Below are 115,343 nucleotides of genomic sequence, written 5' to 3' on the forward strand. Positions count from 1 at the left end.
GACAGGGTCGAGATGTAGTACACCGGCGCATCACCGGCAGAGCCGGCCAGACTGGCAATCGGTGCCGGCGCATCGCCAGCCAGAAGCCAGTAAGGGTCATCCTCGATCACGGCAATGGAATAGCGGCAGGCAATCGCATAGATCGCCGCACGACGCTGCGCCGACATGGTGGTCGCGGTCGGGTTCTGTATGGTGGGCACGACATAGATCAGCCGGGGCTTGTCTGTTTTGCACACCTGCTCCAGCGCTTCCGGAATCATGCCTTCGTCGTCCATGGCCACCGCAATCACCTTGCGCTGCATGACACGGCAGGCTGCCAGCAGCCCCGGATAGGTCAGGCTTTCGGCAGCAACGGCATCGCCGGGCTGTGAATAGGCCAGCAGCAGCGCACTGATCGCCGCCTGGGCACCGGCACAGACCAGAAAACGCTCATGGGCCATCTGTCCGAACGCCGGTTCCAGCCACTGGGCAGCAGCTTCTCGGTCCAGGCGCGAGCCGGCTCCGACGTGGTAGCTCATCAGGCTGCCATCGCCCAGCTGGCCTTTCAGGTGCGACAGGCCGCTTTGCATCAGCCGGACAAAATCCGTATCACCGAGCAATGGCGGGATATTCATGCTCAGGTCAACCGTTTCCGCCCGGTCAGACAGGGGGCTGGAAATGAAGGTGCCGCTGGCACCCTGGGCATTCAGCAGGCCGGCGGCACGGACCTCGTTGTAAGCGCGGGTGATGGTGGTCAGGTCCACACCCAGCTGCCGCGCCAGTTCCCGTTGTGGTGGCAAACGATCGCCGGTGCGCAGCTGACCGTCTTCCACCGCGTGAATGATCATGCGGGCGATCTGGGCATAACGCGGGCCGCTGCCCTCTTTCAGGGGGCGTATCCAGCGATCATGTTCACTCGGGGCTTCTCTGTTATCTGGGGACATTGGCGTGCCTTGTTTCAATGGATCCATACAATGGCATCATATAGGAAAACGCACAGCTTTTCGGCCTTATCCGTGTATGGGGCCAAAAGACCGGGATCAATGGAGGCAGGAATTACATAACAATTTTTTGTCTGCAAACAGATTGCAATATGTATGGATCAAAACTTGCCTTGGGCAATGTTCAGGTAGCGTTTTCGAAAACAATGGCCAGCCACGGAAAAAGGCCGAACAGAAGGAAAGATAATGCAATGCCGGCGAGGAGACTGTCGCCGGCCCTGGCTCAGGGATTCAGCAGGAGAATCTGACTGACCTCATCCGGCATCACGTGAAAAACGGCAAAGCCGGACTTTCCGACCCGCTGCCTGATCAGCAGCTCGCCTTCCTCGTTGATGCCCTGGAACTCGCCATCAAGCTGCCGGCCGGCGACGGTTTCCAGCGACATGGTGTGCCGCAGGTAGTTGTCCGGGCGGGTTAGCAGCTGCTCCAGAGCAAGCGGCTGGGCGCTTCCGGCCGACGTTGCCGGCAGTTCCGTGGCATCGGTTGCCCCGGTTTCCTGCGGTTGTGCCCGGTACCAGTCCGGATCGGTCTGCTCGTCGGCAGCACTCACATGAAAGTTGCCGCTGACCACGGTTGCCAGCCGTGAAGGCAATGACAGATACAACTGCCCGTCAACACCGGCGGGCTGGCGCTTCAAGTCCAGGCGCAGGGTGTAACCGCGCTGAATGCGGCGTGCCTGCGGCTGGGCGGTCTGGCCATCCTGCCAGAGCACTTCCACCATGGGCAGCAGGCCGCTGTCGGTGGGCAGGATGTCCAGCCGGAACTCCTCGTCCAGCAACGCCGCGCCATGCGCCCTCAGGTCGATACGAAGTTCCTTGCTGGCAATGAAATCCTGGCCCTGGCGCAGGGTCAGTACGCCACGCTCCAGCAACACCTGTCCGGGCAGAAAACTCTGGCCCTGCAGCTGTCCCTGCAGCTGGCCGGCATCAACGGCCAATATCTGCTGTTCCGACCACTGCCCGTGCAACAGGCGCTCCAGTTGTTGCGGGTCGGCTTGCCACAATTGCCACAACCCGCTGCCCAGCAACCCGAGGCCGGCCAGCTGTACCAGCAACGGCAACAACGCATGGCGCAGGTTGAGCAGGCCGGACAGCAGCGCCAGCGGCGGCAGCACGCCGGTCAGCGCCCAGAACCAATGGATACGCGCACTGCGCAACCAGAGCCAGAGCCAGCCTAGAACAGCCAGCAATGCGCCACCCAGAATCAATAATGCAGTCATGTCTCAGCCCGCTTCCAGAATCAATTGCCGTGAAGTCTGTGTTGCCAGCGATCACGTACCGTCATACCCAGCAGCACCACGGCAACCGGCAATACCCAGCCCATCTGCTGTTCTGCCAATGGCAAGAACCCGAGCAGGCCGGACAGGGCGGAAAAGCCGGTCGCCGTCAGTCCATCCAGAGCACCAAATACCAGCGCGACAGCCATGCAGGCACGGAACACCGGTTGCGGGTCATGCCACAGTTTTTGTGCCAGACTGAGCAGCACCAGCACGATGGCCAACGGATATAGCCCCACCAGCACAGGCACCGAGACCTTGATCAGCTGGGTCAGGCCCTGGTTGGACACCAGCCAGCTGAACAGGGTAAAGAACAACACCGTACGGCGGTAGCGGATGCCCCACAGTTGCTCGAAGTATTCCCCGCACGCCACCAGCAATCCGGTTGCCGTGGTCAGGCAGGCCAGCGTTATCACCACGCCGAGCAACAGGCTGCCGGGCACGCCAAAGGCATTCTGCACATAGGCAGCCAGCACCTGGCCACCGTTGGTTGCATCAGCGGCAACGGCATGACTGGTGGCTCCCAGATAGAACAGTGAAACATACACCAACGACAGTCCGGTTGCCGCAATGATGCCGGCCTGGATCGAGTGGCGGGTGATTTTTGACAGCTCCGTCACACCCTGGGTGCGAATTGCAGCAGCAATCACCACGCCGAACACCAGTGCGCCCAGCGCATCCATGGTCAGATAACCATCGAGAAAACCGCTACTGAGCGGAGCGGCGCTGTAGGGCAGCTGCCCCGGGCCGGGCGCTCCGGCCGGTTTGAACACGGCCGCCAGACCGAGCAATACCAGAGCCAGCAGCAGTACGGGAGTGATCAGCTGACCGATGCGCTCAAGGATCTTGCCGGGGTTGAATGCCAGGTAAAGCACCACTGCAAAGTACAGGCTGCTGTACACCAGTAATACCCGCCAGTTGTGCTCGACAAAGGAGCCCAGCGCAATTTCATACGACACTACGGCAGTACGTGGCGTGGCAAACAGCGGCCCGATGGCCAGATACACGGCAATCGCAAAAATCGTCCCCGCCACCTTGCCCAGAGGCAGGGTCAGGGTTTGCAGGCCGCCACCGACACGGGCCAGCGCCACGACCGTCAGTAACGGCAGACCGACTCCGGTGAGCAGAAAACCCAGGGTGACCCGCCACAGGTGTTCACCCGACTGCAAGCCGGCCGCTGCCGGAAAGATGATATTGCCCGCGCCCAAGAACAATGCAAAGGTCATAAACCCAAGCGCCATGATTTGGGTTTTGCCCAGCCCTTTCATTCAGAAACTTCCGTAAAAATCAAAGACGGGCATTGTACAGTTTTGTATCGCGCCCTGCTGCGGTTCTGTGTATTGGTGCTGATGTAAATCACACCGAATTGATTTGAATCGCCGGCTCACGGATTGTGCTGCCACCTGGCTGCAAAAAGGCCTTCTTCGCCCAAAACAATGAGACACACTTCACACTTTGTCACAAAGGTGTAACCGTTGCTCCCTACACTTTTCGGCATGCCAATCATCACTTGATGGAGTACCAATGCTGAACCGTTTAAAAATTCCGGCCCGTCTGGTACTGCTGGGCGGCGTACCCATGACTGGACTGGTGCTGGTGTTGCTGCTGTCATTTCAGGTATCAGTCAGCAAAGACCGGTTGTTTGACCAGCTGTACCAGGACCACCTGCTGGTCTTGAACGATATCTTGCTGGTGCAACGCCTGCTGCAACAAAGCGCACTGGATGAGATACGCCTATACCGTACCGGCTGGGCCAGCGCCGACAGCACCGTGGCCAGCGTCAAAGCCACGCTTGAACAGGCCAGCCAGCACTGGCTCGCCTATCAGCAGGCACGTACAGATGCCGATTCCGAACTGGACCGGCAGGCAGACCTCGAGTTTGCCGATGCGCTTGCCCTGTATCACGACTGGTTGCAGCCCGTGGGCAGTGATGCGCTGAATATTCGCATTCTCAACGACTCCACCTTCAACCATGAAATCAGCGAGCGTCTGGACAGTTACGACCAGACGCTGAACCGGCTGATTCAACACCAGCTGGATGCAGCCACCCTGGTACAAAATGAAGCTGCCACCCTGACCGGGGTTCTGGCACAGGGCTATGTATATGGCGGCAGCCTGCTGGTGCTTGGTTCCTTGCTGTTGGCCTGGCGCATCCAGCGATCGATCCAGCATCCGCTCCATCGATTGCGCAACCTGATTCTGACCGTTGAAAGCAACTCCGACCTTCGCCTGCGGGCCGAACCGGTTGGCAATGACGAGGTTGCCGAGACTGCTGCCGCACTCAATGCTTTACTTGGCCACTTCCAGCAACTGATTCACAGCCTGGAGCAAAACGCCGGCACCCTCAGCGGCCACGCCGTCCGGGCACAAACCATCAGCGAACAGGTGAGTCTCAGCAGCCGGCAACAAAATGCCGAAGCAGGACGGATGAAGGTGTCAATCAACGAGATGTCGCTGGCCATTGATCAGGTTGCAACCCGCTCCGGCGATGCGGCCAGCCTGGCCAATGAAGCTGACAGTCTCTGCCAGAAAGGCGTACAACGGGTCGGCGATAGCATGCACACCATCGAAAGCCTTGCCCGGCACATCGACAGCACCAGCGATATCATCACTGCCCTGCACAGCCACTCGATCGATATTAGCGGGGTACTGGAAGTGGTGCAGTCGGTAGCCGAACAAATCAACCTGCTGGCCCTGAATGCCGCGATCGAGGCGGCACGGGCCGGAGCTGCCGGCCGGGGGTTTGCCGTGGTGGCTGGCGAAGTACGCAACCTGTCCAGAAGCACAGCAGCTTCGATCGCCTCCATTCAGACACTGGTCGAGCAGCTGCAAACACAAGCCGGGCTGGCCACCGGAGCCATGCTCGAAGCCCGAGAACAGGCACAGAACAGTGTCGGCTTTGCCATTAGCTCCAACCAGACTCTGCAAGATATCCGCAACGCAGTGCAGGAAATTGCCCGTTTAAACGGCAGCATTTCCATCGCCACAGAGCAGCAGCAGTCTGCAGTTACCGGAAACCTTGATGGTATCGAAGCGCTTAACCGCTCGGTTGGCCAGCTTGACCTTGACGCCAGCGAGTCCCTGCGCATCAGTCAGGAACTGGCCGGACTGGCCGGCTCGTTACGTGCCAATGTACGCCAATACCACACGCATGCCGAACCGGCAGTCCGGGATGCGTCTTGAACACGAAAAGGCATTGACCGGGGGGCTTCAAGCGGGGTGTTGCCCGCACACTGGCCGGGCTCGCCCGTCCGGTTAATAGCCAGGTGACTGCCGGCGGCATCGAGGCATCCGGTGAACAGTGGACGCTATGCGCTACTGGTGTTGCCCGGCCTGTACCCAGGCCGGAACATTACCAGCATCAGCTGCCCTGCCCCTGTAACCCATACCGGCACTTGCTATCCGGTCAACGCCAGCCGGTCATTTCTGCCAGCGCCTGGCCGATGTCGGTCAGGGAGCGCACGGTGCGCACCCCGGCGGCTTCCAGTGCGGCAAACTTCTCGCTTGCGGTACCCTTGCCACCGGCAATGATCGCCCCGGCATGGCCCATGCGTTTGCCCGGCGGTGCGGTCACACCGGCGATGTAGGCCACCACCGGTTTGGTCACATGCTGCCTGATGTAGTCGGCGGCCTCTTCTTCAGCAGTACCGCCGATCTCGCCGATCATGACAATGGCTTCGGTTTGCGGATCTGCCTGAAACAGGCTGATGATGTCGATGAAGCTGCTGCCGGGGATCGGATCACCGCCGATACCGACACAGGTCGACTGGCCAAAACCGGCATCGGTGGTCTGCTTGACCGCTTCATAGGTCAGTGTGCCGGAACGCGACACGATGCCGACCTTGCCGGGCAGATGTATCGGCCCCGGCTGGATGCCGATCTTGCATTCACCGGGGGTGATGATGCCGGGACAGTTCGGACCGATCAGGCGCACGCCCAGCTCGTCACAGGCCGCCTTGGCCAGCAACATGTCCTGTACCGGTATGCCTTCGGTGATGCAGACAATCAGGGGAATGCCGGCAAAGGCTGCTTCAAGAATCGAGTCCTTGCAGAAGGCCGCCGGCACGTAGATCACCGTGGCATTGGCACCGGTGGCGGCAACCGCCTCCTCCACCGTGTTGAATACCGGCAGGCCCAGGTGCGTGGTGCCGCCCTTGCCGGGAGTCACACCGCCAACCATGTGGGTGCCGTACTCGATCGCCTGCTGTGAATGGAAAGTGCCCTGGGTGCCGGTGAAACCCTGGCAGATGACCTTGGTGTCCTTGTTGACCAGAATGCTCATGCCTTGCCCTCCGCTGCTGCGACCACCAGTTTTGCCGCCTCGTCCAGGCTCGGCGCCGGGATGGTGTTGAGTCCGCTGGCCGCCAGCAGTGCGGCACCTTCCGCGGCGCGGTTGCCCTCCAGCCGGACCACCACCGGTACCTGTACGCCGACTTCTTTCACTGCGGCGATGATGCCTTCGGCGATCATGTCGCAACGCACGATGCCGCCGAAGATGTTGACCAGCACCGCCCTCACCTTGTCATCCTCAAGGATGATCTTGAAAGCCTCCGATACCCGGCCGGTGGTGGTGCCACCACCAACATCGAGGAAGTTGGCCGGCTGGCCGCCGTACAGACTGACCATGTCCATGGTGCCCATGGCCAGCCCGGCACCATTGACCATGCAGCCGATGTTGCCGTCGAGTGCCACATAGTTGAGCTCGAACTTGGCCGCCTGGGCCTCGCGCGGGTCTTCCTGGGTAACATCACGCAGTGCTCGCAAGTCGGGGTGGCGATACAGGGCGTTGCCATCCACCGCCACCTTGGCATCCAGGCAATGCAGTTTGCCATTGGTGAGCACCACCAGCGGGTTGACTTCCAGCAGGCTAAGATCGTTTTCTACAAACAGCTGGCACATCTTGACGAAAATATCGCTGAACTCACGCACCTGGCTGTCTTCCAGGCCCAGCTTGTAGGCCAGCGCACGGCCCTGGAACGGCTGCGCACCCACTAGCGGGTCAATGGCGGTGCGGAAGATCCTTTCCGGCGTTTGCCGCGCCACTTCTTCGATGTCCATGCCGCCCTCGGCGCTGGCCAGGAACATCAGCCGGCGGCTGCTGCGATCGACCAGCACGCTGAGGTAGAGTTCGCGCTCGAATTCGATGCAGGGTTCGACCAGCAGGCGGTTGACCGGCTGGCCCAGACTGTCGGTCTGGAATGACACCAGCCGCTCGCCCAGCCATTTCCGGGCGAATTCTGTGGCTTCATCCAGGCTGTGCACCATGCGCACACCGCCGGCCTTGCCGCGCCCACCGGCATGGACCTGGGTCTTGATGACCCAGCAGCCCTTGCCTAGTGTCTTGCAGGCATCCACCACCTCGTCGACGGTGGTACCGGTCAGGCCAAGGGTAACCGGCAGACCGTAGTCGGCAAACAGCTGCTTGGACTGGTATTCATGAAGATTCATGGGAGGGCTCCTGTTGTTCTTTTATGCCTGAGTTGTACTGGATACCGAGCGTACAGGCAAATGCTTTTGCGATTGCACTGCATGTCACAGTCGCCAGCCGGAGCCTGGTATGCAAACAGTGCCCAGTGTGCGAATGAATTCGCACCTACAGGGGCGCAGCAAAACGTCGAACACGCGCAGCAAAACGCGAAATGACGATGGCGAGGCATAAAAAAACCGCCCCGGAGGGCGGTTTTCTTCAAGCATTAACGCTTTTTGCGGTTGGCCACGTGGATGGCCGCACCGTTGACTGCCAGGGCAGCCTCTTTCACCGTTTCAGACAGGGTCGGGTGCGAGAACACCATCATGCCGATGTCTTCGGCGCTGGAGCCGAATTCCATGGCAATCGCGCCCTGCTGAACCAGCTCGGCAGCACTTGGACCAATCGCGTGTACACCCAGCACACGGTCGCTACCGGCATCGGCAATGATCTTGACGAAACCGGTGGTGTCGTTGGCAGCCATGGCCCGGCCGCTGGCGGCAAACGGAAACACGCCGACATTGACGGCAACGCCTTCGGCTTTGAGCTGCTGTTCGGTCTTGCCGACACCGGCAATCTCCGGGTGAGTGTAGATCACGCCCGGAATCAGGTCATAGTTGACCTGTGGCAGCTGGCCGGCAATACGCTCGGCAACCATGATGCCCTCTTCGGAGGCCTTGTGCGCCAGCATCGGGCCGCGCACCACGTCACCAATGGCATAGACGCCGGGCACGCTGGTGGCACAGTGGTCATCAACGTAGATGAAGCCGCGTTCGTCAAGGTTGACGCCACTGTCGGCGGCCAGCAGGTTTTTGGTTTCGGGACGGCGACCAACGGCAACGATCAGTTTGTCAAAGGTCAGCTGCTGTTCGCCTTCGGCGTCGGAGAAGGTGACGGTAACCTCTTCACCCTTGACTTCACTGCCGGTCAGGCGTGCGCCCAGACGGATGTTCAGGCCCTGCTTGGTCAGGGTTTTCAGCGCTTCCTTGGCCACCTGCTCGTCGATGCTTGGCAGGAACTTGTCCTGGGCCTCGATCACGGTGACTTCGGCACCCAGACGCGCCCAGACGGAACCCAGCTCCAGGCCGATTACGCCGGCACCAATGACGCCGAGACGTGCCGGTACTGCCTGGAATTCCAGGGCACCGGTGGAGTCTACGATCACCTTCTGGTCAACTGGCGCAGGCGGGATGTCAATTGGCTGGGAACCGGCAGCGATGATGATGTTGCCGGCTTCGTAGACAGTGGCGGTACCGTCGGCAGCAGTCACTTCGACCTGACGGTTGGCCAGTACCTTGCCATGACCTTCAATGGTGGTGACCTTGTTGGCCATGAACAGGCCGGCGATACCGCCGGTCAGGTTGCGCACGATGGTGTTCTTGCGCTCGATCATGGTTGGTACGTCCATGTTCACGTCACCAGTGCTGATGCCGTGTACGGCAAAGCTTTCTTTGGCTTCGTGGTATTTCCAGGTGCTGTCCAGCAGCGCCTTGGACGGAATGCAGCCGACGTTGAGGCAGGTACCGCCCAGTGCCAGCTTGTCATCCTTGCCCTTGTACTTTTCGACACAGGCGGTTTTCAGGCCCAGCTGGGCTGCGCGGATGGCGGCGACATAGCCACCAGGGCCGGCACCGATTACGATTACGTCAAATTTGTCACTCATGAGATTTCCTCGATTGTATCCTTTCGGATACCCGGCCGCCGGCACATGCGGGCGGCCGAATAAAAAACGATGGGTTAGATGTCGAGCAGCAGACGGGCCGGATCTTCCAGCAGGTCTTTCATGGTCACCAGGAAGGTTACCGCTTCCTTGCCGTCGATCAGGCGGTGGTCGTAGGACAGGGCCAGGTACATCATCGGCAGGATCACCACTTCACCGTTGACCGCCATCGGACGCTCCTGGATCTTGTGCATGCCCAGGATTGCGGTCTGTGGCGGGTTGACGATCGGCGAGGACAGCAGTGAACCGAATACGCCACCATTGGAGATGGTGAAAGTACCGCCGGTCATTTCGTCGATGGTCAGCTTGCCGTCACGGGCCTTCAGGCCGTACTCGCGGATCTTGGCTTCGATTTCGGCCAGGCCCATGTGCTCGGCGTTGCGCAGCACCGGAACCACCAGACCACGGTCGCTGGAAACGGCCACACCGATGTCCTGATAGCCGTGATACACGATGTCCTTGCCATCAATGGAGGCGTTGACGCCTGGCTGGCGCTTCAGCGCTTCGGTAGCGGCCTTGACGAAGAAGGACATGAAGCCCAGACGGGTACCGTTGTGGGTCTTCTCGAACAGGTCCTTGTACTTGGCACGCAGGTCCATGATTGGCTTCATGTTGACTTCGTTGTAGGTGGTCAGCATGGCCATGGTGGACTGAGCTTCAACCAGGCGCTCGGCGACTTTGGCACGCAGACGGGTCATCGGTACGCGCTTCTCGGTGCGGTCACCGGCAGCAAACAGCGGTGCCTCGGCAGCAGCCACTGCGGCAGGTGCGGCAGCGGCAGGTTTGCCGGAAGCAGCGGCAACGGCGTCTTCCTTGGTGACGCGGCCATCTTTGCCGGTACCCGGAATGCTGGCAGGCTGCAGGTCGTTCTCAGCGGCAATCTTGCGGGCGGCAGGTGACAGGATTGGCTCACCGGCAGCGGCAGGAGCAGCAGCCTGGGCAGCAGGTGCGGCAACAGCGGCAGGCGCGGCAGGCGCAACAGCGTCAGTGTCCAGCTTGCCCAGCAGCTGGTTGCTCAGGACGGTGTCGCCTTCGGCGGCAACGATTTCGGTCAGTACGCCGTCGGCTTCGGCCAGTACTTCCATCACAACCTTGTCGGTTTCAATGTCAACAATCAGCTCGTCACGCTTGACGGCTTCGCCGATCTGCTTGTGCCAGGTGGCTACGGTACCGTCGGCAACGGACTCGGGGAACGCGGGGGCTTTGATTTCAATCGCCATGACTGTGTTTTCCTACTTGATTCGATACAAAAGACAAGAGCCGCACCCCGAAAGGGTGCAGCCATCAGCGTTAAATGTTGAGCGCGTCCTGCAGCAGCTGTTCCTGCTCCTCGGCATGTTGTGACGCATAGCCACAAGCCGGCGAAGCAGAGGCGACACGACCGGCATACTGCAGGTTCAGGCCGGGCTTGCAGGCAGTCAGCACGTTGCGCATGTGATGCTGGCTGCAGTACCAGGCGCCCTGGTTCATCGGTTCTTCCTGACACCAGACCACAGACTTGAGGTTCGGGTACTTGGCCATTTCCGCTTCCAGATCCGGCTCCGGGAACGGATACAGCTGCTCGATACGGACAATCGCCGTATCTTCGCGGCCTTCGGCGCGACGCTTTTCAAGCAGCTCGTAGTACACCTTGCCGCTGCACATGACCATGCGCTCGACCTTGGCTGCATCCAGCTTGTCGACCTCGCCGATCACGGTCTGGAAAGAGCCGTTGGCCAGATCTTCCAGCGTCGAGATGGCCAGCTTGTGGCGCAGCAGCGACTTGGGCGTCAGGGCAATCAGCGGTTTGCGCAGCGGGCGGATCACCTGGCGGCGCAGCATGTGGTAAACCTGTGCCGGCGTGGTTGGCACACAGACCTGCATGTTGTGCTCGGCACAGAGTTGCAGGTAGCGCTCCAGGCGCGCCGAGGAATGCTCGGGACCCTGGCCTTCGTAGCCGTGCGGCAACAGCATGGTCAGGCCGGACAGACGGCCCCACTTGGTTTCACCACTGCTGATGAATTGGTCGATTACCACCTGGGCACCGTTGGCAAAGTCGCCGAACTGGGCTTCCCAGATCACCAGCGCATTGGGCGTGGTACCGGCATAGCCGTATTCGAATGCCAGTACCGCTTCCTCGGAAAGGAAAGAGTCGTGGATGGTGAAGCTCGGCTGGTCGGCAGACAGGTTCTGCAGACCGACGTAGGTTTCGCCGTCTTTCTGGTTGTGCAGTACCGCATGGCGGTGCGAGAAGGTACCGCGACCAACGTCCTGACCGGTGATGCGGATCGGGTGGCCATCATGCAACAAGGTCGCATACGCGGCTATTTCGGCAAAGCCCCAGTTGATCGGCAGTGCGCCGGCGGCCATCTTGCGGCGGTCTTCCAGAATGCGGGCAACCTGGCGCTGGACCACAAAGCCTTCAGGCGTATCCTGCAGCTTGGCACTCAGCTCTTTCAGGGTCGACAGATCGAAGCTGGTGTCATGATCGGCCGTCCAGGCATGGCCCAGGTACGGAGACCAGTCGACAAACAGCTCTTCGTTCGGTTCCTTGACCAGGCTGTAGGCAACGTGCTCGCCATTGTCCAGCGCATCACGGTAATCCTCGACCAGCTTCTGCACCTGCTCTGCAGTCTGCACGCCTTCTGCCACCAGCTGGTCGGCATACAGCTCGCGTGTGGTGCGCTGCTTGGCGACTTTCTGGTACATCAGCGGCTGGGTGCCGCTTGGCTCGTCAGCCTCGTTGTGACCACGGCGACGGTAGCAGATCAGGTCGATGACGATATCGCGCTTGAACTGCATGCGGTAATCAACAGCAAGCTGTGCGGCAAAAATGACGGCTTCGGGATCGTCACCGTTCACGTGCAGGATCGGGGCCTGGATCATCTTGGCCACATCGGTCGAATACTCGGTGGAACGGGTATCTTCCTGCTTGTTGGTGGTGAAGCCGACCTGGTTGTTGATGACGATACGGATGGTACCGCCGGTTTTGTAGGCGCGGGTCTGGGACATCTGGAAGGTTTCCATGACCACGCCCTGACCGGCAAATGCCGAGTCGCCATGGATGGTGATCGGCAACACCTGGTCACCGCGCGGATCATCACGGCGGTCCTGACGGGCGCGGACGGACCCTTCCACCACCGGAGAAACGATTTCCAGGTGAGAGGGGTTGAACGCCATGGCCAGGTGGATCTCGCCGCCGGGGGTCATCACGTTGGAGGAGAAACCCTGGTGGTATTTGACGTCACCGGAACTCAGGCCTTCAACGCGTTTGCCGTCAAATTCGTCAAACAGGTCCTGCGGGTTCTTGCCGTAGGTGTTGACCAGCACGTTGAGGCGACCACGGTGGGCCATGCCGACGACGATTTCCTTGGTGCCGTAAGAGCCGGAACGCTGGATCACTTCGTCCATCAGCGGAATCAGGCTTTCACCACCCTCCAGACCAAAGCGCTTGGTGCCCGGATACTTGGTGCCGAGGTATTTTTCCAGACCTTCACCGGCAGTCAGGCGCTCAAGGATGTGTACCTTGGCTTCGGCAGAGAACTGTGGACGGCTGCGCACACTTTCCAGACGCTGCTGGAACCAGCGACGCTGCTCGGAATCGACAATATGGGTGAACTCTGCACCAATGGTGCGGCAATAAGTCTGCTGCAGGGCCTCACGGATTTCCCGCAGGCTCGCCTCGGGCTTGCCAATGGCCAGGTCAGAGGTATTGAAGGTGGTATCAAGATCAGCGTCGGTCAAGCCGTAGTGTTGCACGGTCAGGTCAGGCTGCACCGGACGCACCCAGATACCCAGAGGGTCCAGAGTGGATGCCTGGTGACCACGCATGCGAAATGCCTGGATCAGGCGCAGTACTTCCACCTGTTTCTTGTCGTGGTCTGAGCTGACTGCACCGGCGGATACCGGCTGGGCGCGACGCTGGTTTTTGGCCAGCAGGACAAATTGTTCGCGGACAGTCGCATGGGATACATCCGAACTTGCACCGCCCGGCTGGGCCGGCAATTTGTCAAAATAGGCACGCCACTCCTCGGGAACGGCATTTGGATCATGAAGATAGAGCTCATACAGCTCTTCTACGTAAGCAGCATTGCCACCGGATAGGTAGCCACTGTCCCACATGCGTTGCATAACGCTTTGTTGCATGCTAGTCACCCTTGGTAAGGGAAACACTACCGGCATGGAAACTCAGTGACTCTTGAAGCCATCAAGCAGCGACTTCAGCAAGTCACTACGGATCCCGCAGATAGTCTGGGCATAACCCAGGAGTCCCTGCTGGTCGTCAATAACTTTCAAAACAGTCTGGTAGACCGTCTTTCATAGAGCCCATTTGCCCGGGCAAGCCCGGGCAAATGAAGTGCAACCCTGATCAGGTCGCGTTTTGTAGCAACATGCTGCGAATCTTGCCAATGGCACGGTTGGGGTTCAGACCCTTGGGGCACACATTGGTACAGTTCATGATGTCGCGGCAACGGAAGACACTGAACGGATCTTCCAGTCGTGACAGACGCTCACGCGTCTGGGTATCACGGCTATCCGCCAGGAAGCGGTAAGCCTGCAGCAGCGCGGACGGACCCAGGAACTTGTCCGGGTTCCACCAGAAAGACGGGCAGCCGGTCGAGCAGCATGCGCAGAGGATACATTCGTACAGACCATCAATCTTGGCGCGATCTTCAGGAGACTGCAGACGCTCGATGGCCGGTGCCGGAGTATCGTTTTGCAGGTACGGCTGCACCTTTTCGTACTGCTGGTAGAACAGGCTCATGTCTACCACCAGGTCGCGAATGATCGGCAGACCCGGCAGCGGACGAATGACCAGAACACCATCCTTGCCGATCTTGTGCGAAATCGGGGTGATGCAGGCCAGGCCGTTCACACCACCGATGCACATGCCGTCAGAACCACATACGCCTTCACGGCAGGCACGGCGGAACGCCAGTGTCTCGTCCTGCTCCTTGATCAGCTGCAGAACGTCCAGCACCATCATGTCCTTGCCGTCGATCTGGACGTCAAAGTTCTGCATGAAGGGTGCCGCATCTTTTTCAGGATTGTAGCGATATACGCTGACTTTCAAAATATTAGGCAGTGACATTATGCTGACCCTTAGTAAGTACGCTCTTTAGGCTCGAAAGCAGGAACTGTTTTCGGCGAGAAGTTGACGGCGCGCTTGCCGACTGTCTTCGTCTCCGGGAAGTACATGCTGTGGCACAGCCAGTTTTCGTCGTCACGGCTCTCGTAGTCTTCGCGGGCGTGGGCACCACGGGACTCCTTGCGTGCCTCGGCGGCAATGGCGGTTGCTTCGGCAACTTCAAACAGGTTCTGCAGTTCAAGCGCCTCGATGCGGGCAGTGTTGAATGCGCTGCTCTTGTCGTTGATCTTGACGTTCTGGATGCGCTCACGCAGATCAGCCAGCTCGGCGATACCCTTCTGCATGTATTCGCCGGTACGGAATACACCGAAGTAGTTCTGCATGCAGGTTTGCAGTTCCTTGCGCAGCGGAGCAACGTCCTCGCCGGCAGTACGCTCGTTGAGGCCGGCCAGACGGGCCATGGAACGCTCGATGTCGGACTCGCCGGCACCACGGGTATCGACACCTTCGCGCAGGGCTTTTTCCAAGTACAGACCAGCGGCACGACCAAACACGACCAGGTCAAGCAGCGAGTTGCCGCCCAGACGGTTGGCACCGTGTACGGATACGGAAGTGACCTCGCCGACACCAAACAGGCCGTCGATTATCTTGTCTTCACCGCTGGCGGTCTGGGCAATGGCCTGGCCATGAATGTTGGTGGCGATACCACCCATCATGTAGTGACAGGTCGGGATTACAGGAATTGGCGCAACTACAGGGTCAATATGGGCAAACGTCTTGGACAGCTCACAAATACCCGGCAGACGGCTGTGCAGCACTTCTTCACCCAGGTGGTCCAGCTTGAGCTGAACGTGGTCACCATTGGGGCCGCAGCCATTACCGGCAAGAATTTCCTTGACCATGGAGCGGGCAACAACGTCACGACCGGCAAGGTCTTTGGCGTTGGGAGCATAACGCTCCATGAAACGCTCGCCATGCTTGTTGATCAGGTAACCACCTTCACCGCGACAGCCCTCGGTGACCAGCACACCGGCACCGGCGATACCGGTCGGGTGGAACTGCCACATTTCCATGTCCTGCATCGGGATGCCCGCACGCAGGGACATGCCGACACCGTCACCGGTGTTGATCAGGGCGTTGGTGGTGGAAGCGAAGATGCGACCTGCGCCGCCAGTGGCCAGTACGGTGGCCTTGGAGCGGATGTAAACGGTTTCACCGGTTTCGATACAGATGGCGATGACACCGACACAGGCGCCGTCCTGGTTCATCACCAGGTCAACCGCATACCACTCGTTGAGGAATTCGGTACCGTGCTTCAGGTTGGCCTGGTACAGGGTGTGCAGCAGCGCGTGACCGGTACGGTCGGCCGCGGCACAGGTACGGGCAGCCTGGCCGCCACGGCCGTAGTCCTTGGACTGGCCACCGAACGGACGCTGGTAGATGCGGCCGGTTTCGGTACGGGAAAAAGGCAGCCCCATGTGCTCCAGCTCGAATACGGCCTCGGGACCCACGGAACACATGTATTCGATCGCGTCCTGGTCACCGATATAATCGGAGCCCTTGACGGTGTCGTACATGTGCCAGCGCCAGTCGTCATTCGGATCGTCAGATGCGATGGCACAGGTGATGCCGCCCTGGGCAGATACGGTGTGCGAACGGGTTGGAAAAACTTTGGTTACCACTGCAGTCTTGTGGCCGCCCTGGGCCAGCTGCAGAGAGGCGCGCATGCCGGCGCCGCCGCCACCAATGATGATGGCGTCATAAGAAAGAGTACGAATACCGGTCATGGATCAAATTCCCCAAAGGATCTGGATGCCCCAGACGAAAAGCACAAACATCAACACACCACACAGGGCCTGCACCAGGAAACGGACAGCGCCTGCCCACTTGCCAAAAGTCATTTTGGTCAGATAGTCGGTCGTGACGGTCCACATGCCGACCCAGGCGTGCGCACCCAGCGCAACCAGAGCCAGCAAGCTGAACACACGCATCCAGCCCTGGGAGAACAGGCCGTGCCACTGGGCAAAATCCATATTCGGGTTTGCGACCACGTAACCCAGCAAAAACAGGGTATATACAGCCAAAACCACGGCTGAAACACGCTGGGCCATCCAGTCGTACAGACCGGAACGCGAAAAGTTAGTTACGTAAGTTACCATATCCACACTCCAGCAAGCAGAATCAACACAGCGGCAATTACCAGAACTGCCTTGGAGCCCAGCTTGCCAGCCTCCATGGTTTCACCGACCAGACCCATGTCCATCAGGACATGTTTGATGCCGGCAACCAGGTGATACAGCAGAGCAGACATCAGGCCCCACAATACCAGCTTGGCAAAACCACCACTCAGGCACTCCTTGACTTCAGCGAACCCCTGCTCGGACGCCAGGGACTTGTCCAGCCCCCACAGCAGCACGATGATTCCGAAAAACAGGATGACTCCGGATATGCGGTGCAGAATGGACGTATAAGCTGTAATCGGCAGCTTTATTGTCATTAAATCAAGATTTACAGGTCTTTGGCTTTTCACGGCGTAATCACACTTTGTGAGCCCCAAAACTGCAGGGCGGTTATCGAAAGGGCACCTCTCAGGCACCTGTCTCCAAAGGACGAACTTCGTCAGTACGGGCATGCACCAGGACTGTCGAGCCGCCCCTGAGTATAGTGCAAAACCGGCCAGTCGTACAACGCCATTGTATTCGCCTAAAAGCGCATTGCGCCTGTTTGACATGCTGGCCGAACATGTGTACCCGCTGAACGCACCTGGCAACCCGCAAACGCGGCAAGCGTTTAAATTGACATTCGGGTTTATCACTTTATGATGTTCCGGGCTCTCACTGGGAGCCGTGACGATTTCAAGCACAACTAGGAGGCCACATGGCTGACAAAAAAGCGCAGTTGACAATTGGCGAAGGTACGTCCCTTGAGCTGCCCATGTATTCCGGCACGCTGGGCCATGAAGTTATCGATGTCCGCAACCTGATCTCCAGCGGGTATATCACCTACGACCCGGGCTTCATGTCCACTGCTTCCTGTGAGTCGAAAATCACCTTCATTGACGGCGACAAGGGCGTCCTGCTGCACCGCGGCTACCCGATTGAAGAGCTCGCTTACAAGTCCGACTATCTGGAAACCTGCTACCTGCTGATGCACGGCGAACTGCCCAGCAAAGAACAGAAAGACGAGTTCGTAAAAAGCATCATGAGCCACACCATGGTGAACGAACAGCTGAAATCTTTCCTCAACGGCTTCCGCCGCGACGCCCACCCGATGGCTGTCATGTGCGGCGTGGTCGGTGCCCTGTCCGCCTTCTACTATGACTCGCTGGACAACGACAACCCCCGTCACCGCGAAATCTCTGCCCACCGCCTGATTTCCAAGATGCCGACCATCGCCGCCATGGCATACAAATACTCCGTCGGCCAGCCCATCATGTACCCGCGCAACGACCTGGGCTACGCAGAAAACTTCCTGCACATGATGTTCAACACCCCTGCCGAGATCAAGCCGATCAGCCCCGTGCTGACCCGCGCCATGGAGCGCATCCTGATCCTGCACGCCGACCACGAGCAGAACGCCTCCACGTCCACCGTACGCCTGGTCGGCTCCACTGGCGCCAACCCGTTCGCCTGTATCGCCTCCGGTATTGCAGCCCTGTGGGGACCTGCCCACGGCGGTGCCAACGAAGCCGTACTGCTGATGCTGGATGAGATCGGTGACGTTTCCAACATCGAGAAGTTCATCGCCAAGGCCAAGGACAAGAACGATCCGTTCAAGCTGATGGGCTTCGGCCACCGCGTGTACAAGAACTTCGACCCGCGCGCCAAGGTGATGAAAGAGTCCTGCGACGAGGTGCTGTCCGAGCTGGGCATCCAGGACCCACAGCTGGAACTGGCCATGAAGCTGGAAGAAATCGCACTCAACGACCCCTACTTCAAAGAGCGCAACCTGTACCCGAACGTGGACTTCTACTCCGGCATCATCCTGAAGGCCATGGGTATCCCGACCAGCATGTTCACAGTGATCTTCGCCATGTCCCGTACTGTCGGCTGGATCTCCCACTGGATGGAAATGCTGTCCGAGCCGCACAAGATCAACCGCCCGCGCCAGCTGTACACCGGCCATACTTCCCGCGAGTATGTCCCGATGGACAAGCGTTAATCGCCCAGCTGTTGAAAAGGCTGCCAATCGGCAGCCTTTTTTTGTGCCTGCCGGCTTACCCGGGCAGGCCCTCCCATATCCGTCTCCCAGCCCGCCGGACCAGCCTCAGCACGCGGTGCTTTCCTCAAGCCAGCCGATGATGCGAATGGCATCCTCGCGACTGTCGCCACAAATATCGGAACTGGCCGAAAACCCTGCACAAAAGGCCGGACGCTCCTGCGTCCCGAACAGCAGACACAGGTTGGCCTCATCCAGATGCAGACAGCGTACCCCTGCCGGTTTGCCGGCCGGCATGCCCGGCATCGGGGTATTGATCGAAGGCGCAATGCAACATGCGCCACATCCCGGCCGACAGTTCACTCAGCGCTCCCGGTCCAGACGCCTGATCAGGCTTGAGGTATCCCAGTTTTCACCACCCATCGCAATCACGTCGGCATAGAACTGGTCGACCAGCGCAGTGACCGGCAGCTGGGCACCATTGCGCCGCGCCTCATCCAGCACCAGGGCAAAATCCTTGCGCATCCACTTGACCGCAAAACCGAAATCGAATTCGCGGGCCAGCATGCTCTGGTAGCGGTTCTGCTGCTGCCAGGACTGCGCCGCACCACCACTGATCACCTCCATGGCGGCATGGGCATCAATGCCCGACTGCTCGGCAAAGTGCAGCGCCTCGGACAGCCCCTGCAGCAACCCGCCGATGCAAATCTGGTTGACCATCTTGGTCAGCTGGCCGCTACCAACCGGCCCCATCAGGCGCTGCATGCGTGCGTAGCAGGCCAGTACCGGCTCGATCGCGGCGTAATCATCCGCCTCACCACCCACCATGATGGTCAGACAGCCGTTTTCGGCACCCGCCTGCCCACCCGACACCGGCGCATCCAGCACAGCCACGCCATGCCCGGCGGCAATACCGGCCAGTTCGCGGGCCAGTTCGGCCGATGCAGTGGTGTGGTCAACCAGGTAACTGCCTGAACGCATGCCGGCCAGGACACCTTCATCGCCCAGTACCACCGACCTGATGTCATCATCATTGCCTACGCATACACACACCGCATCGGCATCACGGGCCGCTGCAGCCGGTGTCTGCGCATGGCTGCCACCATATTCGGCAACCCAGCGCAATGCTTTCTCCTCACTGCGGTTGTAAACGCAGACCTGATAACCGGCACGGAGCAGATGCCCCGCCATGGGATACCCCATGTTGCCCAGCCCTATAAATGCGATTTTCTTGATTGCCATGCCAAACGCCTTCCTGATTTGTCATACGTGGGGCCGGTCAATATACCAGCTCCGGCACAGCCTGCGACATCCGCCTGAAACATCGGACAGCATCATCACCGATAGAACAAATAATTAAGCCGACATGAAAAAGCTGACCAAAAACGATACTCCATGCCGGCAACAGTTGCCTCATTGACACTCATCAATACACCGTCCGGCCGGATTAAGCAGAATTTGCGCCGCTACAGCTACAGTTGCGCCGTGGCGCGAGTTAGCACATCTGCCCAACAAATGGATGGAAAATAACCATGAACACAACCACAAGTTCCGCCTATAACTACAAGGTGGTTCGCCAGTTTGCCATCATGACGGTGGTCTGGGGGATTGTCGGGATGCTGGTCGGCGTCCTGATTGCCGCCCAGCTGGTCTGGCCCCAACTCAACCTCGACATCCCCTGGCTGACTTATGGCCGCCTGCGTCCGCTGCATACCAATGCGGTGATTTTCGCCTTTGGCGGCTGTGCGCTGTTTGCCACCTGTTACTATTCGGTCCAGCGCACCTGCCAGACCACCCTGTTCGCGCCCAAACTGGCCGCCTTCACCTTCTGGGGCTGGCAACTGGTCATTCTGCTGGCAGCGATCAGCCTGCCGCTGGGCTATACCACCTCCAAGGAATACGCGGAGCTGGAATGGCCGATCGACCTGCTGATCACCATCGTCTGGGTCAGCTATGCCATCGTCTTTTTTGGCACCCTGGCCCAGCGCAAGGTCAAGCACATCTACGTCGGTAACTGGTTCTACGGCGGCTTCATCCTGGTCGTGGCCATGCTGCACGTCGTCAACAGCATGGCAATCCCGGTACTGTCCGGTGGCCTGGTCAAGTCCTACTCGGCCTATGCCGGCGCCACTGACGCCATGGTCCAGTGGTGGTACGGCCACAACGCGGTCGGTTTCTTCCTGACTGCCGGCTTCCTCGGCATGATGTACTACTTCGTGCCCAAGCAGGCCGAACGCCCGATCTATTCCTACCGCCTGTCCATCGTGCACTTCTGGGCGCTGATCACCCTGTACATCTGGGCCGGCCCGCACCACCTGCACTACACCGCACTGCCTGACTGGGCCCAGTCCCTCGGCATGGTGATGTCCCTGATTCTGCTGGCTCCCAGCTGGGGCGGCATGATCAACGGCATGATGACCCTGTCCGGTGCCTGGCACAAACTGCGCAGCGATCCGATCCTGCGCTTCCTGGTGGTCTCGCTGGCGTTCTACGGCATGTCCACCTTCGAAGGCCCGATGATGTCGATCAAGACCGTCAACGCCCTGTCGCACTACACCGACTGGACCGTTGGTCACGTTCACGCCGGCGCGCTGGGCTGGGTTGCCATGGTCTCGATCGGTGCCCTGTATCACCTGATTCCGCGCCTGTTCGGCCGTGAACAGATGTACAGCGTCAACCTGATCAACACCCACTTCTGGATGTCCACCATCGGCACCGTGCTGTATATCGCCTCCCTGTGGGTCAACGGCATCGCCCAGGGCCTGATGTGGCGTGCGGTCAACGATGACGGCACCCTGACCTACACCTTCCAAGAAGCCATCAATCTCAGCCACCCCGGCTTCGTGGTGCGCCTGATCGGCGGTGCCATCTTCTTCAGCGGCATGCTGCTGATGGCCTGGAACGTATGGAAAACCGTCCGTAGCGCCGACCCTGCCAAGGCTGCTGCTGCCAACCGCTTTACGGTCGAAGGAGCTCACTGATGAAGTCGCATGAGATACTAGAAAAAAACGTTGCCCTGCTGGCGTTCTTCATGATCCTGGCAGTAAGCGTGGGCGGCCTGACCCAGATCGTTCCGCTCTTCTTCCAGGACGTGGTCAACGAGCCGGTGGACGGTCTCAAGCCCTACACCGCGCTGCAGCTGGAAGGCCGCGACATCTACATCCGTGAAGGCTGTGTCGGCTGTCACTCGCAGATGGTACGCCCGTTCCGCGCTGAAACCGAGCGCTATGGCCACTACTCGGTCGCCGGTGAAAGCGTCTACGACCACCCCTTCCTGTGGGGCTCCAAGCGCACCGGTCCGGACCTGGCCCGTGTCGGCGGCCGTTACTCCGACGACTGGCACCGCGCCCACCTGTACAACCCGCGTAACGTGGTGCCCGAGTCGAAGATGCCTTCCTACCCCTGGCTGGTGGAGAACCATCTGGACGGCAAACATACCGTTGCCAAGATGAAAGCACTGAAAACCCTGGGTGTACCCTATACCGATGAGGACATGCAGGGCGCAGTTGCCGCCGTCAAGGGCAAGTCCGAAATGGATGCGGTAGTGGCTTACCTGCAGGTGCTCGGTACTGCCATCAAGAACAAACGATAAAAACGGATAACGCCTGCCACCCAACGGCAGGCGTCCAGCACACTCATCAAGGAGTACACACCAATGACATCTTTCTGGAGTTGGTACGTCGTCATCCTGACCACGTTCACCCTGGTGGCCCTGGTCTGGCTGATACTGGCCACCCGCAAGGGCCAGCACAGTGATACCACGGACCAAACCGTGGGCCACGTCTATGACGGCATCGAAGAGTACGACAACCCCCTGCCACGCTGGTGGTTCATGCTCTACATCGGCACCGTCGTCTTTTCCGTCGGCTACCTCGTCCTCTACCCCGGCATGGGCAACTGGAAGGGCATCCTCCCCGGCTATGACGGCGGCTGGACCTCGGCCAAGCAATGGGAGCGCGAAGTCGCACGCGCCGACGAAAAATACGGCCCCATCTTCGCCAAATACGCCAGCATGTCCATCGAGGACGTCGCCGCTGACGAAGACGCACAAAAAATGGGCTCGCGCCTGTTCGCCAACCACTGCGCCATCTGTCACGGCTCCGACGCCAAGGGCTCGCCCGGCTTCCCCAACCTGACCGACAAGGACTGGCGCTGGGGCGGCGATGCAGACACCATCATGACCACCATCCTCCATGGCCGCACCGGCGTCATGCCGGCATGGGGTGAAGTCATCGGTGAAGACGGCGTCAAGAACGTCTCCGCCTATGTCCGCGGCGAGCTCGCCGGACTGCCGCTGACCGATGCCGACTCCTTTGATCTGGAGCATGGAAAGCAGGTTTTCGCACAGACCTGCGTCGCCTGCCATGGTCCTGACGGCACCGGCATGGCAGTATTGGGCTCGCCCGACCTGACATCACCCGGCGGCTGGATCTATGGCCAGAGCCTGACACAGATCCAGCAGACCGTACGCTACGGCCGCACCGGCGTCATGCCACCACAGCAGGAGTTCCTCGGCAACGACAAGGTCCACCTGCTCGCAGCCTACGTCTACGGACTGTCCAGAGACTGACCGTTACCGCCCCGCACAATGGCAGCCCCCGGCTGCCATTGTCACGTCAGGCATTTCATTTCCCTCTCCCGCTTCCCGCCCTGTTCATAAGGGCTGCTGATGCGCTAAGATACGCAGTTCCGCCTGCACTGCCGGGCCATATCGCCACAGAGAAATACAGCGAATGGTCGCACGCTCTTGATTTGCATCAATTTCTGTAGCATAAACAAGCTGCTTGCCGATTGCCGGCCAATTCCCCTGCAAGGAGGATCCCTGGCGCAAGGCGCTCGCGGAACACAATTCAAAACTTAGACTTTAGTGGAAGCCTTAGCATGAGCACTGCAACCCAAGAGAATGCTTATAACTACAAGGTCGTCCGCCAGTTTGCCATCGCAACGGTAATCTGGGGCATTGTAGGCATGAGCGTGGGCGTACTGATCGCCGCCCAGCTGGTCTGGCCAGACCTGAACTTCGATCTTCCCTGGACCAGCTTCGGACGCCTGCGTCCGCTGCATACCAACGCGGTGATTTTCGCCTTTGGTGGTTCGGCCCTGTTTGCCACCTCTTATTACGTGGTGCAACGTACCTCGCAAACCCGGCTGCTTTCCGACAGCCTGGCCGCCTTCACCTTCTGGGGCTGGCAGGCAGTGATCGTGCTGGCCGCCATCACCCTGCCGCTGGGCTATACCACCACCAAGGAATACGCCGAGCTGGAATGGCCGATTGCCATCCTGCTGGCCGTGGTCTGGATCGTGTACGGCATCGTGTTCTTCGGCACCATCATGAAGCGCAAGACCTCCCATATTTATGTGGGCAACTGGTTCTTCGGTGCCTTCATCGTGGTCACCGCGATGCTGCACATCGTCAACCACATCTCGATTCCGGTCACTTTCTGGAAGTCCTATTCCGCTTACGCCGGCGCCACCGACGCGCTGATCCAGTGGTGGTACGGCCATAACGCGGTCGGCTTCTTCCTGACCACCGGCTTCCTCGGCATGATGTACTACTTCGTGCCTAAGCAGGCCGAACGCCCGATCTATTCCTACCGCCTGTCCATCGTGCACTTCTGGGCGCTGATCACCCTGTACATCTGGGCGGGCCCGCACCATCTGCACTACACCGCCCTGCCTGACTGGGCCCAGTCCCTCGGCATGGTCATGTCGATCATCCTGCTGGCACCCAGCTGGGGCGGCATGATCAACGGCATAATGACCCTGTCCGGCGCCTGGCACAAACTGCGTAACGACCCGATCCTGCGCTTCCTGGTGGTTTCCCTCGCGTTCTACGGCATGTCCTCCTTCGAAGGCCCGGTGATGGCGATCAAGACCGTCAACGCCCTGTCGCACTACACCGACTGGACCGTTGGTCACGTCCACGCCGGCGCACTGGGCTGGGTTGCCATGGTCACCATCGGCTCCATGTACCACCTGATCCCGCGCCTGTTCGGCCGCGAGCAGATGGTCAGCGTCGGCCTGATCAATGCCCACTTCTGGCTGGCCACCATCGGCACCGTGCTGTATATCGCCTCCCTGTGGGTCAACGGCATCATGCAGGGCCTGATGTGGCGCGCAGTCAACAGCGACGGCACCCTGACCTACTCCTTTGCCGAGGCCCTGTCCGCCGCACACTACGGTTACATCGTACGCCTGATTGGCGGCGCCTTCTTCCTCACCGGCATGTTCCTGATGGCCTGGAACGTATGGCGCACCGTCCGCGTTGCCGACTATAGCCGCGCCACCGTCGCCGCCCGCATCGCAGAAGGAGCACACTAATGCAAGGTCATGAGAAACTCGAAAAGAACGTCGGCCTGCTGGCCTTCTTCATGGTCATCGCCGTCAGCCTTGGCGGCCTGACCCAGATCGTCCCGCTGTTCTTCCAGGACGTGGTCAACGAACCGGTGGACGGTCTCAAGCCCTACACCGCGCTGCAGCTGGAAGGCCGTGACATCTACATCCGTGAGGGCTGCGTTGGCTGCCACACCCAGATGATCCGTCCGTTCCGTGCCGAAACCGAGCGCTACGGCCACTACTCGGTTGCCGGTGAAAGCGTCTACGATCACCCCTTCCTGTGGGGCTCCAAGCGCACCGGTCCGGACCTGGCCCGTGTCGGCGGCCGTTACTCCGACGACTGGCACCGCGCCCACCTGTACAACCCGCGTAACGTGGTGCCTGAGTCGAAGATGCCTTCCTACCCCTGGCTGGTGGAGAACCATCTGGACGGCAAGGATACTGCGGCAAAAATGAAAGCCCTGCGCTTTCTGGGCGTTCCCTACACTGACGAAGATATCGCCAGCGCCAGGAGCGCCGTCAATGGCAAGACCGAAATGGAAGCTGTAGTGGCTTACCTGCAGGTTCTGGGTACATCAATCAAAAACAAACGGTAACAGTTATGGAAATTGGAATGCTGCGCGGCCTGGGCACACTGGTGGTGTTTGTTGCTTTCATCGGGCTGGTTTTCTGGGCCTACAACGGCAAGCGCAAGAGCAGCTTTGACGAAGCTGCCAACCTGCCCTTTGCCGATGATGCATCCGATACCACTAACTCCGCAAAAGAACCCAAGGAGTAAAGTCATGACTTCATTTTGGAGCTGGTACGTCGTCATCCTGACCACGTTCACCCTGGTGGCCCTGGTCTGGCTGGTACTGGCCACCCGCAAGGGCCAGCACAGTGATACCACGGACCAAACCGTGGGCCACGTCTATGACGGCATCGAAGAGTACGACAACCCCCTGCCACGCTGGTGGTTCATGCTCTACATCGGCACCGTCGTCTTTTCCGTCGGCTACCTCGTCCTCTACCCCGGCATGGGCAACTGGAAGGGCATCCTCCCCGGCTATGACGGCGGCTGGACCTCGGCCAAGCAATGGGAGCGCGAAGTCGCACGCGCCGACGAAAAATACGGCCCCATCTTCGCCAAATACGCCAGCATGTCCATCCAGGACGTCGCCGCTGACGAAGACGCACAAAAAATGGGCTCGCGCCTGTTCGCCAACCACTGCGCCATCTGTCACGGCTCCGACGCCAAGGGCTCGCCCGGCTTCCCCAACCTGACCGACAAGGACTGGCGCTGGGGCGGCGATGCAGACACCATCATGACCACCATCCTCCATGGCCGCACCGGCGTCATGCCGGCATGGGGTGAAGTCATCGGTGAAGACGGCGTCAAGAACGTCTCCGCCTATGTCCGCGGCGAGCTCGCCGGACTGCCGCTGACCGATGCCGACTCCTTTGATCTGGAGCATGGAAAGCAGGTTTTCGCACAGACCTGCGTCGCCTGCCATGGTCCTGACGGCACCGGCATGGCAGTATTGGGCTCGCCCGACCTGACATCACCCGGCGGCTGGATCTATGGCCAGAGCCTGACACAGATCCAGCAGACCGTACGCTACGGCCGCACCGGCGTCATGCCGCCACAGCAGGAGTTCCTCGGCAACGACAAGGTCCACCTGCTCGCAGCCTACGTCTATGGACTGTCCAGAGACTGATGTCACCTGAAAATGGCTGCGGCGGCACTTTGCCGCAGCCTTGTTTTTCTTGTATGGGCGTATCATTTCAAGGGTGAACAAACCTGTTCCGGCCGGTATACTACCGACAGAGCATGCTAGTAATCCATACAAGGCACAAACATGAGCAATCAAATACCCGTCAAGAACGTTACACCGCCCACACAAGGCGGTGACTTGTACGCAAAACGCGAAAAGATTCACACCCGCGCCTTCACCGGGCTGTTCCGGACGGTACGCATGTATGTGGGTGCTTTCCTCTTTTTACTCTTTCTGGGTACCGCCTGGCTCAACTGGGATGGCCACCAGGCCGTCTGGTGGAACCTGCCAGAGCGCAAATTCTATGTATTTGGCGCCACCTTCTGGCCCCAGGATTTCATGCTGCTGTCCTGGCTGCTGATCATTTCCGCCTTTGCCCTGTTTTTCGTCACCGTATATGCCGGCCGCGTCTGGTGCGGCTATGCCTGCCCACAAACCACCTGGACCTGGATCTTCATGTGGGTGGAAAAAGTCACCGAAGGTGACCGCAACAAGCGCATCAAACTGGACAAGGCCCCGATGTCGCTGGAAAAATTCCTGCGCCGCTTTGCCAAACACAGCCTGTGGCTGCTAATCGGTCTGGTCACCGGGCTGACTTTTGTCGGCTACTTCACCCCGATCCGCGAACTGCCGATGGACCTGCTGACCGGCCAGGCCAATGGCTGGGCCTATTTCTGGGTCGGCTTCTTCACCGTCATGACCTATCTGGCTGCCGGCTTCCTGCGCGAACAGGTCTGCATCCACATGTGCCCCTACTCCCGCTTCCAGAGCGTGATGTTCGACAAGGACACCCTGATCGTTTCCTACGATGCCAAGCGCGGTGAAAACCGTGGTGCCCGCAAAAAAACCGCCGATTACAAGGCCGAAGGCCTGGGCGACTGCATCGACTGCACCCTGTGCGTGCAAGTGTGCCCGACCGGCATCGACATCCGTGACGGCCTGCAGATTGCCTGTGTCAGCTGCGCCGCCTGTATCGACGTCTGTGACGAGGTCATGGACAAGATGGGCTACGAAAAGGGCCTGATCCGTTACACCACCGAGCACAACCTGTCCGGTGAAAAAACCAAACTGCTGCGTCCACGCCTGGTTGGTTATGCGGCGGCCCTGCTGATCATGATCAGCCTGTTCTCCTATACCGTTTTCAATCGCACACTGGTCGAGCTGAACGTGATCAAGGACCGCATCCCTTACCGCGAGAACATGTCCGGCCGCATCGAGAACGTCTACCTGCTGCGCATCATCAACAAGGACCAGCACGCCCACACCTATGTGCTGGAAGCCAGCGGCCTGTCCGGCATCACACTGGAAGGCAAGCAGAACTTCGAGGTACAGGCCGGGGAGATCTTCTCCGCACCGGTTTCAGTTTCGGTTGATCCGGAAAACATCGGTTCCAGCACCAACAAGATCGAATTCACCATCCAGTCGGTGGACGACCAGAGCATTTCCCGCTCGTCCAAATCCACCTTCACCGGCCCCGTCATCCGTTAAACAAGAGGAATACCCGTCATGCAACAGACCGCGCAAACAAGCAGCCGCTGGTACAAGGAACCCTGGGCCTGGTTCGTGCTGGGCATCCTGGGCTCCTCGGTAGTGCTCGGTCTGTCGCTGTTGACCATCGCCATCAATAACCAGCCGAGCATGGTGGTAGACAACTACTACGATGCCGGCAAAGGCATCAACACCTCGCTGGAGCGCGAGCGCCTGGCAGTCAAGCTCAACATGCAGGCACTGCTGGTGCTGGACAGCGAGCGCGGCGAGGTGTTGCTGGAGCTGCAGGGCATGAGCCAGCCGCAACAGCTGGTACTCAACCTGATCTCCCCCACCCAGCCCGAGCGTGACCGCCGCATCGTACTGCAACCCGGCCAGCTTGCCGGCCAGTATCGCGGACTGCTGACCGAAGAGATCAGCGGCCGCCGCTTTGTCGAACTGCTGGGCGCTGAAGAGGGTCATGACTGGCGCCTGTTTGAAGAGGAAGAACTGAGCCCCGGCCAGCCTGTCGAGCTGGGCGAAGCCCTCTGAGGCATGCCCTGACGGCCGCATCCCGATGTCTTCTCCGCAACCCTGTTATCACTGCAGCCTGCCGGTTCCACCCGGCAGCCGCTTTCACACCGCCGTGCTCGGCAGCCAGCGCAACTTCTGTTGCCCGGGTTGCCAGGCAGTTGCCGAAGCCATTGTTGATAACGGTCTGGAGAGCTACTACCAGCATCGCAGCGAGTCCTCAACCAACCCCGATGCCCTGCCCGGGCTGATTCCCGACGAGCTGAAACTCTATGACCGCCCCGACGTGCAGGACCCTTTCGTCCAGTCCGATGGCGAGCTCAGCGATACCCGGCTACTGATCGAGGGTATCACCTGCGCCGCCTGTGGCTGGCTGATTGAAAGGCACCTGGCCAGACTGCCCGGTGTCAGCAGTGCCGATCTCAACCTGTCGAACCATCGCCTGCACGTACGCTGGGACGCCAGCCGCCTGCCACTGTCGGAACTGATGCAGAGCCTGCGCAAGATCGGCTATGCCGCTCACCCCTGGCAAGCGGACAAGGTGACAGAACAACTGGCCCACGCCAATCGCCGGGCCCTGCGCAAACTGGGTGTCGCCGGCTTGCTGTGGATGCAGGTGATGATGGCCTCCATGGCTACCTGGCCGGAATTCAATATCGACCTGTCGCCCGGCATGGACGGCCTGCTGCGCTGGGTCAGCCTGATCCTGACCACGCCGATCATTTTTTACTGCAGTACCGAGTTTTTCCAGGGTGCCATTCGCGACATCCGCACCCGGCACCTGACCATGGATGTATCCGTCTCGCTGGCCATCGCCGGTGCCTATGTCGCCGGCATCTGGTCAACCTTTACCGGCCAGGGCGAGCTGTATTTCGACGCCTCCGGCATGTTCGCTTTTTTCCTCTTGTCCGGCCGTTATCTGGAGCGCCGCGCCCGCGAGCGCACCGCAGCAGCCACTGCCCAGCTGGTCAACCTGTTGCCGGCTTCCTGTTTGCGACTGGATGCCAAAGGCAACAGCGAGCGCATCCTGCTGCGCGAACTGCAGCTGGCTGACCACGTGCTGGTCCCCCCGGGGCACCTGATTCCTGCCGACGGCAGGATCCTGGAAGGGCGCTCCAGCGTCGATGAGTCCCTGTTGACCGGTGAGTATCTGCCCCTGCCACGCAGCCCCGGCGATCATGTCACAGCCGGCACGCTCAATGTCGAAGGCCCTCTGACTCTTCAGGTCGATGCCCTGGGTGACGACACCCGCCTATCGGCGATCGTCCGCCTGCTGGACCGGGCCCAGTCACTGAAACCACGCCTGGCAGTGATTGCAGACCGCGTCGCCCAGTGGTTCCTGATCAGCGTTTTGCTGATTGCCACCGCGGTAGGCCTGGCCTGGCTGAGCATCGACAGCAGCCGCGCCTTCTGGGTGGTGCTGTCACTGCTGGTTGCCACCTGCCCCTGCGCCCTGTCACTGGCCACCCCGACCGCCCTCACCGCCGCCACCGGCAGCCTGCACAAACTGGGCCTGTTGCTGACCAGCGGGCACGTGCTGGAAAGCTTCAAGCATATTGATACCGTCATTTTCGACAAGACCGGCACCCTCACCGAGGGCCGCCTGACCCTGAAAGATATCCGGCCTTTCCCCGGGCAGGATGCAGACCGCGCGCTGGCCATCGCCAGCGCACTGGAAAACCGTTCCGAACATCCCATCGCCCGTGCCTTCGGCCATAGCCCGCTGGTCGCCAGCCAGGTAACCAATACCGCCGGCATGGGACTGGAGGGCATGGTTGACGGCCAGCAACTGCGGATCGGCCGCCCCGATTTTGTCGCCGCGCTGAGCCACGGTTCTGTTCCACAACCGCCGACGGCACAGGGGCAGTGGCTGCTACTGGGGAATGAGCAAGGACCGCTGGCATGGTTTGCACTCGATGATCAGCTGCGCAGTGACGCGCCGGATCTGTTGGCAGCCTGCCGGAAAAGGGGCTGGAGCACTCTGCTGCTGTCCGGTGACAGCTCGCCGATGGTGCAGGAAGTGGCTGCCACACTCGGCATCAACGATGCCCGCGGCGGACTGACCCCTGCCGACAAGCTGGCCGTCCTGCAAGAACTGCACGACAAGGGGCATCGCGTACTGATGCTGGGTGACGGTGTCAATGATGTGCCGGTACTGGCCGCTGCCGACATCAGCATTGCCATGGGCAGCGCCACCGACCTGGCCAAAACCAGTGCCGATGCCATCCTGCTTTCCAACCGGCTGGGCAGCCTGGTCGATGCCCTGGACGTGGCCCGCAAAACCCGCCGCATCATTATCGAGAACCTGGCCTGGGCAACGCTGTATAATGGTTTGGTCATTCCTTTTGCCGCCATTGGCTGGGTCACTCCGGGCTGGGCCGCCATCGGCATGTCCATCAGCTCTCTGCTGGTGGTCCTGAACGCCATGCGCCTGACCCGTCTGCCCCGTCCACAGGCCTGACTCTGTTGCGCAGCAACAAGAAACGTTTGCATACGGTTCGTTGTTTGCAGTCAACCGGCAAGCCGCTCACACCTACACAGGAGACATCTCGCATGGCTGCACTCTATATCATGATCCCGGTGGCCATGGTCATAGTCGGCCTCGCCATCTGGCTGTTCTTCTGGGCCGTCAACAGCGGCCAGTTCGACGATCTGGACAGTCCGGCCCACAGCATCCTGTTTGACGACACCGAGCCCTTTGCCGACAAGGGCAACCGCGACAACGAAAGCAGGCCGGCCGATGACTGAACTCCTGCCTCTGCTGCTGTCCGCCTTCACCCTGGGCCTGCTCGGCGGCGGTCACTGCTTCGGCATGTGTGGCGGCCTGATGGGGGCGCTGGGCATGGCCATTCCCGCCGATCAGCAACAGCGCAAGCTCCAGTATCTGGTACTGTACAATCTGGGCCGCATTCTCAGCTATGCCCTGGCCGGCTTTCTCTTCGGTCTGGCCGGCTGGGCCATCGATCAGAGCCCGGCAGCCAATATTCTGCGCATCCTGGCCGGCCTGCTGTTGATCAGCATGGGCCTCTACCTGGCTGGCTGGTGGTTCGGCCTGACCCGCCTGGAACAGCTGGGGCAGCACTTCTGGCGACCCATCCAGGCATTTGCCCGGCGTTTCATGCCCCTGCGTCGCCGCCGCCACGCCCTGCTGCTGGGCACCCTGTGGGGCTGGCTGCCGTGCGGACTGGTGTACAGCACCCTGATCTGGTCGGCCAGCCAGGGCAGCGCCGCACTCGGCGCCCTGTTGATGCTCTGCTTTGGTCTGGGTACCTGGCCGGTGCTCATCGCCTCGGGACTTGCCGCAGAAAAGCTGGGACACTTCCTGCGCAAACGCAGCGTGCGCGCTACCGCCGGCATCCTGATCATCCTGTATGGCATCTGGACCCTGCCCGGCCCCCACCAGCACCTGCTCATGGGCGGCCACTGAGCGGCTCGCCCCCGGTAACCAGCTTGATACAGGTCAAGCACCCGTGATCTGCCACTGTTTATACTCCGTACCGGACCAGAGGTGATGACAGTCAAGGATCAAGCATGAACCAAGCTGCGCAGCGGACAGGCAGATACAGCGAGCAGAATTTTTGCGCCATTCCCCGGCCATGCGCCCCCTGTGCACAGGCCAGCATGGTCGAAATCAGCGCATTCGAACGCTACCGGGCACTGCAGAACCTGCAGCTGGCCGATGCCGGCCTGATCATCCTGCTGCATATCCCGCCGACGGAACTGCTGCAGCCTCCGCTGTCTGCCGGGCATTATCTCGATGCCCTGCTCGCCGAGACCAGCCTGGCCTGCAAACACCTGCCGGACAACCCGCAGTTGCACCAGCTGCACGTTTATGGCGATGTTGCCCTGTTCAGTCAGCAGCAACTGCAGCAACTGTTTGCAGCACTGCGCCAGCACCTGCAACTGCCATCAAACAATTTCGCCTGGTTCTCGATCGGCATCACCCCTGGCCACTCAAGCTGGGCCGCACTGGGCAAGCTGCGTGACGCCGGCTTCAACCGCATCACCCTGAACTGCAACGAACCCTGCTTCCAGGCGGCCGAAAGCCTTTACGATGCAGCCCGCGCCCTGCAGTTCAACACCATTACCATGCGCGCCAGATATAGCCCCGACGGCTCCGGCCGGCTCTGCCCGCGCCTGCAGGCAATGGCCCGCCTGCAACCTGACCGCATCGTGCTTGAACACGCCGACGAATCCCTGTACGACAGTCCGCCGGATGCGGCACTGGTCGCCTACCTCAAGCAGGCCGGCTACGTCCAGGCAACCCACAGCTGCTTTGTCCTGCCCGACGACGAGCTTACCGAGTACTGTGACAGCCTGGCCGACAATTGCATCAGCAGCTCCGCCCACCCGGTTCTGGGCCTGGGTGCCGGCGCCAGCAGCCAGCTTGAGCGCCTGTATTTTTGCAACGACAGCCCACTGGAACCCTACATCCGGACGCTGGCCGGCAATCAACTGCCCCCGGCTCGCGGCTACCGGAGCGAAAGCCCTTCCAGGCCGAAATAAGATCCGCCTTTTCAACCAGTCATGGCTGGCAGCTTTGTATAGGCTGGGGTAATCTATATGCATCCGTTTATATATTACCGGCCGAGAGACCCAGAAATATGGCTGAAGTTATCAGCGTTCGCAGCACACACCAGGCCCACTGCAAAGATTGCAGCCTGGCAGCACTATGCCTGCCATTGTCACTCGAAATGAACGACCTGAATGCACTTGATGCCATCGTCAAGCGTAGCCGCCCACTGAAAAAGGGCGAATACCTGTTCCGCCAGGGCGATACGTTCAGCTCGGTTTATGCAGTACGTTCCGGCAGCCTGAAAACATTCAACATCACCGATTGCGGCGAGGAACAGATCACCGGCTTCCACCTGCCCAGCGAGTTTGTCGGCCTCTCGGCCATGGACACTGAAATGTACCCCGTTTCCGCCATCGCCCTGGAAACCACCTCGATTTGCGAAATTCCCTTTGACTGTCTTGACCAGCTCAGTGTCAGCATGCCCCAGCTGCGCCGTCAGCTGATGCGCATCATGAGCCGGGAAATCCGCGACGAGCAGCAAATGCTGCTGTTGCTGTCGAAGAAAAACGCCGAAGAGCGCATTGCCACCTTCCTGGTCAACCTGTCTGCCCGCTTCCGTGCCCGTGGCTATTCGCCCTATCAGTTCCGTCTGGCCATGTCACGCAATGAAATCGGCAACTACCTGGGGCTGGCGGTCGAAACCGTCTCCCGCGTCTTTACCCGGTTCCAGCAAAACGAGCTGCTCAAGGCCGAAGGCAAGGAAATCCATCTGCTCAACCTGATGGATCTGTGCGCCCTGGCCGGTGGCAGCATGGAGCCCTGATCCATATCCGTCACAGTACACCTGAAGGAGCGCACCATGATTTTTGACGATTTTGCGATCAAGTCCCTGATCCGGGCAATTCCCGATTTTCCCCGCCAGGGCAACATCTTTCGTGACATCACTCCGGTCTTCCAGTCACCGAAAGCAACCCGCATGGTGGTTGACGGCCTGGTGCAACGCTATGTGGAAAGCGACTTCACCCATATCGGTGCCATCGAGGCTCGCGGTTTCTTGCTCGGCTCCATGGTGGCCTATGCCCTGAACAAACCGCTGGTGCTGTTTCGCAAGCAGGGCAAACTGCCCGATGACGTGCTGAGCGAGCCCTATGACACCGGTTACGAGCAGTCCCTGCTGGAAGTGCACAAAGATGTCCTGTGTGAAGGTGACAAGGTTCTGCTGATTGACGACATCATTGCCAGCGGTGCCACTTTCATTGCCGCCGCCAGCCTGATCCGCCGCATGGGTGCGTCCGTCTACGAGGTTGCCGCCATCGTCGACCTGCCCGAGCTGGAAGGCTCACAGCGCCTGCAGGACGCCGGCATTCCCAGCTACAGCCTGACCGCCTTTGCCTGCGACGAGCGCTGAAACTCCCCCGCCAGAACAATTCCCCCGGTGACTACAAGGTGCAAGCCCGTGGTCACCCGGCCAACCCGCCGATGCTATGGGCGATGACCCGGCTCATGCTGCAGGCAGGGCTCGAAAAATCGCTGCAGCCGCTCCTTCTGAGCGATCGCATCCTGATAGCCCAGCTCGACCAGCTCCCGGCAGTAATCCTTTTCAAACAGCAAATAGCTCAGAACGCCGCCGCCCGTGCTGCGGGTTGCACCCGGCCCCCGCAGAAAAGTACGGATCGATGACGGCAGCTGGTGCCGGTGTCGCACGGCAATGTCATCGATGATCTGGCTGGGCTGGATCACCAGCACCTCGACCGGTGCCAGCCCTTCCTGCAAGTGGTGGTACTCGCCCGGAATCAGGTTCCCGAGCTGGTTGAGCCGCTCCAGCAGCTCCAGGTCGGACTCAAGGTTGTCAGTAAAGGTGCTGTTGAGCAGGTGACCGCTGATCTGGGCCAGCGTAGGTGCTCGCAGTTGCAACCGGCTGTTGGCCTGTTCCTGCAAGCGGCTGTTGACGCCCACCACCAGAATCCGGTTAGCGCCCAGATGCAGCGCAGGGCTTATCGGCGCGGCCTGGCGCACCGCGCCGTCACCATAGAAACTGCTGCCAAGGCGCACCGGCGGAAACAACAGCGGAATGGAGGCGCTGGCCAGCAAATGATCCAGCCCGAGCCGGGTCGGAACGCCCTGACGCCGGTAGCGCTGCCAGGGCAGCACGGTGCCCCGGCTCTGGTAAAACGTGGTGGACTGGGCATCCTGATAGGAAAACGCGGTGATGCCGATTGCCCTCAGCTTGCGCCGGGCAATTGCCAGGCTGATGCCGCTGAAATCCAGCTCGCTGGCCAGCAGCTCGCGCAACGGCTCATTATTGAGCAGGGCCAGCGGTACCTGCCCGCGCCCCAGTCCCAGAAGATGCACACGACTGAAACGCATGGCCTGCTGCAACACCCCCGGCCAATCGGTGCGGTATACCTTGTTGGTGGTGAAGTTCTGCCAGACCTGTTCCAGTTGCTGTATCGAGCGCTTGAAATGCACGGCACCACACGCCAGGCTGACCGCGTTGATGGCCCCGGCCGAAGTGCCGACAATCACCTGAAAGGGGTTTTCCTCCGGCTGCGGCCACAGGTCACCAATGGCCTTCAACACACCGACCTGATAGGCCGCGCGTGCACCACCTCCGGACAGGATCAGGCCGGTAACCGGGGGGGCCGGCCGCACGATCTTCTTGCGGAACAGATGCTCACCGATACTCAATAGACTCGAGCCTCGCCTTCCGGCCGGGTTTTGAAACGCCTGTGGCTCCACAGATACTGCTCGGGATGCGCGGTGATCGCCTGTTCGACCCACTGGTTGATACGCAGGCAATCCTGTTCTTCACTTGCACCCGGGAAATCCTGCCAGGCCGGCTCCACCTGAATCAGATAACCCTTGCCGCGTGGCAGGCGGGTCTGGCGCATGGGTATCACCACGGCCCGGCCCAGCCGGGTAAAGCTGCTGGTCGCCGTCACCGTGGCCGCCGGTACGCCAAACAGCGGAACAAACAGGCTCTGCCTGGCACCATAATCCTGATCCGGTGCGTACCAGATCGCCCGCCCCTGGCGCAAATGCCGGATCATGGTGCGCACATCCTCGCGCTCGATGGCAATCGCGTCGGCATTGTGGCGCTCGCGCCCCTTGCGTTGCACATAATCGAACAACGGATTCTTGTGCGCCCGGTACATTCCGTCGATGGTGTGTTGCTGCCCCAGCAGGGCCGCCCCGATCTCCAGCGTGGTAAAGTGGATCGCCATCAGGATCACCCCCTGCCCGGCCTGCTGAGCCTGCTGCAGATGTTCCAGCCCCTCGATGCGCACCAGCCGCTGCAGGCGCTGCTGCGGCCACCACCAACTCATCGCCATTTCAAAAAAGGCAATGCCGGTGGAAGCGAAGTTCTGCCGCAACAGGTAGTCCCGCTCGGTCACCGTCAGCGCCGGAAAACACAGCTCAAGGTTACGCCTGGCAATATGCCGGCGGGAGCCGGCAAAACGGTACATCAGCGCCCCCAGCAATCGTCCGAGCCGGAGCAAGAACGGATAGGGCAGGCGTACCAGCAACCACAGCACGCCCAGTCCCAGCCACAACAACCAGAAGCGGGGGTGCAAAAATTGTCCGCTGAAGCGGTTTTCCTTCATGTCGTGCCTTCCACACCTGAAAACCGCTCCAGTTTACGGAAAAATTTGCAGACTCGCACGCTTGCGGCTATAAGACTATTTTTTGCGCACTGGACCCAAGCATGGAACAAACCGATTTACTGGAACAGGAACCGGAACAGCAGGCACCGGCTTTCCAGCTCAAGGGCAGCATGCTGACCCTGACCACCCTCGAGCTGCTGAGTAACGACCTGGCGGCCCTGGATAGCCAGCTGGCCGAAAAAGCGGCCCAGGCTCCGGACTTCTTCCGCGATGCCCCGCTGATCCTGGCACTGGACAAACGCCAGCCCGGCGACCTGCCCGACCTCGCCGAGTTGCTGACCCTGTGCCGTAACCACGGTCTGCGCCCGCTGGCCATCCGTAGCGAGCAGGAAGAGGAGCTGGCCGCAGCAGCGGCCATCGACCTGCCGGTACTGCCGCTGTCACTGGCCCGCGACCGCAACCTGCCGGCCCAGCCGCAGCCCGCAGCCCCCAAAGAGCCCGAATTGCTGCCGGCCCGCATCATCAACAGCCCGGTACGCAGCGGCCAGCAGATCTATGCGAAAAATGCCGACCTGATCGTCACCGCCTCAGTCAGTGCCGGAGCCGAACTGCTGGCCGACGGTCACATCCATGTCTATGGCGCGATGCGCGGGCGTGCGCTGGCCGGCATCAACGGCAACACGCAGGCACGCATTTTCTGCCAGCAACTGGGCGCCGAACTGGTATCCATTGCCGGCCAGTACAAGATCGCCGAAGACCTGCGTCGTATTCCGGCCTGGGGTAATGCCGCCCAGATTTACCTCGATGGTGAACAGATGCACATTATTGCACTCTAAGCACGGCAGGCAGGCTTTTGTACGTGCGCACGCTGTTTCAAGCCGTTATAATTGCACGCATTTGTTCGGCCTCTTTCCATTCATTTTAAGGTGACTCCCTTGGCAAAAATTCTTGTTGTAACTTCAGGCAAAGGCGGCGTCGGCAAGACAACAACCAGTGCCGCCCTGGGTACCGGTCTGGCCCTGCGCGGACACAAGACAGTCCTCGTCGACTTTGACGTGGGCCTGCGCAACCTTGACCTGATCATGGGCTGCGAGCGCCGGGTGGTATATGACTTCGTCAACGTCATCAATGGCGACGCCACCCTCAACCAGGCCCTGATCAAGGACAAGCGTCTGGAGAACCTCTACATACTGGCCGCCAGCCAGACGCGCGACAAGGACGCCCTGACCCAGGAAGGCGTGGAAAAAGTCATCGCCGAACTGGCCGAAGACTTCGATTACGTCATTTGCGACTCCCCCGCAGGCATCGAAAAAGGCGCCCACCTGGCCATGTATCTGGCCGATGAAGCCATTGTCGTGACCAACCCGGAAGTATCCTCGGTACGCGACTCCGACCGCATGCTGGGCCTGCTGTCAAGCAAATCCAAACGTGCCGAAGAAGGCCGTGAGCCGATTGTCGAACACCTGCTGCTGACCCGCTACAGCCCCGAGCGGGTAGAAACCGGCGAAATGCTCAGTGTCGAGGACGTCGAGGAAATCCTCTCCATCAAGATGATCGGCGTGATTCCCGAGTCCCAGGCAGTGCTCAAGGCCTCCAACCAGGGTATCCCGGTAATTCTGGATGAGGAAAGCGATGCCGGCCAGGCATATAGCGATGCCGTCGAACGCCTGCTGGGCAAAGACATTCCCCACCGTTTTCTTGAAGTCCAGAAAAAAGGCTTCCTCAAGCGCATGTTCGGAGGCTGACAAATCACAATGAGCATCATCAATTTTTTCCGTTCCCGCAACAAACCCAGCAGTGCTTCCATTGCCAAGGAGCGCCTGCAAATCATTGTTGCCCACGAGCGTGGCCAGGCCGACGAGCCCGACTACCTGCCCGAGCTGCAGAAAGAACTGGTCGAGGTCATCCGCAAATACGTCAACATTGACAGCGACCAGGTGCAGGTGGCACTGGACAACCAGGGCAACTGCTCCATCCTGGAGCTGAACGTCACCCTGCCCGACCGCTAAGCCGTCGTTTCCATCCCTTGCGGCCTGTGCATACAGGCCTCATTCTCTGCCGGTACCCTGCCGCATGCCCCTGTCCGACATCCCCGTGCTCTACGCCGACCGGCACCTGCTGGTGGTCAACAAGCCGACCCTGCTGCTGTCGGTGCCGGGCCGCGCCGAAGACAACAAGGACAGCCTGATCCTGCGCCTGCAGCAAAATGGTTATCCCGAAGCACTGATCGTGCACCGGCTCGACTGGGAAACCACCGGTTTGATGGTCATCGCCCGCTCGCCCCGGGTACATGCAGAACTCTCACGCATGTTCCGCGAACGCCAGGTGCAGCGCAGCTATCACGCGCTGTGCTGGGGCAAGCTGACCGGACAGGCCGGACAGATTGAATTGCCGATGCGCTACGACCCGCCCAACAAACCCAGGCAAACGCTCGACTGGGTGGAGGGCAAGCGGGCACTGACCTTCTGGCAACGGCTGGAGCAACACGACACCTACAGCCGGGTAAAACTTACCCCGCATACCGGACGCTCGCACCAGCTGCGGGTCCATCTCAACAGCCTGGGGCATCCCATTCTCGGCGACCCGCTGTATGCCCATCCGGAAGCCCTGCAGGCGGCACCACGCCTGTGCCTGCATGCCACGGAGCTGGCCTTTGCCCATCCCGGCGACGGCCGACCACTGCATTTTCACTGCCCGGCAGCCTTTTGAGCCGCCACTTGCCCGGATCGGCATGCCTCACCGGAGCCGCTTTCACATCGGGCGGTTTTCCGGATAAACTGGCCCGGTCCCGTTTACCCTGGCAGCCATCATGAAACACCGTGAAGCCATCCTTGACTTGCGCCATTATCTGGCCAGCCAGATTCATGGCCAGGAACATCTGCTGGACCGCCTGCTGATAGCCCTGCTGGCGGACGGTCACCTGCTGGTGGAAGGCGCACCCGGGCTGGCCAAGACCAAAGCCATCAAGGACCTGGCACTGGGCGTGGATGCCAGTTTCAAGCGCATCCAGTTCACACCCGACCTGATGCCCGCCGACATCACCGGTGCCGACATCTACCGCCCCGAGCAGGCCCGCTTCGAGTTCATGGCCGGCCCGGTCTTCCACAACCTGCTGCTGGCCGACGAAATCAACCGTGCCCCGGCCAAGGTGCAGTCGGCACTGCTTGAAGCCATGGCCGAGCGCCAGGTCAGCGTAGGCCAGCACACCTATGCCCTGCCCGAGCTGTTTCTGGTCATGGCTACCCAAAACCCGATTGAGCAGGAAGGCACCTACCCGTTGCCGGAAGCCCAGCTGGACCGTTTCCTCATGCAGGTCAATGTCCACTTTCCGGAAGCGGCGGTAGAACGGAAGATCATCCAGCAGGCACGCGAACAGGCCCTGCATGGCCAGGCGGTACCCCAGCAGAAGTTGTCGATTGATGACATTTTCCAGGCGCGCAAGGAAATTCTTTCCCTGTACATGGCCGAAAACGTCGAAGCCTATCTGGTCCAGCTGGTCATGGCCACGCGCTACCCCGCCAAATATGACAGCGAACTGGCCAGCTGGCTGCACATGGGTTGCAGCCCGCGCGGCTCGATCGCTCTTGACCGTTGCGCCCGGGCACATGCCTGGCTGGCCGGCCACGACTTTGTCAGCCCCGACGACATCCAGGCGGTACTCGCGGACACCTTCCGGCATCGCCTGAGCCTGTCGTTCACCGCACTGGCCGCCGGCATCGATACCAGGCAGGTGATGCAGCGCATTCTCGACTCGGTACCCGTGGCCTGACCCATGGACAGTCTGGGGCTTACCCATGTCCATCTGGACAAGCTGGTCAATGCCCGGCTATGGCTGTCACAACTGCCCGGCAAATACGGCCGACAGCTCCCGGGAGGCGCCGGCGGACAGCATCTGACACGGCTGCACGGCCAGAGCACCGAGTTCGACCAGGTACGCGACTACCAGCATGGTGATGATGCCCGGCATATCGACTGGCGGGCCAGTGCCCGTGCCGGCGGCATCCAGACCCGCCTGTTCCAGCGTGAGCGGGACCGTCCGGTGTTCATTGCGGTCGAGCAGGGGCCGGACATGTTTTTTGCCAGTACCGGCAACTTCAAGTCGGTGCAGGCCGCCCTGGCTGCCAGCCTGTTTGCCTGGGCAGCGGATTCGGTGCATGACCGTGTCGGTGGCCTGGTTTTTGGCCGCGAGACGGTTCGTCTGACCTTGCCGGCCCGCAATCGCCAGGGAATCCTGCATTTGTTGCACAACGTCAGCCAGGAAAACCTGCAACTGGACAGCCCGTTTCCGGCAGATGGAATACCGCCGCTGCAACAGGCGCTGGAACATTGCCGGATACAGCTGCAGCCCGGTGCCGTACTGGTGCTGATCTGCAGCGAAAGCCATCTCGACAGCGACAGTGCAAAACAGCTTGGCACCCTGGCCTCCCGTCATCAAAGCATCTGGCTGCCCGTATCCGACCCGCTGGAGCACCAGCTGCCGGAACAACCCGGCCTGGCTTTTTCCGGACAACAACAGCGGCTGCAGCTTTCCCGGCAACAGCTGCGCCTGCGCCACCAGTGGCAGCAACAGGCCCGGGCAACCCGCCAGCGCTGGCAACGGCTGGCCGGCCAGCACGGAGCCATATTGCTGCCGGTCTGTACCTCAAGCAGCCTGGCCGACCAGCTGCCCGTCCTGCAGGAGGGTCTCCATGCCGCCTGCACTTGAGTCGATGCATCCGTTGATCTACCCGACAACAACCCTGCAGCAGGCGTCCACTCTGCCGGCGTATGCATGGTTGCTGGCCGCGCTTCCAGTCATCACTCTGCTCCTGTTCCGGCTGCAGCGCAGACGCCGCCAGGCGATCACCGCACCACCTGCTGCCGAGCCGGCCAGCCAGCTCGGCGAGGCCCTGAGCCAGCTGCAACAGCTATCCCGTCCCGCACCTGACGAGCAGGCCGGCCCCTGGCTGCAGCAACTCAACCTGTTGCTCAAACGCTTTTGCGCGGTACGTTACCCCGATGTCGCCAGCCACCGGCTGAGCGGACGCGAATGGCTGGCTTTCCTTGATAGCCGCTGCCCGGCCGCCGGCCTGACCCGCTGGATGATTCTGGTACAGGGCAGCTACCTGCCCGACTGCCGACTGAGCGAGACGGATGTTGCAGCGCTGCACCATTCAGTAACCGTCTGGATGCGTGCCCATGTTTGATCTGGCCTGGCCCTGGCTGCTGCTGCTCGCCCCCCTGCCCATATTTTTGCGCCTGCTGCTGCCAGCCAGCCCGCCGGCCGACACCGCTCTGCTGATTCCCTTTTTCAGCCGCCTCGCCGCCCTGGCCGGCAGGGACAAACAGCCGGTCTACCGCCTGCACCTGCGCTTGCTGGTTCCTGCACTGATCTGGCTACTGCTGGTGTTTGCAGCCAGCCGCCCGCAATGGCTGGAGCCGCTGAGAACCCTCAACCCGGATGGCCGCAACAGCATGCTCGCCGTCGACCTGTCCGCCTCCATGCTGACCCGCGATGTGGCCGGCAGTAACGAAAACCGCTTCACCATCACCCGGACCCTGCTGTTGCAACTGCTCGACAGGCGCCCGGACGACCGCTTTGGCCTGATCCTCTTTGCCAGCCAGGCGTTTCTACAGTCACCCCTGACCTTCGACCACGACAGCCTGCGTCACTGGTTGCACACCATCGAACCCGGTATTGCCGGGGACAATACCGCCATTGGCGATGCCATCGGCCTTGGCATCAAGCGGCTGCGCGACCTGCCGGCCAGCGACAAGAACCTGATCCTGCTCACCGACGGCGCCAACAATAGCGGCATCATGCCGCCGCGTACCGCTGCACGCTTTGCCGCCCGCGAGGGCATCAGGATTCACAGTCTGGGCATTGGCGAAGCCGGTAACGGCAATCAGGACGGACCGGACCTGGCCCTGCTGCAAGACATTGCCTGGCTCACCGGCGGATACTACCTGCATGTCGACTCCACGGCTTCATTGGCAGATGCCATCCGTTTTTTTGACAATCTGCCCGCCAGCAACGAGCCGGCCCGCACACGCTGGCAAACACGGGAGCTTTATCACTGGCCACTGGCCGCTGCCCTGTCGCTGGCCCTGCTCGCCGGCCTCATCACACTGGCTGGCAGCACGGCCTCACGCCGACGGGAACAGCGGCAATGAACGTCCTGCTGCCCGTCTTCGAGCGGCCTGCGGCACTGCTGCTGACTATTGCCGCCTGGCTGCTGTTATGGTTGCTCCACCGGCTCCGGCAACATGGCGGTTACTGGCAGCGACAGCTGCCAGCCGCGTTTCAGCCCTGGTTGCTGCAACAGGGGCGCCCATCGCACCACAACGCCCCGCTGTTGCTGCTTGCCCTGGCCGCGCTGCTGGCCGGGCTGGCCCTGTCTGCGCCCCGTCTGGCAGGTAGCAGCGGCAGCCTGGTGCCCGTTCCCGAGCCGCTGGTGGTAGTGCTGGAGCTGACCCCGGACATGCTGGCCAGCGACCTGCCGCCCAGCCGCCTGCACCTGGTGCGCGACAAAACCATGCGCTTGCTGCAGACACAGCTGCCGGGGCAAACCGCAATCGTGGTGTACGCCGGTTCGGCCCATACCCTGCTGCCACTGTCGACCGATCCGGCCATGGCCAACAACATGCTGCAGGCACTGCATCCCTCGCTGATGCCACAACCCGGCCGCAACGCGGCAGCCGGCGTAGCCAGGGCACTGGAGCTGCTGCAGCAGGGCGCCAACGGCCATGGACGTATCGCCCTGCTGACCCATGCACTGTCGATAACGGAACAGGCAGCCATTGCCCGGCTGATGCACACACACCCGGTCAAACTTGGCATCATTGGTGTCGGCAGCCTCCAGGGAGCTCCGGTTCCGCTGAACGGTAACGGTCACTTTGTTGCCGAGCAGCCGCTCAGCCGTCTGCAGGAGCAACAGCTGCAGCAATTTGCCGTGCAACAGGGCAGCGGCTACGCCCGGCTCGACCCGGATCACCTCGACCTGCTGCAGTCAGGGCTGTTTGTCCGCAGCACAGACGGACAGCTGCAGGCGACCCGCAGCAGCGCTGCTACTGACCAGGGATACTGGTTATTGCTGCCCATACTGTTGCTGCTGGCACCCATGGCCCGCAAAGGCTGGCTGTTTGCACTGCTGCTGGCCCTGCCCCTGCTGCCACGGGAAACCCTGGCAAACGAAGGCATTGACGCCCCCGCGCTGCAGCAGATCAGGCAGGACCCGCTGGCCGCCCTGCAACAACTGGATGATCCGCTCTGGCTCGGCATCGCCGCCTACCACGCCGGCAACTACCTGCTGGCCCACGACTATTTCGCCGGCAGTCCGGGCGCAATCGCACATTACAACCGTGGCAACAGCCTGATGCAGCTTGGCCGCTATGATGACGCCGCCGCAGCCTATCTGCATGCACTCGAGCTACAACCCGGCCTATGGCAGGCACATGACAACCTGGCTCTGGCCCGGCAACTGCTGCAACAGACTGAAACCGCCAGCGAGGTTCCGTCCGATACCGGCAGCAACGATCCGCAGCAGGCGGCAAGCGACAGCGGGCAAAGCGGAAAAACTGCTACACTGCCCCTTCCCGACCCGGATTATCAGCACGGCTCTCTTGACTCATGGCTCCAGCAAATTCCCGACAACCCTGCCATCCTGCTCAAACGCCAGTTCCAGCGCGAGCTGGCTCAGCCCGTACCCTGACACTGATCTTTACCCTGATGTTCCTCATGCTCGGCAGCCTGGCACAGGCTGCCAGCTTTACCGCACGGGCAGACCGCTACCAGCTGCAACCCGGGGAAAGCCTGCTGTTGACCCTGGAGCTGGACCAGCCGGACTACTTCGTTGACCCCGACATCGAACCCCTGCAGCAGGATTTCGAGCTGATATCCAGTAGCCATCAGCCCCTGATTGAAGAAAACGGCCACGCCTACAGCCGCTGGATACTGCGCTTGCAGCCCAGGCGCGAAGGCAACCTGACCATTCCCGCCTTGCGGCTCGGCGAGCTGCTGTCGGCCCCGCTACGCATCGAGGTCAAGACCCGTGCAACAGGGCAGCCGGCCAGTCTGGAGCCGGTGTACATCGACTCCAGCCTGGACCGGGAAGAACTCTACGTCCAGGCGCAGGCGGTGCTCACCGTCAAGATCCACCACTCGATTCCCCTGTACAGCGACGGCCAGCTCAGCCCCCTGACCATCAATGGTGCACGGGTCCACAGTCTGGGAGAGCCGGCCACCTATCAGCAATATATTCATGGCATCCGCTATGGCGTCATCGAAATGCGCTATGCAATTTTTCCGCAGTCGGCGGGCACCCTGACCATAGCTCCGCAAACCTTTGCCGCCACCCTGGCCGGTGATGATGCTTCCTCGATCAATGGCCCGCAGCTGACAGCGCCCGGGCGCAAGATCGAGGTAAAAAGCGCGCAGATTCCGCTAGTGGTCAAGCCACCGCCGCCCGGGTTTCCAGCTAACGCCATCTGGTTGCCGGCACGCCAGCTAAGTCTGCATCAGCAGCTTTCTCCTGCAGACGGCAGCATCCATCCCGACCAGGTCATTGAACGCCGTCTCACCCTCGATATCGAAGGCCTGCCGGCCGGTTTTCTGCCGGCCCTGTTGCCCGAACACGTGACCGGTTTCCGCACCTACAGCAACCCGGTCGAACATGCACAAAAGGAAACGGCTACCGGCATGCACACCCAAACACAGGAGCAGCAACTGCTGGTTGCCCTGCAGGCGGGTACGACGGAGCTGCCGGCCCTGCAACTGCCCTGGTGGAATACGGAAAGCGATACGCTGGAGTGGGCCTCCGCACCGGCACAAAGCCTGCAGGTGGTCAGTACCGGCCAATCTGAAAACCTGACTCCGCACACCACCGGGGAAAGCATCAGAACCTGGCAACTGGTCTCGCTGACACTGGCCTTGCTCTGTCTGCTGCTGGCCTTTCTGTGGCGCCGCGCTCGGCGTTTGCCGGCGATCATTCCGCCGGCCCCGGCAGCACGCAAATCATCACGCCTGCTGGAGGAGCTGAAAAAAGCCTGCATCAACAGCCAGCCCCAGCAGGCACGTACGCTACTGGATCAGTGGCTGCGCCAGCATGATTACCATCTGACCAGCCTTGCCCGTACCCAGCCGGAGTTGCAGACCGCAATGCGCGAGTTGAACCAGGCCCTGTATTCACCGAGTGAGCAGAACTGGGATGGCGACCAGTTATGGCATGCGGTAACCCTGATGCTGGAGCGGCAACAGCAAAACAACAGCCAGCAGCTACCGCCGCTGTACCCGCCGTAAATACCCGGGCCGGCCCCGGCTATTTTTTGCGTTTGGCTCTGGGATGGGCCTGATCATAGACCTGGGCCAGGTGCTGAAAATCAAGATGGGTGTAGATCTGGGTGGTACTGATGCTGGCATGCCCCAGCAACTCCTGTACCGCCCGCAAGTCCTGCGACGATTCAAGCATATGGCTGGCAAACGAGTGGCGCAGCATGTGGGGATGCAGATGCTGGCCCAGCCCTGCCTGACCTGCCGACGCCAGTGCCTTGCGCACCACACTGGTGTGGATGCGTGCACCCCGCAGGCCGACAAACAGCGCCTGCGGTTCCCTGGCCATCCGTTCACGCACCTCCAGCCAGTCACGCAATGCCTGGCAGGCACGGCGGCCAACCGGCAGCAACCGCTCCTTGTTGCCCTTGCCCAGCACCCTGACCTGGCCCGTTGTCAGGTCAAGGTCCGGCAGATCCAGCCCGGCCAGCTCCGACAGGCGCAGCCCGGACGAATAGAACAACTCAAGTATGGCCCGGTCACGCAGCTGTTGCGGGCTGTCCGCCGGCAACTCGTCCAGCAGCTGGCCGGCACGGTCCACATCAAGAACCCTGGGCAAACGTTTTTCACCGCGCGGCGGGCGAACTCCCTGTGCCGGGTTGTTGACCAGCACGGTCTCACGCTGCAGATGGCGGAAAAAGCTGCGCACAGAGGACAACATGCGGGCGATACTGGCCGGGGCATAACCGCTGCGCCGCAGTCCTGCCAGCCAGCTGCGTACATCGGCCGGGGTGACCTGCACCCAGTCAGCAATGCCGTTTGCCTGCCAGAACGCCAGTGCCTGCTGCAGGTCGCGCCGGGCAGCCTCGATACTGTGTGCTGACAGCTGGCGGCCGGCGCGGCGGCCTTGCAGCCAGCACTCCAGCTGCTCCTGCATCAGGGCCCGTCTACGCTGCTGCGGCAGTGTTCCTGCAGCAAGGGAGGTAGCACCCTGGCCAGCACCTGGGCAATGAAGCCGAGAAACAGCGTACCTACGGTATGGCTGTATTTCTGTGCATCCGGGCTGCCCAGCGCCAGCATGCCCAGCGCCAGCGGTTGGCCAAAAGTAGCCACCGCAGCAGAGCGCACCCCGGCAGCTACCTCCTCGCCAAACAGGAACGCCAGCTCGTGTTCACGCAGGGCACCGCTGACCACCTGGTCATTCAGCATCGCCGGCACCTGTTGCCTGGCCTGTGCCAGGGAGACACCCCGCGCCACGTCGAGCTGATAATCGGTAAAGATCAGCAAGCTCACCGCCGGCACCTGGAAACGTTCGCGCAGGCCGTCCTCCAGTGTCGCCACCAGAGCTTCCAGGCTGCCGGCATCCAGCAGTTCAAGGGTAAGCTGGCGGGTCAGTTCGAACAGGCGATCATTGTCACGTGCCACCTCCACCAGCCGGTTCAGGCGCTGGTGCATGTCCAGACTGCGGCCACGCAATACCGTCAACTGGCGTTCAACCAGCGAGATGGATGAACCGCGAGCATGGGGAATGCGCAAATCGGCCAGCAGGTCATCCTGCTGCAAAAAAAACTCGGGATGCCGGCGCAAGTACTCTGCCACCACGTCGTCATCCAGAATCCGGATCTCTTCAGTCATAAACGTATTTGTCCTTCATAGGCCGGCCAGGCCCGGGCACACAGCTGCACACTGTCCTGTTGCGGGGAAAACTCCAGCAACAGGCAGTCCTGCTGCCACTCGACCTGCACCGCCTGCTGTGGCCAATTTTGTTGCACCATGCTGGCGATCAGCCAGACCGGGTCATGCCCTGCCGGCTCCGCATCAGCTTGCCAGCCCTGCACGCGAATGTGCTCTTCATGGGTGTACAGCCAGAGCAGCTGCCAACCGCGCAGCTTGCGTGCCACCGGCTGCAACAGGCGGTGCAGACGCTGCGGCGGTGCCTGGTCGGCCCAGACCAGCAGCTGCCGGCCATGGGCCTGCCAGTCCAGTATCAACGCATGCCTTTGCGCCAGCTGCTGCAAATACCGCTCCAGTTCTTCTGGCAGTACATCGGTACCAAGGAGTCCGATATTGCCATAGCTGGCCGATACCCAGCCGTCATCACGCATGTGGATGTCGACGCAACCACCGGCAGTCTGCAAACGCAAACCGGGCTGATTGGTCAGGCGCTTGTCGTGCAGAAAGCGGGCAGCACAACACAGATCGGCAAAACAGCTGTCAACCTCGCTGCCGTTGCGGTCAAAACTGCGGCAGTCGAAATCGGCTGCCGGGTCGCGGGGAATGTCCACCACCACCAGCCTCCTGAAGCCGACCCCCTGGGTCCGCCGTGACCACTGCTGGATCAATGACGGCTCAAGCTGCGCCTGCTGGGCGAGATTGTCGACCAGCATCAGGTCATCGCCCAGACAATACAGTTTGCCAAAACGCAACAACATGCAGTTACTCCGGCAGAACCTGCTCGCTGGCAAACAGCTCGGTTACGGTTTCGCGCCGGCGCACCAGATGGTGCCGGTCGCCGTCCACCATGACCTCGGCGGCGCGTCCGCGGGTGTTGTAATTGGACGCCATGACAAATCCGTAGGCTCCTGCCGAACAAACCGCCAGCAGGTCACCTTCTTCCACGACCAGTGTCCGGTCCTTGCCGAGAAAGTCTCCGGTTTCGCAAACCGGTCCGACCACATCATAGTTGCGGCCGCTACCCTGACGGGGTGTCACCGGCACGATATCCATCCAGGCTTCATACAGCGCCGGACGGATCAGGTCGTTCATGGCAGCATCAACCACGGCAAAGGATTTGCCCTCGTTGATCTTCAGGCATTCGATCCTGGTCAACAACACACCTGCATTGGCGGCAATGTAGCGGCCCGGCTCGAACAGCAGCTTCAGGTTGCGGCCAGCGGTGCGCTCCCGCACCCGGGCCATGTATTCGCTGGCAGACGGCGGCTGTTCATCACGGTAACGCACGCCAAGGCCGCCGCCCAGATCCAGATGTTCCAGGTGGATGCCGCATTCCGCCAGACGATCGACCAGCAACAGCACCCGGTCCAGCGCGTCCATGAAGGGGGCAAGGCTGGTCAATTGCGAACCGATGTGACAATCGACACCGGTAATGCGCAAGTTGGGCATGCGGGCCGCCTGCAGGTACACCTCTTCGGCATCCTCGATGGGAATGCCGAACTTGTTTTCCTTCAGCCCGGTCGAGATGTACGGATGAGTACCGGCATCCACGTCAGGGTTTACCCGCAAAGAGATGGATGCCTGCACACCAAGCTCTGCAGCCACCTGTTGCAAGCGTTCCAGCTCGCTGACCGACTCGACATTGAAACAGTACACCCCTGCTTCCAGGGCACGGCGCATTTCATCACGCTGCTTGCCAACGCCGGAGAACACCACCTTGCCGGGGTCGCCACCGGCAGCCAGTACCCGTTCGAGCTCACCGACCGAGACGATATCGAAGCCGGCACCCAGACGGGCCAGCACATTCAGCACGGCGAGATTGGAGTTGGCCTTGACCGCAAAACACACCAGATGATCAACACCCTGCAAGGCATCGGCATAATCGAGATACTTGCGCTCGAGGTGGGCGCGGGAATAGACATAGACGGGGGTGCCATGGGTGCGGGCAATCTGCTCCAGTGCCACGTCCTCGGCGAACAGCTGTCCGTCATGCAAGGAAAAATCAGTCATGCCGGCCCTCACAGCTCGAACTTGTCTTTGCGGTGCTCGCGCGCGGCTTTTTCGTCATCCGGATGGTACAGCGGACCTTTTTGCCCACAGGCACTGGTCAGTCCCAGCAAAACCATCAAGCCAATCAGGGGCAGAATGCGGCGCTTCATTTGGAATTTCCTTTACTCTTGGGGTAAATTGCCAAAGTATACCTATGGAAACACCGAATACATAGACAAGTCACGCATCAGGCCCGGATCAGTTTTGCCCGCACAGCATTTGGTGCGGGTGTTTCCGGCCACAACCGGCCGGCCCTGTCCGTCAGCCCGAGGAATCCCCATGTCCCTGAACAGCAGCACCTTTCATGACCTGATCGACGAGGTCCAGCAACAAATCGAAGACATTCTCGACGAAAGCGACCTTGACCTGGATATCGAGAACAGCGGCGGCATCCTGACCCTGATTTTCGCCAACGGCAGCCAGATCATTCTCAGCCGCCAGGAACCGGTGAAACAGCTGTGGGTGGCCGCGCGCCAGGGCGGTTTCCACTTCGACTATGACCCGGGCAACCAGCGCTGGCTGTGCAGCAACGAGCAGCGCAGCCTGGGAAACCGGCTCAGCGCGCTGTGTCTCGACCAGGCCGGCGAGCATATCGATTTTCCGGGGCTTTAAAGCAAAGGGCCGATGCCCACGTCACTCTGCCAGTTGTTGCAGTGCCTGGTTCAGCAGGCTTTCCAGCTGATATTTTTTCTGCAGCAGCTCAACGGTATGCAGTCGGCCTGCAGCCTGTTCTTGCGGCAGATCAAGGTCGGTGATATAGCAGGGATAGCGCTCGCCATTGCGGCGGGCAGAAAGGATTTCCGTCGCAACTTGCCGGTACAGCTGCTCGCCATGATCCAGCCGGGAAAATTCGCGCCCGTTGCAATAGAGGGTCAATGCTCCGCTGCTGCCAACAATCGCCTGCACCGCATAAAACTGTTCGGCGACATGTACCTGCACCTGGCAGGCCTCAATGCCCCGGGCACGCGCTCCGCCGGCAGGAACAATCCGGAAGTAGCGCACATCCAGCCCCGGCCGCAAGTCGCCATCACTGGACAGCCGGGCGTTTCGCCGAAACTGCAGGGCGGCAAAAAACCGTTGCCAGGGCAGCAACAGCCCGGACTCGCCGACAAAGGGTGAGCGTTGCCGGAACAAGCGATTGCCTTCATCAAACAGGTACAGCTCGGCACTGTCACCCTGCACCTGAAAATACAGCTCGATGCGGCCCGGTACAGCCTGCATCAGCAAGTACCGCAGCGGATGCCCTTCCAGGGCCTGCTGGTCCAGCAGCCACGGCAGGCAGATATGGCGCGGGTCGGCAATAAAGGCCTCCAGTGCCTGAATATCAGGCAATGCACAGGCATCTACCGCCCCTTCGTTCCATTCCAGCACATGAAAGCCCGCGCGCAGCTGCAGCAGGTAGCGGACATTGCCCTGGCGCGCCGCCTGCAACAGCTGCTGCGCGACCTCTTCCACCCGCGCGGCAATGGCTGGCGCCCGGGTACGCCCGAAACTGTATACCCGCAAACCCGGCTCCAGCGGATGAACCGTTTCGGCCAACAGGGAGGACAGGCAGTCAGCCAGGGCATCCGCTCCTTCCCAGGACTGCACCAGCAGTTCGTTCCAGCTATTCAAGCTGAGGCGGTCGATGCTGCGTACCAGATTGACCCGCCGCCCGGAAAAATCCAGCGGATTGGTCTGGCCAGTGGCGATCTGGATGTCCTCCTGCACCAGCATCGGAAAGGGATCACGGGCCAGGTTGACCACCAGCATGCCGTGCACCGTGCGTGCCGGCTGTAACAACACCTGTTCGGCAACCTCGTCGCCGCCAAGGGGAAATTCCTGCGCCATGCGTTGCAGCACATCATGCAAATCACGCTCGCTGAAGCTGCCGTCTTCGGTCAGCACCGTCAGGCTGCTGGCCGCATCGACAATACCGTTGCGGTAGGCCCAGGCCAGCAATTCGAGCAGGCCCGGCATGCGCTTGAGCGGGCTATGGAACTCCAGCTCGCTTCGTCGCAGATTGCCGGGGTAGAAGGCCCAGTGGGTATATTCATCGTCGGCCACCCTGTATTCCGCCAGGGTCAGAAAGGGTTCCGACATGTCATCGGAAATTTGCGGATTGATGTGCTCGATCTTGTCAGCCTTGCGCTCGAAGGCAGCATACAGGCGCCGCCCCAGCACAGCCAGATCACGGGCGCTGGTGCCCGCCAGACTGCCGCTACGCTGCGCCCAGTCACCGAGAAAGCGGTAACTGGCCATCAACTCACGCACCAGCAATCGCCGTTCACTCCGCACTTCGCCGACCCGCCACTGATTGCGGCGGTCAAGGTTCTTGAGCTGCTTATCTGTCCAGCCCCATTCACTCACCAGCTGCCACAACAGGTTACGCTGCCAGTCGCTACGTCGCCGTGCCCCGGGCTGCCCCATGCGGATACCGATTTTCAGGTAAAAACAGCGACGCACCAGCTCCAGTCGTTCCCACTCGTTGCGTTGCTGCAAATAACGCTCAAGTTGCCGGTACAGCATGACATAGGCATCCAGACTGTCAGCATCCTGTTCGTTATCATACAGGGCCCGCTTGAACTGGCGGCTGACACAGTCAACCTGCGGATACTGCCCGGCATACACCTCGATCAGCAACAGCTTGAGCAGCGACTTGTAGGGCTCGGCAATCCCCTTGTAGATCTGCCACATGCCGGCCCCGGCAAATTCCCGCGCCGGAATCTGCGCCAGATGGCCCAGGTCGACCACCTCTTCCCGCCGGACAAAACGCTTTTCCAGCAGAATCGCGCAATATTCGCCATAACGGTGCTCCTCGTAATCGGGTACATACCACCACAGCGGTGTGCGTCCGGCCAGCCAGACACTGGTACGGTAAAACTCGTCAAGCAGCAGATAATGCTGAGTGGTGCCGCAATCATCGGAGGTCAGTACGCCATCACGCGCGCCCGATACATAGTGCTCCGGATTGATCAGGAAGATATGGATTTGCGCTCCCAGGCTGCCGGCCCACTTCTGCAGGGCATCGCACTTGCGGCGCAAGCTGGCCAGCGCGGCCGCATCCAGTTCCGGAGCGTGACACAGCCAGAAATCCATGTCGCTTTGCACGCCATGGCCAATGGAGCCGACACTGCCCATCAGGAACAGGCTATAAAGGCTGAAACGGTCGTAACCGGTGCGCACCCGGTAACTGAATGAGCGCGCCAGCCCCTGAGCTTCCTGTATCAGCCCCGGGTCGGGCTCATACCCGCCGAAACCGGCCGGTGTCGCCGCCGACACATAGCCGGGCAGCAAGGGGTGGGAAACGTGCAGCAAGAGCGGCAGCAGGCGCAACACCTGCTGCTGACGGGCAGACAGGCTTTGTCCGGCCCGCTCCAGCCGTACCTGGTTCAACTGCAGAAAACGGCTGCGAATGCGTGACAGATCCTTGCGGTCTATGCCTTCTTCGATGACAGGCCGAATCTGCACCATGGGGCTTTGTCAGCCTGCGGCAAGGATCGTTTTCAGTGATTGCAGCTGCTGTGCCGCCTCCAGTCCGAGCAGGGTCAGATAACCGCCATCATCCTGGGTAATCAGCCCCTTGGCAAACAGCCGCCCGGCAGCGTTGATGCGTACCGGAGACGCGTCGCTATGGATTTTCAGTCCTTCCTGCAGGCTGTTCACCGGGAACAGACTCAGCAATTGCATTTCTTCCAGCAGTTCTTGGGTCAAGGCCATGGTCCATTCCTCATTTTCATTCAAGACAAAATATTCTGTTCAAGTCTCGTCCGCCGGCAATTCGGGCAGCTCGCGCAACATCCTTTCATAATTGCCCGCATCAAATCCGCGCTCCTGCTGCAGGCTCTGCCGAATTTCCACTGCCAGCACATAGGCCATCATTTCAACAACTTCTTCGCGCTCCATGCCGACCAGAGTCAGCTTGTTGAGCACGGCCTGCACACAGGCCGGATCAGTGGCCAGCAACTGGTTTTCAATCGCTTCGACCAGCTGCTGACGAACCTGGTCGTCTTCGTCCTGTCCGGCAACATCATCATCTTCATATTCAAACACGGCTTTCCTCCGGCTGTCAGCGCTGCGCCAGCAGCGCACGGCCCCTTGCCACGGCAGCACGCACCTGTGCCGGAGCAGTACCGCCAATGTGATTGCGGGCGTTGACCGAGCCTTCCAGCGTCAGCACGGCAAACACGTCGTCGTGGATTTTGTCACTGAACTGGCGCAACTCGTCCAGGCTCATTTCAGCCAGATCCCTGTTCTGCTCCACGCCATAGCGCACGGCAAGCCCGACAATCTCGTGACAGTCACGGAACGGCAGGCCCTGGCGCACCAGGTAGTCGGCCAGATCGGTGGCAGTGGAGAAGCCACGGCGGGCCGCTTCACGCATGAACTCGCGTTTGGGCTCGATGGCCGGGACCATATCAGCAAAGGCCCGCAGGCTGTCACGCAGGGTATCAGCCGCATCAAACAGCGGTTCCTTGTCTTCCTGGTTGTCCTTGTTGTAGGCCAGCGGCTGGCCTTTCATCAGGGTCAAAAGACCAGTCAGTGCACCAAATACACGGCCGGATTTCCCACGGATCAGTTCGGGCACGTCGGGGTTCTTCTTTTGCGGCATGATCGAGCTGCCGGTGCAGAAACGATCGGGCAGATTGATGAAATTGAACTGCGCCGAAGCCCACATCACCAGCTCTTCGGAAAAACGCGACAGGTGCATCATCGCCAGGCTGGCGGCGGCACAAAACTCGATGGCAAAGTCACGGTCGGAGACGCCATCCAGCGAGTTGCCTGAAATGGCTTCAAAGCCCAGCAGCTCACAGGTGACGGTGCGGTCAATCGGATAGGTGGTGCCGGCCAGCGCGGCGCTGCCCAGCGGCATGCGGTTGGTGCGCTTGCGGCAGTCGACCAGGCGCTCATGGTCGCGACTGAGCATCTCGAACCAGGCCAGCAGGTGGTGACCGAAAGTCACCGGCTGGGCGGTTTGCAGGTGGGTGAAACCGGGCATGATGGTGTCGGCTTCACGCTCGGCCAGCTCCAGAAGGCCCTGTTGCAAGCGGGTAATTTCGGCAAGGATTGCATCGATCTCGTCACGCAGCCACAGACGGATATCGGTAGCCACCTGATCGTTACGGCTGCGGCCTGTGTGCAGTTTTTTGCCGGTAATACCAATGCGCTCGGTCAGCCGTGCCTCGATGTTCATGTGTACGTCTTCAAGGTCGGTGCGCCATTCGAACTGGCCAGCCTCGATTTCCTGCTGGATGGCGTTCAAGCCATCTTCGATGGCCTTGAGTTCGTCCGCATTGAGCACACCTACCCGGGTCAACATGTTGGCGTGGGCCAGCGAGCCCATGATGTCGTGACGGTACAGACGCTGGTCAAAATCGACGGAAGCGGTAAAACGGGCAACAAAGGCGTCCACTGGCTCGCTGAAGCGGCCACCCCAGGACTGGTTGGTCTTTTCGGTATTCTGGTTTGCGCTCATGGTGGTTCCGGTGCAGGTTAAAACATGTCGCGCATGATAACAGATGCAAGTGCTGTTTGGCTTGGAGCCAGCTCTGGTCAGGTCAGGCGTTGCTGTCCTGCCACTGGCGATCGGCATCCTTTGCCTTGAGCAACAGGGCCAGGGCAGCAACGCCAAACGAAACCATCAATACGATGGTGCCGGTCAGCGACAGATAACCCGCCCACAGCACCAGCCATACTACCCATGCGCTCCGGCTCCGGCCCGTCAGCGCCAGCACCGCCGGACCCACCGACAGCACCAGGCCGTGCAGAACAATGGTTAGCGGCATGCCGTGAAAAAACATCGGCAACAGCTCGCTGGAGCCCAGATTGTGCAACTGCGACGAAGCCCGCAGCAGTACAAAATACATCAGCCCGATCAGCAGCCAGTTGATCAGCAGGAACGGCAACACTTTCTTGGCAATTGCTCGCATCGTTTGAACCTCTGGAGTGGTATGGCTGACAAAATACCTTGATGGAGCTGCATTTCAATGCATCACGATCAAGAAATCCGGTTTTTCAGGGTTCAATACCCTGCTGCCGCAGCCACGCCAGCAACTGCGGCAACGCCATCGCACCGCTCTGGCGGGCGACTTCCTTGCCGTTGCGGAACAGGATCAGCGCTGGAATGGAGCGGATGCCAAGCTGGCCGGCCAGTTGCTGCTCCTGCTCGCTGTTGAGCTTGGCCAGACGGCACACGCCCTGTAGCTGCCGTGCAGCCTGATCAAAGACCGGCGCAAACTGCCGACAGGGGCCGCACCACCCGGCCCAGACATCCACCAATAGCGGCAGATCGCCCCTGATCTGACGGCTGTAACTGGCTGCCGTCAGCTCCAGCGGCGTGTCACGCAACACTGCCTGTCCACACACACCGCATTTGGGACGGTCCATGACACGCAGGGCCGGTACACGATTGGCGGCATCACAGTGGGCGCAGGGGATAACAAGAGCTGACATGAGCACTCCTCGGGTAATGGCTGCAAGACACTTTATATCCCATACAGGTATGTCCGTGAAAATATTTTTCAACTCTTCGAGCAAGCCGGATTACCGTCAACAGTAGTCAAGGACGACATGCGGTATCGCAAGGAGGCGCTCATGCATACCCGGGAACAGGGCATCACCCTGGTCGAGCTGCTGATTGTAATCGCCTTGCTGACGGTGATCGCCCAGGTCGCATTGCCGGCATGGCAGACATTCATCATGAAGAATCGCTCACAGGCATTGCAGCACAGCGTCGAACGTGCGGTGCATCTGGCACGCTCCCGGGCGGTAACAGGCCGCACGACGATCGAGCTTTGTGGCAGCCGCAACGGGGAAAACTGCAGCAGCGACTGGTCCTCCGGCTGGCTCATGCAGGCCGTGCCACCCGGCCGGCAAGCGGAGCCTCCGGAACAGGTCACACAGCTCGACCCGCGTCATCTGCAACTGCAGTGGGCCGGCTTCCGGCCCAAAATCGCCTTTAACGCCAGCGGTTACAGTGCCGCCAGCAACGGCCGCTTTTTTGTCTGCCGCGATCATGCGATTGACTGGCAGCTGATCCTCAACCGACAGGGGCGTCTACGCCGGGGCAGCGTCCGGGAAAATCGCGAACAGGATCACCGTTGCGCCAGATAGCCGGGGAAAGCTGTTGCCTGATCAACAATGGCAGGCGACACTGGCTCCATGAACAAACATGTACCGCCCCGAAACGGGGACACTGATTTTTTCCTGCCGGAGCTGTGCCGTGGCGAGGCACTACTGGGTCTGGTACTGCTGGCCGAATTGCTGGTCATGGTACTGGTACTGGCCGAGCCGGGCATTTCCGGGCTCGACTGGAGCAGGCTGGCGCTGGTGTCATTTTTTGTGCAGTGGGTGGTCCTGCTGACCGTGGCCCTGCTGTGTCCGTTACGCCCCTGGCTGATGCACCTGAATTCGGTGCATTCCAGCCTGCTGACCTGCTTGCTGGTGGTGCTGGTGACACTGGCCTGCACCGCCGCCAGTCAATATCTGGAGCATTTTTATCAGGGTGTCCCCCGCGAACCGGCGGATACCGTCGTCTATCTGAAAAACGCGCTGATCAGCCTGATCATGTCCGCCATCGTGGTACGGGTGCTGTACTTGCAAAGCGAATCCCGGCGCCAGCAGCGGGCAGAATTGCAGGCACGCCTTCAGGCCCTGCAGGCACGCATACGGCCACACTTCCTGTTCAACAGCATGAACAGCATTGCCAGCCTGATCGAGCTGGACGCAGAGCAAGCCGAACGCGCCCTGCTGGACCTGTCAGACCTGTTCCGGGCAGTGCTCGCCCAGGGTGACGGTCCGTCCAGCTGGCAACAGGAAGCGGGGCTGGCCCGTCAGTACTTGTCACTGGAGCACTACCGGCTGGCCGACAGGCTACAGGTGGAGTGGCATACCGGACAGCTGCCGGACGACCTGCCAATCCCGCACCTGACCCTGCAACCCCTGCTGGAAAACGCCATCCTGCATGGCATTCAACCCCTGTCGGCTGGCGGAACCATCAAGGTCAGCGCACGGCTTGATAATGGCCTGTTCCGCCTGCAACTGGAAAACCCGCTACCGGCACAACCCGGTTTGCATCGTGGCAGCGGCACCGCCCTGGACAATATCCGCATGCGGCTGGTCGCGTTGTTCGGTCCTGCTGCCAGCTTGACTACCCACACCGGCGATGGTGTCTTTATTACCAAAATCCAGTACCCTTTACCCCATGTAGCAGCGGAGACCCCCGTCAAACATGAAAGTACTGATCGCCGACGATGAACCCCTGGCCCGCACCCGGCTGGCGCGCATGGCCGCACAACTGCCCGGTTGCCGGGTACTGGACGAGCAGGCCGCCACTGGCACACAGGTACTGGAGCTGTGTGAACGGTTACAGCCGGACATCCTGTTGCTCGACATCCAGATGCCCGAGCTGGACGGACTGGAGGTTGCCGCAATTCTCGACCGGCGGGAAAACTCGCCGGCCATCATTTTCTGCACAGCACATGACGAGTTTGCCCTGCCCGCTTTTGCAGTGAATGCCCTGGGATACCTGGTCAAGCCGGTACGCATGGAGCAATTGCAGCAGGCAGTTGAACGGGCGGCACGGCTCAACCCGATGCAACGTGCCGCCCTGCGCCAAAGCGCCGAACCTGTGCCCGGCCGGACACATATCAGCGCCAAAACCCATAAAGGCATTGAGTGCATCGCCCTGGAGGATGTCCTGTACTTCCAGGCCGAACACAAGTATGTGACCGTCTACCACATCAACGGTGAAACCCTGATCGACGAGTCACTCAAGACCCTGGAAAACGAGTTTCCGGAACTGCTGTTGCGCATCCACCGCAGCATCCTGGTCAACCGCACAATGATCGAGCGCATGCAGCGCAATTCTGCCGGCCAGCAGCACCTCTACCTGAAAGGACAGGATCTGCCCTTGCCGGTCAGCCGCCGTCACGCCACTCCGGTACGCGAGCTGATGCACAGGCTCTGAGTTTGTTGCTCACCAACGGTCGAAACAGTCATTCAGGCCAGACAGCCGGCCTGCCGGCACTCAACCTGCAGCAGGGCCGACACGGGCCAGCTCAACCTCGGCAATGCGCACTCCGTCAATGATGTGTGCAACCCTGATCAGCCAGTCATCCACCAGTAACTCTTCGCCCTCTTGCGGCATGTACTCCAGACGATCAAGAATCAGGCCCGCCAGCGTGGTGTAATCTTCAGCCGCTGGCAGCGGACAGGGCAGATGACGGTTGATTTCATTCAGGCTTTCACCGGCATCGACCCGGTAAGAGCCTGTCTCCAGCAACTCGACACAAGGCTCGTATTGCGGCTCGTCACCTTCGCTGATATCACCGGCAATCGCTTCCAGAATGTCCTTGAGGCTGATGATGCCTTCCAGGGTGCCGAATTCATCAACCACAAAAGCCAGCTGGCGACCATCACGACGAAAAGCTTCCAGTGCATTGATCGATGTTTGTGTCTCGAGCAGCACCGTGGCCGGCTCCAGATGCTTCTCCACATCCGGCTGCTCGCCACGCAGTATGGCATGCAGCAGGACTTTCTTCTGGACGATGCCCAGCGGCTCGTCCTGCCGCCCATCGCGGATGACCACTATCCTCGAGTGCGGGCTGGCCAGCAGCTGTTCCCGCTGCTGTTCAGCTCCGGCAGCCAGATCCAGCATGTCGACTTCGCGGCGGTGGGTCATCAGCGCCTTGACGTTGGTTTCGGCCAGTTTCAGCACGCCCCGGACCATGTCACGCTCGTTGTCCTGAAACACCTGCTCCTGCTCATCCTGTCCCCCGGCACCACCCGGACCCTGCTGCCCGGATATCGCATTGCGACCGAGCAAACGCAGGATATTGCCGGCAGTACGCTCGCGCAGGGTACCGGCACTGTTGAGCCACTTTTCCTTGTTGTGCTGCGCCACCTGGTTGAACAGCTCGACCATGATCGAAAAACCGATAGCGGCGTACAGATAACCCTTGGGAATCTTGTAACCCAACCCCTCGACAATCAGGCTAAAGCCGATCATCAGCAAAAAACCAAGGCACAGGATCACCAGCGTCGGCCGCTGATTGACGAAACGGGTCAGGCCCTTGCTGGCGGCCAGCATCACGCCCATCGCGACAATCATTGCCACCGCCATCACGGCCACCTCGTCGGCCATGCCGATGGCAGTGATCACTGAGTCAATCGAGAATACCGCATCCAGCACCACGATCTGGGTCACCACCACGCCAAAACCGGCATAAGCCACCGGCACGCCGCCTTCATGCTGGCGCCCTTCCAGCCGTTCATGCAGCTCCATGGTCGCCTTGAACAGCAAGAACAACCCGCCCACCAGCATGATCAGGTCACGCACCGAATAGCCGTGCCCAAACAGGCTGAACAGCGGTGTGGTCAGGGTCACCAGCCAGGCAATGCTCAACAGCAGGAGCAAACGCATCACCAGCGCCAGCGACAGGCCGACTACCCGTGCCTTGTCGCGTTGCTCCGGCGGCAGTTTTTCAGCCAGCACCGCAATGAACACCAGGTTGTCGATACCCAGCACGATTTCCAGCGCAATCAGCGCCAGCAGACCGGCCCAGACGGTCGGATCAGCAAGCCATTCAAACATGCCGGCAACCCTCCGCCGGGCATGGCGTCAGGCGCACCCTGCCATCTGTTGCAGGCAGCACACGGCACAACAATCCGGCCGGCCATGCAAGTGCATGCAGACTATGCGCCAGATACCAATGAAGAAGGGAATGAAAAACGAGAAGGGAGCATGCAGCGGGAGGTTTGTCGGGCTGTTGCCGACACGACTCAGTGTCCAAGACAGGGATTCCTGTAAAAATAAAACCGCTTTTTATCGAAAAAATGCGCCAAATGCAAGAAAACAAATATGACACCAGACCAGCGGTGTCTTGCTTTCACTCGTTGGGCGTAACCCGCAGCAGCGCTCCCCGCGCGGCATCTGTCAGCAGCATGATGGCGCCGTCCGGGGCGATCGCCACATCGCGGATGCGCCCGTGCTCGCCCTGCAGATAGCGGGCTTCTCCGGTCACCCGGCCATCCTTGAGCCTCAGGCGAATCAGTGACTGGCTGGCAAGACCGCCAATCAGCGCGTCACCCTGCCAGCCGGCAAATAGTTCACCCTGGTAGAAAACCATGCCGCTGGGAGCAATGACCGGGTCCCAATAGTACACCGGCTGCTCCATGCCCTCACCGGCGGTCAGGCCGTCACCAATGGCACGCCCCGAGTACTCCACACCATAGGTGATGAGCGGCCAGCCGTAATTGCGCCCGGGAAGTGGCCGGTTCAGCTCATCACCGCCACGTGCACCATGCTCGACGGTCCAGAGACGGCCATCGGCAGCCAATGCGGCGGACTGGATATTGCGATGTCCGTACGACCAGACTTCCGGCTGGCCGCCTGCAATCAGCGGATTGCCTGCAGCCGCCCCGCCCTCCGGGTTGATCCGCAGCACCTTGCCAATATGGGTGCCGACATCCTGCACCAGGGCACGCGCCTGGTTGCGGTCACCGGTGGTAACGAACAGCATGCCTTCCCTGTCAAACACCAGCCGGGACCCGAAGTGCGCACTGGAGCGCCACGCTGGATTTTGCCGGAAGATCACCCGGACATCCGTCAGCTGGCGGTAGTCAGCGGACAACACGGCCGTTGCCACGGCAGTGGCACTGCCCTCTTTGGCGCGAGGTTCGGCATAGCTCCACCAGACGCGACGGGTTTGCTCAAAGTCATCCGCAATCACCACATCCAGCAGCCCGCCCTGCCCGTGGGCGTCGACGACGGGGACGCCGGCAACCGGAGCCGAGACCTGGCCCGTTGCAAAAACCCGCCGCATCCGTCCGGGGCGCTCCGTCACCAGCCATGAACCGTCCGGCAGCAGTGCCATGCCCCAGGGATGTTCCAGCCCGCCAGCAATGACTTGGACCTGCAATTGATGATGATCCTGCAGCAGCGGCGCACGGGTTTGCCCGGCAAACGCCGGTTGCTGGCCCCTGGCATTGGCAGCACGGGCATTGAAGTCCTGCGCCTGCCCTGTTTCGGCAAGACAGCAGAACAACATGAAATGAACCAGCAGCTTGTTCATCTTTCCCCCCCGGCATGATGCATGGTCATGCGCCAGGATTCTGGCCAGCCAGTGCCCGCCTACGGGCTCCCCGACCACGCAACACAATCGCGATGCACCGTGTTTCAGCGTTCTCACGTCACCGGCTGACAGACAGCAAGGAGGCGGCCCGGCTGCAGGCCGGCTCTCAGCTCATCACCAGATTATCCCGGTGAATCAGTTCCGCGTCACCGACATAGCCCAGAATTTCAGCAATCTGGTCCGACGGGCGACGCATGATTCTGGCGGTTTCCATGGCGTTATAGTTGGTCAGGCCACGGGCCACTTCCAACCCGCGCTCGTCGACACACACCAGCATTTCGCCACGGCGGAACTGGCCGCTGACCGCCAGCACTCCGACCGGCAGCAGGCTCTTGTGACCGTCACGCAATGCCTTCACCGCACCGGCATCCAGGGTCAGGGTGCCACGGGTTTGCAGGTGGCCGGCCAGCCACTGCTTGCGCGCGGCATCGCGACACTGGTCGGAAGTCAGCAGGGTACCCAGTGGTTCTCCCTCTTTCAGGCGCTCGATCACCCGCTCGATACTGCCGCCGACAATCATGCTATGGGCACCTGAACGTGCCGCCAGCCGTGCCGCGCGCAGCTTGGTCTGCATGCCGCCTCGGCCCAGCGCCCCGGCACTGCCGCCGGCCGCCGCATCCAGTGCCGGGTCATCGGCACGGGCCTGCACAATCACCTGCGCGGCAGGGTTGGTACGGGGATCGGAGTCGTACATGGCATCCTGATCGGTGAGAATCACCAGCAGGTCAGCCTCGACCAGATTGGCCACCAGTGCGGCCAGGGTATCGTTGTCACCAAAACGGATCTCGTCAGTGGCCACGGTGTCATTTTCGTTGATCACCGGGATCACGCCCAGCTCCAGCAAGGTGGTCAGGGTACTGCGGGCGTTCAGGTAACGCTTGCGGTCAGACAGGTCATCATGAGTCAGCAGGATCTGTGCGGTGCGCTCGTTGTGATCGGCAAAGCTGCTTTCCCACGCCTTGATCAGGCTCATCTGCCCGACCGCCGCTGCGGCCTGCAACTCGCTGACCCGTTCCGGCCGTTGTGTCCAGCCCAGCCGGCTCATGCCGGCAGCCACCGCACCGGAGGACACCAGCACCAGGTCAATGCCGGCCTCGCGCAGGGCCACCATCTGGCGCACCCAGATGGCCATGGCGTTACGGTCAAGCCCGCGCCCGTCAGCAGTCAGCAGGGCGCTACCAATCTTGATGACCCAGCGACGGGCCTGAGTTACCTGTTCACGCATTCAAAGCATCCTGTAGGTGCGAATTCATTCGCACACGATACGTTACTACCCGGCATTTCCAAATGGATCAGCACAATTTTGGTGGACGTTTTTGTTCGAATAAATTCGAACCTACAATCGTCATCAACCTGCCGTTGCCGGGCGATGACGACCATTCACGAATGTATTCATCCTGTAGATGCGAATTCATTCGCACAACCCGAAAGGACGTTCTTTGTTCGAATAAATTCGAACCTACGTTAGCGGACATAGAACACCTCGGCCTGATCGTCGTCGCCATCTTCGTCCCAGTCGTCATCGTCCTGCTCATCCTGCGTCTTGATGCCGGCGCGTTTCAACGCACGACGGTCATCCAGTTCCTGCAAATGGGCACGACCCTCGTCTTCGATACGCTGGTCAAGGTCGGCCAGATACTCGGCATACTCCTGGTCTTCGCCGATACGCAGGTCACGCTCGTCCAGATAGCGCATGATCGCCTGGCTCAGCTCCTTGGTGCCCTCCTTGTCCAGCGCCGAAACCATGAATACCGGGCCTTTCCAGTCCAGCCGTTCGATCACCGCCTGCTTGCGCTCTTCGCGCTCGTCATCCAGCAGCTGGTCAATCTTGTTGAGTACCAGCCAGCGATCACGCTCGGCCAGCGACGGACTGAACGTGCTGATCTCGTTGACGATGGTTTCTGCCGCATCGGCCGGATCGCTCTGGTCAAGCGGAGCCAGATCGACAATATGCAACAGCAAACGGGTACGGGTCAGGTGTTTGAGAAAACGTGTGCCAAGGCCGGCGCCTTCGGCGGCGCCCTCGATCAGGCCGGGAATATCGGCAATCACAAAAGTCTTGAAGCTGCCAACGCCGACCACACCCAGGTTGGGTGCCAGCGTGGTGAACGGATAATCCGCCACCTTGGGCTTGGCCGCCGATACCGAACGGATAAAGGTGCTCTTGCCGGCATTGGGCAGGCCCAGCAGGCCGACATCGGCGAGCACCTTGAGCTCCAGCTTGAGGTTGCGTGCCTCGCCCGGCGTACCGTCACTGGTCTGGCGTGGCGCACGGTTGGTGCTGGACTTGAAACGGGTGTTGCCCAGTCCGTGCCAGCCGCCCTGGGCCACCAACAGGCGCTGACCGTCTTTGGTCAGGTCACCGATGATTTCCTGGGTATCGGCATCAATCACCGTGGTGCCGACCGGCACCTTCAGTATCAGGTCTTCACCGCGGGCACCAGTACAGTCGCTACCACGCCCGTTCTCGCCCCTTTTCGCCAGAAACTTGCGCGTATAGCGGTAGTCCAGCAGGGTATTGAGGTTATGGTCGGCTTCCATGAACACCGAACCACCATCACCGCCGTCCCCGCCGTTGGGGCCGCCGAACTCAATGAATTTTTCACGGCGGAAGCTCATGCAGCCGTTGCCGCCATCGCCGGCCTTGACGTAAATCGCTACTTCATCAACAAATTTCATAACTCAGTCCTGCACTTGGGTGCCGGTATTATATAGGTATATGGCCCTGCCGCATGGCCTTTGCTTTTGTAGGTACGAATTTATTCGTACACACCTGCATACCCTGTGTGCGAATAAATTCGCACCTACATATAGCCTGCAGACAGCTCGGAGTTTGCGGCAGCGCCGGGGCATGAGTGGAGCAAACCTTCAACGCCATGGATGGCGTTGCAGAGCCTGCAGGGACGTACTTGCGGCGTGTTTGCGTAGCCCATGCCCCGGCGCTGCTTCCATCAAGCTAAAGGGAACAGCCTTGCAATATCTTATAAAAACAAAAAACCAAAACAAAAAAGCCCCGTCAATCTGACAGGGCTTTTGCGAATCAGGGGATTCAGGCGTTGACTACGCTTACGTAGCGACGGCCGAACGCGCCCTTGACTTCAAACTTGACCACGCCTTCCTGCTTTGCAAACAGGGTGTGATCCTTGCCCATGCCTACGCCGTAACCAGCGTGGAACTGGGTGCCGCGCTGACGCACGATGATGTTGCCTGCCTGGACAACCTGGCCGCCGTACATCTTGACGCCAAGGCGTTTCGATTCCGAGTCGCGACCGTTGCGGGTACTACCGCCAGCTTTTTTCGTTGCCATGAGTTCAGTTCTCCTGTGATTAACCCAAGCGCTTAGGCTTGAATACCAGTGATTTTGACTTCAGTAAACCACTGACGGTGGCCCTGACGCTTCATGCTGTGCTTGCGGCGGCGGAACTTGATGATGCGGATCTTGTCGTGACGACCCTGGGAAACCACCTCGGCGGTAACCTTGGCACCTTCAACGACCGGCGCACCGATTTTTACATCTTCGCCATTACCGACCAGCAGAACGCGGTCGAAAGTGATGCTGTTGCCGGTAGCTTCTTCCAGCTTCTCGATTTTCAAGAATTCGCCTTCGGCGACCTTGTACTGCTTGCCACCAGTTACAATAACTGCGTACATCGTATATCTCCGTAATTCCTGCTCACCCGGACCTTTTTAAGAATAGGTAGTGTCCGGCATGGCTGTCAGCCGCTGGATGGGCCACTGACAATTGCGTAAGGCAGGCTGCCTGAAACCGGATGGGCGGCGAATCCGCACATCCATAACTTTGGAGCGCGAATTGTACGCAAGGTGGACACAGGTTTCAAGCCCTGCCCCACTGCTCTTTTCTTGACATCACCGAATGCTGAACCTAGCATGCTGCACAGTCTATTTGGAGCCTTGCCTGCCATGCAACCACAGAGTTTCTACCAGGTCGTCACTGACGACTTTGCCACCGTTGACCGGCTGATCCGCGAACAGCTGTCTTCACGCGTTCCACTGGTGGAAAAAATCGGCGACTACATCATCTCTGCCGGTGGCAAACGCCTGCGCCCGCTGCTGACCCTGCTGGCCGGCAATGCGTTGGGCCAGTGCGACGAGCGCACCTGCAAGCTGGCTGCCTCCATCGAGTTCCTGCATACCTCCACCCTGCTGCATGACGATGTGGTCGACAAGTCCGACCTGCGTCGTGGCCGTGCCACCGCCAATGCCAAGTGGGGCAACTCGGCCAGTGTGCTGGTCGGCGATTTCCTGTATGCCCGCTCGTTCGAGCTGATGGTGCAACTGGAGTCCATTCCTGTATTGCAGGTGCTGTCCAACGCCACCCGCGTGATTGCCGAGGGCGAAGTATTGCAGCTGACCAAGGTGCGCGACGCCAGCACCAGCGAAGAAACCTACATGGAAGTGATCCGCGCCAAGACCGCCATGCTGTTCGAGGCATCGACCCAGTGCGCAGCCCTGCTGGTCAACGCACCGGCCGAGCAGACCGAAGCCCTGCGCCAGTACGGTGACAAACTGGGTATCGCCTTCCAGCTGATGGATGACCTGCTCGACTACCAGGGCGACGCCGAAACCCTGGGCAAGAACGTTGGTGACGACCTGGCCGAGGGCAAACCGACCCTGCCACTGATTGTCGCCATGCGCCAGGGCACACCTGAGCAGGCACAACTGGTGCGCACCGCCATCCAGAAAGGCGGTATCGAAAACCTCGACGCCATCAGCCAGGCGGTTCGCGACAGTGGCGCGCTGGACTATACCGCCAGCAAGGCCCGCCAGTTTGCCGACGAGGCGATTGACTGTCTCGACACCCTGCCCGATTCCGCCTACAAAAGCGCCATGGCCGACCTGGCCCGCTTTGCGGTCGAACGCAGCCTGTAAGCACGGGCTGCCGGCTTATATATTCCTTCGCCTAAAATCGCCAAATCGCTTACACTAGCGGCAATTTCAACAACCTGTAAGTGAACGCCGTGCTCAAGGCACTCAAGAAAATCCTGCCACACAAAGAAGCCCTGCCAGAAGCAGCCGAACAACCCCGGCCCGCTGCCACAGCTCCGGCCAGTCCCGCGCAGCCGGCTACCGACACAACGGCCAAAAAAGAGCGTAACCGCAAAGGCCGCCAGGCCCGCAAATCCCGGGAGCAGGCCGCCGACAACTGGAGCATCGACGATTTCGTCGTCGAGCCGATGGAAGGCAAGACCCGTTTTCACGACTTCCAGCTCAGGCCCGAACTGATGCGTGCCATCCAGGCACTGGGTTTTCCCTACTGCACGCCAATCCAGGCCCAGGTGCTTGGCCATACCCTCAAGGGCCGCGATGCCATTGGCCGTGCCCAGACCGGTACCGGCAAGACCGCCGCATTCCTGGTGTCCACCATCAGCCAGCTACTGGAAAACCCGCCACCGGAAGAACGCTACATGGGCGAGCCCCGCGCCCTGATCATCGCGCCGACCCGCGAGCTGGTCATGCAGATCGCCAAGGATGCCGAGGAGCTGACCCGTTTCTGCAAGCTCAACGTGATGAGTTTTGTCGGTGGCATGGACTTTGACAAGCAGCTACGCCAGCTGGAAGCCCGTTACTGCGACATTCTGGTGGCCACCCCCGGCCGCCTGCTCGACTTCAACCAGCGCGGCGAGGTGCATCTGGACCTGGTCGAAGTGCTGGTGCTGGACGAGGCCGACCGCATGCTGGACATGGGCTTCATTCCCCAGGTGCGCCAGATCATCCGCCAGACGCCACGCAAGGACCAGCGTCAAACGCTGCTGTTCTCGGCCACCTTCACCGATGCGGTGATGGACCTGTCACGCCAATGGACGGTCGAGCCGGCTGTGGTGGAAATCGAACCCGAACAGGTGGCCAGTGATACCGTCGAGCAACACGTATACGCCGTGGCCGAAAAAGACAAATACAGCCTGCTGTACAACCTGATCAGCGAAAACGACTGGAACCGGGTGATGGTCTTTGCCAACCGCCGTGACGAGGTGCGCCGCATCGAGGAGCGCCTGCTGCGCGACGGCGTCAACGCCGCCCAGATGTCCGGCGAAGTGCCGCAACAGAAGCGGGTACGGGTGCTGGAGCAGTTCCGCGAAGGCAAGATCAAGGTGCTGGTGGCCACCGACGTGGCCGGGCGCGGCATTCACGTCGACGACATCAGCCACGTCATCAACTACACGCTGCCCGAAGACCCCGACGACTACATCCACCGCATCGGCCGTACCGGACGTGCCGGCAGCAGCGGTGTCTCCATCAGCTTTGCCGGCGAGAACGATGCTTTCGCCCTGCCTCCCATCGAGGAACTGCTGGGGCGCAGGATTGACTGTGAAACACCACCGCAGCACTTGCTGAAGCGTCCGCCACGTCCGGGGCGTTAACCACAAACCCGGTCACTACGGCGTCACCATTGCGCCCGGCGCGGCAACTTCCGCGTCCGGCACCTCAGGTACCGGACGACCTTCCTAACGTCTTCTGCCGCGCCGGTGCAAGCCGGTCAATACCAGCACAACCACCAGCAGCAGCGGCATGACCAGCAGGTTGAACAGCTTGACGGTACGGCCCAGGGCTTCGATATCGGCATATTGCTGATACCTCACTTCACGCAGCTCCTTGCGCACGGCCAGCTGCTCCTGCCGGTACTGCTGCAGCAATTGCTGCTCTTCCCCGCTGCTGTCCAGTCCCTCTTCCGGGATCACCTGCAAATCGGCGATCTGTTGCTCCAGACGGGTCAGACGTAATTGCAGCTGTTGTTCGGTATCGCGAAAGCGCTCTTCAGCACTGCGCCGGATACGCTCAACCAGGGTAAAGGGCCGGCTGAAATCACCGTGAGCACGCACGCTGATCAGCGCTTGCGAACCGCTCAGGTTTTCCAGTGCATTGAGCACCAGGTTGCCATTATCCGCCCAGGGGCGCGGCAGTAGCTGACCGGCAACGTCCTGCTGCTGCACCCACAGGCCGTCACCCAGCATGTCGGTGTCGGCCACCACCAGCACCTCGATGGCATCAGACCGCACCAGCCCCGGCAACTGCCCTTCCAGTCCATCAGGAAAGGCACTACGTGCCGGCCCGCTGATACGGGCAGCAACGGTGTAGCGTTCGCCGGTGGGTTCCATGTCAGCATACAGCTCGCCGGGATGCGCAAGCCGGGTTAACCGGGATACACCAAAAGGCATTGCCGCCGTCGAGCTTTCGACCAGCGGTGTGAACCGGGTGGTGGCCTGCTCCAGCGACTGCAGGATGCCCGCCGTGGCCAGTGTCAGCCGTTCCAGACGGGCCGTGACCACATCGTTCCGGTTGAGCCCCTGTTCCGGCACTGTCAGCCAGGCTAGGTGACGTACCGGACGCTGCTGCTCGCCCGCCGCCACACTCATGGCATAGCTCGCATCACCCAGCACCCGCCCCGGCAGCATCCGTACCCCCCACGCCTGCAGCAAGCTGTCCAGTTCCGAATGGCGCCCCTCTCCCAGCACCTGCTGCAAATCCGTCTGCGCATCCAGCTCGCTGAGTGGATCAACAAACGCCAGCAAGCGGCCACCACGCAGGACAAACTGGTCGATCGCATACAGGGCAGGCAGAGACAACTGCTGCGGATGCACCAGCCAGAGCACGTCAATCTGCTCTGGAATCCGGTCAACAGCGCTATCCAGAAACTCCAGAGAAAACTGCTGGCGCACCTGTTCCAGCACCGTCCACGGCTGCTGCATGCCGCCAGCAGTAAACCCGCCCTCCAGCGGCAGCCCCGACATCAGCCCCACCACCGGCCGTTTGCTGCGTGACAGGTCATGCAGCAAACGGCTCAGCTCGTACTCGAGAAAGCGCTCCTGATCCAGCGCGAACAGGGGAACCGCCGCCTGCCGGCCACTGCTGTTACGACCGGACAGACCCAGATAGAGCACATCGCCCAATGGCATCGGGACCGGCTGCAAGCCCAGCGCAGCGGCCTGGTCTTCCTGTTCGGAGAAGGGTTCCGGGTCAATCACCAGCAGACTGAGCTTGCCGTTGGCATGCTGCACATAGGTTTCCAGCAACTCCTGCACGCGCCGTGCGTACTGGCGCACCTGCGGCAGATCGCGGGCGGCCCGGCCGGAAAAGAACAACTGCAGCTCAACCGGCTCCTCCATCTGCTGCAGCAGATGGAGGGTGCCGGGTGACAGGCTGTACAGCTGCCCTTCGGTCAGGTCCAGCTGTGCATGCTTCAGCAGCGTGCCGGCCACGGCGTTGAACAGCAGAAATGCACCGGCAATCATCGCCAGTCCCAAGGTCGAGCGCATCAGTCTGGCCATGTTCAGTCCGCCTTTTTCAATTCAAGCAGAATGCCGTTGGCCAGCAGCCAGGCGATGATGAAACTGGCAAAAAACAGCAGATCCCGCGCATCCAGCACACCACGGCTGATGGCCTGAAAGCGGGTCAGGAAACTCAGTGAGGCCAACAGGTCCAGCCACCACTGCGGTGCCCAGCCGCGAAAGGCATCCAGCACCAGCGCATGTCCCGGCAGCAAGAACAGGAAACACACCACCACAGCCATGATAAAGGCCACCACCGGGCTGGTGCTGTTTGCCGACAGGCAGGCACTCACTGCCAGAAAGGCACCGGCCAGCAGCCAGCTGCCCAGATAACCGGTGACAATGGCACCATTATCCGGTGAGCCGAGAAAATTCACCGTCAACACCAGCGGAAAAGTCAGCAGCAGCGCCATGCCGGCAAACAGCCAGGCGGCAAGGAACTTGCCCAGCACCAGTTCGCGCATGCGCACCGGCAAGGTCAGCAGCAACTCAATGCTGCCGCTTTTGCGCTCTTCCGACCACAACCGCATGCCGAGTGCCGGCAACAGGAACAGGTACAGCCAGGGATGAAAGGCGAAAAACACCTGCAGGTCTGCCTGCTCGTTTTCATAAAAGCCGCCCATGTAAAAGGTCAGGGCACTGGCCAGCACCAGAAACACCAGCAAATAGACATAGGCCAGCGGCGTGGCAAAATAGGCGCGGAACTCGCGGCGGATCAGGACAGGCAAGTGGCTCATGACGACTCCCCCCGGGTCAGGCGACGAAACACCTCGTCCAGCCGGCCAGGCTCGACCGTCAGTTCATCCAGTGCCCAGCCCTGCTGCTGCACCAGCGCGTTGACGGCAGGCAACAACATGCATCCCGGTTCCGGGACCAGAGTGAGCGCCCCGCCTGCTGCAGCTTCCACTGCCTGCACGCCCGGCACTGCCGCCAGAAGTTGCTCATCCAGCTGCGTCACACTGCTGCGTAGGGTCACCGCCTGCCAGTAGCGCGACCGTTGCTGCAACTGGTGCGGGGTGGCATCGGCCCGCAGCTCGCCACCGGCAATCAGCAATACCCGGCTGCAAATCGCGCCGACCTCTTCAAGAATATGGGTGGAAACGATAATGGTACGCCCCGGCGCCAGGCGGCGGATCAATTCACGCACCTGGTGCTTCTGGTTGGGGTCCAGGCCATCGGTCGGCTCATCCAGAATCAATACATGCGGATCATGCAGCACCGCCTGGGCCAGGCCGACCCGGCGGTTGAAGCCTTTGGACAGGGTGTCGATCCGCTGCTCCCGCACCTCGTGCAGCTCAAGCAGATCCAGTACCCGCCCGATGCGGTTTCCAAGTTCTGCACCGCGATAACCCCGGATGCGGGCAATGAAGTCCAGAAAGTCGTGCACGCGCATCTCGCCGTAGCAGGGGGCGCCCTCCGGCAGATAGCCGAGCAGCCGTCGTGCCGCTACCGGCTGACGCGTCACATCAAGGCCGCACAGGCGGGCGGTGCCCGCATCCGCGGCGAGAAAACCGGTCAGCATCTTCATGGTGGTGGACTTGCCGGCACCATTGGGTCCGAGAAAACCGGCCACCTCGCCAGGGCGTACCGAAAAAGACAGCCCGCGTACGGCCGCCCTGCCGGCAAAGGCCTTGCACAATCCGGATGCTTCTATCATGACCTCGAACCCCGTTTCCACGTCGGCGGCAAGTGTAACAAAAGCCGCCAACGGGCTGGCAACTATTCAGGACGGCTTGCTTTTGCCTGCGGCAATCCGTACCATGCGGTCCGTCTTGAGGGAGTAGTCTGCCGTGCCGTGCACGGTGCCTGCGTCAACATACTTGATCAACCGATCATGGCGCCGGCGATCCGATCACAGTGACCTGTAGTCACGTGATCCGGTTTGACGAGACTCATGATACGCGCAGCCACCGGGTGGATCGTTGCGTGTGTCATGGTGCTCGCAAACCTGATCCGCCCTCTGGAACCCGTCATGTTTGAAGCCCTGTTCGTCTCCACCGGTATCGTCACCCTGGCGGAAATCGGTGACAAGACCCAGCTACTGGCTTTCATTCTCGCTGCCCGTTTTCTCAAGCCTGTCCCGATCATCTGGGGCATCCTGGTCGCCACCGTGCTGAATCATGCGCTGGCGGCTGCCGTTGGCAACCATGTCGCAAACTACTTCAGCGAAACCACCCTGCTGTGGCTTCTGGCTGCCAGTTTTCTGGCGGTAGCCGCCTGGACCCTGATTCCGGACAAAATGGATGATGGCGGCAGCCTGCTCAGCCAATACGGGCCTTTTGTCGCCAGTCTGGTTGCATTTTTTGTGGCCGAAATGGGCGACAAGACCCAGGTCGCCACGGTAATGCTGGCAGCCCAGTACCCCTGGTATCTGGCCGTGGTCGCCGGTACCACGCTGGGCATGCTGCTGGCCAACGTTCCCGTGGTGCTGGTCAGCAACTTTGCCGCAGCCCGGCTGCCATTGACGCTGATCCGCAGCCTGGCCGCCCTGTGCTTCCTGCTACTGGCCCTGTATGCAGCGATACGGGCCCTGGGCTGGCTGGCGTAAAACGCCCATTACGCCGGCTGCAAATCTGCCTCCAGCCGGCAGCCCCGTGCTATGCTGCATGCCATTCTTCTCGCCGACAAAGGAACACCCCAGTCCCATGGCCAAACGCATCCTGACCCGCCGCCAGAGCTGGCGCATTGACAAAATCCAGCAGGAGCGCATCGCCCGTGCTGAAAAGCGCGAAGCACGCATGCTCGACGAACTGCAAGGCGGCGAGCTGGGCCATGAACAGGAAGGACTGGTGATTGCCCACTTTGGCGTACAGGTGGAAATCGAGGCGCTGGAGGGCGATCTGCAGGGCGAGCACTACCGCTGCTACATTCGCGCCAACCTGCCGGCACTGGTCACCGGTGACCGCGTCATCTGGCGACCGGCACGGCAGGGTGCCGGCGTGATCATCGCCCAGCGCCCCCGGCGATCAGAGCTGTGCAGGCCCGACATGCGCGGCCAGCTCAAGCCGGTCGCGGCCAACGTCGACCAGATCGTGATTGTCTTTGCACCCTTGCCTGAGCCCCACGCCAACCTCATCGACCGCTACCTGGTAGCGGCCAGCCATGCCGGCATCCGTCCCCTGCTGCTACTGAACAAAGCCGATCTGCTGGATGGCGAACACGGCGGCAAGGCCCGCGAACTACTGGCCGTCTATAAAACCCTGGGGTATGCCATTCTCGACGTGTCCGCCGAACAGGGTGACAGGCTGGAAACGCTGCAGGACCTGCTCAGGGACAAAACCAGTGTCTTTGTCGGCCAGTCCGGCGTAGGCAAATCATCACTGGTCAACCGGCTGCTGCCGGATGCGCAAATGGCGGTTGGCGCGCTCTCGGAACTGACCCACAAAGGCACCCACACCACCACCACCGCCCGCCTGTTCCATTTTCCCTGTGGTGGCAGCCTGATCGACTCGCCCGGCATTCGCGAATTCGGCCTGGCGCATGTGGATGCCGCGGATGTGGAAGCCGGTTTCATCGAGTTTGCCGACTTCCTTGGCCGCTGTCGCTTCCGCGATTGCAGCCACGAGCACGAACCCGGCTGCGCCCTGCTCGCTGCTGTCGACAGCGGCCATATCAGCTCACCCCGGCTGGAAAGCTTCCGCATGCTGCTGAAGAATATTGAATAAAGGCCCCGGCCTAGCCTCGCCCCTGTTCAAGCTGTAGCAGACCATCCTCAAACAGGTTCATGCGCTCCCGCGCCGGCCTGCCTGCAGGCGCAGTCGAAGGCTGCGCTTCCGTACCGGCATCTGCCTCTTCAGCCTGCTCTTCCAGGTCCTGCTGGGCCTTTTTGGTCAGCACCACGATATCAATGCGGCGGTTGACCGGGCTATACGGATTTTTGCGGTCAAACAGCACCGATGAGGCGTAACCGGCCACCCGCGCAACCTGGTTGTCCTCCAGGCCACCGGCATGCAGGGCACGGCGGGCCGCATTGGCCCTGCCGGATGACAACTCCCAGTTGCCAAAATCCGCCTGCCCCGAATACGGTTTGGCATCGGTGTGTCCGCCAATGCTGATCTTGTTGGGTACGCTGCGGATCGAACCGGCCATCATGTACAGGATGTCTTCAAAGTAGGTCTGCAGCCGGGCACTGCCCAGCGCAAACATCGGCCGTTTCTCGTCATCGACAATCTGGATGCGCAGCCCTTCCTGGGTAATGGACAGGTGAATCTGCTCGCGATAGGGACGCAGCATGTCATTCTCGTCGACCTTGGCCTGCAGTTCCAGCAGCAGCATTTGCAGACGCTCCTGCTCCAGCTGTTCCATCAGGCCGTCAAGGTCCTCGTCAGGGTCCATTTGCGGCATTGAACTGTCTTCCGGCAGCTCCGGGTTCAATGTGTTATCCGGTGCCGGGGTCGGCGTACCGCCCAGATCGATCACATAGGGGCTGGCAGAGGAGCTGAAACCGATAGGGTCCTGAAAATAACCGGAAATGGCTTTTTTCTGCTCCGGCGTGGCCGATGACAGCAACCACATCACCAGGAAAAACGCCATCATGGCCACGGCAAAGTCGGCAAAGGCGATCTTCCAGGCACCACCATGGTGGCCGCCCACAACTTTCTTGACGCGCTTGATGATGATCGGCTGATTGGTACTCATGACAGGTCACTAACCGCCGCGCACGGCTTGCTCCAGCTCCGAGAAGCTGGGCCGGTGGCCGGGATACAGCACCTTGCGGCCAAATTCGACCGCAAGACTGGGCGGCATGCCGGACGCCGACGCTACCAGGGTCGCCTTGATCGCCTCATACAGGTTGAGCTCTTCTGCCGCATCATGATTGAGCGAGGAGGCCAGCGGCCCCATGAAGCCGTAGGCCGCCAGAATACCGAGAAAAGTACCAACCAGGGCCGCCCCCACGTGCTGGCCGATGGCACTTTGCTCGGCCTCGCCGAGCATCGCCATGGTAACGACGATACCCAGCACCGCAGCCACGATGCCAAAACCGGGCAGGCCATCGGCAACCTGGGTCACCGCATGCGCCGGGTGTTCCAGATCCGATTTGAGCGACTCCAGCTCCATCTCGAACAGTCCCTCGAACTCGTGCGGCGCCATGTTGCCGGAAGACAAGATGCGCAGATAATCGCAGACGAAGGCTGTCATCTGCTCATCTTTCAGCACCGCCGGGTACTTGCTGAATATCGCGCTGGCGTTCGGATCTTCGATATCGGCCTCGATCGCCATCATGCCTTCGCGGCGGCTCCTGTTCAGCACCTCGTAGAGCATTTTCAGCACGTCCAGATACAGCGCCTTGTTGAAACGGCTGCCGAACATCTGCATTGATTTTTTCAGCACCCGTTTTGTGGTCGAAGCCGGGTTCGACTGTAAAAAAGCACCGAATGCCGCTCCGCCGATAATCAGCACCTCGAAAGGTTGCACAATGGCCATGATATGGCCGCCGGACAGGATATAACCACCCAGTACACAGCCCAGGACTACCAGTATGCCGACAATTTTAATCATTGTTTTTCACGTACACTCTAAGTTCTGATAAAAGCCAATGGCACCCTGATATTTGCTAACATCGGCCCATACGGGCAGCACTCCGGTTCGACGTTACAGGAATAGCACTCAATGGGTCACAGTATACTCCAACCAAAACCACTAAATGAATGGTTAAAGCTTCTGGACCGCACTGCCCTGCCCGTTCATACCGGTCAAAAAGAGCGCGTACAGCGCGTGATGGCAAATCCGGACAGCTCATTGAGTGAAATATCACGGGCCATTACCGAGGCACCCAGCATTGCCCTGATCCTGTTTCGCGAAGCCAATCGCTCAACCAGCTACCTGTCAGAGCCTGCCCACAACCTGGATGTCGTGCTCAAGCGGCTTGGCATGGCACACTGTACCCGCCTGTTGTCATCACTGATGGACGAAAGCAGGGTACCGATTCCGGCCAACCTGCGCCAGATCTGGCTGATCGGACAGCATGCCAACCGCCAGGCCAACACCCTGTTCGCTAACAAGATGGCCCGCCTGTGGCAGGAAATCCACTGGGGCAGCCTGCTGTTTTTTTCGCCCCTGTGGCCACTGCTGACACGCTACCCGGAATTGCTCCCCATCTGGGAACAACGGGTGCTGGGCAATCAGGAGCCTGCCTACAAGGTCGAACGCGAGCTGCTTGGCGTCCCCCTGGTCAAACTGTGTCATGCCCTTGCCGTACAATGGTCATTGCCGCAGTGGATCATCGACGGCTACGCCACACTGGGGAGCAACCGGCAGATGATGGCGCGGGCCCTGCATGTCGCCCGTCTGCACCACGCCCCGCTTGAGCAACAGCGGCGGCTGGATGAACAAAAAGACCTGAATGCCTGGCTGGGCCAGCCAGCCAACAGCATCGTGCTGGCCAGCGGCCTGGCGCTGGCCAGTCACAATTCCTGGGGCGACAATCATTGCCTGCGCTGGCAGCGCCTGATCAGCCTCTATCTGCGCCAGCCGCTACCTGTCGTTCAGCAAAAAAACCACCAGACCAGCGTCGAGCATGCACGGTACCTGGGCACGACCAACCTCTGGCATCCGGCACGTGCACTACTCTGGCCATGGAATGCCCGGCGGATCCCCCCCGCCCGCATGCCAGTCATGCCTCCCGCCGCCATGCAGGCCGAAAACCCGGGTAGCACCGCAAACGACAGTAGCAAACTGGACGTGGAACAATGGCGCGAGCAGGCCCGGCAACTCTTGTTGCGGCCTTCCCCGTTTCGCAACACCCTGCAGCTGCTGACCCACTATGCAAACATGCTGCAGCACGGTGCCCTGTCAAGAGTACTGATACTGCGTGTACAGCAAGCCAGTGACAGCCTGATGCCGGTATGCCAGCTCAACTACCAGTTTACCCTGCAAAAGCCGCTGGCCAGCCATGCCACTAACCCGGTGTTCCGCCACGTTATGCAAAACCGGGACACACTGCATGTCCACGCCGGAAACCACGGCAAGATCACCGCACACCTGGATGCCGGCCTGCTGGCAACCCTTGGCGGCGACAACCTGGTCATGGGCAGCATCTGGCACAAGGACAAGCCGGTATTGCTGGTCATTGCCGATGACTGGGGACACCCGCTGTCGGCGGAAAGCCTGAAAGCCTTCAGCGCCAGCAACCGCTACCTGGAACAATCACTCAGCCTGCGCTGACACCGATACGGGGCCATCCCGGGACAGGACAACACCCGCGCTTGCTGCCGCAGGCAACGTCAACAGGCCTGACAGGTTTCGCCAGTTACAACTCCAGCACCAGCTTGCCATTGACCTGGTTGCTGGCCAGACGGGCAAACGCCTGTTCCGCATCGGCCAACCCGAACACCTCCCCGGCCTGCGGGTCCAGCTTGCCGGCAGCGAACAGCGGCCACACATTATCATGCAGCGAGGCCATCAGCCCGGCCTTGAAATCATCATCACGGGTACGCAACGTCGAACCGATCAAACGGATGCGCTTGCCCAGCAACTGGGCGAGGTCCAGTTCGACCCGGCGACCGCCCATCAGGCCGATATTGACCCAGCGACCGTCAACCGCCAGCATCTTCAGGTTCTGCACGGCATAACTGGCACCGACCGGGTCCAGAATCACGTCAAAAGGGCCCAGCTCCTGCAGTCCCTCAATGCCATCACCACGGATCACGCCACCTTTGGCACCCAGGCCGACACAATAATCCAGTCGCTCCTGCGAGCCAACACTGACCCAGCAGTCGATATCCAGCGCCTTGCACAGCTGGATGGCCGCCGAACCCACGCCGCTGGCACCCGCATGGATCAGTACCCGGTCACCTTTTTTCGCCTCACCCAGCATGAACACGTTCAACCAGGCCGTGGCATATACCTCGGGTACCGCCGCCGCTTCCAGCAGCGTCAGCCCCGGCGGCAATGGCAACACATGGCGGGCATCGACACACACCTCTTCGGCCATGCCGCCACCGGCCAATAACGCGCACACCAGGTCGCCAACCTGCCAGCGGCCACCTTCATCCGCCTCGATGATCTCACCGGCACATTCAAGGCCCAGCACGTCAGACACACCGGGTGGTGGCGGGTACAGCCCGGCCACCTGCAACAGGTCGGCACGGTTGACGCCGGTCGCCGCCACACGGATGCGCACCTGCCCGGCACCACGCAACGGAACAGCCACATCGACGATCGCCGGTTTTTTTTCAACTGCTTGTAAAGCTTTCATTCTGCCTCCATAGTAGTGCGCAGGACACCTTGCCTTATGCCAGGATTTAGCACACCAGTGAACTCCCGGATCAATATACTACCTAACCGGCCATATCAGGGATGAAAACGCCATGGCCGTTAGCCGCTTTCCTGTCACCAGCCGGTTTGACCCGTAGTTTTTCACCCGGATTGCCAAACAGCCACCCAACCAAAGAATGAAGCCTATGAAACTGCCCTCTCCGAGTATTCTGACAGCAGGCCTGTTTGCCCTGCTGCTGTCCCTGGGCGCCCAGGCTGTCAGCAAGCCTGACGACTGGGCACATTTGCAGCCCGAACGCGAGCAGGTCATTGCCAGCCTCAATGTGGTCGAGTTGCTCAAGCGCCATCATTACGACAAACCGCCACTGGATAATGCCCGCTCGCAAAAAACCCATGCCAACTACCTGAAAAGCCTGGATCCGGCCCGCCTGCTGTTTACCCGGCAGGATATCGAACACTACAGCAGCTGGGAGTACCGGCACGATGACTTCCTGCACAAAGGTGAGCTGGAACCCGGCTTCGAGCTGTACCGCCTGTACCTGCAACGTCAGTCACAGTACCTTGAGCAGTCACTGGAAACCCTGAAAAACGGCGTGGCCAGCCTTGATTTCGACCGCGACGAGACGCTGGAAACCGATCGCGAGAAGGCACCCTGGCCGGCCGACATGGACGAACTGCAGGAGCTGTGGCGCAAACGCCTGAAAGACGAAGTGCTACGCCTGAAACTGGCCGGCAAGGACGAGGCGGCCATCGCCGAACTACTCACCAAACGCTATCGCAACCAGCGCAAGCGCATGCAGCAGATCCGCAGCGAAGATGTATTCCAGACCTACATCAATGCCTTTGCCCAGACCTACGACCCGCACACCAGCTATCTGTCCCCGGAAAACGCGGAAAACTTCGACATCAACATGAGCCTGTCACTGGAAGGTATCGGGGCCGTGCTGCAGAACGACAACGAGCATGTCAAGGTCGTGCGTCTGGTTCCGGCCGGCCCTGCCGACAAGAGCAAACAGCTGGCTCCGGCCGACCGTATCATCGCCGTTGGCCAGGGCGACAAGGCACTGGTCGATGTCATTGGCTGGCGGCTGGACGAAGTGGTCAAGCTGATTCGCGGTCCCAAGGGCACCCAGGTCAGGCTGGAAATCATCCCGGCCAGCAATGCGCCCAACGACCAGAGCAGCAAGGTTGTCAGCATCATCCGCGAAGCCGTCAAACTGGAGGAACAGGCCGCCAAGAAGTCCATCCTTGAACTGGAGCAGGACGGTCACAAGGCAAAAATCGGCGTGATCGAGATTCCGACCTTCTACATCGACTTCAAAGCCTACCGTGCCGGCACACCGGATTACAAAAGCACCACCCGCGACGTCAAGCGGCTGATCAGCGAACTGCAAAAGGAACAGGTCGAAGGCATTGTCATCGACCTGCGCAACAATGGCGGCGGCTCCCTGCAGGAAGCCACCGAGCTGACCAGCCTGTTCATCGAACGTGGCCCCACCGTGCTGGTACGCAACAGCAATGGCCGTGTCGACGTACTGGCCGACGAGGAAGCCAGTGGTCCCTTCTATCGCGGCCCGGTCGCGGTACTGGTCAACCGCCTGTCGGCTTCGGCTTCGGAGATTTTTGCCGGCGCCATGCAGGACTACCACCGCGCACTGATCGTCGGCGGCCAGACCTTCGGCAAGGGTACCGTGCAAAGCATCCAGCCCCTCAACCATGGCGAACTCAAGCTGACGCTGGCCAAGTTCTATCGTGTTTCCGGCCAGAGCACCCAGCATCAGGGGGTGATTCCGGACATCCACTATCCGGCTCTGGTTGACGTCGAGCAGATTGGCGAAAGCGCCCTGCCCGAAGCCATGCCCTGGGACAGCATAAAGCCGGCCATTGCACCACGCAATGATCCGTTCAAACCTTACATGGATATTCTGCAGGCTCGCCACGATGACCGTACCGGACAGGACCCGGACTTTGTCTACACCCGCAAGCGTCTGGAGCTGGCTCGCCAACTGATGCAGGAAACCGTGGTCAGCCTGAAGGAAAGCACCCGCCGTGCCGAACAGGAGCGGATCGAGAAGCTGCAGCTTGACCTGGAAAACCAGCGTCGCGAAGTCAAGGGGGAGGAACTGCTCAAAGCCCTGAAGGACGAGGATGAAGAAGACAGCATCAACCCGCACGACAGCGACAACAAGGACCCGATGGACGATGCCTACCTGAAGGAAACCGCATACATCCTGCTCGACTGGACCAACCTGAACCAGGTTGCCCGTCACCCCTGACAGGCCACGTACCTGCTACCGCCGCCAGTGCCCCTGAGGCACCGGCGGATCCTGATTTACACTACTTGCCAGGGCATGCCCAGCGCATCAGCTGCCTGCTGCAGTGCCGAACTGCCGGTCGGCAGGCACAGGCAGGTTGCCTGCATCTCGCGCCGTACCGGATATTGCTTGCGCAAACGGTCAAACGCCGCAGCCCGCTGTCCGGCATCATCCAGCAGCAGTGTCGCACGCAGCGCGGCATCATCTGTCAGCGGATCATAGAACAGCGCCGGCAGCCGCTGCAGCAACTGTGCCGCCGTCAGTGAGCCACCTGCCGCAAGGGAACTGATTTCCGCTGCCGGATACACAATCGAAGCCCCCTCTTCCAGGCCAAAATGCCGGCAAAACGCCCGGTAGATCATTTCGGTACCCCGAATCTTGCCGTCCAGGCTGTAACCGGCGATATGCGGCGTTGCCAGCTCGCACAGTGCTGCCAGCTGCGGGTCGACTACCGGCTCGTGCTCCCAGACATCCAGCACCACCGCCAGGTCATCACGTTGTCGCAATGTGCCCAACAACGCCGTATTGTCGATCACCGGCCCGCGCCCGGCGTTGATCAGCCAGCTGCCGGGCCTGAGCCGCGCCAGCTGCGATTCGCCCAGCAGGTGACGGGTTGGCCAGTCTCCGTCCAGCGTCAGTGGCGTATGCAGGCAAATCACATCACAGTGCTGCAGCAGCTCGTCCAGACTGACAAACTGCTGGCCGTAGCAACCAGACACCCCGGGTGCCTTGCTCCCGTGCTGACGTGGCGGGTCGCAAAGCAGCACCGACCAGCCCAATCCGCTGAAAACATTGGCCAGCCGCTGGCCAACCTCTCCCGCTCCAACAATCCCGAAACAGCGCTGTGCCAGCGCCGCCTGCCGGCGCATGGACAGCAGCCGCAGGGCCGCCAGCACATACTCGACCACCGAACGCGCATTGCAGCCCGGCGCATTACTCCAGGCAATACCGTTATCCGCCAGCCAGGCGGTATCAAGGTGGTCGGTGCCGATGGTACAGGTACCGACAAACCTGACATTGCTGCCCTGCAATAATGCGGCATCAACCCGGGTCACCGAACGCACAATCAACGCATCGGCATCCCGTACGTCAGCTGTAGCCAGGGCACGTCCGGGTAACCTTTTCAGCTCTCCGTGCCGGGCAAACACATCAGCGACCGGGATATTCTCGTCTGCAACAATACGCATGTTCTGCTCCGCCTGCTTTCAGTCACTTGCAAAAAGAAAAAGGGCTGCGTGTTGTCACCAACAGGCAGCCCTGACATCCATCGAAACACCGGACATGCCGGCAAGCGGTCTTATGCCATGCCGGCAGCCATCATCATTTGGCCTGATAAATGATGCCCGGACTGCACTGCACCATGGAGTACAGCTCAGGCAAGCCATTAAGCGCCTCGGAAGCGCCAAGAAACAGGTAACCGCCCGGTTTGAGGGTGGCGTGGATGCGGCGCAAGATATCCTTTTTCACATCTGCCGAGAAGTAAATCAGGACATTACGGCAAAACACCACATCAAACTTGCCCAGCAGGGCATAGCTTTCCAGCAGGTTCAGCTGGCGGAAGTCGACACGCTGACGCACCGGCAGTTTGAGGCGCCAGCGACCGCCCTCAAGCTTTTCAAAATAGCGCTGCTGACGTTCGACCGACAAACCGCGCCCCATGGACAGGGCGTCGTACTCCCCGCCCTTGCATACGTCCAGCATGCTGGCTGACAGGTCAGTCGCGACAATCTGCACACCGGCACGCAGCTGCCCCGGGTTGGCACGCTCATACTCGTCCAGCAGCATCGATAGCGAGTAGGGCTCCTGGCCCGACGAGCTGGCCGCCGACCAGATGCGCAGGCGCTGGTTCGGGTATTTTTGCACCAACTCGGGCAATACCCGGGTCCTCATCACCTCGAACGGATAACCATCGCGAAACCAGAGGGTTTCATTGGTCATCATGGCATCGATGACCTGCTGATACAGGCCGCTACGCGGCTGGGACTGCATCCGCCTGACCAGTTCGGCCAGGGACTGCAGCCGCTCATTTTCCATGATCTTCCTGAGCCGGCTGGTTACCAGGTATTGCTTGTTGTCACCAAGCAAGATGCCTGACTGTTTTTCCAGATAATCACGGAACAGATCAAAATCCAGATTCGTCACTGACACGGCATGCGCCTTTAATAATGAATGATGCGGGTCTGATTATAAATCATTTGCCACCCTTTTGACCGGGCATTGTACCATCGTGACATTCCCCGCTTCCTCGGCATGCTCCGGCAAGCATTCGCGCCTGTCAGGACAGGCTGCGCAAACGTGTAATCACCTTGTCGGCCAGCTCGTTGGGCTTGAACTTGGCAAGGAACTCGTTGGCACCCACCTTCTCGACCATCGCCTGGTTGAATACACCGGACAACGAGGTATGCAGCATGATGTACATGTCCTTGAGCTCCGGGTTGCTGCGGATTTCCGCCGTCAGGGTATAGCCATCCATTTCCGGCATCTCGATATCCGAAATCAACATGGCAAACTCGCCCGCCGGGCTTAGCCCGCGCTTCAACAGGTCATGCAGGTAGTCATAGGCAGCCCGGCCATCATTGAGGACCACCAGCTCGACACCGATATCTTCCAGCACACGACGCAGCTGTTTGCGTGCCACCGATGAATCATCGACAATCATGATCTTGCGCCCGCCGGCAGCGCTGCGTACCTGCTCGTCAATCACCCCGTCATCCACGGTTTCATCACCGGGCACAACCTGCGCGAACACCTTCTCCACATCAATGATCTCAACCAGCTGCTCGTCAACGCGGGTCACTGCAGTCAGATAGTGATCATGGCCACTGCCGGGCGGCGGCGGCAACACCGCTTCCCAGTTCAGGTTGACAATGCGCTCCACGCCACTGACCAGAAAGCCCTGCACCCGGGTGTTGTACTCGGTAATGATGACAAAGCTGTGCTCAAGATCGGTTTTTTCGCGCCGGCCCGTGGCCAGTGCCAGATCAATGATGGGCACCGTGGTCCCCCGTACCGACGCCACCCCGCGTACCACCTCGCTGGCATACGGCAAGGAAGTCAGGGGCGGACACGGCAGCACCTCGCGCACCTTGAACACGTTGATGCCGTACAGTTGCGAGCCTGACAGGCGAAACAGCAGCAGCTCCAGGCGATTCTGCCCCACCAGCTGCGTTCTCTGGTTGACCGAATCCAAAATACTTGCCATACACTTTCTCCAGCCTTGTTCAGCGCGCACATCCGTGGCGTCTGGAAGCTCTTCATAAAATTCATGTTGTAATGCAGGCCGCAGCGTCATCACAGACGCACAACTGGACCCCCTGCATCCATGTGTTAACCTAAAGCCCTTCACCAGCAAAACCCGTAGCAAAACAGGAGCCCGAGCATGTCGATCAAAGCGCCCATGGCGTACTCCGGATACCTGCGCAGCGGGTTGCTGGCGCTGATACAGGGGAGCCTGATTTCTTTCGGCGGCCAGGCAATGGCAGCAGGTTACACAAGTGTTGACGACATTATCGGCACCACCGAGTCTTTTCTTGAACAGCAGGCCCGGGAATATTTGACTACAAGCAAGATTCCAGGCCGCCATCAGGTCAGGGTTGGCCGGCTTGACCCCCGCTTGCGCATGCACAGTTGCAGCGAACCGCTGCAAGCCAGCCTGGAAAACAACGATACCCCGGTTGGTCGTCTGACAGTACGCGTTCGCTGTACCGGTACCACGCCCTGGAGTATTTTTGTACCTGCCCAGGTCAGTCTGCATCTGGATATCGTCGTGACCCGTCACCCGGTAAAACGCAACAGTCTGTTGCAGACCAGCGACCTGATGCTGGCCGAGCGCGACATCAGCCAGCTCAACCAGGGATACTTCCTGGAGCTTGAACAGGCCGCCGGAGCCATGGCCACCCGCGCCATGAGTGCCGGACAACCCGTCCTGCCCAACCAGATCCGCATCCCGCCCATGATCCGGCGTGGCGATCAGGTCGTGATCAGCGCCACCAGTGGCACGATCAGCGTCCGCATGCCCGGAGAAGCACTGGGTGACGGCAGTCTGGGCCAACAGATCCGTGTACGCAACACCCGCTCACAGCGGGTCGTACACGCCCGGGTGACCGCACCTGGACAGGTAGAAGTCCCCATGTAGCCGGACCAGACGTTCCGTTTCAGTGCGCAACCCCCATACAGGCACAGACCGCACCGGGCAAACCGGCACCGCTTCAGTCTTCGTCAGCTTGTTGATCGTCAGCCTTGGTACGGGCCGCCCGTTCGGCACGCTGCTTGCGCACCTCTTTCGGGTCCACCAGCAAGGGCCGGTAAATCTCGACCCGCTCCCCGTTTTCCAGCAATTGCTCATCCGGCTTGCCAACCGCCTTGCCAAAAATGCCCAGCGGGCTGTTTGCCAGATCAAGGCCGGGAAAATCCCGTTCCAGCCCCGACTGCAATGCCGCCTGGCGTACCGTGGTGCCTGCCGGCACCTGCAGCTGCACGATTTTCTGCTTGTCGGCCAGTGCATAGGCCACCTCAATATCCAGCATCGCTTTACCCATACAGTTGTTGTGCCCGCTGGCAGAATGCATCCACCATGGTGTTGGCGGCATGGTTGAACAGCGGGCCCAGGGTGGCCCGCATGATAAAGCCGGAATAATCAAATTCCAGATCCAGACTGATCTTGCTCGCCTCGTCCGTCAGGGTCTGGAAAGTCCAGACCCCGTGCAGATGGCTGAACGGCCCTTTGACCAGCCGCATTTCGATACGCTTACCCGGCACCAGCCGGTTTTGTGTGGTGAACTGATGGGACAGGCCGGCCTTGGCCACGGTCAGTTCAGCCTTCATCTGCTCCGCATCGGCCTCCAGAATCTTCGCTGCCGAGCACCATGGCAGAAACTCCGGATAGGCCTGCACATCATTGACCATGTCAAACAGCGCCTGTGCCGGATAGGGCAGCAATGCCGAACGGTTAATCTTGGTAGTCATCGGTCTGTTCATGCCCAGTCAGATCTTGATGGCGCAACAGTCTACCGAAAGCGGCCGCCCTGCAACAGCCACCCGTTTGCCACAGTGCATTTTCAAATCCGTCAGTGCCCTCTCGCCAGAGGACGATATTGTCTCTATAATGCCGCTGCTATGGCCAAACAGAAAAAACACCCCAAGGGGACCATTGCGCTCAACAAGAAAGCGCAACACGATTATTTCATCGAGCACCGTTTTGAAGCGGGGCTCGCGCTCGCCGGCTGGGAAGTGAAAAGCCTGCGCGAAGGCAAGGCCCAGCTGGTCGACAGCTACGTCCTGCTCAAGGACGGTGAAGCCTGGCTGATGGGCTGCCACATCACTCCATTGCAAACCGCCAGCACCCACGTCATCGCGGACCCGACCCGTACCCGCAAGCTGCTGCTGCACAAGCGCGAACTGGAAAAATTGTTCGGCGGCGTCCAGCGCCAGGGTTACACCTGCGTGGCACTGGCCCTGTACTGGAAAAAGCATCTGGTCAAATGCGAAATCGCCCTGGCCAAGGGCAAGAAGGACTTCGACAAGCGCCACGTTCTCAAGGAGCGCGACTCCCAGCGCGAAATGCAGCGTGCGGTACGCGAAAAGAACAAGTAGCGACCCGGTTTTGCCTCCCTGAAAAAGCGACAACACCAGACAACGGCAATCAGCCCTGCAAACGTCGCAATACAAACCCGCCCACACAAGCCGCAACCCTACACCGCGACAGCAGCCCGGCCCGGCCGGGCCACCCTCCTCCACCCGCTCCAAAACCACCCCCAAACCATCGCGCCCGCTTTTCATGTAAAGTATCCCTCTTTCATCACCCCTTCAAACCAGATCACCCAGCGAGCTCCATGTCCAATTCCAGCGCCCAACACACGCCCATGATGGCCCAATACTGGCAACTGAAAAACCAGCACCCCGACCAGATCATGCTCTACCGCATGGGTGATTTCTACGAGCTGTTTTACGATGACGCCAAGAAGGCGGCGCGCCTGCTGGACATCACCCTGACCTCGCGCGGCCAGTCAGCCGGACAGGCAGTCCCCATGGCCGGCATCCCCCACCACTCGGTGGAAGGCTATCTGGCCAAACTGGTCAGGCTGGGCGAGTCGGTGGTGATTTGCGAACAGGTGGGCGATCCTGCCACCAGCAAAGGGCCGGTCGAGCGCCAGGTGGTACGCATCGTCACCCCCGGCACCCTGACCGACGAAGCATTGCTCGACGAGCACCAGGACAGCCTGATCGCCGCCGTGCTCGGCGATGACCAGCTATTCGGTCTTGCCGTACTGGACATCAGCAGTGGCCGTTTCCAGGTACAGGAAGTCACTGGCGAAACCGCCCTGCTGGCCGAGCTCGGCCGCTACAATCCGGCCGAGCTGCTGCTGCCGGAGGACTGGCATCTGCTTGACCGGCTGCCGCAGCAGCGCACCCGCCAGCAACGCCCGGCATGGGAGTTCGATATCGACAGCGCCCGCAAGGCGCTGTGCCAACAGTTCGGCACCAAGGACCTGCGCGGTTTCGGCTGTGACGGTCTGGGCCTGGCACTCGGCGCCGCCGGCTGCCTGCTGCAATACGCAAAAGACACTCAGCGCACCGCCCTGCCGCACATCCGCCGGCTCAACCATGAGCAAGCCAGCGACAGCGTGGTACTGGACGCCGCCACAAGGCGCAACCTTGAGCTGGACCAGAACCTGTCCGGTGGCCGTGACAACACATTGCTGTCGGTGCTGGACCGCTGCCAGACCGCCATGGGCACCCGCCTGCTGACCCGCTGGCTGCACCGCCCACTGCGCCAGCGTGATGCGCTGGAACAGCGTCAGGATGCCATTGCCCACCTGCTCACCGATTACCGTTTCGAGACCCTGCAGCCGCTGCTCAAGCATATCGGTGATACCGAGCGGGTGCTGGCCCGGGTCGCCCTGCGCAGTGCCCGCCCACGTGACCTGGCACGGCTGCGCGACGCCCTCAACACCCTGCCGGAACTGCAACAGGCACTACAGTCCTTCGCCGATGGCCGCCTGCAGCAACTGGCCGGCGAAATCAGCCAGTTCCCGCAGCTCGCCGACACACTGGAGCGCGCCATTGTCGACAGCCCGCCAGCGGTGATCCGTGATGGCGGCGTGCTCAAGGCCGGTTACAACAGCGAACTGGACGAGCTGCTCAACATCAACGAGAACGCCGCCCAGTTCCTGCTCGACCTGGAAACCCGGGAGAAGGAGCGTACCGGCCTGGGCAACCTGAAAGTCGGCTATAACCGCGTGCACGGCTATTACATTGAGCTGCCCACCCGGCAGGCCGAGCAGGCACCGATGGACTATATCCGTCGCCAGACCCTGAAAGGCGGTGAGCGCTTCATCACCGCCGAACTGAAAGAGTTCGAGGACAAGGCCCTGTCCGCCAAAAGCCGTGCCCTGGCCCTGGAAAAACAGCTGTATGACCAGCTGATCGAACAACTGATTGCCGAGCTGGGCGAGCTACAGCTGAGTGCCATGGCACTGGCCGAACTGGACGTGCTGGTCAACCTGGCCGGCCGCACACTGGATCTTGACCTGTGCCGCCCGCAGTTCGTCGACGAGCCGACCCTGCACATCGAACAGGGCCGCCATCCGGTGGTCGAGCAGGTACTGACCACGCCCTTTGTCGCCAACGATGTCGAACTGCACGACGACCGCCGCATGCTGATAATCACCGGTCCCAACATGGGTGGTAAATCCACCTATATGCGGCAAACGGCACTGATCGTATTGCTGGCCCATATCGGCAGCTTTGTTCCGGCTGCCGCCTGCCGGTTGTCGCCGGTGGACCGCATCTTCACCCGTATCGGCTCCAGTGACGATCTGGCCGGAGGCCGCTCCACCTTCATGGTGGAAATGAGCGAAACCGCCAACATCCTGCACAATGCCAGCGAGCACAGTCTGGTGCTGATGGACGAAGTCGGCCGCGGCACCAGCACCTTTGATGGCCTGTCGCTGGCCTGGGCCGCCGCCGAACAGCTGGCCACCCTGCGCAGCTGGACGCTGTTTGCCACCCATTATTTCGAGCTGACCGCACTGCCCGAACAACTGGAACATGTCGCCAACGTGCACCTGAGTGCAACAGAACACAAGGAACGCATCGTGTTCCTGCACCACGTGCTGCCCGGCCCGGCCAGCCAGAGCTACGGGCTGGCGGTGGCCCAGCTGGCCGGCGTGCCCGAGGTGGTCATCGAACGGGCCCGCCAGCATCTACAGCAACTGGAACAGCAGAGCCTTGAACAGCAGCCCCGTCCCCTTCCCGGCGAGGTACGTGATGCACCGTTGCAGGCGGACTTGTTTGCCAGTGCCCCGCACCCGGTTGTTGAAGCCTTGAGCAAGATCAACCCCGATGAACTCAGCCCGCGCAAGGCACTGGAATTGTTATATAACTGGAAGGACAGGTTCTAACATCCACAGGCACAAGCTGCTAGAATGCGACCGTTTATATCCACGAATCCGCCGGTGCAAACGGCTGCGCAAGCCTGCATCCGCACATAACGCTCGCGACCTGGTGTCGCTGCCGGCAACGCCGTGGGGCATGCTAGAATTTCGCTGTTATCAGCATTCCAACTTAGTGCAATTAAAGTGCTGACGGCACCGGCCTTCCGACAACGAGCCGCAGCGTCAGACATATAACTAAAAATGTATCCGGTTTGACGGCACACCGCGAACCGGAACCACACCCGCCTGGAGAATCCGACATGACATTTGTGGTAACCGACAACTGCGTCAAGTGCAAATACACCGACTGCGTGGAAGTCTGCCCGGTTGACTGTTTCTACGAAGGCCCCAACTTCCTGGCCATCCACCCTGACGAATGCATCGACTGTGCCCTGTGCGAGCCCGAGTGCCCGGCTGCTGCCATCTATGCGGAAGACGAGGTGCCCGAGGACATGCAGGAATACATCGAACTGAACGCCGAACTGGCCGAAGTGTGGCCGAACATCAGCGAGAAAAAAGACCCGCTGCCCGATGCCGAAGAGTGGGACGGTGTTGCCGACAAGCTCCAGTACCTGGAGCGTTAAGATCCAAAGGCGCTGCACTGCAGCGCCTTTTTCCATTCTGGCCCCTTCACGCCAAGGACCTTCCAGCCATGACATTACGCCGTACCAAAATCGTTGCCACCATGGGCCCTGCCTGCGATCAGCCCGGAGTGCTGGAGCAGCTGATCCTGGCAGGCATGAATGTGGCCCGTCTCAACTTCTCGCACGGCACTGCCGACGAACACCGCCAGCGGGCCGTCCGCATCCGCGAGCTGGCCGGCAAACATGGCCGCCACATTGCCCTGCTGGGTGACCTGCAAGGCCCCAAGATCCGTATCGCCCGCTTTACCGAAGGCCAGGTCGAGCTGAAAACCGGCGCGGCTTTCAGCTTTTCCCTCAGCCACCCGAAAGATGCCGGCACCGCCGAACGGGTTTGCATCGACTATCCCGGCCTGGTTACCGACTGCAACGTGAACGACGAGCTGCTGCTTGATGACGGTCGCGTGGTACTGCGCGTCGAGGAAGTCACCCCGGACAGTCTTGAATGCCGGGTTCTGGTCGGCGGTGTCCTGTCCAACCACAAGGGCATCAACAAACGCGGTGGCGGCCTGACCGCCCCGGCCCTGACCGACAAGGACCGCGAAGACATCCGTCTGGCTGCCGAGCTGGAACTGGAATACATTGCCGTATCTTTCCCGCGTGACGCCGCCGACATGCAGCTGGCCCGCCAGCTGCGTGACGAAGCCGGCAGCGACGCCTGGCTGGTGGCGAAAATCGAGCGGGCCGAAGCGGTAATGAACGATGAAGTACTGGCCGGCCTGATCGAGGCCAGCGATGCCGTGATGGTGGCCCGTGGCGACCTTGCCGTGGAAATCGGCGACGCCGAGCTGGTCGGCATCCAGAAGAAAATCATTGCCGCGTCCCGCCGTCACAACAAGGCCGTGATCACCGCGACGCAAATGATGGAATCGATGATCAGCAGCCCCATGCCGACCCGTGCCGAAGTATCCGACGTGGCCAATGCCGTGCTGGACAACACCGATGCCGTGATGCTGTCTGCCGAAACGGCAGCCGGACACTACCCGGTCGAAGCCGTCGCCGCCATGGCCCGCATCTGCCTGGGAGCAGAACGCTCACCTTCGCTGCGCTCATCCTCGCACCGTATCGGTCGCGAGTTTGCGCGCCAGGATGAAAGCATCGCACTGGCGACCATGTACATCGCCAACCACTTTCCGGGTGTCAAGGCCATCATCGCCCTGACCGAGAGCGGCCACACCCCGCTGGTCATGACGCGCATTCGCTCGACCATTCCGGTCTTCGCCTTTGCCTCCAGCCGTGCCACCCAGGCGCGGGTGGCGCTGTTTCGCGGTGTGGAAACCATCGCTTTCGACCCTTCCTGTCACGCCGAAAGCCAAGTATCCACGGCTGCCATCGATACCCTGGTCAGCCAGGGTAGCGTTCAGGAAGGCGACTGGGTGATCCTCACCCAGGGTGACACCCACCACTGTGTCGGCTGCACCAACACCATGAAAGTGCTGCAAGTACAAAGTAAAGACGGGAGCTGCCAGGGCTGAAACACGGCAAAGACCGGGTCAGCTGCCTGCCTGGAGCCGGCAGCTGTATACAGATGCAGCGAACATGAAACCGGAAAGGACCTGCACGTTAACCGACAAACTCCAGCCCGGCTTCGCGCAACGCCATGACAACCTCGGCCATCGGCAGACCAACCACGTTGGTATAGCTGCCGACAATCGAGCTGACAAACAGCCCGCCACGGCCCTGGATGCCATAACCACCCGCCTTGTCCTGTTGCTCGCCTGTTTCCCAGTACCAGCCCACCTCCCGTTCCAGCACGTTGCGAAAGAACACCGTGGTGCTGACCCGCTGCACACGTATGCAACCGGCAGTTTTCAGGGCGAAGGCCGTCATCACTACATGCGAGCGTCCGGACAGGCTGCGCAACATGGCCCCGGCCTGCTCGCGGCTGACCGGTTTCTCCAGCAGCTCATCTTCCAGTGCCACGACCGTATCCGCCGCCAGCACCAGCGCACCGGCCGGATCGTCCAGCATCTGCAAGCCGGCCTCGGCCTTTTCCTTGGCCATGCGCTCGACATAGCTGGCCACCGGCTCCTGCGTGCGTCTCGACTCGTCAATGACGACATCCAGAGCGGTGAATGGCAGACCCAGTTGTGCCAGCAATTCACGCCGGCGTGGTGATGTAGAAGCGAGAAACAGGTTCAAGCGCAGCCCTTTTGTATATAAACATTTCAACGGTGCATTCTACTCCTGAAGTGACAGGACATACAGCTGCGCATCGCGCAAAAACATCTGTCATCTTCTACCTGGCTACTGCGACAACAGGTCACTGCTGGCATGCCCCTCATGGCCAGGGGCCTTGGCAATTATCAATATATGTCAAAATGCTCTGGCTGCCGGCAGGGGCAAGCTTGTACCCGGTGAACGCCTAAAGGATAATACCGCCACCATTTTTTTCAGGTTCCGGCTGTATATTCATGAGCGAGCTAGTCCTCATTGCCCTGAGCGCCATCCTGGTCAACAACTTTGTCCTGGTACAGTTCCTCGGGCTCTGTCCCTTCATGGGTGTTTCCAAGAAAATAGAAACCGCCATCGGCCTCGCGCTGGCCACCACCTTCGTGCTGACTCTGGCCGCCATCTGCAGCTACCTGCTGCAGGCCTATGTGCTGAAGCCACTGGATCTCGAATTCCTGCGTACCATCAGCTTCATCGTGGTGATCGCCGTGGTGGTCCAGTTCACCGAAATGCTGGTACAGAAAGCCAGCCCCGTGCTGTATCGCGTGCTGGGCATCTTTCTGCCCCTGATCACCACCAACTGCATCGTGCTCGGCGTGGCCCTGCTCAACGCCAACCGGGCCGAATACGGTTTCATCGCCTCCAGCATCAACGGCTTTGCCGCCGGACTCGGCTTCTCGCTGGTGCTGGTGCTGTTCGCCGCCATGCGCGAGCGCATCGGCCTTGCCGACGTACCCAAACCCTTCCAGGGCGCGGCCATCGGCATGATCACCGCAGGCCTGATGTCACTGGCCTTCATGGGCTTCAGCGGGCTGGTCAAGCTATGAGCCTGATCCTGATTGCCGTCATCACCCTGACCGTACTGAGCCTGATCTTTGGTGCCATTCTCGGTTTCGCCGCGGTACGTTTCCGCGTCGAAGGCAACCCGATCGTCGACCAGATCAACACCCTGCTGCCACAAACCCAGTGTGGCCAGTGCGGCTATCCCGGCTGTCGCCCCTATGCCGAGGCCATTGCCAACGGTGACAAGATCAACAAGTGCCCGCCCGGTGGTGAAGCCACCATCCAGGCCCTGGCCGATTTGCTGGATGTAGAACCCGAACCGCTGGATGCCGTCGAAGGCGAAAAACCGGTACAGGTCGCCTACATCCGAGAAGAAGAGTGCATCGGCTGCACCAAGTGCATCCAGGCCTGTCCGGTCGATGCCATCCTTGGTGCCGCACGGCAGATGCACACGGTGATCGTCAGCGAGTGCACCGGCTGTGACCTTTGCGTCGAGCCCTGCCCGGTCGACTGCATCGAGATGCGTCCGGTCGAAGGCGACCTGCGCAGCTGGAAGTGGGAGCAGCCTTCACCGATACCCGACCTGCTGATCATCGCCACCGACCGGGAGGACCAGGCATGAGTACCCATTGGACCCTGCACAAGTTCCACGGCGGTATTCATCCCCTGGAAAACAAACAGCAATCCACCACCATGCCCATCCAGCAGGCCGCCTTGCCCGGGCTGCTGGTGGTGCCCCTGCTGCAGCATATCGGCCAGCCGGCCGAGCCTTGCGTCAGCGAAGGCGAGCACGTCTACAAGGGTCAGCTGATTGCCAGCCCGGCCGGCCTGGGTGCTGCGATACACGCACCCAGCTCAGGTGTCGTCGAGCGTATCGGTGCGGCACCTTACCCGCACGCCTCCGGCCAGCCATACAACGCCATCGAGATCCGTACCGACGGCAAGGATCAATGGCACCCGGATATCCGGCCCGCCAACCCGGACGAGCTGGATGACGAGCAGCTGCTGCAACGCATCCGCGCCGCAGGCATCAGCGGCATGGGTGGTGCCGGTTTCCCCACCGCAACCAAACTGCGTAGCGGGCAACAGGCCAGTATCGACACCCTGATCATCAACGGCACCGAGTGCGAACCCTACATCACCGCTGACGACATGCTGATGCGCGAGCGCGCCGCCGACATTCTGAGCGGTGCCGCCATTTTGCAGCGCCTGCTCGATGCCCGCCAGGTGGTCATCGCCATCGAGGACAACAAGCCACAAGCAATTGCCGCCATGCAGGCTGCTCTGGGTACCCGCCCCTGGCATGTGGTCAGCATTCCCACCCTGTACCCCTCCGGTGGCGAGCGCCAGCTGATCAAGGTTCTTACCGGCAAGGAAGTGCCCTCGGGCGGTCTGCCGGCCCACATCGGCATTGTCTGCCAGAACGTGGGTACTGCCGCTGCCGTGCACGACGCCGTTTACCTGGGCCGACCACTGATTTCGCGCATCACCACCCTGACCGGTGCCGCACTCAAGCAACCCATGAACGTGGAATGCCTGGTTGGTACCCCGGTCATCGAACTGCTGCAACAGGCAGGTCTGGATCAAACCCGGATGAACCGGGTCATCGTTGGCGGCCCGATGATGGGCTTCAGCCTGGCCGACCTCAATGCTCCGGTGATCAAGACCGGCAACTGCCTGATTGCCAGTACCGAACAGGAAATGCCCGCGCCCGAGCCGGCACTGCCCTGCATCCGCTGCGGCGAATGCGAACTGGCCTGCCCTGCCGGCCTGCTGCCACAGCAGCTGCTGTTCTATGCCCAGGGCGATGATCACGAACAGCTGCAGGCCAACAACCTGTTTGACTGCATCGAGTGCGGTGCCTGTTCCTACGTCTGCTCCTCGAAAATCCCGCTGGTGCAGTACTACCGCTCGGCCAAGGCCGACATTCGCGAGCAGCAGCAAAAACAGATCAAGGCCGAACACGCGCGCCAGCGCTTCGAATTCCGTCAGGAACGTCTGCGCCTGGAAGAGGAGCGCAAGGCCGCCGAACGTCAGGCTCGTGCCGAGCGCATGGCCAAAGCCAAGGCTGCCAAGGAAAAAGCGGATGCTGCAAAGCCGGCTCCAGTCGCAGGTTCCGACCCTTCTGCCGACCAGCTAAAAAAACTGAAAATCGAAGCCAGCATGGCCCGTGTCGCGCTGACCAAGGCGGAAAAACAGCTGGCACAGCACGACACTCCCGAGCTGCATGCACAGGTGGCGCAGCTCAAGGCTACAGCCGAGGCGGCACAACAAGCGCTTGCTGCAGCAGAGCCCGACGCAACAGCCGCAGCACCTGCCGCCGAAAAACCGGCCAAAGCTGCACGGCCGGCACTGAGCGAAGCGGCCAAGAAAGCCAAAATCGAGCTGGCCATGGCCAGGGCTGCACTGAAAAAAGCCGAACGCGCCGAAGCGTCCGAAGACGAGCTGGCTCCATTGCGTGAAGCCATGCTCAAAGCCGAACAGACACTGGCCGACGCCGAAACCGGTACACCGGAGTAACCATGTTTTTAAGCCAAGTCACCTCACCCCATACCGTACGCCATGACCACACGCGCAACATCATGCGCCGCGTCATTCTGGCGGCCATTCCCGGACTGCTGGTTTCCTGCTGGTTCTTCGGCCTGGGGCCACTGTTCAACGTGCTGTTGTGCAGCCTGTTTGCCGCCGGTTTTGAAAGCCTGGTCCTCAAGCTGCGCCAGCGCCCGATCGGCTTTTATCTGAAAGACTACAGCGTGCTCGTCACTGGCGTGTTGCTGGGCCTGGCCCTGCCGCCCTGGTCACCCTGGTGGCTGCTGCTGGTCGCCACCGGCTTTGCCGTGGTCTTCGGCAAACAGCTGTTTGGCGGGCTGGGGCAGAACCCGTTCAATCCGGCGATGCTCGGTTACGTGGTGGTACTGGTGTCCTTCCCGGTAGACATGACCAGCTGGCCGGCCGCCCATGCCGTCACCTTCAGTGGCGGTCTGAGCCACATGTTCGCCGGTACGCCCTGGCTTGACGGCTGGAGCCAGGCAACGGTACTGGATAGCCTGAAAAACAATCAGGGGCTAACGCTGGATGAGCTCTGGGACGGTTACACCGGTTTTGGCTGGCTGTCGTCACGCGACAGCGAACTGGTCAACCTGGCCTTCCTGCTGGGCGGCCTCTGGCTGCTGCACAAGAAGGTCTACACCTGGCACGCCCCTGCCGGCATGCTCGGCGCCCTGTTCGTCATGAGCCTGATCTTCTGGGGCGGCAACGGCTCCGAATCCAACGGCTCGCCGTTGTTCCACCTGTTCAGCGGTGCCACCATGCTGGGTGCCTTTTTCATCATCACCGACCCGGTCAGCAGCGCCACCAGCACCCGTGGCCGCCTGTTGTTCGGTATCGGCGTCGGCATTCTGGTGTACATCATCCGCAGCTGGGGCGGCTACCCGGACGCGATCGCCTTCTCGGTCCTGCTGATGAACCTGTGCGCCCCCACGCTGGACTACTTTACCCGCCCGCGTACCTACGGCCATGACAAGGCCAAGCGCGGTTTCAATACGGAGGGCCAGTGATGTCCGTCGTTGACAGCATGCCCCGCTCCATCCGCAAGAACGCCGTCGTGCTGGGCCTGTTCGCCGCCATTACCGTGGCCATCGTGGCACTGATCCAGCAGGGTACCGCCAGCCGTATCGAACAGGCCCGCGAGCAGGCCCAGCTGCAAGCTCTGAGCGAGATCCTGCCGGCCGGCAGCTATGACAACAACCTGCTCGAACACACCCTGATACTGGATGATCCCCTGCTGGGCAACCGTGCAGCGGAGCCGGCCTATCTGGCATTCCTGGCCGGCGAGCCCGCCGCCATCATCCTGCAGGCCACCGCACCGGACGGCTACAGTGGCAGCATCCGCCTGCTGATTGGCATCACCGCCGACGGCAACCTGGCCGGCGTCCGTGTGCTGGAGCACCATGAAACGCCCGGTCTCGGCGACAAGATCGAGACCGGTAAAAGCGACTGGATCCACAGTTTTACCGGCAAGAGTCTGATCAATACCGACAGCGATCGCTGGGAAGTCCGCAAGAACCGGGGCGACTTCGACCAGTTCGCCGGCGCCACCATCACACCAAGTGCCGTGGTTAGGGCCGTACACAAGGCATTGCAGTTTTTCGATGCCCATAATGAACAGCTATTTGCCTCGGCACTAAGCAGCCCAACGCCGGAGGAATTGCCATGAGCGTCAACTACAGGGAACTGACTATCAACGGCCTATGGAAGAACAACCCCGGCCTGGTGCAGCTGCTTGGCCTGTGCCCGCTGATGGGCACCAGCAACTCCACCGTCAACGCGCTTGGCCTCGGCATCGCCACCCTGCTGGTACTGGCCTGCTCCAACGCCGCCGTATCCATGATCCGCAACGCGGTAACCCCGGCCATCCGCCTGCCGGTGTTCGTCATGATCATTGCCGCGCTGACCACCTGCATCGAGTTGCTGATGCAGGCCTACACCTATCAGCTGTACATGATTCTGGGCGTGTTCATTCCCCTGATCACCACCAACTGCATCATCCTCGGCCGCGCCGAGGCCTTTGCCGCCAAGAACAACGTGCTCAGCTCGGCCTATGACGGTTTCATCATGGGGCTGGGCTTTGCCCTGGTGCTGCTGGCAATCGGCATCGTGCGCGAGCTGCTGGGTACCGGCATGCTGTTTGCCAACATGCACCTGCTGCTTGGTCCCATTGCAACCAACTGGACCTGGGTGGTGTTTGAAAACTACCAGGGCTTCCTGCTGGCCATCCTGCCCCCTGGTGCCTTTCTGGTGATGGGCCTGCTGATTGCCCTGAAGAATCACATTGATGACCGGGTTCTGGCTCGCAAGCCGGTAGAAGTGGTCACCAGTGCCGCAGCCGATCGCCGTGTACGGGTAACCGGGGTGGTGGAGTGATGTCTTCACGTCCAGCCCTGCCCTGTAGGTTCGAATTTATTCGAACATCTACGAGGGTGCGGGGCCCATGTGCGAATGAATTCGCACCTACACCCATGGCTTCGGATTTATTCAAGCTGGCCAGACAGCACCTGGCCAATAACGGTCATGAAACAAACGGTGTAAACGCATAAGCATCCACACCTGTAGGTTCGAATTTATTCGAACATCTACGAGGGAGCGGGGCCCATGTGCGAATGAATTCGCACCTACCCCCATGGCTTCGGATTTATTCAAGCTGGCCAGACAGCACCTGGCCAATAACGGTCATGAAACAAACGGTGTAAACGCATAAGCATCCACACCTGTAGGTTCGAATTTATTCGAACATCTACGAGGGAGCGGGGCCCATGTGCGAATGAATTCGCACCTACACCCATGGCTTCGGATTTATTCAAGCAGGCCAGACAGCACCTGGCCAATAACGGTCATGAAACAAACGGTGTGAACGCATAAGCATCCACACCTGTAGGTTCGAATTTATTCGAACAACTGCAGATCCGGCCACACCGGAGCAGGAATCATGTGCGAATGAATTCGCACAGGCACAAAAGCCTGTGCGAAGGGGCTTGCCCCTGAGAAAGCCCAGCCTCATACAGGTTCGAATTTATCCGCTCGGCATTCGGTCAGCGCCTCAAATGCCGCAAGCGCATACCCGTCAATCCCAGGCCAGCAACAAAAGCNATCATGTGCGAATGAATTCGCCTGGCCAATAACGGTCATGAAACAAACGGTGTGAACGCATAAGCATCCACACCTGTAGGTTCGAATTTATTCGAACAACTGCAGATCCGGCCACACCGGAGCAGGAATCATGTGCGAATGAATTCGCACAGGCACAAAAGCCTGTGCGAAGGGGCTTGCCCCTGAGAAAGCCCAGCCTCATACAGGTTCGAATTTATCCGCTCGGCATTCGGTCAGCGCCTCAAATGCCGCAAGCGCATACCCGTCAATCCCAGGCCAGCAACAAAAGCGACAATCCCGGCCACGACCAGAATGCCGACTTCCAGCACCCGCTTCTGCCAGCCCCAGGCCAGCCACTCCGCTGACGGAGCATTGAGCCAGAACACCACGGCAACCATCAGCACACAGCCGGTTGCCAGCTGCAATATGAAGCGGCCCCAACCCGGTGCGGCACGATATACACCGGCCTTGTGCAGGCCCCATAGCAACAGGCCGGTGTTGAGCATGCTCGACAGCGAGGTGGCCAGCGCCAGCCCGACATGCTTGAGCGGCCAGATCAGGATCAGGTTCATCACCATGTTGGCCACCATGCAGATCACCGCAATGCGCACCGGCGTCTTCATGTCCTGGCGAGCAAAAAAGCCCGGCGCCAGCACCTTGATCAGCATGAAGGTCAGCACACCCAGCGAGTAGGCCTGCAGCGCCAGCGCCGACTGGCGCACGTCGACATCCGTCATCTGGCCATAATGGAACAGGGTGGCAATCAGCGGTTCGGCCAGCACGCCCAGTGCCAGCGCCGCCGGTACACCGACCAGCAGTACCATGCGCAGCGCCCAGTCCACCGTCGCGGAAAAGGCTTTCGGATCTTCTCCGGCATGCTGGCGTGACAGCGCGGGCAGTATCACTGTCCCCACGGCAATGCCGAATGCACCCAGCGGCAACTCCGACAGACGGTCGGCGTAGTACAGCCAGGATACGCTGCCGGTCTGCAGAAACGACGCCAGCACGGTATCCAGCAACAGGTTGATCTGGCTCACACCGACACCGAACAGCGCCGGCAGCATCAATAGCATGATGCGCTTGACGCCTTCATGACCTTTGGCCGGTCTGGGTAACGGCAGCAAACGGATCTGCCACAGAAAGGGCAGCTGGAACAGCAGCTGCGCGACCCCCGCAATGAACACGCCCCAGGCCAGCGCCATGATCGGCTGGTCAAACAGCGGGCTTAAAAACACTGCCGCACCGATCATCGACAGATTGAGCAGTACCGGTGTGAACGCCGGCACCGCAAAACGGCCATAGCTGTTGAGAATGCCGCCACAAAAAGCGGTCAGCGACACCAGCATCAGATAGGGAAAGGTGATGCGCAGCAGCTCGCCGGCCAGTTCCAGCTTGGCCGGGTCGGAATGGAAGCCCGGCGCAAACAGCATGATCAGCCAAGGTGACAGCACCACGCCAAGCAGAGTGATAATGGTCAGGACAAACCCCAGCTGCCCGGCGGTGCGGTCGACCAGGATCTTCACCTCGGCCAGCGTGCGCTTTTCACGATACTCGGACAATACCGGCACAAAGGCCTGGGCGAAGGCACCTTCGGCAAACAGGCGACGCAGAAAGTTGGGAATCTTGAACGCGATGAAAAAGGCATCGGCCGCCGGACTGGAACCAAAGTAGCCGGCCACTACAATGTCACGGACCATGCCCAGCACCCGTGACAGCATGGTCATCATGCTAACGACCATGCTGGAGCGCAGCAGCCCGCCTTTTTTTCCAACCTGACCCGCTTGCTCCTGCATACCTGACCCTGCACCGCGAAAAACAATCATTTTACGTAAACGCCAGCCCGTTGCCCATACTGGCAATTACCTGCCCAGCGTGCTAACGCCCCTGCTCCGGCCACATACACAGAACAGGTCCCCTGCCGGTGCAACCGGGGCTACCGGCAAATGTAAAAAATATCCTTGTCCATCTTCAATATTTGCATGCTCATGGACTTGACCCAGGTCCGGGCCGGGACTATAACACCCATATATCATTCGCCCGGTTCGCCGGTATCCCTGACATAAGGACACGTTTCTTGGACGAGCTGACCGGGTTTCTCGATCGCCAGGAATGCATACTGGAAACCGAACGCCTTGCACACGGCGAAAGCAACCTGTGTGTGCTCTGGGTCAGTCTGAACCGCTTCAGGGAGGTCAATATATCATTCGGCCATAATGCCGGTGATGAAGTGCTGTACCGCCTGGCCCAGCGCCTGCAGGCACAAATCAGCCCCGGCAGCCGGATTGGCCGCATCGGCGCGGACGAATTTCTGATCCTGCTGCCAGGCCTCCCACTGTCAACCGCTGAAGCCCTGGCCGGGCACATCCATGCGACCCTGCGCGTCCCCCTGCAGATCGGCCAGGCCAACTGGCGCCAGTCATGCAGCATTGGCGTGGCCAGCCTGGGTACCGAGTCGGCAACCAGCCTGCTGCAACGTGCTGACCAGGCCATGCAGGAGGCCAAACAAAGCGGCGGAGCCCTGACTACCGTAGTCGCTTCCGGGTCCGTTCATGGCAACCCCGTAACCATCCTGAAGCGTAACGAGCTGAGCATTGAGGAAAAGCTTCATCAAGCCATGGAGACCGGAGGGTTTTCACTCAACTATCAACCGGTCATCAATGTCACCGACAACAGCATTGAAGCCTGTGAAGCCCTGATGCGTTGCCGGATCGGCGACGAAATGCTGCCGCCCGACCGGTTCATTCCGGTGGCGGAAAAAACCGGCCTGATCATCGAACTCGGTGACTGGACCCTGCTTACGGCCGCCCACATGGCCGAACAACTGCTGGCCAACGGTCACCCCACCAAGGTAGCGGTCAACGTGTCCCGTGCCCAGTTGACGGCTCCGAAATTCCAGCAGACATTGCAGGCCCTGCTCACCATCAGCCCGTTGCCACCGTCCCTGCTCGAACTGGAACTGACCGAGTCACTGTTCATGGATACCTCCATTGCCGTTCGCCGCAACCTTGATGCAGCCGTCGAGGCCGGACTGTCGCTGGCGATTGACGACTTCGGTACCGGCTACTCCTGCCTGGCCTATCTGAAAGACATTCCGGCCAACAAGCTGAAACTTGACCGCACTTTTGTCAAAAACCTGCCCGAAGACAAGAAATCCCTGGCCATTGTCAGGGCCATCACCCGGCTGGCCCAGGACCTCGGCATGACCGTGGTGGCTGAAGGTGTCGAAACACCGGAGCAGCTCGATACGCTGCTCGGTACCGGAGTCAATGCCTTGCAGGGATACCTCTTCACACGCCCCCTTCCCGAGCAGCAACTGGAAAGCTGGCTGACCGACTTTAAAGGAAACTGATCCATGGCTGCTTCCGCGCCCTCACTTCCCGAACAGCTACTGAAAAGCATCGAACAAAACCGCATCCCGCCCTGTCCGGCAATTCTGCAACAGGTGGTCACCGAAACCCGGAAAACCGAGCCTGACCTGCGTGCGCTGGCGGTCATCATCAGCGCCGATGCCGGCGTTGCCGCCAGCCTGCTGAAAACCGTCAACTCGCCTTTTTACGGCCTGCCCGACAAGGCCCATACGGTGCAGCAGGCCATCAGCCTGCTGGGCATCAGGGCCACCGCCAACGCGGTTGCCAGCATCACGCTACAGCGTGCCCTGCCGACTCCACCGCAACTGGATCGGTTCTGGGACAGCTCGATGAAAATAGCCCGTCTCTCGGGCTGGCTGGCACAACAGCTGCAGGCCCGGGTCAATATTGCCGCCGATCTGGCCTACACCTTCAGCCTGTTCCGTGATGCCGGCATCCCCATCATGCTCAGCCGCTTTCCCGACTACCATGCAACCTTGCAGGAGGCCAACACCTGCCTCCTGCGGGGATTCACCGAAATAGAGGAAGAACGGCATTCAACCAGTCACGCCCTGATCGGCTACCTGCTGACACAATCCTGGTGGCTGGCTTCCGACACCTGCAAAGCGGTTCGCCATCATCACGACTGCACCCTGATTGCAACGGACAACCGGGTTCTATCTGTAGAGTCCGGTAACCTGATCATGCTGGCGCAGCTGGCCGAATACCTGCTCCAGCAAACTTCCGGCCAGTGCCACACCCGCGAATGGGACAAGATGGGAGAAGCCATCTGCACCCGGCTCGGGCTGGACGATACAGCGTTACAGGAACTGCTGGAGCAGGCGCGTGACTTGCCGCTGGGCGACGACTGACAGCAGGCCGCTCACCGGATTCAGCGACGGCTCTGCTGATAAATGGGCATGACCCGGGGAATGGCCTGTTGCAGATTCTGGATGCGTGTTGTTGACGACGGGTGCGTACTCATGAACTGCGGTGGCGCACCACCGCCGGCCTGTTCCATTTTTTGCCACAGGCTGATGGCGGCATTCGGGTCATAGCCGGCGCGGGCAGCCAGCTCGATGCCAAGCAGGTCGGCTTCCGTTTCCGCGCTGCGGCTGTTGGGCAACATCATGCCGTAATTGACCGCCACGTCGACCATTGCCAGGCCGCCCTCACCTACTCCCAGCAGGGCACCGACACCGGTCTTGGCCAGTTCCATGCCATAGGCGCGGGACATCTGCTCGCGGCTGTGCTCGCGCAGGGCGTGGGCAATTTCATGACCCATTACCGCCGCTATTTCGTCATCGGTCAGCTTCAGCTTGTTGATCAGACCACTGTAAAAAATGATCTTGCCACCCGGGCCGCAGTTGGCGTTGATGTCCCCGCTGTCAATCAGGTTCACCTCCCACTGCCAGCTCCGTGCGTCAGCCCGGAAATAAGGTGCCTGGGCAATAAGTCGCTGCCCGACAGTCTGCAAGCGGCGGGCCTGCGCACTGCTGGTATCCAGCTTGCCCTTGCTTTTGGCCTCCTGCAGGGTTTCCCGGTACATCTGCGCGTACGACTGGTTGATCTCCTCGGTCGACAGGGCGCTGAACATGTACTGCTTGCGCTGTACGCCCACCGCACCTGCTTCGGTTGTATTCACCGCCTGACAACCGGTCAGGGCAATTGCAGCCGACAAGCCGCACATGACAAAAAAACGCTTCACTGCAACATCCTCGTTCCTGATCAATATTTGGCTTCCAGGATCAGCGCATCCTGTTCCTGGCGCCAGCCAATCCGGTTCAAAAAACTCATGCCCAGCAAGGCATCAGTGGGAAAACTGCCTTCCAGCACCACCGCCTCGACCCCCAGCACCTCGATGGCCCCCACCTTGACACTGCGCAAACTGACCTGCCAGCCACGCTCGACGCCACTGGCTGTCGTCACCTGCATGGGCCGGCCGTTTGTCTTGAAATCAATACCCAGCCGTCTCGCCTGTGCTTCATTGAGCGCCACCGACGAAGCGCCGGTATCCAGCAAGAACGGCATGCTGTTGCCATTGACCGAGCCATTGATCCAGTAATGGCCGCCGCGTCCACGGGCAATCACCAGCCGTTGCTTTTCCGGCGTGCTGTAACCGCCCTGGTTGTAATCCCGGGCCAGCTCCATGCGTTGCTGTCGGCCATTGATGCTCAATACCGCTCCACGGCTGTCGGCCGACACCAGCCGGATGCCTTTCGGGCCTTCCTGCCCGGCCTTGAGCAATGTGCGCTGACCATCAATATTGACCACTGCCGCATCGGAAAACAGACCGACAACACGCACCACAGGCTCCGCCTGCAGCACGCCATTGCATAGAAATATTGCCAGAAAAACCACGTACCGAACCATGCACACTCCTTGCCCCGGCAACCACCCTTTGATACCGATAGATGCAGGCAGTTCCGGCACGCACATGGCGGCAAGCAGCCCGCATCCGGATCACATCAACAAACTTGCCGCCAACAATACCAGCGCGGCCAGCACACCGGCCAAAATATCGTCCAGCATAATGCCCAGGCCGCCACCGAGTCTGCGATCCAGTACACAAATCGGCCAGGGTTTAAGAATATCGAAGAAACGGAACACTACAAAACCGGCCAGCCACCAGCCCCAGTGCGCCGGCAGCAGCACCAGGGTGATCCAGATGCCGACAAACTCGTCCCAGACAATGCCGCCATGGTCATGCACGCCCAGATCTTCCGCCACCTTGCCGCACAGCCAGACACCAAACACCGAAGCCAGCACGATCACCGTCAGCGCCAGCGGCAGGCTGAGCAGCTGCAACAGCGGCACAAACCCCAGCCCGGCCAGCGTTCCCCAGGTCCCCGGCGCTTTGCGTGCCAGGCCACTGCCAAAACCAAACGCCAGAAAATGCCAGAAATTGCGCCACACCTGTGGTTGCCGGGTTGTCATCGATCAGATTCCTGTCGCCTTGATGGTTAAGGTGTCATTCAAAAAGGAGTATACACACAGCAAGCGGCTTGCACGGCATTTATGACAATAGCTGGGTGCGGGGTGCTGCCGGGCCTTAACTTCCGGGGCTGACGGCCCGGGGCTTGTATGAACGCATGCGCAGCGACCCTGCAATGCCTGCCTGTCACCAATGCAGGCTTCAGAGCCTAGAAGTGCTGATACCCCCTGCGGGAGAACTCAACCGGCCTTCCCTGCCCGTCAACCAGCAACACGCCCTGCCCCTCACAAACACGTCCAATACAACAGGCTTGCGGAAATTGCGCCTGCAAGGCAGCCGCCTGCTGCTCAAACAGGGTAAATACCAGCTGGTAATCATCGCCGCCGCAGAGCGCCCATTCCGGTGCCCGGTCTGCCGAAAGCGCCAGCGCCTCCGGATGGACCGGCACCAGCTCCCGCTCGATCACCAGCCGCACACCGGACTCGGCCGCCATGTGCCCGGCATCCGCCAGCAGGCCATCGGAAACGTCCAGAGCCGCGCCGTCCTTGCCGCGCAGCCACTGACCGAGCTCAAGCTGCGGCCTGGGCGACCAGTAGGCAGCAAACAGGCCGGGATAGTCGTTATCGCCATCCTGCAGCACCTGCAATGCGGCTGTGGCTGCGCCCAGCGGGCCGCTGACCCAGAGCTGCTGGCCCGGTTTGGCACCGCTACGCAGCAGCGCCTGTCCGTCAGGCACTGTACCCATGACGGTTACACCGATATTCAGCGGTCCCCTGGTGGTATCGCCACCCACCAGAGGAGTTCCTGTCTGTTGCGCCATCGCCTGCAGGCCGCGCGACAGTTCACGCAACCAGTCGACATCGGCCCGGGGCAGGCTCAACGCCAGAGTGAAGGCCAGTGGCCGGGCACCCATGGCAGCCAGATCGCTGACCGCCACTGCCAGCGCGCGCTGGCCCAGCAAGAAGCCATCAGCTCCGGCCGGGAAATGTACGTCTTCCAGCAGGCTGTCGGTGGATACTGCCAGCTGCTCGCCGACAGCGATATGCAGCAGGGCACAGTCATCACCGATCGAGCGCACCACTGCCCCGCCCGGTCTGGCGTAATCCGCTTCACGGAACACCTGCCGGATCAGTTCAAATTCGTGCATGACGACTCCTAGAGATTCCGCGCCCTTCGAAGAGGTTGCAGATGCCCTGATTGCAGGCCATCAATGGATTGCCGCAAGCGCAGCAGCCACAGTCCGCAACCCGGATCAGCCCTTCCTGAACTCGTTGATTTCCGCGCTGCGCAGCTGGCTGGCCAGCTTGTCGAGGACACCGTTGACGTATTTGTGGCCGTCAGTTGCGCCAAAGGTCTTGGCCAGCTCGATGCCTTCGTTCAGCACCACGCGGTAGGGCACGTCAATGCGCTGGCTGAACTCCCAGGCGGCAAGGCGCAAAATGGCCAGCTCAACCGGGTCCAGATCGCTGACGCCGCGGTCAAGAAAACCGGCAAACAGCTCGTCCAGTTCGCTGACCTGGTGGGCAATGGCACGCAGGCCTTCACTGAAGTACTCGCCATCAACGCCAGAGAAGTCATTGTCCACCTGGAACTGCGCTTCAATCTCGTTCAGGTTCTGCCCGGCCAGCTGCCACTGGTAGACGGCCTGCATCAGCAGGGTCCGCGCCACGCGGCGCTTGGCAATCTTGCCCTTGGCGCGTGGTGGCGGGTTGTCACCGTAATCGTCGTTGTTAAGGCTCACTTGGCCTCCAGCTGCGCCAGCAGACTTACCATTTCCAGTGCGGACAGGGCAGCTTCGGCACCCTTGTTGCCAGCCTTGGTACCGGAACGCTCAATGGCCTGTTCGATGCTGTCCACGGTCAGTACGCCAAAGGCAACAGGTACGTCGTACTGCATGGACACCTGGGCCAGGCCCTTGGTGCACTCGCCGGCAACGTACTCGAAGTGTGGCGTGCCACCACGGATCACCGCACCCAGGGCGATGATGGCGTCGAACTCTTCACGCCGGGCCACGCGCTGGGCCACCAGTGGCAGCTCGAACGCACCCGGTGCACGGATCACGGCGATATCGCTTTCCTTGATGCCGTGACGTACCAGGGTATCGATGGCACCGGAAACCAGGCTTTCCACCACAAAACTGTTGAAACGGCCAACAACCAGAGCGAACTTGCCCTGCGGCGCAACGAAAGTACCTTCAAATGTTTGCATCTTTATATTTCCTGTTCTGTTAAAACGTTAAAGCTGAAATTTTGTGTTTGTAGCGTCAGGCACAAGATTCCGCAAGGTCGCCACGAGTACATCCCTGTAGGCTCCATGCCGCCATCTGACCGCCATGGATGGCGGAAATGCAGTTTTTGCAGGAGCAAAAAACTGCCTTGGCGGCAAAGCCTTGCTCCACCTTGTCCCTGTCGCTACTGAAATTCCGAGCAGTCTGAACGCTCTTTAAAAGCATTTGCACAATTCACCAGCAAACAATGGATGCCGGTTTTTTCGCACAATCTTTCAGACTACTTCCTTACCCTCAGCCGGCACGGTGTTTGTGTGTCCGGGTGTCTCCTGTGCAAGCAAAGCCTGTGCGGCCAAGGATGGCCGCACGGAGCCTACATGGATGTATTCACGGCGTCTTTGCGGTACAGGAGACAACCGGACACTTCTACACCAAAGCCAAAAAAATCAATCCTGCGGTTGCAGGTATTCTACCACCTCGAGATCGAAGCCGGAGATGGCGTTGAAACGCATTGGCTTGCTCAGCAGGCGCATCTTGCGCACACCCAGATCCCGCAGGATCTGCGAGCCCGCGCCCACGGTGCTGTAGGTGCCGGCATTGGCATTGCCCTTGGCCTTCTCGCCAAGCTGGCGGTCCAGGTGTTCAAGCAGGCTGGAGCCGGTCATCTGGTTGGCCAGCAGCAGCACCACGCCGCTACCAGCTTTGGCCACTGCAGCCATGGCAGCCTGCAGGCTCCACAGGCCCGGGCGCTTGACCATGAACAGGTCACGCAACGGATCCATATTGTGTACCCGCACCAGCGTCGGCTCCTCCGGCGAGATCTCGCCCAGTGTCAGCGCCATGTGCACATCACCTTCGTTACGGTCCCGGTAGGTCACCAGCTTGAACTGGCCCAGCTCCGAGTCCAGCTCCTGCTCGGAAACACGCTCGATGGTGCGCTCGTGAATCATGCGGTAGTGGATCAGGTCGGCAATGGTGCCGATCTTCAGGCCATGCTCCTGGGCAAAAACTTCCAGCTCGGGACGTCGGGCCATGGTGCCGTCGTCATTCATGATTTCGCAGATCACGCCGGCAGGCTCGAAACCGGCCAGGCGTGCCAGATCGCAGGCGGCTTCGGTGTGGCCGGCACGGGCCAGCACGCCACCGGGCTGGGCGCGCAGCGGAAAGATGTGACCCGGGCTGACAATGTCCTCGGCCACGGCATCCCTGGCGGCAGCAGCCTGCACGGTGCGGGCACGGTCGGCAGCCGAGATGCCGGTGGTGACGCCCACTGCCGCCTCGATGGAAATGGTGAACTTGGTGCCAAAGCCCGAGCCATTGTGTTGCGCCATCAGCGGCAGGCCGAGGCGGTCGCAGCGCTCGTCGGTCATCGGCATGCAGATCAGGCCACGGGCATGCTTGGCCATGAAGTTGATGTGTTCAGCGGTGCAGGCCTCGGCGGCAATGATGATGTCGCCCTCGTTTTCGCGGTCTTCGTCATCCATCAGGATGACCATCTTGCCCTGACGCATGTCCTCGATGATGTCTGCAATATTGTCTAAAGCCACAACTATGTACTCCTCTGGCAAGCCCCGGATACCGTCGGCATCAGGCGCTTGCAGTTCAATTCCTGTCAACGGAAGCCGTGTTCGGCCAGAAATGCCTCGGTAATGCCGGTTTCGGGCTCGGCGGCCTTGTCACCCAACAGCAGACGCTCCAGATAACGGGCGATCAGGTCGATTTCCAGATTCACCAGCGTGCCGGCCTGATAGGTATCCATGATGGTTTCCTGCAAGGTGTGCGGCACTATGGTCAGCTCGAACTCGCTGCCGCTAACCGCATTGACCGTCAGGCTGGTACCGTCGACAGTGATCGAGCCTTTCATGGCGATGTAGCGTGCCAGCTCTTTCGGCGCGCGGATCCTGAAAATCACCGCGCGGGCGCTGTCACTGCGGCTGAGCACCTCGCCCACGCCATCAACATGACCGCTGACCAGATGCCCGCCAAGACGGGTGGTCGGCAGCAGGGCCTTTTCCAGATTGACCCTGCTGCCTTCTCGCAGATTGACAAAGCCGGTACGGGCCAGGGTTTCACGGCTGACATCGGCACAAAAGCCGTCGCCGGGCAGCTCTACCGCCGTCAGGCAGATACCGTTGACGGCAATGCTGTCGCCCAGTTTGACATCAGTCAGATCCAGTTTGCCGGTGGCCACCTGCACCCGTACGTCACCGCCTTTCGGGGTGAGGCTGCGGATGCTGCCAACGGCTTCGATGATTCCTGTAAACATGGCTTCTCCCATGCGCAGAGCGCAATAAAGGTTTGCTTGTTCAGGGGTAAAACAGGAAGGAAGTGCCCATCAACAGGCACTGCTTTGCACACGACAGAGCGCCGCCTGCAAGATTCCGCCCTCTCTCATCCGGACTATGACCGTCGGCTCCGGAGTCAAACCGGATCTGCTGACCTTGTACCCGGGGGCACAAGCGCTCGCGGGCTTGTCCTGTCATGCATCATTGATACAAACCAGGCATCACCGCCGGTGGGGACTTGCACCCCGCCCTGAGAACGTTTTCATTACGAAAAAGTGGCGCCTTTATATCACAGAACGCCCAGAAAAGCATGGGGACACCCAAGTCAGTTCGGGACTGACAGTCCATAGCACGATCAACAGCTGTCCGAATAAATTCGGACCTACACAAAGCACGTCCTGCACGGTCCCGTCCGCCCCACCTGTAGGTGCGAATTCATTCGCACAAAATCCGCACAAAGACCGCCACGGCACCGGGGATAATGCATCAACAAATCAACAGCAACAGCAAAGCCCCGGCCCGCCTTTGGCTTGCCGGCATTTCGCGCTATAATGCCACGCTTTCTTCAAGCCCTTTGTTATCGGGAATTTCTGCAAGATCATGGATAAAACCTATCAGCCGCACGCCATTGAAGCCACCTGGTACCAAAACTGGGAAAGCAACCTCTATTTTTCTCCCCAGGGTTCCGGCGATCCTTACACCATCATGATCCCGCCGCCCAACGTCACCGGCAGCCTGCACATGGGGCACGGCTTCAACAACACCATCATGGATGCGCTGATCCGTTACCGCCGCATGCAGGGCCGCAATACACTGTGGCAACCTGGCACCGACCACGCCGGCATCGCCACCCAGATGGTGGTCGAGCGCCAGCTGGAAGCCCTCGGCCAGACCCGTCACGACCTCGGTCGTGAGGCCTTTCTGGACAAGGTCTGGCAATGGAAGGAGCAATCCGGCGGCACCATCACCCGCCAGATTCGCCGCCTGGGCAGCTCGGTGGACTGGAGCCGCGAGCGCTTTACCATGGATGCCGGCCTCTCCGAAGCGGTCAAGGAAGCCTTTGTCCGCCTGTACAACGACGGCCTGATCTATCGTGGCAAACGCCTGGTCAACTGGGACCCGAAATTCCATACCGCCATTTCCGATCTGGAAGTGGAAAACCATGACGAGCAGGGCAGCCTGTGGAACCTGCGCTACCCGCTGGCTGACGGTGCCACCACCGCCAACGGCAAGAATTATCTGGTGGTCGCCACCACCCGCCCGGAAACCATGCTCGGCGATACCGCGGTTGCCGTGCACCCGGATGACGAACGCTACAAGGCACTGATCGGTAAATTCATCGAACTGCCACTGGTCGGCCGCCGCATCCCGATCGTCGGCGATGACTACTGCGACCCCGAATTTGGTACCGGCTGCGTGAAGATCACCCCGGCCCACGACTTCAACGACTACGAAGTCGGCAAGCGTCACCAGCTGCCGATGATCAACGTGCTCGACCAGGATGCCGCCATCCTGGCCAGCGCCCAGGTATTCAACAGCGACGGCAGCCACAACGCCGAGCTGGATTCCAGCCTGCCCGCGCAATACGCCGGTCTGGACCGCTTCGATGCCCGCAACAAGATCGTCGACGACCTCAAGGCGCTGAACCTGCTGGAAAAGATCGAGCCGCACGCCCTGAAAACCCCGCGTGGCGACCGCTCCGGTGCCGTCATCGAGCCATGGCTGACCGACCAGTGGTACGTATCCACCAAGGCGCTGGCCGAGCCGGCGATTGCCGCCGTGGAAGACGGCCGCATCCAGTTCGTGCCCAAGCAGTACGAAAACATGTATTTCAGCTGGATGCGCGACATCCAGGACTGGTGCATCTCGCGTCAGCTGTGGTGGGGTCACCGCATCCCGGCCTGGTATGACGAGTCCGGCAAGGTCTATGTCGGCCGCAACGAAGCCGAAGTGCGTGAACAGCACAAACTGGCGGCCAATGTAGTGCTGCGTCAGGATGATGACGTGCTGGACACCTGGTTCAGTTCCGGGCTGTGGACCTTCTCCACCCTGGGCTGGCCGGAGCAAACCGAATTCCTCAAGACCTTCCACCCGACCGATGTGCTGGTCACCGGCTTCGACATCATCTTCTTCTGGGTGGCACGCATGATCATGCTGACCATGCACCTGGTCAAAAACGAAGACGGCACGCCGCAGATCCCGTTCAAGACTGTCTATGTGCATGGTCTGGTGCGCGACAGCCAGGGTCACAAGATGTCCAAATCCAAGGGCAACGTACTGGACCCGCTGGACATCATCGACGGTATCGACCTGGAATCGCTGGTACAAAAGCGCACCAGCGGCATGATGCAGCCACAGCTGGCGGCCAAAATCGAACAACAAACCCGTGACGAATTTGCCGACGGCATCGCCAGCTACGGCACCGATGCCCTGCGCTTCACCTTCTGTTCGCTGGCCTCCACCGGCCGCGACATCAAATTCGACATGGGCCGCGTCGAGGGCTACCGCAATTTCTGCAACAAGATCTGGAACGCCGCCCGTTACGTGCTGATGCAGTGTGAAGGTAAAGATGTCGGCCTGGGTGACGACCAGAGCGTGGAGCTGACCGTGGCCGATCGCTGGATCATCTCCCAGCTGCAACGTACCGAGCAGGAAGTGGCCCGTCAACTGGACCAGTTCCGCTTCGATCTGGCTGCCAACGCTCTCTATGAATTCATCTGGAACCAGTATTGCGACTGGTATCTGGAGCTGTCCAAGCCGGTGCTGTGGGACGAAGAAGCGCCCGCCGAACGCACCCGTGGCACCCGCCGCACGCTGGTGCGTGTACTGGAAGCTGCGCTGCGCCTGGCGCATCCGTTCATGCCCTTCATCACCGAAGAGATCTGGCAGCGGATCGCACCACTGGCCGGCAAAACCGGATCAACCATCATGCTGCAGCCCTACCCGGCCAGCGAAGGCGACAAGCTGGATGCCCAGGCCGAAGGCGACATTGAATGGCTGAAGAGCGTGATGCTGGCCGTGCGCAACATCCGCGCCGAAATGAACATCGGCCCGGGCAAGCCCATTCCGCTGTATCTGGCCAACAGCAGTGCCGAAGACCGTCGCCGCTTGCAGGTCAACGAAACCACCCTGGCCAAACTGGCCCGCCTGGAATCCATCAGTACCCTGGGTGCCGGCCAGGAAGCCCCCATGTCCGCCACCGCGCTGGTTGGCGATTTGCAGGTGCTGGTGCCGATGGCCGGCCTGATTGACACCACTGCCGAGCTGGCGCGACTGGATAAGGAAATCGCCCGCCTGCAGGGCGAGATCAAGCGCGTGTCCGGCAAGCTGTCGAACCAGGGCTTTGTCGCCAAGGCTCCGGCCGACGTGATTGCAAAGGAACGCGCCAAGCAGGCCGACTACGAACACGCGCTGGAGCAACTAACCGAGCAACGTAGCAAAATGGCCAGCCTGTAGGCCGGCCCAAAGCCGAGAAAAACAACAAACTGTCCCTAGCAGGAGAATATCCATGTTGAAGCTTCCAAAATCTGCCGTACTTACCCTGAGCGCCCTGGCCCTGGCCATGAGTACCCAAGTGGCAATGGCCAAAGACAGCGTAAAATCCGTAGCCGTCACCGCCATCGTCGAGCACCCCGCGCTGGATGCCGCCCGTGATGGCATTCTTGACGCCCTCAACGAGGCCGGCTACAAGCAGGGTGAGAACCTGAAGTGGCAATACCAGAGCGCCCAGGGCAACACCGGCACCGCCGCCCAGATCGCCCGCAAGTTCATCGGTGACAAAGCCGACGTGCTGGTCGGTATCGCCACCCCGACTGCCCAGGCGCTGGCAGCCGGCACCAAGCAGATTCCCATCGTGTTCACCGCGGTCACCGATCCGGTCCAGGCACAGCTGACACCAAGCTGGGAAGCCAGCGGCACCAACGTCACCGGCGTCTCTGATGTGCTGGAGCTGGACAAGCAGATCGACCTGATCAAGGAAATCGTTCCCGAGGTGAAGAAAGTCGGCATGGTCTACAACCCCGGTGAGGCCAACTCGGTTGCCGTGGTCGAAGCCTTCAAGAAGCTGCTGCCCGAACACGGCCTGGAGCTGGTCGAAGCCGCCGCACCACGCACCGTTGACGTACGCAACGCCGCCCTGAGCCTGGCCGGCAAGGTTGACGTCATCTACACCAACACCGACAACAACGTGGTTTCCGCCTATGAAGCCATGGCCAAGGTCGGCAATGACACCAAAACCCCGCTGATTGCCTCCGATACCGACAGCGTCAAACGTGGCGCCATCGCCGCTCTCGGTGTCGACTACCGCGACCTCGGCGTACAGACCGGACGCATTGTCGTGCGCATCCTCGAAGGCGAGGCACCCGGCAGCATCGCACCACAGACCAGCGACAACCTGCAGCTGTTCATCAACGTGACTGCCGCTGAAAAACAGGGTGTGCTGCTGACCGAAGACCTGCTGTTGCGCGCTACGGAAATCATCCGCTAGGAACACTGTCCTCCCGACAGGAAGAACGCATCGCACCACCATTGCCGGCCACAACCGGCAATGGTGGCAAATGCCACCCGCAATCACGATTCTTGATTACGTCCTACCCCTTTGCTCTGCCATGCAGGTATAATCCCGCGTTTGATTTCTTCCCAACCTACCAACAATCCGAGTCTGCATGTCCTGGTTCTCCTTTTTTGGCGCCCTTGAAATTGGCCTGATTTTTAGCCTGGTCGCCCTCGGTGTCTTCATTTCGTTTCGCCTGCTGCGCTTTCCCGACCTCACTGTCGATGGCAGCTTTCCGCTTGGTGGCGCCATCGGTGCCGTCTGCATCGCCGGCGGCATGGACCCTTTTCTGGCCACCCTGCTGGCCATGCTGGCCGGAGCCCTGGCCGGCGTCGTCACCGCACTGCTCAATGTCTACCTGAAAATCATGGACCTGTTGGCCAGCATCCTGATGATGATTGCCCTGTACTCGGTCAACCTGCGCATCATGGGCCGGCCCAATATCCCCCTGATCATGGAGCCGACCGTCTTTTCCGTACTGCAGCCGGACTGGTTTGCCGACTACATCGGTCGCCCACTGATCATGATCGCGGTGGTCATTCTGGCCAAGCTCGCGCTGGATGCCTACTTTGCCACCCGCCAGGGGCTGGCCATCCGCGCCACCGGCTCCAACCCGCGCATGGCACGTGCGCAAGGCGTCAACACCGGAGCCATGATCATTCTCGGCATGGCCATCTCCAACGGCCTGGTCGGGCTGGCTGGCGCACTCTTTGCCCAGACCCAGGGCGGTGCGGACATTTCCATGGGCATCGGCACCATCGTGATCGGCCTGGCTGCCGTCATCGTCGGCGAAAGCATCCTGCCCTCACGCAAGATCTTCATGCTTACCCTCGCCGTCATCCTTGGCGCAGTGGTGTATCGCTTCTTTATCGCCCTGGCGCTCAACAGCGACTTCATCGGTCTGGAAGCCCAGGACCTGAACCTGGTAACAGCGGTTCTGGTGACCATCGCCCTGGTCATCCCCCTGTTCAAGCAGCGCCTGGCGCGTCGCCGGAGTATCTGACATGCTCAAAGCCAGTGACCTGAAAATCACCTTCAATCCCGGCACGCCGATTGAAACCCGCGCCCTGCAAGGACTCTCGCTAGAAATCCCGACCGGCCAGTTCGTCACCGTGATCGGCACCAACGGTGCCGGAAAATCGACCTTTCTCAACGCAGTATCCGGTGATCTGCCGGTAGACAGCGGCCAGATCCTGATTGACGACTGCGACGTGACCCGCCTTCCCGTCTGGACCCGGGCCGCCCGCGTTGCCCGCGTATTCCAGGACCCGATGGCCGGAACCTGTGAAGACCTGACCATCGAGGAAAACATGGCGCTGGCCCAGCGTCGCGGCGCATCCCGCGGGCTCGGCTGGGCCGTCAAGAGCAACCAGCGCAGCATCTACCGCGAGCAGCTGGCCCGACTCGGACTGGGACTGGAAAACCGCCTGTCCGACCGCATCGGCCTGCTCTCCGGCGGCCAGCGCCAGGCTGTCAGTCTGCTCATGGCCGCCCTGCAGCCATCCCGCATCCTGCTGCTGGACGAACACACGGCCGCCCTCG

107 protein-coding genes, 1 pseudogene and 2 riboswitches (2 of these 110 only partly in view) are annotated in these 115,343 nt (G+C 60.6%); of the genes and pseudogenes, 54 read left to right on the plus strand and 54 right to left on the minus strand.

Going from position 1 to position 115,343, the window contains the following annotated elements:
* The 3 genes from AR306_RS10520 to brnQ all read right to left on the minus strand — a co-directional run.
* A protein-coding gene (locus AR306_RS10520; RefSeq protein ID WP_101497524.1) for an aminotransferase-like domain-containing protein crosses the window boundary here: on the minus strand, positions 1-923 show its 5' portion. The gene continues 496 nt to the left of window position 1, outside the view; the window shows 923 of its 1,419 coding nt (coding positions 1-923); it begins with the start codon at positions 921-923; its stop codon lies off the left edge, out of view.
* Positions 924-1,203: 280 nt separating this feature from the next.
* Positions 1,204-2,199, minus strand: a complete 996-nt coding sequence (locus tag AR306_RS10525) for a hypothetical protein (protein WP_101497525.1) — start codon at positions 2,197-2,199, stop codon at positions 1,204-1,206.
* A gap of 20 nt (positions 2,200-2,219) precedes the next feature.
* The gene (gene brnQ, locus AR306_RS10530; protein ID WP_101497526.1) at positions 2,220-3,524 is read right to left on the minus strand and encodes a branched-chain amino acid transport system II carrier protein; all 1,305 of its coding nucleotides are present in this window, start codon (positions 3,522-3,524) and stop codon (positions 2,220-2,222) included.
* Positions 3,525-3,780: 256 nt separating this feature from the next.
* On the opposite strand from brnQ, the gene AR306_RS10535 reads away from it, so the two are divergent.
* Positions 3,781-5,439 carry a methyl-accepting chemotaxis protein gene (locus AR306_RS10535; protein ID WP_101497527.1) on the plus strand — a complete coding sequence of 553 codons (1,659 nt, stop codon included), beginning with the start codon at positions 3,781-3,783 and terminating at the stop codon, positions 5,437-5,439.
* A 223-nt stretch (positions 5,440-5,662) separates the two neighbouring features.
* On the opposite strand, the gene sucD is transcribed toward AR306_RS10535, so the two are convergent.
* From sucD to sdhC, 9 genes are all read right to left on the minus strand, one after another.
* Positions 5,663-6,538, minus strand: a complete 876-nt coding sequence (gene sucD / locus AR306_RS10540) for a succinate--CoA ligase subunit alpha (RefSeq protein WP_101497528.1) — start codon at positions 6,536-6,538, stop codon at positions 5,663-5,665.
* A complete protein-coding gene (gene sucC / locus AR306_RS10545; protein WP_101497529.1) occupies positions 6,535-7,704 on the minus strand; it encodes an ADP-forming succinate--CoA ligase subunit beta in 1,170 nt (389 codons plus the stop codon). Before sucC ends, sucD begins: the two co-directional genes overlap by 4 nt.
* Positions 7,705-7,949: 245 nt before the next feature.
* Positions 7,950-9,386, minus strand: a complete 1,437-nt coding sequence (lpdA, locus tag AR306_RS10550; RefSeq protein ID WP_101497530.1) for a dihydrolipoyl dehydrogenase — start codon at positions 9,384-9,386, stop codon at positions 7,950-7,952.
* Positions 9,387-9,460: 74 nt separating this feature from the next.
* On the minus strand, positions 9,461-10,663 hold the full coding sequence (gene odhB / locus AR306_RS10555; RefSeq protein WP_101497531.1) for a 2-oxoglutarate dehydrogenase complex dihydrolipoyllysine-residue succinyltransferase: 1,203 nt from the start codon (positions 10,661-10,663) through the stop codon (positions 9,461-9,463).
* Between the two features lie 70 nt (positions 10,664-10,733).
* The gene (locus AR306_RS10560) at positions 10,734-13,568 is read right to left on the minus strand and encodes a 2-oxoglutarate dehydrogenase E1 component (protein ID WP_101497532.1); all 2,835 of its coding nucleotides are present in this window, start codon (positions 13,566-13,568) and stop codon (positions 10,734-10,736) included.
* Between the two features lie 223 nt (positions 13,569-13,791).
* Complete coding sequence (locus AR306_RS10565) at positions 13,792-14,499, minus strand: succinate dehydrogenase iron-sulfur subunit (protein ID WP_101497999.1); 708 nt, start codon at positions 14,497-14,499, stop codon at positions 13,792-13,794.
* A 26-nt stretch (positions 14,500-14,525) separates the two neighbouring features.
* Positions 14,526-16,298, minus strand: a complete 1,773-nt coding sequence (sdhA, locus tag AR306_RS10570; protein ID WP_101497533.1) for a succinate dehydrogenase flavoprotein subunit — start codon at positions 16,296-16,298, stop codon at positions 14,526-14,528.
* A gap of 3 nt (positions 16,299-16,301) precedes the next feature.
* Positions 16,302-16,670 (minus strand): succinate dehydrogenase, hydrophobic membrane anchor protein, encoded by a 369-nt coding sequence (gene sdhD / locus AR306_RS10575; protein ID WP_101497534.1) that lies wholly within the window; start codon positions 16,668-16,670, stop codon positions 16,302-16,304.
* Positions 16,664-17,041: a succinate dehydrogenase, cytochrome b556 subunit gene (gene sdhC / locus AR306_RS10580; RefSeq protein ID WP_101497535.1), complete on the minus strand. Its 378-nt coding sequence runs from the start codon at positions 17,039-17,041 to the stop codon at positions 16,664-16,666. Before sdhC ends, sdhD begins: the two co-directional genes overlap by 7 nt.
* Before the next feature lie 347 nt (positions 17,042-17,388).
* Between sdhC and AR306_RS10585 the strand changes: the two genes are divergently transcribed.
* Positions 17,389-18,672: a citrate synthase gene (locus AR306_RS10585; protein WP_101497536.1), complete on the plus strand. Its 1,284-nt coding sequence runs from the start codon at positions 17,389-17,391 to the stop codon at positions 18,670-18,672.
* 105 nt (positions 18,673-18,777) lie between these two features.
* Here the strand turns inward: AR306_RS10585 and AR306_RS10590 are convergent, their stop codons facing one another.
* A complete protein-coding gene (locus tag AR306_RS10590) occupies positions 18,778-19,032 on the minus strand; it encodes a YkgJ family cysteine cluster protein (RefSeq protein WP_101497537.1) in 255 nt (84 codons plus the stop codon).
* Positions 19,033-19,911: an NAD(P)-dependent oxidoreductase gene (locus tag AR306_RS10595; RefSeq protein WP_407071208.1), complete on the minus strand. Its 879-nt coding sequence runs from the start codon at positions 19,909-19,911 to the stop codon at positions 19,033-19,035.
* 290 nt (positions 19,912-20,201) lie between these two features.
* Between AR306_RS10595 and ccoN (AR306_RS10600) the strand changes: the two genes are divergently transcribed.
* The 15 genes from ccoN (AR306_RS10600) to AR306_RS10670 all read left to right on the plus strand — a co-directional run bounded on the left by ccoN (AR306_RS10600) (position 20,202) and on the right by AR306_RS10670 (position 34,681).
* On the plus strand, positions 20,202-21,650 hold the full coding sequence (gene ccoN, locus AR306_RS10600; RefSeq protein WP_101497538.1) for a cytochrome-c oxidase, cbb3-type subunit I: 1,449 nt from the start codon (positions 20,202-20,204) through the stop codon (positions 21,648-21,650).
* Positions 21,650-22,261: a cytochrome-c oxidase, cbb3-type subunit II gene (gene ccoO, locus AR306_RS10605; RefSeq protein WP_101497539.1), complete on the plus strand. Its 612-nt coding sequence runs from the start codon at positions 21,650-21,652 to the stop codon at positions 22,259-22,261. The genes ccoN (AR306_RS10600) and ccoO (AR306_RS10605) overlap by 1 nt, the downstream gene beginning before the upstream one ends.
* Positions 22,262-22,324: 63 nt before the next feature.
* Complete coding sequence (ccoP, locus tag AR306_RS10610) at positions 22,325-23,239, plus strand: cytochrome-c oxidase, cbb3-type subunit III (RefSeq protein ID WP_101497540.1); 915 nt, start codon at positions 22,325-22,327, stop codon at positions 23,237-23,239.
* A gap of 311 nt (positions 23,240-23,550) precedes the next feature.
* Positions 23,551-24,990: a cytochrome-c oxidase, cbb3-type subunit I gene (gene ccoN, locus AR306_RS10615; RefSeq protein WP_101497541.1), complete on the plus strand. Its 1,440-nt coding sequence runs from the start codon at positions 23,551-23,553 to the stop codon at positions 24,988-24,990.
* On the plus strand, positions 24,990-25,601 hold the full coding sequence (gene ccoO, locus AR306_RS10620; RefSeq protein ID WP_101497542.1) for a cytochrome-c oxidase, cbb3-type subunit II: 612 nt from the start codon (positions 24,990-24,992) through the stop codon (positions 25,599-25,601). Before ccoN (AR306_RS10615) ends, ccoO (AR306_RS10620) begins: the two co-directional genes overlap by 1 nt.
* Positions 25,602-25,606: 5 nt before the next feature.
* Positions 25,607-25,783, plus strand: a complete 177-nt coding sequence (locus AR306_RS10625; RefSeq protein ID WP_101497543.1) for a cbb3-type cytochrome oxidase subunit 3 — start codon at positions 25,607-25,609, stop codon at positions 25,781-25,783.
* Between the two features lie 4 nt (positions 25,784-25,787).
* The gene (ccoP, locus tag AR306_RS10630; RefSeq protein WP_101497544.1) at positions 25,788-26,702 is read left to right on the plus strand and encodes a cytochrome-c oxidase, cbb3-type subunit III; all 915 of its coding nucleotides are present in this window, start codon (positions 25,788-25,790) and stop codon (positions 26,700-26,702) included.
* Positions 26,703-26,843: 141 nt separating this feature from the next.
* Complete coding sequence (gene ccoG, locus AR306_RS10635) at positions 26,844-28,247, plus strand: cytochrome c oxidase accessory protein CcoG (RefSeq protein ID WP_101497545.1); 1,404 nt, start codon at positions 26,844-26,846, stop codon at positions 28,245-28,247.
* Between the two features lie 18 nt (positions 28,248-28,265).
* A complete protein-coding gene (locus tag AR306_RS10640) occupies positions 28,266-28,778 on the plus strand; it encodes a FixH family protein (RefSeq protein ID WP_101497546.1) in 513 nt (170 codons plus the stop codon).
* A 25-nt stretch (positions 28,779-28,803) separates the two neighbouring features.
* On the plus strand, positions 28,804-31,218 hold the full coding sequence (locus tag AR306_RS10645; protein ID WP_101497547.1) for a heavy metal translocating P-type ATPase: 2,415 nt from the start codon (positions 28,804-28,806) through the stop codon (positions 31,216-31,218).
* Positions 31,219-31,310: 92 nt separating this feature from the next.
* Positions 31,311-31,505 (plus strand): cbb3-type cytochrome oxidase assembly protein CcoS, encoded by a 195-nt coding sequence (gene ccoS, locus AR306_RS10650; RefSeq protein ID WP_101497548.1) that lies wholly within the window; start codon positions 31,311-31,313, stop codon positions 31,503-31,505.
* The gene (locus AR306_RS10655; protein WP_101497549.1) at positions 31,498-32,184 is read left to right on the plus strand and encodes a sulfite exporter TauE/SafE family protein; all 687 of its coding nucleotides are present in this window, start codon (positions 31,498-31,500) and stop codon (positions 32,182-32,184) included. Before ccoS ends, AR306_RS10655 begins: the two co-directional genes overlap by 8 nt.
* Before the next feature lie 104 nt (positions 32,185-32,288).
* Positions 32,289-33,263: an oxygen-independent coproporphyrinogen III oxidase gene (locus AR306_RS10660; protein WP_101497550.1), complete on the plus strand. Its 975-nt coding sequence runs from the start codon at positions 32,289-32,291 to the stop codon at positions 33,261-33,263.
* Between the two features lie 98 nt (positions 33,264-33,361).
* Positions 33,362-34,096: a fumarate/nitrate reduction transcriptional regulator Fnr gene (fnr, locus tag AR306_RS10665; protein WP_101497551.1), complete on the plus strand. Its 735-nt coding sequence runs from the start codon at positions 33,362-33,364 to the stop codon at positions 34,094-34,096.
* A 36-nt stretch (positions 34,097-34,132) separates the two neighbouring features.
* Positions 34,133-34,681: an adenine phosphoribosyltransferase gene (locus AR306_RS10670; RefSeq protein WP_101497552.1), complete on the plus strand. Its 549-nt coding sequence runs from the start codon at positions 34,133-34,135 to the stop codon at positions 34,679-34,681.
* 74 nt (positions 34,682-34,755) lie between these two features.
* On the opposite strand, the gene AR306_RS10675 is transcribed toward AR306_RS10670, so the two are convergent.
* Together AR306_RS10675 and AR306_RS10680 are read right to left on the minus strand one after the other, a co-directional pair.
* Positions 34,756-35,961, minus strand: a complete 1,206-nt coding sequence (locus tag AR306_RS10675) for a patatin-like phospholipase family protein (RefSeq protein WP_240622539.1) — start codon at positions 35,959-35,961, stop codon at positions 34,756-34,758.
* On the minus strand, positions 35,958-36,878 hold the full coding sequence (locus AR306_RS10680) for a lipid A biosynthesis lauroyl acyltransferase (RefSeq protein WP_101497553.1): 921 nt from the start codon (positions 36,876-36,878) through the stop codon (positions 35,958-35,960). The genes AR306_RS10675 and AR306_RS10680 overlap by 4 nt, the downstream gene beginning before the upstream one ends.
* Before the next feature lie 101 nt (positions 36,879-36,979).
* Here AR306_RS10680 and minC point away from each other — a divergent pair, with 101 nt between their 5' ends.
* From minC to AR306_RS10730, 10 genes are all read left to right on the plus strand, one after another.
* Positions 36,980-37,714 carry a septum site-determining protein MinC gene (gene minC / locus AR306_RS10685; protein WP_101497554.1) on the plus strand — a complete coding sequence of 245 codons (735 nt, stop codon included), beginning with the start codon at positions 36,980-36,982 and terminating at the stop codon, positions 37,712-37,714.
* A 99-nt stretch (positions 37,715-37,813) separates the two neighbouring features.
* The gene (gene minD / locus AR306_RS10690) at positions 37,814-38,623 is read left to right on the plus strand and encodes a septum site-determining protein MinD (RefSeq protein ID WP_101497555.1); all 810 of its coding nucleotides are present in this window, start codon (positions 37,814-37,816) and stop codon (positions 38,621-38,623) included.
* A 9-nt stretch (positions 38,624-38,632) separates the two neighbouring features.
* A complete protein-coding gene (gene minE / locus AR306_RS10695; RefSeq protein ID WP_101497556.1) occupies positions 38,633-38,887 on the plus strand; it encodes a cell division topological specificity factor MinE in 255 nt (84 codons plus the stop codon).
* Positions 38,888-38,951: 64 nt separating this feature from the next.
* Positions 38,952-39,587 (plus strand): RluA family pseudouridine synthase, encoded by a 636-nt coding sequence (locus AR306_RS10700; RefSeq protein WP_101497557.1) that lies wholly within the window; start codon positions 38,952-38,954, stop codon positions 39,585-39,587.
* Between the two features lie 100 nt (positions 39,588-39,687).
* Positions 39,688-40,647, plus strand: a complete 960-nt coding sequence (locus tag AR306_RS10705; protein WP_101497558.1) for an AAA family ATPase — start codon at positions 39,688-39,690, stop codon at positions 40,645-40,647.
* Between the two features lie 3 nt (positions 40,648-40,650).
* Entirely contained in the window at positions 40,651-41,583 is a 933-nt protein-coding gene (locus AR306_RS10710; protein ID WP_101497559.1) for a DUF58 domain-containing protein, read from the plus strand.
* A complete protein-coding gene (locus tag AR306_RS10715; RefSeq protein ID WP_101497560.1) occupies positions 41,567-42,064 on the plus strand; it encodes a DUF4381 domain-containing protein in 498 nt (165 codons plus the stop codon). Before AR306_RS10710 ends, AR306_RS10715 begins: the two co-directional genes overlap by 17 nt.
* Entirely contained in the window at positions 42,057-43,031 is a 975-nt protein-coding gene (locus AR306_RS10720) for a VWA domain-containing protein (RefSeq protein WP_101497561.1), read from the plus strand. Before AR306_RS10715 ends, AR306_RS10720 begins: the two co-directional genes overlap by 8 nt.
* Positions 43,028-44,569 (plus strand): vWA domain-containing protein, encoded by a 1,542-nt coding sequence (locus AR306_RS10725; RefSeq protein ID WP_101497562.1) that lies wholly within the window; start codon positions 43,028-43,030, stop codon positions 44,567-44,569. Before AR306_RS10720 ends, AR306_RS10725 begins: the two co-directional genes overlap by 4 nt.
* A gap of 17 nt (positions 44,570-44,586) precedes the next feature.
* A complete protein-coding gene (locus AR306_RS10730) occupies positions 44,587-46,155 on the plus strand; it encodes a BatD family protein (protein WP_166627882.1) in 1,569 nt (522 codons plus the stop codon).
* A 19-nt stretch (positions 46,156-46,174) separates the two neighbouring features.
* Here AR306_RS10730 and xerC read toward each other — a convergent pair whose 3' ends face one another.
* Genes xerC through lptM form a run of 5 tightly spaced genes read right to left on the minus strand, consistent with a single transcriptional unit; the run spans position 46,175 to position 49,958 of the window.
* Positions 46,175-47,062 carry a tyrosine recombinase XerC gene (xerC, locus tag AR306_RS10735; RefSeq protein ID WP_101497564.1) on the minus strand — a complete coding sequence of 296 codons (888 nt, stop codon included), beginning with the start codon at positions 47,060-47,062 and terminating at the stop codon, positions 46,175-46,177.
* Positions 47,062-47,760: a DUF484 family protein gene (locus tag AR306_RS10740; protein WP_101497565.1), complete on the minus strand. Its 699-nt coding sequence runs from the start codon at positions 47,758-47,760 to the stop codon at positions 47,062-47,064. The genes xerC and AR306_RS10740 overlap by 1 nt, the downstream gene beginning before the upstream one ends.
* Positions 47,757-48,557, minus strand: coding sequence for a diaminopimelate epimerase (locus AR306_RS10745; protein WP_101497566.1), 801 nt, complete (start codon positions 48,555-48,557; stop codon positions 47,757-47,759). Before AR306_RS10745 ends, AR306_RS10740 begins: the two co-directional genes overlap by 4 nt.
* A 4-nt stretch (positions 48,558-48,561) precedes the next feature.
* Positions 48,562-49,809: a diaminopimelate decarboxylase gene (gene lysA / locus AR306_RS10750; protein ID WP_101497567.1), complete on the minus strand. Its 1,248-nt coding sequence runs from the start codon at positions 49,807-49,809 to the stop codon at positions 48,562-48,564.
* 8 nt (positions 49,810-49,817) lie between these two features.
* Positions 49,818-49,958, minus strand: a complete 141-nt coding sequence (gene lptM, locus AR306_RS10755) for an LPS translocon maturation chaperone LptM (RefSeq protein WP_101497568.1) — start codon at positions 49,956-49,958, stop codon at positions 49,818-49,820.
* Positions 49,959-50,127: 169 nt separating this feature from the next.
* On the opposite strand from lptM, the gene cyaY reads away from it, so the two are divergent.
* The gene (cyaY, locus tag AR306_RS10760) at positions 50,128-50,460 is read left to right on the plus strand and encodes an iron donor protein CyaY (RefSeq protein ID WP_101497569.1); all 333 of its coding nucleotides are present in this window, start codon (positions 50,128-50,130) and stop codon (positions 50,458-50,460) included.
* A 21-nt stretch (positions 50,461-50,481) separates the two neighbouring features.
* On the opposite strand, the gene AR306_RS10765 is transcribed toward cyaY, so the two are convergent.
* From AR306_RS10765 to trxC, 6 genes are all read right to left on the minus strand, one after another.
* Positions 50,482-53,301: a class I adenylate cyclase gene (locus AR306_RS10765; RefSeq protein WP_101497570.1), complete on the minus strand. Its 2,820-nt coding sequence runs from the start codon at positions 53,299-53,301 to the stop codon at positions 50,482-50,484.
* 9 nt (positions 53,302-53,310) lie between these two features.
* Positions 53,311-53,547 carry a TIGR02647 family protein gene (locus AR306_RS10770; RefSeq protein WP_101497571.1) on the minus strand — a complete coding sequence of 79 codons (237 nt, stop codon included), beginning with the start codon at positions 53,545-53,547 and terminating at the stop codon, positions 53,311-53,313.
* Between the two features lie 39 nt (positions 53,548-53,586).
* Entirely contained in the window at positions 53,587-53,880 is a 294-nt protein-coding gene (locus AR306_RS10775; RefSeq protein WP_240622540.1) for a hypothetical protein, read from the minus strand.
* 16 nt (positions 53,881-53,896) lie between these two features.
* Positions 53,897-55,303: an argininosuccinate lyase gene (argH, locus tag AR306_RS10780; RefSeq protein ID WP_101497572.1), complete on the minus strand. Its 1,407-nt coding sequence runs from the start codon at positions 55,301-55,303 to the stop codon at positions 53,897-53,899.
* Between the two features lie 82 nt (positions 55,304-55,385).
* The gene (locus AR306_RS10785; RefSeq protein WP_101497573.1) at positions 55,386-55,757 is read right to left on the minus strand and encodes a hypothetical protein; all 372 of its coding nucleotides are present in this window, start codon (positions 55,755-55,757) and stop codon (positions 55,386-55,388) included.
* Between the two features lie 85 nt (positions 55,758-55,842).
* Entirely contained in the window at positions 55,843-56,280 is a 438-nt protein-coding gene (gene trxC, locus AR306_RS10790; protein ID WP_101497574.1) for a thioredoxin TrxC, read from the minus strand.
* 141 nt (positions 56,281-56,421) lie between these two features.
* Here trxC and AR306_RS10795 point away from each other — a divergent pair, with 141 nt between their 5' ends.
* The 3 genes from AR306_RS10795 to AR306_RS10805 are packed head-to-tail and all read left to right on the plus strand — an operon-like array spanning position 56,422 to position 58,795.
* Entirely contained in the window at positions 56,422-56,940 is a 519-nt protein-coding gene (locus tag AR306_RS10795; protein WP_166627881.1) for a GspH/FimT family pseudopilin, read from the plus strand.
* A 48-nt stretch (positions 56,941-56,988) separates the two neighbouring features.
* Positions 56,989-58,083, plus strand: coding sequence for a sensor histidine kinase (locus tag AR306_RS10800; protein WP_101497575.1), 1,095 nt, complete (start codon positions 56,989-56,991; stop codon positions 58,081-58,083).
* Positions 58,058-58,795: a LytR/AlgR family response regulator transcription factor gene (locus AR306_RS10805; RefSeq protein WP_101497576.1), complete on the plus strand. Its 738-nt coding sequence runs from the start codon at positions 58,058-58,060 to the stop codon at positions 58,793-58,795. Before AR306_RS10800 ends, AR306_RS10805 begins: the two co-directional genes overlap by 26 nt.
* A gap of 60 nt (positions 58,796-58,855) precedes the next feature.
* Here the strand turns inward: AR306_RS10805 and AR306_RS10810 are convergent, their stop codons facing one another.
* From AR306_RS10810 to rplU, 6 genes are all read right to left on the minus strand, one after another.
* The gene (locus AR306_RS10810; RefSeq protein WP_101497577.1) at positions 58,856-60,421 is read right to left on the minus strand and encodes a TerC family protein; all 1,566 of its coding nucleotides are present in this window, start codon (positions 60,419-60,421) and stop codon (positions 58,856-58,858) included.
* Between the two features lie 295 nt (positions 60,422-60,716).
* Positions 60,717-61,901 carry a PQQ-dependent sugar dehydrogenase gene (locus AR306_RS10815; RefSeq protein WP_101497578.1) on the minus strand — a complete coding sequence of 395 codons (1,185 nt, stop codon included), beginning with the start codon at positions 61,899-61,901 and terminating at the stop codon, positions 60,717-60,719.
* 166 nt (positions 61,902-62,067) lie between these two features.
* Positions 62,068-63,186, minus strand: coding sequence for a glutamate 5-kinase (proB, locus tag AR306_RS10820; protein ID WP_101497579.1), 1,119 nt, complete (start codon positions 63,184-63,186; stop codon positions 62,068-62,070).
* Between the two features lie 239 nt (positions 63,187-63,425).
* Positions 63,426-64,640 carry an Obg family GTPase CgtA gene (gene cgtA, locus AR306_RS10825; protein WP_101497580.1) on the minus strand — a complete coding sequence of 405 codons (1,215 nt, stop codon included), beginning with the start codon at positions 64,638-64,640 and terminating at the stop codon, positions 63,426-63,428.
* Positions 64,641-65,010: 370 nt separating this feature from the next.
* Positions 65,011-65,268, minus strand: a complete 258-nt coding sequence (gene rpmA / locus AR306_RS10830) for a 50S ribosomal protein L27 (RefSeq protein ID WP_101497581.1) — start codon at positions 65,266-65,268, stop codon at positions 65,011-65,013.
* A 32-nt stretch (positions 65,269-65,300) separates the two neighbouring features.
* Entirely contained in the window at positions 65,301-65,612 is a 312-nt protein-coding gene (rplU, locus tag AR306_RS10835; protein ID WP_101497582.1) for a 50S ribosomal protein L21, read from the minus strand.
* Positions 65,613-65,882: 270 nt separating this feature from the next.
* Here rplU and AR306_RS10840 point away from each other — a divergent pair, with 270 nt between their 5' ends.
* Together AR306_RS10840 and rhlB are read left to right on the plus strand one after the other, a co-directional pair.
* The gene (locus tag AR306_RS10840) at positions 65,883-66,851 is read left to right on the plus strand and encodes a polyprenyl synthetase family protein (RefSeq protein WP_101498004.1); all 969 of its coding nucleotides are present in this window, start codon (positions 65,883-65,885) and stop codon (positions 66,849-66,851) included.
* Positions 66,852-66,940: 89 nt separating this feature from the next.
* Entirely contained in the window at positions 66,941-68,341 is a 1,401-nt protein-coding gene (gene rhlB, locus AR306_RS10845) for an ATP-dependent RNA helicase RhlB (RefSeq protein WP_206168005.1), read from the plus strand.
* 84 nt (positions 68,342-68,425) lie between these two features.
* Here the strand turns inward: rhlB and AR306_RS10850 are convergent, their stop codons facing one another.
* From AR306_RS10850 to AR306_RS10860, 3 genes are read right to left on the minus strand one after another with little or no spacing between them, the layout of a single operon-like run.
* Positions 68,426-70,246: a GldG family protein gene (locus tag AR306_RS10850; protein ID WP_101497583.1), complete on the minus strand. Its 1,821-nt coding sequence runs from the start codon at positions 70,244-70,246 to the stop codon at positions 68,426-68,428.
* Positions 70,247-70,248: 2 nt separating this feature from the next.
* Positions 70,249-70,983, minus strand: a complete 735-nt coding sequence (locus AR306_RS10855; RefSeq protein WP_101497584.1) for an ABC transporter permease — start codon at positions 70,981-70,983, stop codon at positions 70,249-70,251.
* Entirely contained in the window at positions 70,980-71,903 is a 924-nt protein-coding gene (locus AR306_RS10860) for an ABC transporter ATP-binding protein (RefSeq protein WP_101498006.1), read from the minus strand. The genes AR306_RS10855 and AR306_RS10860 overlap by 4 nt, the downstream gene beginning before the upstream one ends.
* Before the next feature lie 119 nt (positions 71,904-72,022).
* A riboswitch (yybP-ykoY riboswitch) is annotated at positions 72,023-72,201 on the plus strand.
* 17 nt (positions 72,202-72,218) lie between these two features.
* Between AR306_RS10860 and AR306_RS10865 the strand changes: the two genes are divergently transcribed.
* Together AR306_RS10865 and rsgA are read left to right on the plus strand one after the other, a co-directional pair.
* The gene (locus AR306_RS10865; RefSeq protein ID WP_101497585.1) at positions 72,219-72,794 is read left to right on the plus strand and encodes a TMEM165/GDT1 family protein; all 576 of its coding nucleotides are present in this window, start codon (positions 72,219-72,221) and stop codon (positions 72,792-72,794) included.
* 97 nt (positions 72,795-72,891) lie between these two features.
* A complete protein-coding gene (gene rsgA, locus AR306_RS10870) occupies positions 72,892-73,911 on the plus strand; it encodes a small ribosomal subunit biogenesis GTPase RsgA (RefSeq protein WP_101497586.1) in 1,020 nt (339 codons plus the stop codon).
* Between the two features lie 10 nt (positions 73,912-73,921).
* Here the strand turns inward: rsgA and motB are convergent, their stop codons facing one another.
* Positions 73,922-74,884, minus strand: coding sequence for a flagellar motor protein MotB (gene motB / locus AR306_RS10875; protein WP_101497587.1), 963 nt, complete (start codon positions 74,882-74,884; stop codon positions 73,922-73,924).
* 9 nt (positions 74,885-74,893) lie between these two features.
* Positions 74,894-75,745 (minus strand): flagellar motor stator protein MotA, encoded by an 852-nt coding sequence (gene motA / locus AR306_RS10880; protein ID WP_101497588.1) that lies wholly within the window; start codon positions 75,743-75,745, stop codon positions 74,894-74,896.
* Between the two features lie 111 nt (positions 75,746-75,856).
* On the opposite strand from motA, the gene AR306_RS10885 reads away from it, so the two are divergent.
* Positions 75,857-77,410 carry an HDOD domain-containing protein gene (locus tag AR306_RS10885; protein ID WP_101497589.1) on the plus strand — a complete coding sequence of 518 codons (1,554 nt, stop codon included), beginning with the start codon at positions 75,857-75,859 and terminating at the stop codon, positions 77,408-77,410.
* A gap of 85 nt (positions 77,411-77,495) precedes the next feature.
* On the opposite strand, the gene AR306_RS10890 is transcribed toward AR306_RS10885, so the two are convergent.
* The gene (locus AR306_RS10890; RefSeq protein ID WP_101497590.1) at positions 77,496-78,443 is read right to left on the minus strand and encodes an NAD(P)H-quinone oxidoreductase; all 948 of its coding nucleotides are present in this window, start codon (positions 78,441-78,443) and stop codon (positions 77,496-77,498) included.
* Positions 78,444-78,648: 205 nt separating this feature from the next.
* Here AR306_RS10890 and AR306_RS10895 point away from each other — a divergent pair, with 205 nt between their 5' ends.
* On the plus strand, positions 78,649-80,739 hold the full coding sequence (locus tag AR306_RS10895; RefSeq protein WP_101497591.1) for a carboxy terminal-processing peptidase: 2,091 nt from the start codon (positions 78,649-78,651) through the stop codon (positions 80,737-80,739).
* 56 nt (positions 80,740-80,795) lie between these two features.
* On the opposite strand, the gene pdxB is transcribed toward AR306_RS10895, so the two are convergent.
* From pdxB to AR306_RS10910, 3 genes are all read right to left on the minus strand, one after another.
* Positions 80,796-81,965 (minus strand): 4-phosphoerythronate dehydrogenase PdxB, encoded by a 1,170-nt coding sequence (pdxB, locus tag AR306_RS10900; RefSeq protein WP_101497592.1) that lies wholly within the window; start codon positions 81,963-81,965, stop codon positions 80,796-80,798.
* A gap of 133 nt (positions 81,966-82,098) precedes the next feature.
* On the minus strand, positions 82,099-82,926 hold the full coding sequence (locus tag AR306_RS10905) for a CheR family methyltransferase (protein ID WP_101497593.1): 828 nt from the start codon (positions 82,924-82,926) through the stop codon (positions 82,099-82,101).
* A gap of 127 nt (positions 82,927-83,053) precedes the next feature.
* Positions 83,054-83,980 (minus strand): chemotaxis protein CheV, encoded by a 927-nt coding sequence (locus AR306_RS10910; protein ID WP_101497594.1) that lies wholly within the window; start codon positions 83,978-83,980, stop codon positions 83,054-83,056.
* Positions 83,981-84,157: 177 nt separating this feature from the next.
* On the opposite strand from AR306_RS10910, the gene flgA reads away from it, so the two are divergent.
* Complete coding sequence (gene flgA / locus AR306_RS10915; protein WP_169926752.1) at positions 84,158-84,913, plus strand: flagellar basal body P-ring formation chaperone FlgA; 756 nt, start codon at positions 84,158-84,160, stop codon at positions 84,911-84,913.
* 73 nt (positions 84,914-84,986) lie between these two features.
* Here the strand turns inward: flgA and AR306_RS10920 are convergent, their stop codons facing one another.
* The gene (locus AR306_RS10920; protein ID WP_101497595.1) at positions 84,987-85,316 is read right to left on the minus strand and encodes an RnfH family protein; all 330 of its coding nucleotides are present in this window, start codon (positions 85,314-85,316) and stop codon (positions 84,987-84,989) included.
* Positions 85,309-85,743 (minus strand): type II toxin-antitoxin system RatA family toxin, encoded by a 435-nt coding sequence (locus tag AR306_RS10925; RefSeq protein ID WP_101497596.1) that lies wholly within the window; start codon positions 85,741-85,743, stop codon positions 85,309-85,311. The genes AR306_RS10920 and AR306_RS10925 overlap by 8 nt, the downstream gene beginning before the upstream one ends.
* Before the next feature lie 150 nt (positions 85,744-85,893).
* On the opposite strand from AR306_RS10925, the gene smpB reads away from it, so the two are divergent.
* The 4 genes from smpB to pyk all read left to right on the plus strand — a co-directional run bounded on the left by smpB (position 85,894) and on the right by pyk (position 91,329).
* Complete coding sequence (gene smpB / locus AR306_RS10930; RefSeq protein WP_101497597.1) at positions 85,894-86,370, plus strand: SsrA-binding protein SmpB; 477 nt, start codon at positions 85,894-85,896, stop codon at positions 86,368-86,370.
* Positions 86,371-86,609: 239 nt separating this feature from the next.
* Positions 86,610-89,180, plus strand: a complete 2,571-nt coding sequence (mutS, locus tag AR306_RS10935) for a DNA mismatch repair protein MutS (protein ID WP_101497598.1) — start codon at positions 86,610-86,612, stop codon at positions 89,178-89,180.
* Between the two features lie 293 nt (positions 89,181-89,473).
* The gene (gene fdxA / locus AR306_RS10940; protein ID WP_101497599.1) at positions 89,474-89,797 is read left to right on the plus strand and encodes a ferredoxin FdxA; all 324 of its coding nucleotides are present in this window, start codon (positions 89,474-89,476) and stop codon (positions 89,795-89,797) included.
* Between the two features lie 68 nt (positions 89,798-89,865).
* Positions 89,866-91,329: a pyruvate kinase gene (gene pyk, locus AR306_RS10945; RefSeq protein WP_101497600.1), complete on the plus strand. Its 1,464-nt coding sequence runs from the start codon at positions 89,866-89,868 to the stop codon at positions 91,327-91,329.
* Positions 91,330-91,417: 88 nt separating this feature from the next.
* Here the strand turns inward: pyk and AR306_RS10950 are convergent, their stop codons facing one another.
* Positions 91,418-91,996, minus strand: a complete 579-nt coding sequence (locus AR306_RS10950) for a Maf family protein (RefSeq protein WP_407071209.1) — start codon at positions 91,994-91,996, stop codon at positions 91,418-91,420.
* Between the two features lie 272 nt (positions 91,997-92,268).
* Here AR306_RS10950 and rsxA point away from each other — a divergent pair, with 272 nt between their 5' ends.
* From rsxA to AR306_RS10980, 6 genes and pseudogenes are all read left to right on the plus strand, one after another.
* On the plus strand, positions 92,269-92,853 hold the full coding sequence (gene rsxA, locus AR306_RS10955; RefSeq protein ID WP_101497601.1) for an electron transport complex subunit RsxA: 585 nt from the start codon (positions 92,269-92,271) through the stop codon (positions 92,851-92,853).
* Complete coding sequence (rsxB, locus tag AR306_RS10960) at positions 92,850-93,431, plus strand: electron transport complex subunit RsxB (protein ID WP_101497602.1); 582 nt, start codon at positions 92,850-92,852, stop codon at positions 93,429-93,431. Before rsxA ends, rsxB begins: the two co-directional genes overlap by 4 nt.
* Positions 93,428-95,323 (plus strand): annotated as a pseudogene (gene rsxC / locus AR306_RS10965) (electron transport complex subunit RsxC); the annotation flags it as partial. The gene rsxB and the pseudogene rsxC, both read left to right, overlap by 4 nt.
* Positions 95,324-95,331: 8 nt before the next feature.
* The gene (locus tag AR306_RS10970; RefSeq protein WP_101497604.1) at positions 95,332-96,366 is read left to right on the plus strand and encodes an RnfABCDGE type electron transport complex subunit D; all 1,035 of its coding nucleotides are present in this window, start codon (positions 95,332-95,334) and stop codon (positions 96,364-96,366) included.
* Positions 96,366-97,025: an electron transport complex subunit RsxG gene (gene rsxG, locus AR306_RS10975; protein WP_101497605.1), complete on the plus strand. Its 660-nt coding sequence runs from the start codon at positions 96,366-96,368 to the stop codon at positions 97,023-97,025. Before AR306_RS10970 ends, rsxG begins: the two co-directional genes overlap by 1 nt.
* A complete protein-coding gene (locus tag AR306_RS10980; RefSeq protein ID WP_101497606.1) occupies positions 97,022-97,732 on the plus strand; it encodes an electron transport complex subunit E in 711 nt (236 codons plus the stop codon). The genes rsxG and AR306_RS10980 overlap by 4 nt, the downstream gene beginning before the upstream one ends.
* Before the next feature lie 956 nt (positions 97,733-98,688).
* Here the strand turns inward: AR306_RS10980 and murJ are convergent.
* Positions 98,689-100,248: a murein biosynthesis integral membrane protein MurJ gene (gene murJ, locus AR306_RS10985; protein WP_101497607.1), complete on the minus strand. Its 1,560-nt coding sequence runs from the start codon at positions 100,246-100,248 to the stop codon at positions 98,689-98,691.
* A gap of 281 nt (positions 100,249-100,529) precedes the next feature.
* Between murJ and AR306_RS10990 the strand changes: the two genes are divergently transcribed.
* Positions 100,530-101,804, plus strand: coding sequence for a putative bifunctional diguanylate cyclase/phosphodiesterase (locus AR306_RS10990; protein ID WP_133539723.1), 1,275 nt, complete (start codon positions 100,530-100,532; stop codon positions 101,802-101,804).
* Between the two features lie 3 nt (positions 101,805-101,807).
* Positions 101,808-102,674, plus strand: a complete 867-nt coding sequence (locus AR306_RS10995; protein ID WP_101497609.1) for an HDOD domain-containing protein — start codon at positions 101,808-101,810, stop codon at positions 102,672-102,674.
* Between the two features lie 20 nt (positions 102,675-102,694).
* Here the strand turns inward: AR306_RS10995 and AR306_RS11000 are convergent, their stop codons facing one another.
* From AR306_RS11000 to AR306_RS11035, 8 genes are all read right to left on the minus strand, one after another.
* On the minus strand, positions 102,695-103,492 hold the full coding sequence (locus AR306_RS11000) for a M48 family metallopeptidase (RefSeq protein ID WP_101498009.1): 798 nt from the start codon (positions 103,490-103,492) through the stop codon (positions 102,695-102,697).
* Positions 103,493-103,530: 38 nt separating this feature from the next.
* A complete protein-coding gene (locus AR306_RS11005) occupies positions 103,531-104,175 on the minus strand; it encodes a retropepsin-like aspartic protease family protein (RefSeq protein WP_101497610.1) in 645 nt (214 codons plus the stop codon).
* Positions 104,176-104,265: 90 nt separating this feature from the next.
* Positions 104,266-104,739: a phosphatidylglycerophosphatase A family protein gene (locus tag AR306_RS11010; RefSeq protein WP_101497611.1), complete on the minus strand. Its 474-nt coding sequence runs from the start codon at positions 104,737-104,739 to the stop codon at positions 104,266-104,268.
* 206 nt (positions 104,740-104,945) lie between these two features.
* On the minus strand, positions 104,946-105,884 hold the full coding sequence (gene thiL, locus AR306_RS11015; protein WP_101497612.1) for a thiamine-phosphate kinase: 939 nt from the start codon (positions 105,882-105,884) through the stop codon (positions 104,946-104,948).
* Between the two features lie 105 nt (positions 105,885-105,989).
* On the minus strand, positions 105,990-106,478 hold the full coding sequence (gene nusB / locus AR306_RS11020; RefSeq protein ID WP_101497613.1) for a transcription antitermination factor NusB: 489 nt from the start codon (positions 106,476-106,478) through the stop codon (positions 105,990-105,992).
* Entirely contained in the window at positions 106,475-106,945 is a 471-nt protein-coding gene (gene ribH, locus AR306_RS11025; protein ID WP_407071210.1) for a 6,7-dimethyl-8-ribityllumazine synthase, read from the minus strand. The genes nusB and ribH overlap by 4 nt, the downstream gene beginning before the upstream one ends.
* A 465-nt stretch (positions 106,946-107,410) precedes the next feature.
* Positions 107,411-108,475 (minus strand): bifunctional 3,4-dihydroxy-2-butanone-4-phosphate synthase/GTP cyclohydrolase II, encoded by a 1,065-nt coding sequence (gene ribBA / locus AR306_RS11030; RefSeq protein ID WP_407071214.1) that lies wholly within the window; start codon positions 108,473-108,475, stop codon positions 107,411-107,413.
* Between the two features lie 101 nt (positions 108,476-108,576).
* Positions 108,577-109,230, minus strand: a complete 654-nt coding sequence (locus tag AR306_RS11035; protein WP_101498010.1) for a riboflavin synthase — start codon at positions 109,228-109,230, stop codon at positions 108,577-108,579.
* Between the two features lie 113 nt (positions 109,231-109,343).
* Positions 109,344-109,511: riboswitch (FMN riboswitch) on the minus strand.
* Between the two features lie 338 nt (positions 109,512-109,849).
* Here AR306_RS11035 and AR306_RS11040 point away from each other — a divergent pair.
* The 4 genes from AR306_RS11040 to AR306_RS11055 all read left to right on the plus strand — a co-directional run.
* Entirely contained in the window at positions 109,850-112,705 is a 2,856-nt protein-coding gene (locus AR306_RS11040) for a valine--tRNA ligase (protein WP_101497616.1), read from the plus strand.
* A 52-nt stretch (positions 112,706-112,757) separates the two neighbouring features.
* Complete coding sequence (locus tag AR306_RS11045) at positions 112,758-113,735, plus strand: ABC transporter substrate-binding protein (RefSeq protein WP_101497617.1); 978 nt, start codon at positions 112,758-112,760, stop codon at positions 113,733-113,735.
* A gap of 178 nt (positions 113,736-113,913) precedes the next feature.
* Positions 113,914-114,804, plus strand: coding sequence for an ABC transporter permease (locus AR306_RS11050; RefSeq protein WP_101497618.1), 891 nt, complete (start codon positions 113,914-113,916; stop codon positions 114,802-114,804).
* Position 114,805: 1 nt separating this feature from the next.
* Positions 114,806-115,343, plus strand: partial view of an ABC transporter ATP-binding protein gene (locus AR306_RS11055; RefSeq protein ID WP_101497619.1) — the 5' portion only. 257 nt of this gene lie beyond the right edge of the window; only the first 538 of its 795 coding nucleotides appear in the window; its start codon is at positions 114,806-114,808; its stop codon lies beyond the right edge, outside the window.

Source organism: Thiopseudomonas denitrificans, from assembly GCF_002866065.1.
GTDB lineage: Bacteria > Pseudomonadota > Gammaproteobacteria > Pseudomonadales > Pseudomonadaceae > Thiopseudomonas > Thiopseudomonas denitrificans.

Coding starts and splice junctions, on each gene's coding strand:
- cgtA (WP_101497580.1), bottom strand. CDS start 64,640: ATGAAATTTGTTGATGAAGTAGCGATTTACGTCAAGGCCGGCGATGGC.
- AR306_RS10815 (WP_101497578.1), bottom strand. CDS start 61,901: ATGAACAAGCTGCTGGTTCATTTCATGTTGTTCTGCTGTCTTGCCGAA.
- AR306_RS10910 (WP_101497594.1), bottom strand. CDS start 83,980: ATGGCAAGTATTTTGGATTCGGTCAACCAGAGAACGCAGCTGGTGGGG.
- ccoP (WP_101497540.1), top strand. CDS start 22,325: ATGACATCTTTCTGGAGTTGGTACGTCGTCATCCTGACCACGTTCACC.
- AR306_RS10720 (WP_101497561.1), top strand. CDS start 42,057: ATGTTTGATCTGGCCTGGCCCTGGCTGCTGCTGCTCGCCCCCCTGCCC.
- AR306_RS10810 (WP_101497577.1), bottom strand. CDS start 60,421: ATGTTTGAATGGCTTGCTGATCCGACCGTCTGGGCCGGTCTGCTGGCG.
- AR306_RS10705 (WP_101497558.1), top strand. CDS start 39,688: ATGAAACACCGTGAAGCCATCCTTGACTTGCGCCATTATCTGGCCAGC.
- AR306_RS10805 (WP_101497576.1), top strand. CDS start 58,058: ATGAAAGTACTGATCGCCGACGATGAACCCCTGGCCCGCACCCGGCTG.
- AR306_RS10680 (WP_101497553.1), bottom strand. CDS start 36,878: ATGAAGGAAAACCGCTTCAGCGGACAATTTTTGCACCCCCGCTTCTGG.
- sucD (WP_101497528.1), bottom strand. CDS start 6,538: ATGAGCATTCTGGTCAACAAGGACACCAAGGTCATCTGCCAGGGTTTC.
- flgA (WP_169926752.1), top strand. CDS start 84,158: ATGTCGATCAAAGCGCCCATGGCGTACTCCGGATACCTGCGCAGCGGG.
- AR306_RS10625 (WP_101497543.1), top strand. CDS start 25,607: ATGGAAATTGGAATGCTGCGCGGCCTGGGCACACTGGTGGTGTTTGTT.
- argH (WP_101497572.1), bottom strand. CDS start 55,303: ATGAGCGCAAACCAGAATACCGAAAAGACCAACCAGTCCTGGGGTGGC.
- rpmA (WP_101497581.1), bottom strand. CDS start 65,268: ATGGCAACGAAAAAAGCTGGCGGTAGTACCCGCAACGGTCGCGACTCG.
- thiL (WP_101497612.1), bottom strand. CDS start 105,884: ATGCACGAATTTGAACTGATCCGGCAGGTGTTCCGTGAAGCGGATTAC.
- smpB (WP_101497597.1), top strand. CDS start 85,894: ATGGCCAAACAGAAAAAACACCCCAAGGGGACCATTGCGCTCAACAAG.
- ccoS (WP_101497548.1), top strand. CDS start 31,311: ATGGCTGCACTCTATATCATGATCCCGGTGGCCATGGTCATAGTCGGC.
- sucC (WP_101497529.1), bottom strand. CDS start 7,704: ATGAATCTTCATGAATACCAGTCCAAGCAGCTGTTTGCCGACTACGGT.
- mutS (WP_101497598.1), top strand. CDS start 86,610: ATGTCCAATTCCAGCGCCCAACACACGCCCATGATGGCCCAATACTGG.
- AR306_RS11005 (WP_101497610.1), bottom strand. CDS start 104,175: ATGGTTCGGTACGTGGTTTTTCTGGCAATATTTCTATGCAATGGCGTG.
- ccoO (WP_101497539.1), top strand. CDS start 21,650: ATGAAGTCGCATGAGATACTAGAAAAAAACGTTGCCCTGCTGGCGTTC.
- ribH (WP_407071210.1), bottom strand. CDS start 106,945: ATGCAAACATTTGAAGGTACTTTCGTTGCGCCGCAGGGCAAGTTCGCT.
- AR306_RS10740 (WP_101497565.1), bottom strand. CDS start 47,760: ATGACTGAAGAGATCCGGATTCTGGATGACGACGTGGTGGCAGAGTAC.
- sdhD (WP_101497534.1), bottom strand. CDS start 16,670: ATGGTAACTTACGTAACTAACTTTTCGCGTTCCGGTCTGTACGACTGG.
- AR306_RS10535 (WP_101497527.1), top strand. CDS start 3,781: ATGCTGAACCGTTTAAAAATTCCGGCCCGTCTGGTACTGCTGGGCGGC.
- AR306_RS10725 (WP_101497562.1), top strand. CDS start 43,028: ATGAACGTCCTGCTGCCCGTCTTCGAGCGGCCTGCGGCACTGCTGCTG.
- minE (WP_101497556.1), top strand. CDS start 38,633: ATGAGCATCATCAATTTTTTCCGTTCCCGCAACAAACCCAGCAGTGCT.
- AR306_RS10525 (WP_101497525.1), bottom strand. CDS start 2,199: ATGACTGCATTATTGATTCTGGGTGGCGCATTGCTGGCTGTTCTAGGC.
- ribBA (WP_407071214.1), bottom strand. CDS start 108,475: ATGCGTCAGGGCAAGATGGTCATCCTGATGGATGACGAAGACCGCGAA.
- AR306_RS10560 (WP_101497532.1), bottom strand. CDS start 13,568: ATGCAACAAAGCGTTATGCAACGCATGTGGGACAGTGGCTACCTATCC.
- rsgA (WP_101497586.1), top strand. CDS start 72,892: ATGGCCAAACGCATCCTGACCCGCCGCCAGAGCTGGCGCATTGACAAA.
- cyaY (WP_101497569.1), top strand. CDS start 50,128: ATGTCCCTGAACAGCAGCACCTTTCATGACCTGATCGACGAGGTCCAG.
- AR306_RS10800 (WP_101497575.1), top strand. CDS start 56,989: ATGAACAAACATGTACCGCCCCGAAACGGGGACACTGATTTTTTCCTG.
- lpdA (WP_101497530.1), bottom strand. CDS start 9,386: ATGAGTGACAAATTTGACGTAATCGTAATCGGTGCCGGCCCTGGTGGC.
- AR306_RS11050 (WP_101497618.1), top strand. CDS start 113,914: ATGTCCTGGTTCTCCTTTTTTGGCGCCCTTGAAATTGGCCTGATTTTT.
- rsxG (WP_101497605.1), top strand. CDS start 96,366: ATGTCCGTCGTTGACAGCATGCCCCGCTCCATCCGCAAGAACGCCGTC.
- AR306_RS10855 (WP_101497584.1), bottom strand. CDS start 70,983: ATGAGCCACTTGCCTGTCCTGATCCGCCGCGAGTTCCGCGCCTATTTT.
- AR306_RS11010 (WP_101497611.1), bottom strand. CDS start 104,739: ATGACAACCCGGCAACCACAGGTGTGGCGCAATTTCTGGCATTTTCTG.
- lysA (WP_101497567.1), bottom strand. CDS start 49,809: ATGACTGATTTTTCCTTGCATGACGGACAGCTGTTCGCCGAGGACGTG.
- murJ (WP_101497607.1), bottom strand. CDS start 100,248: ATGCAGGAGCAAGCGGGTCAGGTTGGAAAAAAAGGCGGGCTGCTGCGC.
- AR306_RS10640 (WP_101497546.1), top strand. CDS start 28,266: ATGCAACAGACCGCGCAAACAAGCAGCCGCTGGTACAAGGAACCCTGG.
- AR306_RS11040 (WP_101497616.1), top strand. CDS start 109,850: ATGGATAAAACCTATCAGCCGCACGCCATTGAAGCCACCTGGTACCAA.
- AR306_RS11000 (WP_101498009.1), bottom strand. CDS start 103,492: ATGTGCGGCTTGTCGGCTGCAATTGCCCTGACCGGTTGTCAGGCGGTG.
- sdhA (WP_101497533.1), bottom strand. CDS start 16,298: ATGACCGGTATTCGTACTCTTTCTTATGACGCCATCATCATTGGTGGC.
- AR306_RS10890 (WP_101497590.1), bottom strand. CDS start 78,443: ATGAAAGCTTTACAAGCAGTTGAAAAAAAACCGGCGATCGTCGATGTG.
- AR306_RS10840 (WP_101498004.1), top strand. CDS start 65,883: ATGCAACCACAGAGTTTCTACCAGGTCGTCACTGACGACTTTGCCACC.
- AR306_RS11045 (WP_101497617.1), top strand. CDS start 112,758: ATGTTGAAGCTTCCAAAATCTGCCGTACTTACCCTGAGCGCCCTGGCC.
- AR306_RS10715 (WP_101497560.1), top strand. CDS start 41,567: ATGCCGCCTGCACTTGAGTCGATGCATCCGTTGATCTACCCGACAACA.
- trxC (WP_101497574.1), bottom strand. CDS start 56,280: ATGTCAGCTCTTGTTATCCCCTGCGCCCACTGTGATGCCGCCAATCGT.
- fdxA (WP_101497599.1), top strand. CDS start 89,474: ATGACATTTGTGGTAACCGACAACTGCGTCAAGTGCAAATACACCGAC.
- AR306_RS10770 (WP_101497571.1), bottom strand. CDS start 53,547: ATGGCCTTGACCCAAGAACTGCTGGAAGAAATGCAATTGCTGAGTCTG.
- motA (WP_101497588.1), bottom strand. CDS start 75,745: ATGATTAAAATTGTCGGCATACTGGTAGTCCTGGGCTGTGTACTGGGT.
- AR306_RS11035 (WP_101498010.1), bottom strand. CDS start 109,230: ATGTTTACAGGAATCATCGAAGCCGTTGGCAGCATCCGCAGCCTCACC.
- ccoO (WP_101497542.1), top strand. CDS start 24,990: ATGCAAGGTCATGAGAAACTCGAAAAGAACGTCGGCCTGCTGGCCTTC.
- odhB (WP_101497531.1), bottom strand. CDS start 10,663: ATGGCGATTGAAATCAAAGCCCCCGCGTTCCCCGAGTCCGTTGCCGAC.
- AR306_RS10865 (WP_101497585.1), top strand. CDS start 72,219: ATGTTTGAAGCCCTGTTCGTCTCCACCGGTATCGTCACCCTGGCGGAA.
- ccoN (WP_101497541.1), top strand. CDS start 23,551: ATGAGCACTGCAACCCAAGAGAATGCTTATAACTACAAGGTCGTCCGC.
- AR306_RS10710 (WP_101497559.1), top strand. CDS start 40,651: ATGGACAGTCTGGGGCTTACCCATGTCCATCTGGACAAGCTGGTCAAT.
- AR306_RS10585 (WP_101497536.1), top strand. CDS start 17,389: ATGGCTGACAAAAAAGCGCAGTTGACAATTGGCGAAGGTACGTCCCTT.
- AR306_RS10655 (WP_101497549.1), top strand. CDS start 31,498: ATGACTGAACTCCTGCCTCTGCTGCTGTCCGCCTTCACCCTGGGCCTG.
- AR306_RS10730 (WP_166627882.1), top strand. CDS start 44,587: ATGTTCCTCATGCTCGGCAGCCTGGCACAGGCTGCCAGCTTTACCGCA.
- AR306_RS10670 (WP_101497552.1), top strand. CDS start 34,133: ATGATTTTTGACGATTTTGCGATCAAGTCCCTGATCCGGGCAATTCCC.
- AR306_RS10850 (WP_101497583.1), bottom strand. CDS start 70,246: ATGGCCAGACTGATGCGCTCGACCTTGGGACTGGCGATGATTGCCGGT.
- AR306_RS10700 (WP_101497557.1), top strand. CDS start 38,952: ATGCCCCTGTCCGACATCCCCGTGCTCTACGCCGACCGGCACCTGCTG.
- AR306_RS10660 (WP_101497550.1), top strand. CDS start 32,289: ATGAACCAAGCTGCGCAGCGGACAGGCAGATACAGCGAGCAGAATTTT.
- AR306_RS10895 (WP_101497591.1), top strand. CDS start 78,649: ATGAAACTGCCCTCTCCGAGTATTCTGACAGCAGGCCTGTTTGCCCTG.
- brnQ (WP_101497526.1), bottom strand. CDS start 3,524: ATGAAAGGGCTGGGCAAAACCCAAATCATGGCGCTTGGGTTTATGACC.
- AR306_RS10745 (WP_101497566.1), bottom strand. CDS start 48,557: ATGTTGTTGCGTTTTGGCAAACTGTATTGTCTGGGCGATGACCTGATG.
- AR306_RS10765 (WP_101497570.1), bottom strand. CDS start 53,301: ATGGTGCAGATTCGGCCTGTCATCGAAGAAGGCATAGACCGCAAGGAT.
- ccoN (WP_101497538.1), top strand. CDS start 20,202: ATGAACACAACCACAAGTTCCGCCTATAACTACAAGGTGGTTCGCCAG.
- lptM (WP_101497568.1), bottom strand. CDS start 49,958: ATGAAGCGCCGCATTCTGCCCCTGATTGGCTTGATGGTTTTGCTGGGA.
- AR306_RS10995 (WP_101497609.1), top strand. CDS start 101,808: ATGGCTGCTTCCGCGCCCTCACTTCCCGAACAGCTACTGAAAAGCATC.
- AR306_RS10785 (WP_101497573.1), bottom strand. CDS start 55,757: ATGCGAGCAATTGCCAAGAAAGTGTTGCCGTTCCTGCTGATCAACTGG.
- AR306_RS10980 (WP_101497606.1), top strand. CDS start 97,022: ATGAGCGTCAACTACAGGGAACTGACTATCAACGGCCTATGGAAGAAC.
- xerC (WP_101497564.1), bottom strand. CDS start 47,062: ATGCAGGAGCAGCTGGAGTGCTGGCTGCAAGGCCGCCGCGCCGGCCGC.
- pdxB (WP_101497592.1), bottom strand. CDS start 81,965: ATGCGTATTGTTGCAGACGAGAATATCCCGGTCGCTGATGTGTTTGCC.
- rsxA (WP_101497601.1), top strand. CDS start 92,269: ATGAGCGAGCTAGTCCTCATTGCCCTGAGCGCCATCCTGGTCAACAAC.
- AR306_RS10920 (WP_101497595.1), bottom strand. CDS start 85,316: ATGGGTAAAGCGATGCTGGATATTGAGGTGGCCTATGCACTGGCCGAC.
- ccoG (WP_101497545.1), top strand. CDS start 26,844: ATGAGCAATCAAATACCCGTCAAGAACGTTACACCGCCCACACAAGGC.
- AR306_RS10885 (WP_101497589.1), top strand. CDS start 75,857: ATGGGTCACAGTATACTCCAACCAAAACCACTAAATGAATGGTTAAAG.
- rplU (WP_101497582.1), bottom strand. CDS start 65,612: ATGTACGCAGTTATTGTAACTGGTGGCAAGCAGTACAAGGTCGCCGAA.
- pyk (WP_101497600.1), top strand. CDS start 89,866: ATGACATTACGCCGTACCAAAATCGTTGCCACCATGGGCCCTGCCTGC.
- rsxB (WP_101497602.1), top strand. CDS start 92,850: ATGAGCCTGATCCTGATTGCCGTCATCACCCTGACCGTACTGAGCCTG.
- AR306_RS10860 (WP_101498006.1), bottom strand. CDS start 71,903: ATGATAGAAGCATCCGGATTGTGCAAGGCCTTTGCCGGCAGGGCGGCC.
- fnr (WP_101497551.1), top strand. CDS start 33,362: ATGGCTGAAGTTATCAGCGTTCGCAGCACACACCAGGCCCACTGCAAA.
- motB (WP_101497587.1), bottom strand. CDS start 74,884: ATGAGTACCAATCAGCCGATCATCATCAAGCGCGTCAAGAAAGTTGTG.
- ccoP (WP_101497544.1), top strand. CDS start 25,788: ATGACTTCATTTTGGAGCTGGTACGTCGTCATCCTGACCACGTTCACC.
- AR306_RS10595 (WP_407071208.1), bottom strand. CDS start 19,911: ATGGCAATCAAGAAAATCGCATTTATAGGGCTGGGCAACATGGGGTAT.
- AR306_RS10795 (WP_166627881.1), top strand. CDS start 56,422: ATGCATACCCGGGAACAGGGCATCACCCTGGTCGAGCTGCTGATTGTA.
- minC (WP_101497554.1), top strand. CDS start 36,980: ATGGAACAAACCGATTTACTGGAACAGGAACCGGAACAGCAGGCACCG.
- AR306_RS10970 (WP_101497604.1), top strand. CDS start 95,332: ATGTTTTTAAGCCAAGTCACCTCACCCCATACCGTACGCCATGACCAC.
- proB (WP_101497579.1), bottom strand. CDS start 63,186: ATGCGTGAACAGGTAACTCAGGCCCGTCGCTGGGTCATCAAGATTGGT.
- AR306_RS10925 (WP_101497596.1), bottom strand. CDS start 85,743: ATGACTACCAAGATTAACCGTTCGGCATTGCTGCCCTATCCGGCACAG.
- AR306_RS10645 (WP_101497547.1), top strand. CDS start 28,804: ATGTCTTCTCCGCAACCCTGTTATCACTGCAGCCTGCCGGTTCCACCC.